Origin of the sequence: Paenibacillus piri, assembly GCF_004354045.1 — a bacterium.
In the GTDB taxonomy this organism is placed as follows: domain Bacteria; phylum Bacillota; class Bacilli; order Paenibacillales; family NBRC-103111; genus Paenibacillus_S; species Paenibacillus_S piri.
On sequence record NZ_SMRT01000006.1, the window covers coordinates 230687 to 336781 of the forward strand.

A 106095-nucleotide genomic window follows, 5' to 3' on the forward strand; every position below is an offset into this window, starting at 1 on the left:
GCATTTGCCGCAGTGCTTTACGGCGGCTTGGACCGTTCGTTTATTATCATTTTTCTCGTCGGTTTGGCGTTGGTTCAATCTGTATTTCAACTGGCTTACTGGATGCATATGAAAGAAAAAGGACATCTGCTTCCAATCGTCGGTCTGATGTTCGGCTTCTTCGTCGCATTGACAGGAGTAGCCATGGCTGTATATTGGACGTGGTGGTAGGCAGGAGGAGGAGGCTTTTAGCAATAAAAGCCCCTCTTTTTTGCTAAATAACATTGCGCCATTTTTCACAAATTAGCCATGTTTTACAAGACCCATGAAGATGTTGACATAGCAGAAAGGAGAGGTTGGCATGAATACGGATCCGATGGGGCATATGGGACATGCGGGCGGCGGCACTTTTTCGCAATTTTCCGCTTTATGGAGCCCCGGCTTGATTCTTATATTGCTGATTGTCGGTTGGTTGTATGCGTTGGCTGTAAATCGTTGGAGGCATCATTTTGAAGACAGCTCGCGTGCCGGCATCAAACAGCAGGTCTTTTTCTATATAGGGCTGCTGCTGTTTTATATCGCAGAAGGCAGTCCGCTGTACTACTACGGGCACCATTACAGCTTCAGCGCGCACATGCTGCAGCAGTCGATCTCTTACCTGGTGATGCCGCCGTTTCTATTGCTTGGCACGCCGGGATGGCTGTTGCGTCCGCTCCTGCGCTACCGGGTGGCGCAACTGTTCATGAAGGTGTTCGCCTCGCCGTTAATTTCGTTATTCACATTCAACCTGATTTTCTCGTTATACCACATTCCGGTAATTATGGATTTCTTGATGGCCGATCCGCTGATGCACGATCTGTATACGATTTTATTTATGCTGGCGGCGTTTCAAATGTGGTTTCCCGTATTTTGTCCGCTTCCGGAGTACAACCGCATTAACGATCTGCGCAGGATGGCGTATATTTTTGTCAACGGGATTTTGCTTACGCCCGCGTGCGCGTTAATTATTTTTGCGGAAGAGCCGTTGTACCAATCGTATCGAAACGTCTCCGAGCAGTTTTTGTTTATGTCGGTTCTCAACGATCAACAGTTGGGCGGCGTCGTGATGAAGATCGTACAGGAAATTGTCTATGCGATTGCACTGGGCTACACATTCTTCCGTTGGTATCGGCTGGAGCGCAAGCAGGAGGAAGAGGAAGATTTGGCCGCGGCCGAAAACTTTATTCAGCCTCATTCCAATATGAATCGTGCTTAAATATTTATCCAGATAGATTAGGTGGGAAAACGAAATGCACATTTTGCCTACAATCAGTACATCTTTTATCGTCATCAGCGCTGTTTTTGTAGCCTTCGGTTGGGCTCAAATCGTAAAAGGCAACCGTGAAACGCATCAAAAGCTGATGCTGTGGGGGGCCGGCTTCGCATTAGCCTTCTTTCTCGTGTATATGTCGCGTACGATATTTGCGGGAAATACATCGTTCGGCGGTCCGGAGCATTTGAAGCTGGCGTATCACCTGTTTTTATTTTTTCATATTGCGCTGGCTACGACTGCCGCCGTATTCGGTATTATTACGCTGCTGCACGCATTTAACAAGCGGTTTGCGAAGCATAAACGGATTGGCCGCTGGACTGCGGTCATTTGGCTGCTGACGGCTCCGACGGGCGTCGTTGTCTACATTTTGTTATATATATTGTATCCGGGCGGCGACACGAAACCGATGATCGATGCGATACTCGGTTTGTAGCCGGGTTCGCTTCGGCAGCAAACAGGCAGGGCAAAAGAGTCACACGAATGTCTCTTTCTTGAGAAGGCGGCAGAGCGGTGTGGCTTTTTTGGCATGTTCAAGAGCATTGGGAGGTACTTTACGATTTAGCTTACTTTAAGGTTACTTATATAAAAAAGCATACTAACTGGAGTAAAATTCAGCACTTACAATATCGTCGATAAAGCGGTATGATTCGAGGTAGAATGGTAACGGTTCCAACCGGTGAACGGTTTGGCGCTGCAATTTATAACTCATCAGCCTGTTGGAAGGAGATCGTATGACATCAACTGAAGCAACGCCTAAGTACCGTATTCCTTTGTTTTGCATCGTGACTTTGTTATTCTGGTTTTCCATGTATACATGCGTGCCTATTCTGACCGCTTATGTGGAATTTTTAGGAGCCTCGCATAAAATGGCCGGACTGATCGTCGGCATGTACGGGTTCAGCCAAATGCTGCTGCGAATTCCGGTTGGCATTATGTCGGACAGGTTTCATAAAAGACGGATGTTCATCGTGTTCGGCCTATTGTTCACCACCCTGGCGGGGGCCGGTATTCTGGTTTCGCAGAGCGTGACATGGATCTTGATTCTGCGAGCGCTAGCCGGCGCGGCGGCAGCGACCTGGGTTGATTTTACCATTTTGTTTGCCAGTTACTACCGCAAGGAGGAGACGACCAAAGCGATCGGGACGATCACCGTCTACAACTCGCTCGGTCAAATGTTCGGTATTTTGGTCGGAGGCTGGTTCGCGGATTTGTATGGCTGGGAATGGTCTTTTCTAATCGGAGCGATCGTCGGAACGCTTGGCCTCGCGGGCTCGTTTTTCCTGGTCGAGAAGTTCGATGAAAATGCGCAAAAGATTACAATGAACGGCGTTATCGAAGTCGCCCGGGACCGGATGCTGATTGTCGTATCGTTCCTGGCGATCCTGTTTCAGATTTTAACTTTCGCTACCGTATTCGGCTTTACTCCCGTGTATGCACAGATGCTCGGGGCGACAAAGCTCGATATGGGCCTGCTTACGTTTTTCTCCACGTTTCCGATCGCTTTGGCTGCATGGATAGGGGGAAGGCATTTATCCGCCAAGCTCGGCGAAAAAAATGTAGTGATAGGGGGCTTTATATTAACCGGTATTTTTACCGTCATCATTCCGATGACATCGCATTTATGGGTGCTCATTGTTACGCAGGCGATAGCCGGATTCGGCAGAGGCTTGGCGACGCCGATTTTGATGGCGCTCAGCATCAAGCATATGGACTCCGGCAAACGGGCCACCGCGATGGGCTTCTATCAGGCGATATACGGGCTGGGGATGTTTCTGGGACCGCTGTTCATGGGCGTTGCGGGCGATCTGCTGACGCTGCAGCAGGGCTTTGTAATTGTAGGGTTGTTAGGCTGCTTGTCGGCATGGCTGGCGTATCGCATGATCCGGACAAAGCCTGTCGAGGGCACAGCCAAGGCATAGCCGGCGCAAGCGGCTGAAATGTTTCGAATGTAGGATAAATCCCAATAAAGGAGCTGAGAACGATGGAAAAGAGAAGACTGGGCAAAACGGATTTGCATGTAAGCGTATTGGGCTTTGGAGGATCGGAAATAGGCTTTCAAAACGCATCGTTATCCGATGTGGAGCGGCTGCTCGGCAGCGCGCTCGATGCGGGATTGAATGTGATCGATACGGCCGAATGCTATAAAACGAGCGAAGAGCTGATCGGCCAGGCGGTCGGTCACCGCCGGAGCGATTATTATTTGTTCACCAAATGCGGACATGCTTCCGGATTCGATGCGCCGGATTGGGACGCGAAGATGCTGGCGGACAGTATCGATCGAAGCCTGAAGCGGCTGAAAACCGACTATGTCGATCTGATCCATCTTCACAGCTGTAAGGAAGAAATGCTACGGGACGGGGAAGTCATCTCTGTGCTGAAGCGTGCCCAGGAGGCGGGGAAGACACGGTACATCGGCTACAGCGGGGACGGCAGCGCAGCTTTATATGCGATCCAGTGCGGCGCATTCGACTCGCTGCAAACATCCGTTAACATTGCCGACCAGCAGCCGGTTCGGCTGACGCTGCCCGAGGCTGTAGTCCGGCAGGTAGGCGTTATCGCCAAGCGGCCGATTGCCAACGTCGCATGGCGTTCAGGCGCCGAGAAGCCGGCTTCCGCCTACCATCTCACTTATTGGGAACGGCTGCGGCAGCTGAAATACGACTTCTTGAACGGCGACCCGGCGATAGCGGTGGAAACCGCGCTGCGCTTTACGCTCAGTCAGCCGGGAGTATGCACGGCGATCGTCGGAACGGCCAACCCTGACCGTTGGGTTCAGAACGCGCTGCTGGCGGATAAAGGCGCGCTGTCGGATCAGCAGATGCAAGCCATCCGTTCCCGCTGGAACGAGGTGGAGGCGGGCAAGGGTTGGGTCGGACAAGGCTAGACATTTTTATTCAGTTACGGCTGTTTGCGGGTAAAGCCTTCTTCGAGCAAATAAGCCTCGGCTTCCTCATACGTCTCAAATGCGGACTCCAGATGGGAGCCGTAATATAATTGCCACAGCTCATCCTCATACACGAGGGTGAGCGTTTGTTTATCGCCGCCGATCCAGCGTTCTTCCTGTACGCCAGAAGAAGGGGAATGCTCTTCCGCCGCCTCATTCTCTGCGGCAGGGTCCGACGACAAAGAACGGATCGAGGCACGGATCAAGTCGCGGAGCGCATCGGCCGAGTAGTCGCGGATATTGACCATATCTTTGTCATCGGTATCATAGCCGGTCAAATACCCCGCGTATACATATCCGTTGCCGTTCGGATGCAAATGATAGACCACGTTTTTCTTGTCGTAGCAGCTGTCCTCATAATGAAAGTTGAGCCGGCCAAGCGAAACCTGATGCCGTTTCAGCTCGGGAAATGATTCGATGATCGCAAGCTTTTCTTGAAATGTGAGCATGGCTGCCTCCGTATTCATGTCTTATTGTAGGTGGATAGAGATCCGGCGTGAACGCTTCCTCTTGCGGCTGGGTTATGCAGCTGATTGAAGCGCAGTCTGCTCCGCTGCTTTTTCGCCGGACTTTAGGGTTGAATCGATTATAGCATAAGCTTCGCCATTGCCCCAGTTTACAGCAGAAAACCCCCGAAAATTTCGGTCGCGGACCGGAATCTCGGGGGTTTGACGTTTACTTCAACGCGCTTCCGCCGAAAATAAAGCGGTATTCCCAGTGCTTGCCTTCGATGCTGTCGATGCGTACGCCGCCGGATGCTTTGGAGTACGTATGCAAAATTTGACCGTTGCCTAAATAAATGCCGACATGCGAGATGCGCTGATTGGCGATGTTGCTAGGGTAAGACGACTTGCTTGTCCCTTTATAATCCATGAAAAACATCAGATCGCCGGCTTTCAGGTTGCGCCAGTTAGTTTTAGTGCCGCCCAAATCTTTGACATAGCTTCCTTGTCCTCTTGAATCGCTTGGAAGCTTGATGCCTGCTCCGTCGAGAAATGCTTGGCGAACGAAGTCGGAGCAATCGAAGGTGCGGGTATTGGAACGGTCGGACCCGAACTCATAAGGAGTGCCGAGATATTTTTTACCTGCTTCAATAATTTTGTTAACGGTGCTGCTGTTCGAGGAGTTTCCGCTACCGGCATTACCGCTGCCGGAGCTTCCGCTTCCACTATTGCTTCCTGAGCCGCCGCTTCCGCTGCCGGCGCTGCCCCCTCCGCTGGAGCTAAGGGATATGTACTTGCTGTCTGTTGAAATATAGCCAAGCTGGCCCTGCGTCGTTCGAACGTAATACCAATATTTGTTCGGCTGTGAAATGACTTGAATCTTTTCGCCCTTTTTCAAGGTGCGGATCACTTTGGAATCTGTACTCGGGGATACTCTGAAATTGACACCATACGTAATTGTAGCTTCCGATGCGGCGAGCGCTGAATGAGGAGAAATAAGTCCGGCTCCTGTAGTGACAGTGGCGGCAATCAACAGTGCGGCAATAAATTTTTTCATAAAAGCTTTGTACCTCCGTTGTTCTGTGATGTATTCAAACCTTTATGTAAACTGCTTGCGGCCATTGAGGCCTTCAAACAAAGGCTTGCCTGGTTGCAATTTCCGGTACTTATACTTTCTATCATTATAAGAAAACCTCTATCGAAGCCTATCCAAGATGAGCGACCGCGATTTATATGTAGGTATTCTTGAAATGATAGAAAGCTTCAGCTCCGCTGAAAACTTATGCTTTCTATCATTATAAAAAATACATGGGACGGTAATTAAAAACGTTGATTTGACATGTTCCCGTCCTCAAGCCACAATGAAATTAAGAGATTATGCTGCCGGTTCTTTTCGGGAAAGCTTGGCGTCAGCGGGCGCGGCGTTCCGACCAGACAGCTCTCAGGAAGGGAAAACATATGGACACATGGATACTGGGACCCCTGGTTTTGCAAAATAATGTATGGATGACAGCGGCCGCAGTCGCAGCGGGCCTCGGTGCAATGAAACTATATGTAAGGCGAGGTCAGGATTCAACAACTAAGAGCTACGACCGGGTATACGAAGCATTGCTCATATGGCTGCTTGTATGGAAGCTGAGCATGCTGCTGACCGACTTCCAAAGCGTTTGGGAAAGCCCGATATCTTTACTGTATTTCAGTGGGGGTGTAAAGGGGGCATGGATAGCAGCTGCCGTCGTAGTAGGCTATGTATGGCTAAGAGACCATAGTTCGCCTGAATGGGGCCATTATAAGTATTCGTGGCTCGTCTCCCTATTGGTAGGGTACACTATTTATCGGCTTTTAGAAATTGTTTTTGAAGAGGTAAGTTTTACCACCAACGGCTTGCTTGTCATATTGGGTGTGGCGACGCTGTTGTATTGTCTGAAAGGACAAGCGCCGGAAGGACGAAGAACACTGCAGCAGCTGTTCCTCATTTATGTGCTCGGACATGCGCTGATCAGTGCGGTTGCGGCCAATACATGGGAGAAGCCTGGATTCGGCGGGAATCCGGCATATGCCGACGCAGCGACGGGGCTTCGCATAGGGCAGCGCGCACCCGATTTTGAATTGGAAAGCCTGGAGGGCGGCACAATCAAAAAACTGTCCGACTTCCGCGGTCAAAAGGTGCTGATTAATTTTTGGGCCACATGGTGCCCGCCCTGTCAGGTGGAAATGCCGCATATGGAGCGGTTTTACAGCGAATACAAGGATCGCGACGTCGTCATTTTATCGGTGAACGCAACGCAGACGGAGGCCAGCAAAGTCGTCGTCAAAGCGTTTGCCGCTCATTGGGAGCTTACATTTCCGATCGTGCTGGACACGCTTGGCGAGGTCGGAAAAACGTACAACGTTTCCGCTTATCCCGCAACCTATATCATAGATGAGCAGGGTATTATCCGCAAAAAAGTACAAGGTCCGATGAACGAAGATTCGCTGCGAAAGGCGGTGCGTTAAGGCAGAGGAAATCCAGATTAAAGGTCCGGCTGGAGGAGACGAGGCGCAGGCGATTTGAAAATGGAAGATATGCCGATTGTCTCGCGTAGAAAGACATGATAAAATAAGAATATTATACACTATATCGAACCAAGTTCATAATAATGAACCACACTGGGAGGAATTTTGATGGCAAATACGAGTATCATCTTACGCGTGGAGCTGGCTCATGAACAAGTATCTTTCGGGGACGTCGCTTCCGTTATCAGCAGGGCCGGCGGAGATGTGACGTCGATCGACGTTATCCGTGTCGGCAAAGAATCCTCGGTGCGCGATATTACGGTGGATGTTCAGGATTCGGCTGAGGCCGAAGTCGTGACGGCGATTAAACAGCTGAAAGGAATTACACTGATCAACGTGTCCGACCGGACGTTCCTGGCGCATCTAGGCGGTAAAATCTCGACGCAGCCGAGCATGCCGATCAAAAACCGCGACGATTTATCCCGTGTGTATACGCCGGGAGTGGCCCGTGTGTGTACGGCTATTCATGAAGACCCGCAGAAGGCTTATTCGCTGACGATCAAAAGAAATACGGTGGCCGTCATTACGGACGGGACGGCGGTGCTCGGCTTGGGCGACATCGGTCCTCAGGCGGCCGCGCCCGTCATGGAAGGGAAGGCGATGCTGTTCAAACAGCTGGCCGGCGTGGATGCGTTTCCCATATGCCTGGATACGACGGATACGGAAGAAATCATCCGTACGGTGAAAGCGATCAGCCCGATCTTCGGCGGGATCAATCTGGAGGATATCAGCTCGCCGCGCTGCTTCGAGATCGAATCCAGACTGGCCGAGGAGCTCGAGATTCCGGTTTTCCACGATGATCAGCACGGGACGGCGGTCGTCATGCTCGCAGGCCTGTTGAACGCGCTGAAGGTTGTAGGAAAGCCGATCGAATCGATTCGTGTCGTCGTAAACGGGATCGGGGCCGCCGGCGTATCCGTCTGCAAGATGCTGCTGGCTGCCGGCGTCACCCGGCTCGTACCGGTTGACCTCGAAGGCGCCATCGTCCGCGGGGAATCGTATGCGCAGCCCATGTGGCAGTGGCTCGCCGAGCAGCCGCAGGTGGAAGCGACAGCGGGAACCTTGGATCAAGTTATTCAGGGGGCAGACGTATTCATCGGCGTATCGCGAGCCGGTCTGCTGAAGGTGGAGTATGTGCAGTCGATGGCTGCAGATCCGATCGTATTTGCGCTGGCCAATCCGCAACCGGAGATCGATCCTGAAGTTGCGCAGCCGTACGTGCGGGTGTTGGCGACCGGCCGCAGCGACTTCCCCAACCAGATCAACAACGTGCTCTGCTTCCCGGGTATTTTCCGCGGCGCGCTGGACTGCCGCGCTGCCCACATCAACGAGGAGATGAAGCTGGCCGTTGCCCGGGCAATCGCTTCCGTAGTTACCGACGCCGAGCTGAACGAGTCGTATGTCATACCGAGTATTTTTAACGAGCAGGTTGTGACCAGTGTGCGCCACGCCGTTATCGAAGCCGCTATCCGTACCGGAGTCGCGCGGCGGATTCCGCCGGATTTCCGGTAAGCTTGAGGCTGAGATTAGCTGAAGATATGTACCCGCAGATTCTGTACGAATGATGTACAGGACCGGCGGGTACTTTGCATTTTAAGTCCAGGTTTTGGCTGCTAACGCCTGCGACTCGACTATAGGCGTATGGAAATTATAGTAAATCAATAATCGGTCTACTTGTCCGTATAAGTTAATCTTTCGATTTTGCTACTGGATTCGAAATCGATAAGTGTGTTAAAATAGCTTGTCCGTATAAATGATTAACAGGTGAAGATGATGAAATCCAAATATGAAACGGTAAAAGATGAAATCAAATCATGGATCATGCAGGGAAGCGTGCTTCCTCATGAAAAAATCGGCACGGAGAACGAGCTGATGGACCGGTTTCGGGTCAGCCGCCATACGATCCGGCAGGCGATCGGCGACTTGGAGAACGAAGGCTGGATTTACCGTTGGCAGGGGAAGGGGACGTTTTGCGCCGATCCTTCCAAGCGAACGAAATCAAGTCATTACAAAACGATCGGCGTCATTACGACCTATATATCGGAATATATTTTCTCCTCCATTATGAGAGGGATCGAGTCTTACTTGAGCAGCAAGGACTACACCGTCATTTTGGCCAGCACCAATAACAATATCGATAAGGAAAGAAAATGCATCGAATCCATCATGGCCAGAAATGTCGATGCATTGATCGTGGAGCCGACCAAGAGCGCCTTGTTTAATCCGAATATTAATTACTATTTGAATCTGGAAACGAACCAGGTCCCTTACGTGATGTTTAATGCCCAGTACCCGCAGCTGCAGGCGCCAAGTCTGATCGTGGACGACGAACAGGGCGGGTTCGTCGGAGCCGACCATCTGATCGGCCTCGGTCATAAAAAAATAGTCGGAATCTTCAAGACGGACGACCTGCAGGGCGTCAATCGGATGAACGGCTTTATCCGGGCCCACCGGGAGCGCCGCGTGCCGATTACCCCCGGACTCATCATTTCGTACAACACGGAGGATCACAGGGAAAAAATCCAGTCGGAAGTCAAGCGGCTGCTGGAGCAGTATAAAGACGAGATCACCGCGATTTTTTGCTATAACGACGCGATTGCTTTGGCAATCATTAACCTGCTGAGGGAGATGAATCTGAAGGTGCCAGAGGATGTTTCCATCGTAGGCTATGACGATTCATATTTAAGCGAAATGTCCGAGGTCAAATTGACTTCGGTCGTTCACCCGAAGCGCGCAATGGGCGAAGATGCGGCAAAAATTATTGTTGAACTGGTGGAGGGCAAGCAGACGGGCTCCGCGGCGTCGTCCGTCGTGTACAAGCCGGAGCTCGTTATCCGTACGTCGACAGGACCGGCGAAGTGAACTCGTTCAGCTTTGCTGAACATCGGGGAATCAGATGGGGACTCTACCCCGCCTGATTCAATAAAAGAAGAAATCCAATCAAGACCGGCATGGGCTGCTATCCTGTGCACGGTCTTTTTGATAATATCAGAATTTATATGTTTTCAGCGGAGCTGAACAATTCTGATATTGCAAAAAAAGCTACCTCTAAGGCACGAAAGTATCTTCATCGAAAGGGCTTCGGTCAGAAGCTTTTTTATTCGGAATTTTTTCCGAAGCCTGCAAATTCATATTGAAATTTTTAGAAATTGGTATATAATGAAAACGTATAAAATTTGTACGTATAAATATTATTATTTTGTTAATTAATCGATTTTAGTACGTACGAGTTATAAACGTTAATTTACGGAGGTCGATGATTTTGTTAAAAATCGCAATGATTGGCGCAGGCAGCGTCGGTTTTACAAGAAGGCTGATGATGGACATTTTGGCTGTACCCGAGCTGAGGGATACGGAATTCCGGCTGATGGACATCAACGGAGAAAATTTGGAAATGGTAAGCAACCTTTGCCGGAAGCTGATCCAATCGAACGGTTTGGCCGCTACAATAGCGCCTACCACCAGTCAGCGCGAGGCGGTAAAAGATGCGGACTACGTATTTTGCATGGCGCGTGTCGGCGGTTTGGAAGCGTTTCAGCATGATGTGGAAATTCCGCTTAAATACGGCGTCGACCAATGCGTAGGCGATACGCTGGGACCTGGAGGCGTGTTTTTTGCGATGCGGACGATCCCTGTGCTGCTCGATTTGGCCAAAGATATGCGGGAGCTTGCTCCGAATGCGCTGTTATTGAATTACTCCAATCCGATGGCGATGAATACGTGGGCGCTGCGCAGAGCGGGGGGCATCAAGGCAGTCGGGCTTTGTCACGGCGTGCAGGGCGGGCATAAGCAGATTGCGACAGCGCTAGGCCTGCCGCAGGAGGAAGTCGATTTTATTTGTGCGGGCATTAATCATCAAACCTGGTATGTGCAAGTTACGCATCAAGGGAAAGATATGCTTCCGTATTTGCTGGAAGCGTTCGAGAACCACCCCGAGCTTTCCAAAAGCGAGCCTTGCCGGATTGATGTACTGCGGAGATTCGGTTATTACTCCACAGAATCGAACGGCCATCTGAGCGAATATTTGCCGTGGTATAGAAAGAATCCGAACGAAATCGACCAATGGATTTATCCGGATGTGTGGATCGGCGGCCAGACCGCAGGCTATTTAAACCATTGCAGAGCGAAAACGGAAGAATACAAGGAAATGTACCCGAAATGGCTGAGCGGCGAGGCTGAATATATTAAGCTGGGCCAGCGTTCTAACGAGCACGGCTCCTATATCATCGAAGCGCTTGAAACCGGCCGTACGTACCGCGGTCATTTCAATATTGAAAACCGCGGCCTGATTACGAACTTGCCGGATGGCTGCACGATTGAAATTCCTTGTTATGTGGACGGCAACGGCATCTCTCCGACGTTCGTCGGCGATCTTCCGCTGCAGTGCGCGGCAACATGCCGTACCAGCATCAGCGTTCAGGAGATGGCCGTGCAGGCTGCGTTGACGGGCAATCGCGAGCTGGTGAAGCTGGCGGTGCTCCATGATCCATTAACCGCTTCGGTCTGCTCGACCAAGCAAGTATGGGACATGTGCGATGAAATGTTTGAAGCGCTGGCTCCGTGGATGCCGCAGTTCAACGGTGAAGGCCGGACATGGTCCGATATCTCCCAGCCGGATCAAGGACGTTACAGCTTTCCGAAATCGACGGCCGGCTATGTGCCGCCAGCGTTGTCGGGAGAAGTCGACGCTACCGGTTCAAGCGGCGAAAGACTGATTGTCGGACATAATGACAATTAAAATTATCGAAGAGGGGTCTAACAAATGAAATTTCCATTGATTAAATCGGTCAGCTGCGCTGCAGTGTTGAGTCTTGTCGGAATTATAGCGGCGTGCGGCGGAGCCCAATCGGACAAATCCGCCTCCGGCTCGGGAACGCAAAAGGAAGTGACATTGAAATTTTTGGATTGGAATACGCAATTTCCTGAAGAGGTTCATGCGGAAATGCAAAAAGCGGTTGCCAAATCGCTGCCCCATGTAAAACTGGAATTCGAAAATATCGTATGGGCGAACTTCCAATCGCTTCTGCAAACCAAAATCGCGGCGAGAGAGCTGCCCGATATTATTCATTTCAAAGCATCGGATATTCCGCTGTATGCCAAAGCCGGTCATCTGATGGATTTATCTTCTATGGAGTTCATGAAACAGTTTACCGACGATGTCCGCAATAATCTTAAAGTGGATAATAAAGACTATGCCGTACCTTACACATCCAATGTTCAAGGCGTGTTCTATAATAAAAAAATATTCCAGGAAAACAGCATCGAGCCTCCAAAATCGTGGGATGAACTGATGCAGGTGGCCCAAAAGCTGAAAAGCAAAGGCATTACTCCGTTCACCGCTCATTTTAAAGATACTCAGGTTGGCAACAATACGATGCAGTTCGCAATGCTGGACGTCTTTTCGAAAAACCCGCAATGGGGGGTCGATCTGCAGAACGGCAAAGTATCGTTTGCCACATCGCCAGAATATAAAACCGTATTTGAGCATATCAAACAAATTTACCCTTTGACCAACGAAGATCCGTTTGGCGTCGACCTTGCCGGCGCTGCGGAAATATTCGCCAATGGCAAAACCGCTATGTTTATTACAGGAACATGGGCGCCTACACAGGTGCTGAAAAATAATCCGAACCTTGAAATCGGTTATTTCCCTACTCCTGCTGTGGATGAGAAAAATACGAAAGTCATCATCCAGTCCGACCACAGCTTTTCCGGCAGCGCTACAACCAAACATCCGGAAGAGGTCAAAAAAGTGTTGGAAATTTTGGCGACGGACAAGACCTTGGCCAAATTTTATGCGGACAAGCTGAAAACGTTCAGTTTGCTGACGGATGTGTCGCCTGAAATTAAAAATCAATATGCCGACGATATCGCAAAATATAGAAAAAACGGCATTATCGATGTTAATATCGGCAATGTGCAAATCCCGTGGGCATACCAGGTGGAATATTCAAAATATATTGCCGAATGGATATTCGGACAAAAAACAATAGAAAATGCGCTGAAAGCTGCCGATGATTTCAAGTCCAAAGTGAAATTTTAATTTGAAGCGAAATTAGGCTCATCTTTCCGGGAGGGGGACTTAGGTCCCCCTTTAGTATGTAGCATGGAGGCGGTTACATGAAGATTGCTAATCGATATGGAAGAAAGATCAACTATAGAAGCCTGCAATTTTTACTTTTACTTCTTCCACCCCTCATTTTTTTTACCGTGGGTATGATCGTTCCGCTCCTCATGGGGATGTACGACTCGTTTACGGATTGGGATGGACTGAGTGTAAATAAAAACTTTGTCGGAATTAAAAACTATGCGGCTATTTTCAGCGACGATATTTTTACTTCCGCTTTCAAATTCACGTTTTTATTCATGATCTTTAATACATTGATTCAAAATGTCGGCGCTTTATTGCTTGCAGTCGTTATGGACAGCAGCATTAAGGGGAAGAAAATTTACCGGACCATTATTTTTGTTCCTGCTTTACTGAGCCCTATTTTGGTAGGACAAATCTGGACGAAAATGTACGGGGTTATTTTGCCGAGTCTAAACGGGCTGCTGGGCAGCAATTTTAATTTCAAGCTGTTTTCAAGTCCCGATACGGTTTTAAGCGGGCTCGTTATTGCAAATAACTGGCAATGGATCGGCTACTGGATGCTGATTTACTTGGCCGGATTACAAGGTATTCCTAAAGATCTCTACGAAGCCTGCACGGTAGACGGCGGCAATGCATTCCGCAAGTTTATCCATATTACAATCCCCATGCTGGCGCCTTCTATAACCATTTGCACCATCGGAATTGCAACAGGCAGTTTAAAGGTATTCGAGTTGATCGTCGCCTCTACAGGCGGAGGGCCGGGAAATTCCTCGCAGTCGATTATTATGCATATTTATAATACGGCTTTTGGCTTGCAGCAGCCCAGCTACGCTTCAGCCATGTCGGTTGTGTTTTTAATTATTTTGGTTGTATTTGCGCTGGCTCAACTGCTTATTTTAAGAAAAAGAGAGGTGCAGATGTAGATGGAATCCCGGTTTAATGTGAGCACGTTTCTTCTGCAGCTTCTCATCAGCGTTATCGGCATCCTTTATTTGGTGCCTACCTATATAGTAATCAATTATGCGTTTAAGTCCTCCAAGGAATCGACAAGCTCGTCTCCGTTCTCGTTGCCAAGCCAGCTCGATTGGGGCAATTTCAAGCGGGCGTTCGATGCTTTAAACTTTTGGCAGAGCTTGGGGAACAATGTAATCATTACGGCAACCTCGGTTATTCTCGTTATCATCCTCAGTTGTATGGGAGCTTACTCCATCTCGCGCGGAGGAAACAAGTTTTTTGGCGGCGCTTATTATTTATTTGTTGCGGGAATTTTGATTCCTTACCAAGTTATATTCGTGCCGATCTTTCTGCTTGGCTTAAGAATGGGATTTATGAACAGCTTGACAGGGGTTATTTTCTTTTCTGTCGCTACACATCTCCCGTTCGGCGTATTTGTAACGACGGGATTTATGAATTCGGTACCGAAAGAAGTGGAGGAGGCAGCTTCTATCGATGGGTGTTCGGTATTTAAAACATTTTGGATTATTATATTGCCGATGCTGCGGCCCGTCGGCGCGTCGCTGACCATCATTATGTCGCTGCAAATATGGAACGACTACTTGCTGCCGCTCTTATTCCTGCAAAAAAATGAATTAAAGACGTTAACGATCAAAATGGCCCGGTTATTCGACATGTTCAGTACCGATTTCAACGCCGGTTTTGCAGCCATTATCGTTTCTTCCTTGCCGATTTTGATCTTGTTTATTTTTATGCAAAAGCATTTTATAAAAGGAATTACAATGGGGTCGGTCAAAGGATAACGCAGTTGACGACAATCGATCGGATGTGCGTAATTAAGGCAAAAATCCGGCCTGACTGACGAAAATCCGCTCTTCGACGAAATGCGCCTTCAGCTGATCCAGCACGCGCATGTAGGCGCTGCGGTCATACCATTCGGTCATGCCGAGCTGCTCATAAATGCGGCGAATCCCGAGCCGCTCCGTCCGTTTGCCGAGACTGCCGTCGCCCATGAAAAAGTCATCGACGCATACGCGGGGGACGACTGACGCCAAGCGGGCGGCGAACTGCGCGGAGCTGGGCAGCACCGGCGAGACCGCCGCCTGGACGTCGAGCCCAGCTGTGGCGAGCCGTTCCAGCGTGCGCAGCCTGGCCGCCACCGGCGGGGCGGCGGGGCTGAACGCCTTGCGCACCGGCTCCAGGTCGGTTTCGACCGTGACGCTGATGCGGACGCGGTCTTTCAGCTGCAGCAGCACGTCGATATCGCGCGCGACAAGCGGGCTGCGCGTCTGGACGAGCAGGAAGTCCGGCTGCTCCAGCGCCATTGCCTCCAGCAGGGAACGCGTCAGCCGTTCGCTGTATTCGGCCGGCTGGTACGGGTCCGTTGCGGAGGACATGAAGATCGTGACCGGCCCCTTGTTCTTCGCTTTGCTCAGCTCTTTGCGCAGCAGGCCGGCGGCGCCTTCCTTCACATCAACCCACGTGCCCCATGCTTCGCGGCGGAATTTGGCGACGGGCATTTCGCGGACATAGCAATACGAGCATGAGAAAGCGCAGCCGGCATAAGGATTCAGCGTATGGCTGTAGCCGGTCAAATAACCGCTGGCCGGGTTCAGCAGCTGCTTGGGGGTTTTATAGGTGAGGATGGGCTGCATGCAAGCGACACTCCTTTCATATGCCGATCGCGCCGGACAGCAATAAGCGCTGCGGCGTCCATATATTTGTTTGCCGGGGCCGCCTCCATGAATGAGGCGGCCCCGGCTGTGCTTGTTTTCGGCTTCATTGCCTGAAACTGATTATCCCTATTATAACGAAATATAGAGAAGCTTGCATGGGGACACGGATGAAGCCGCTTTTGTTCGTTGAATAAAAAATATAAGTGTATATACTTAGCTTTGTGCAATAGAAGTGGAAGACAGCTAGTATATGATGGAAGAGGAATGGTATAGAATGTATAAATTTCGGGGCTCCCCGCAAGTATCTGTATCAGCTTCGAAGCAAGGCCTCACTTTGTGGGGATATTTTAGTTGAAGCACGTATGATGAGACAAAGACAATAATAGGCGGGGAGGCCGCAACATTGAAAGACCAATGGGAAAGAACGGAAGCGCCCGCAGTGATGGAGCTGCCGCAGATCGAGGCACTGGTCGGACCGGTATTTGGCGGGAAACGGGTGACAGCCGCCGAACGGTTGGGCGAAGGCTTCAGCAATTCCAATTATAAGCTGCGTATTGAAGGCAGCCGGGAGCCATACGTGCTGCGGCTGTATCGTGGCGGGCCGGAGGTAGCCGGCAAAGAACTGGCGATATCCGAGTTGATCGCAGACAGCGTGCCCGTCCCGCGAATCGTGGCGGCTGACTGGAGCGGCACGCAATGGGAAAAGCCTTGGGCCGTTATGGAGTGGAAGGAAGGGACGCTGCTGCGGGATGTATCGAGGCAGGGCGAGAAGTGGGATACAGCAGCTGCCGCCGTTTCGGTGGGCAGTACGCTTGCCCGTATTCACGCTTATACGTTTCCTGAAGCCGGTTTTTTGGGCGCGGAATTGAGCGTTGCACAGCCTTTTAAGATGGACGCAGGCAGCTTTACCGCATTCATCGAGGACAGTTTGTTTGCGAAACGTTGCGGACATTGGCTCGGGGATGAGCTGGTTCAGGCGTTATGGGCGCTCTGCTTGAAGTATGCGCCGCAGCTGTCGGAGCATCAGGAGGCGCCGGTGCTCGTTCATTCGGATTTTAACGGGTTGAATTTGCTGATCGGAGAAGCTCCGGGCCGCGAAGTAACGGCGGTTCTGGATTGGGAATTTGCTTTTTCCGGCAGCCGGCTTACGGATATCGGGAATATACTTCGTTACGAAGAGAACGACTCGTGGTTCGAACGGCATTTGACAAGCGCTTATGTGCGCTCGGGCGGGGTTTTGCCCGCCAACTGGAAGCTGCTGTCGAAGCTGGAAGATCTGATCGCCCTGTGCGATATGCTGAACGGTTCGACATCGGAGACGCCGAATCGGGTTCGCGATTTGAAGCGGTTGGTTGCAAAGACGGCAGCCGAATTTGCTTGAAGCTGGCATAAGTAAAAAACGATGGAATAAATATATTGACAAAGAGGAATAAAAGTTTTAATCTATTCAAATCCGAGTAACATCATGAGATTAATTGGAGGAATTTGAAATGAATAATAATTTATTGGCTGCCTTTCAGACGAACTGGATCAGCTTGCTGGTTTCATTAGCAGTAATTGTTTTTCTTGTCTTTTTGGCGAAAAAACGTGTCGGCTTCGGTACCCGCGTATTTATTGCACTCGGATTGGGGCTGTTGGCAGGTATCGTGTTCAACTCGTTCAAGCTGGATTATAAAAGCGTCAGCACGATCGGCACTATCTATGTCAATCTGATTAAAATGCTCGTCATGCCGCTCGTTTTTGTTCTTGTTATAAACAGTATCGCGTCATTAACGAATTTGGCTCATTTGCGCAAGCTGGGCGTGAAGACGATTTTGTGGTTTTTGTCCACAACGGGTGTTGCCGCATTAATCGGTCTGCTCGTTGCATTGGCCGTCGATCCGGGCAACGGGATTAAAGCGGCAGTGCCGAAAGATTTTAAAGTAAGGGAAATTCCGACCTTCTCTCAAGTTATACTCGATCTGGTGCCGTCCAATCCGATCAGCGATATGGCTGCGGGTAAAGTGGTGCCTGTATTGATCTTTGCCATATTCGTTGCGGTGGCGATCGTGCATATCAATTCGCGCAAGCCGGAAAGCGTGGAGCCGGTGAAACAGTTTCTAAAATCGGCCACCGACGTGCTGCATCAAGTCGTCAAGTATGTGATTCGCCTGACACCGTACGGCGTTTATGCGCTGGTCGGAGCTATGGCCGCCAAGTACGGCTTGGAGACGCTGGCACCGCTCGCGAAAGTTATTTTCGCTTCGTATATCGGTCTGATCATACATTTCGTACTCGTGTTCGGCGGGTTAGTCGCGCTGGTTGCGAAGGTGAATCCGATTAAATTTTTCCGTAAAGCGTACCCGACGGTTGCCGTTGCCTTTACGACACGCAGCAGTTACGCTACGCTGCCGATCAACCTGGAAGTCATCACGAAGCGGCTCCGCGTCTCGCCGCGGATTGCCAGCTTTGTGGCGCCGCTCGGCGCTACGATGAACTTTAACGGATGCGGCGGTGTGTGGCCGGCGATTGTCGCCGTGTTCGTCGCACGCGTGTACAATATTCACTTGGATGTAACGGATTATATTCTCCTTATATTGGTTTGCGTGATTTCGTCGATCGGGGTTGCCGGCGTGCCTGGGCCTGCCGCGATTTCGACCACAGTTGTTTTGACGGCCATGGGCCTGCCGCTGGAAGGTATGGGCTTGGTGCTCGGCGTCGAAGCGCTTATCGATATGGGACGTACAGCGGTCAATGCGACCGGGACAACGGTTACCGCGCTTCTGGTAGCCGATTCGGAGGGCGAATTCGACAGGGCTGCATTCGAGCGGGATGAGGAAGATGAGATGGAACACGCTACCGCGTAATCGGCTGTTGGATGCCGGCGTCAGCGGGTAGCGATCGGAGAGGCCGCTGCGTATACGCCTGATGCGGTAACTACCGCAAAGCGTAATAGAACGGATGCGATTAATAAGGCAAACAACATAAAGACTGGGTGCGTTAGATCAAACGCGAAGCCCAGTCTTTTGTTTGAGCTCAGGAAAGGATGCGCTGCAGCTTCTTATGAACAACGGCGGCTTCCCGGGGAGTTGTCGAAATACAGTTTCGATAGAGCTGAAGGCGAAGCGCTGCCGTATCCTCCGTCAGCATGGGAAGTTAGTCTTCCCATACGGACTGCAGCGGCAGCCCCTTTTCCGTGCGCGCCCGATCGACGATCTGTTGGATAAAGTCGGTTTTGGCGCGTGTGTACGCTTCGGGATCGAGGCTGAACTGCCGCATCAGCGAAAGCTTGAGCTCCCCGTAAGCGCTGACGCTTTCCGGATGCGCGCGAAGATAATCGCGGAACAGCAGCTCATTTCTTTCATAGAAATGTTCCGAAGGAAGCATATGCAGGTGATGAGTACGCGCCCCGCCCGATTTTTTCACAAATAGGTGGCGGCCCGTCATGCCCGCATCCGTGTATGAATAGCCCAGATCTTTGAGCAGCCGGGAATAGACGGAGGGAGCCTCCAGCGTATGGAAGGCCGCAAACATGTCGATGACGGGCTTGGCGGCCTGGTTCGGGATCGAGGTGCTGCCGACATGCTCCATCGTCGCGATGCGGGGGGATAGCGCGTTCAGCAGCCGCTCTTGCTCCCGCTTGTATTCAAGCGCCCAGTCGGGATTATAAGGGACGATCGACATCGGCTTCCGGCTTTGTTCAGACATGCCCGAATCTCCTCCTTTTTCCATGAAAATGGGGCTATTACCTAATATAACTTCAAAAGAGGTATATTTTCCAATCGGCGGAACGGCGGTTCAAGCGGAATTCCTGAATTTACGTGTGCGAAGTCTGGGGTAAGATTACAAAGAGCCCGACGGCGAGTTTTCCGTCAGGCTCTTCTTAGTTGAAAGTTTTTAGACTTTTTCGTTAACCTTTAATTCATATTAGTCGGCATGGTGGTTCGTCGGCATAACCTCGGGCGACGTCAGCTTGTCGTAAAAATCGACATACTTGTCTTTGTCCTCGCTCGCACGCAGCGCCATACCGGATCGCGGATGCTCGTTCAGCACGCCTGCGACCATGTAAGGGATGACATAGCCCCATTCGACTTTTTGACGGATTGGCGCCAAATGTCTTTCGATCAGGTCCAGCACCGGACGCAGCTCGTAACGTGTATTTTTCAAGTAGCTCACAAGCAGCTCGGTAGGGCAGTTGCCGGCAGCGCGGCCCATGCCGTACACGGAAGCATCCAGGAATTGAACGCCTTTGCTTGCGCCCAAAATCGTGTTGGCGAAAGCAAGCTGCATATTGTTGTGCATATGCACGCCCAATTGCTTGTTCGGAAGCAGGCGCTGGAATTTGGAAACCATATATTCGATATCCTTATGATCCATGCTGCCGTATGAATCGACGACATATACGACATCGACCTTGCTTTTTCCGATTTCTTCAAGCGCTTCGGTAAGCTCGTTTTCCATAACATGCGACAGCGCCATAATATTGATGCTTGTTTCGTAGCCGTAGCCGTTGAATTTCTCAACCAGTTCCAACGCCTTGTCCACATCTTTAATGTAGGTAGCGACGCGGATCAAGTCCAGATGGCTCTGCTCGCGCGGCAAAATGTCGTTCTCGTCGACGCGGCCGATATCTACGAGAGCGGACAGCTTGGTGTCGGTCTTCGTCTTGATAACTTCCTTCAAGAAATCTTCGTTCAAGAAGCGCCATGGTCCCGCCTCCGCGCCTTTCAGCAATTTGGCGGAGTTTTTATAGCCGATCTCCATATATTCAACGCCGGCTTCGCTCAAGCCCGCGTACATATCTTGTACCATTTTCACGCTAAAATCCCAGTTGTTGACGAGTCCCCCGTCGCGAATGGTGCAGTCGACAATTTTGTGGTTATATTCTTTCGTCATCTTCAATAAACTCCCTTCAGCTATGCGGCGTCAGCTCGTTCAGGCGGCTTCGGCCCAGTATGTTCGGCGCACTTTAATGCTTTTCGGCTTTTGTGCTTTTATGCTTTTGTGCTTTCATGTGGTAAATTAAAATCGCTTAATCTATAATCACATACCGCCAGTGGTTTTGTCAACGAAAATCATCGAATTCGGGGCGAGAAATTGCCCGTTTTTTGTGAAATTTCATCGATTCGTGACACAATGATCCGATTTGCTGGAAAACGACGAATACCCTGCTCGAGAGAAGGGGCCGGAACATAGTGTTGCCAAATGAGAAACAATCTATGAAAAAAGAGGAAAGCATAACAAAGTCCCCCGATATCCATGGAAATGTGCTGCGCATCATATCCTAAACTCCTAAACAATAAGAAAAGCTTCTGATCGAAGCCCTTTCGATGAAGATACATTCGTGTTTTTGATGTAGCTTTTCTTGCAATATCAGAATTGTTCAGCTCCGCTGAAAACATATAAATTCTGATATTATAAAAAAACCTCTATCGAGGCCATTCAAGGATGAGCGACCGCGATTTAAATGCAGGTTTTCTTGCAATGATAAAAAGCTTCAGCTCCGCTGACAACTTATTCTTTCTATCATTATAAAAAAAAGCCGGCTTTGCCGGCAGCTGCGGTTACGGGGTTTTAATAATCGTGATTGAGCCGATAATGGGGAGCGGCTTTATTTGGCCGTTGGCCGCCTGAATGATGCCGATAATCGCAAGCACCAGTGTCGCCAAATTGGCCAGCGGCAGCAGGATCCAGCCGATCACCGGAATCATGCCGAGCACGATATTGCAGGCGATGCTGAGAATGAGCAGAACAAGGCCCTGATTCGCATGATACATGGCAAACCGGGAATCTTTGGCGGCGAGCAGCGGAATGAAAAAAATAATGTACGCCAATACGCCGATCCATTTGTTGGCGTTGACGTCGGCAGGATCGGCTGTCAAATTCGGTCCGGACGAGCCGGCGCTGTTTTGTTGATCTTCCGGGGAAGACAAAGCGGTCACCCTCTTTTCATTATAATTGTAAGCTGGAGGTGCTTTTCATGACGGAACATGGTTTTGTAACATCCTATGCGCCGCAAAACCACAGTATGTCTTGACGCTTGAAAGAAAAAAGCTTGATCGCAGGAATAATTTGGGCTGTCCGGGGAGACGATAAGCGAGACTATTTTGCCAAATGAGAATGAGAGGAAGACAAACGAATGAACGCCGAAGCGATTTTTTTCGAATTTGATAACGAAGCGTCCGCATTGCTGGCACAAAGCACTCTGGAGGAGCTAGGTTATACGGCTGGCCTCCACTCCGAATTCAATCATCCGACACTGCATATTCAAGTCGAGCATTCAGTGCTGTCATCTGCGCTCGAAATCGCGCAGGCTCATGGCGGACGGCTGGTTGAGCATACGTCGGGCTTAACGGAGAACGACGCTTATAGGCAGGCGTACGATACGGATGACGGTTATATTTCGATTCCGGCGCATGTCGTCAACGAAGATTGGAGCGAGCTCTACGCGACGAACGCCGAAAACGCAGACAGCTTGTATGCGCCGGACCGCGGGGCGGACGGAGCTGCAGCCGGCGATTCGGATGATTCGGGCAATTCCGACAATCCGGTATCGGGAGCGGCAGGCGAATCGGATTCCGGCAACGGCGCGAAGGTGTTCGACCCGTCCGATGATGACTACAGCCATTTTGATGCGGGAGTCCGGTTGTAGCGCCGGAAGCTTCCAACGGCAGCGTGTCCGGCGTGAAGCGGACCGCTGCTTGCTTTTTTTGCCGGGGATAAAAAGATTTGCCGCGGAAAACAAAGTTGTGTCCTGCCTATTTTTCGTTGTAAGGAGAAAACTGTTTCTCTAGACCCACACGACTTTCGTTTGCTATGATGAGGTCGAAATAAATCGAGCATGTTCGACATGGAGCTGGAGGAGAGCCGTACGTGGAAACCTACGATAATTTGAAGCAAGGCGAAAAGGGTGCATGGGTTAGCATCGCAGCCTATATTCTTTTGTCTGCGTTCAAGATCAGCATGGGCTATATAACGGGCTCCGAAGCATTAACTGCAGATGGCGTCAACAATACGACGGATATCGTCGTTTCGCTTGCCGTACTGATCGGCCTTCGCATTTCCCGCAAGCCGCCGGACCGGGATCACCCGTACGGCCATATGCGGGCCGAAACGATCGCTTCGTTAGTGGCCTCATTCATTATGTTCGCCGCCGGCATTCAGGTCATTATTCAGGCGGCCAGAAGCTTTATGGAGGGCGACCTGCAGCCGCCCGGCCTGCTGGCCGCATGGATCGCGCTGTTCTCGGCCGTGTGCATGTGGTTTGTGTACATGTATAACAGCAGACTGGCGCGGCGCATTAACAACAAGTCGCTGATGGCGGCCGCCCTGGACAACCGTTCGGACGCTTTCGTCAGCATCGGCGCGGCTGCAGGTATTTTCGGTGCCCGCCTAGGGCTCCCCGTACTCGATTCGATCGCAGCGCTGCTGGTCGGTGTCGTTATTTGCAAGACGGCATGGGACATATTCTCGGATGCTTCGCACGCGCTGACGGACGGCTTTGATGACGAGAAGCTGAAGGTGTTCCAGGATACCGTGCGCAATACGCCGGGCGTTAAAGGCATCCGCGATATTCGCGCCCGTGTGCACGGCAGCAATATACTGCTGGACGTCGTCGTCGAGGTGAGCGCGGAGCTCAGCGTCGAGCAGAGCCACTTTATCAGCGACGAAATCGAACGGCGAATGCACAGCAAGCATAAGGTCGATAACGTCCATGTGCATATCGAGCCTTATACGGAAGCGGAGCGGCAGGTGGAGCGGCAAGACGAATAGGATTGGGATTTTTTTGTACGCCGCTTTTGAAAATGACCGGCTTTATTAGGGGAAATGAACGCAGCAAGTAGTTATGAGCAGGCCTAACGGACTGAGAGAGACTGTCGATTAATAGGGATAAGGGCTTGGAGAATGGCTTCAGGGCGAGTTTTTTATTGCATTGTTACCGAAAAGTATAATGAAATCAATGCAGTAAAACGTGTTTGAGCTTCGAAGTCGTATCCATTGCCCGTTCCCGTCCTTTAATCGATAGTCTCTTGAGAAGGAGTTATTTGACCTATTTTTTGCTTTCGACAAATTTAACGGACCGGAATAACCTTATGTGGCACGCCAGTCGTTCATCTGAACCAATTGTTGCAGTATAACGTCTCCTCGATCCGCTAGATTTGAAAACCATTCGTTCGCCCGCGATTAAGGGGTGCGCTGTCAATCCCTTGAGAACACGGCTCAGGCAGCTGCATCGAGGATTCCGAAGAAAAACAAAAACGTTTCTATTCGCTGACGATGCGAACAGAGACGTTTTTTTGTTATGGTTTCTTGGAAAGAAAATCGCCGCTTGAGGCTGAATTTGACGGGGCTCGGGGAAGCCGGAGCGCTGATGTATGTGACGGACGTTTCGGCGCTTTCATGCATTGTACAAAGGGAAGCTTGTCTTAGCAATCTGGGAAATACGCGCAGTTTCACTCAAGAGAGAGCATCTTTGGCATCCTTTTATCAGGCTTCCGGAGCGCAAAGAGTGCCAAAAGGGAACGAATGTTCCTGTTTCATTAACATACTTGCCTCGTGAGGGAAACCGCCTTATTTGCTACGATATGGAACGATAGGGGAGGAATAAGCCGAATAGGTCCGGTAATCCCGGCTCATCCTACGAGAGGAGGGATTATCTGGAAATACATGGAGTGAGCCCGTGTGACACGGCAAGAAGGACTATGCTAGCATTATAAGTGTTCGCGCGAGCAAATTCTTAACAGAGGAGAGATGCTGATTGAGAAGGGGTTTGGCGGTCATAATGGTTCTCTTGTTAAGCACCGCGATGTTCGGGTGCGGCAGCGTGAAGGAAGCCGGCACCGAAGGCGCCAATTCGCCGCCGGATAAGCAGGCGGCCGGAGCGGGCAGCGGCACCTTGGCCAAAGTGAAGGAGCAGGGCTATGCGACGATTGGCTTTGCCAATGAAAAGCCGTATGCCTACAAGACGGCCGACGGACAATTGACAGGAGAAGCCGTAGAAATTGCAAAGGTGATACTGGAACGACTGGGTGTCAAAGAAGTGAGAGGCGAATTGACGGAGTTCGGTTCGCTGATCGGCGGGCTGCAGGCCAAGCGGTTCGACATGATTACCGCGGGGATGTTTATCAATCCGCAGCGGAGCAAGGCAGTGCTGTTCGCCAATCCGGAGTACAGCATTGGCGAAGCGATAGCCGTGAAGCAGGGAAATCCGCATAACCTGCACAGCTATAAGGATATCGCTGATAATAAAGAGATTAAAGTCGCCGTCATGACCGGCGCGATTGAAATCGGCTATTTGGAGAAATCCGGCGTACCGAAGGAGCAGATGGTCCTTGTGCCCGACCAGGCGTCCGCATTGAATGCGCTGCAGGCGAACCGCGCTCAGACTGTGACGATGACAGGCCCGGCGCTGCAGGCGATGCTGGACTCCGCGAAGGACAGCGGGCTGGAACGGGTAGCCGAATTCGAGCAGCCGGTCATTGACGGCAAAAGTGTAAGAGGATACGGCGCGACGGCGTTCCGCAAGGACGACAAGGAGTTCCAGGAAGCGTTCAATGCGGAGCTGGAGAAGCTGAAAACGTCGGGCGAACTGCTGTCCATTTTGAAAAAATTCGGCTTTACGGAGCAGGAGCTTCCGGGCGATATAACGGCTGAAGCTCTGGCTAAAGAGTAGCATGGAGTCCGCTTGGATACAAATCGTACCTATGCTGTTTGCGGGTGCGAAGGTCACCTTGGAAGTCGCCGCGCTTTCCTCTATCCTCGCTTTGGCGATATCGCTTGCGGCTGGTTTGTGCCGCTTGTCCCAATACAAGCTCATTCGGTTCATCGTTACCGTCTATGTGGAGCTTTTTAGAGGCAGTTCGCTGTTGATCCAGCTGTTTTGGCTGTACTTCGCGCTTCCGTTCGCAGGCATCGAGCTTCCCAAGCTGACGGCTGCGGTACTCGCGTTCGGCTTGAATTACGGAGCCTATGGGTCCGAGGTTGTACGCAGCTCGATTCTGGCCGTGCCCAAAGGCCAGTGGGAGGCGGCGCTCGCGCTCAATATGCGGCGCTGGCAGAGCCTGCTGTATGTCATTTTACCGCAAGCAGGTGTTCGTATGCTTCCGCCGTTCGGCAATCTGGCCATCGAGCTCATCAAAGGAACGTGTCTTGTCTATTTTATTACATTAAGCGATATGACCTACCAAGCCATAGTGCTGAGAAACAACTATATCGACTGGACACCGGAAATTTTGATGCTGCTGCTCCTGATGTATTTTGCCATTACGTCGCTCGTATCGTTCGGGATACGCAAAGCGGAACGTAGCATGGCGGCAGGGAGGCTGTAGACGCGATGTGGGATTGGAATTATACGCTCGACATTTTACCGGGACTGGTCAAGGCTTTGTGGGTGACGGTGATCGTAACGTGCTGCGGCTTTGCGGCCGCTTGCTTAGGAGGGCTGCTGCTCGCGCTGGCGTCGGCGTCCCGCATGAAACTGCTTTCCATTTTAGCCAAATGGCTTGTCGCTTTTGTCCGGAATACGCCGCTGCTGGTACAGGTGTTTTTCTTATACTACACACTTCCCAAAATAATGAATATTTCTTTATCTGCGTTTACCGTAGGTATTATTGGTCTGGGACTTCATTACAGCACCTATTTGTCCGAAGTGTACCGCTCAGGCATTGAAGCGGTCCCTAAGGGGCAACGGGAGGCGGCAGTGGCCTTAAACTTTCCGAAAGTACAAACCTGGATAACGATTATTCTTCCTCAAGCCATACCGCCTATCATTCCGATTATGGGGAACTATTTGCTTGTTATGTTTAAAGAGACCCCCGTACTTTCTGCCATTACCCTGGTTGAACTGCTGTTGACGGCCAAAAATACCGTTTCCGAATCGTACCGCGTTTTCGAGCCGTACACGATAGTCGGGCTGATGTTTCTCGTCATCAGTTATCCGGCGTCGCTTGCCTTTGCCAAGCTTGAAAAGCGGCTGAACCTGCAAGCCGGCGCCTCGTATAAAGATTCATCCCCGACATCCGGTTCGGGAACAACCGTTTCAAAAAGCATGGCTGCTTCGAAAAAGGAGGTGGGAGCTTGAACGATACGGTAGTGAAATACAGTAAAGTAAGTAAAACCTACGGCGAGCTTGAGGTGCTAAAGGAGATCGATCTGGATATTGCGCCCGGGGAAAAGCTCGCCGTGATCGGCCCGAGCGGCTCCGGCAAAACAACGCTTGGCCGCATGCTGATGACGCTGGAGGAGCCGAGCTCGGGCACGATCGAGGTGGACGGGGAGCTGCTGTGGCATCAGCGGGTGCAGGACCGGCTGGTCCGGGCCGATGAACGGCATCTGCATCGCATCAGGGGAAAGGTCGGCATGGTGTTCCAGCATTTCAATCTGTTTCCCCATATGAACGTGCTGCGCAATGTGACCGAAGCGCCGTGCAAGGTGCTGGGCTTGTCGAAGGAGGAGGCGCGGGAACGGGCCGAGTCGATGCTCGAGAAGGTCGGGCTGCTGGACAAATTGGATGTATATCCGTCCAAGCTTTCGGGCGGGCAGAAGCAGCGCGTTGCCATTGCCAGAGCGCTCGTCATGCGGCCGCAGGTGATGGTGTTCGACGAGGTTACCTCTGCGCTCGATCCCGAGCTGGTCGGCGAGGTGCTGGAGGTCATCCGCGAGATCGCCGATGAAGGCAATATGGCGATGATGCTCATCACGCATGAGATGGATTTCGCGCGGGAAATCGCCGATCGGGTTATATTCGGCGCAGATGGCGCCATAGTGGAGCAGGGGCCGCCGGAGGCGATATTCGAAGACCCGCAAAGCGAGCGGCTGCAATCGTTTTTGAAACGGTTCCGGTCGTCTTAGCGAAAGGGGGGACGGAACTTGAAAGAAATTTTGAAAGAAAATGCGAAGGAAACATTGAAAGAAACCGCGATACGTTTTCGGCGCCCGGAGAAGAAAGACGGGACGCCGATCTGGAAGCTTATTCAGCAGACGGAAGCTTTGGATGTGAACTCTGCTTACTGTTATATTTTGCTGAGCGATTATTTGAGGGACACCTGCGTGATCGCAGAGGAAGAGGAGAAGATTGTCGGCTTTATTTCGGCCTTCCGCGCCCCTTCCCGAAACGACACATTGTTCGTCTGGCAAATCGCGGTGGCTCCCTCCAAGCAGCGGAGAGGTATCGCGAGACGGATGCTGAAGGAGCTGTTGGCGAGGGAATGCTGCAGCGATGTCGTGTATATCGAAGCGACCGTCAGTCCGTCCAATTTGGCGTCCAGAGGCTTGCTTCTGCGGTTGGCCAAAGATTACAGGATGGAATGTCATTTGTCGGCCGGTTATGCGGATGCGTTGTTTCCGGTTGAGGCGCGTCATGAGGAGGAGCTGCTGTTCCGGTTAGGCCCCTTGCCTGTCATGGGCGAACGATGAGAACGACAACAATAACTCATAACAGGAGGTAGATCGATGAAACTGCACACATTGGAAAAACCTTCCCTGCACGTGTTTGACCAACTGGAATCCGAGGTTCGCAGCTACTGCCGCAGCTTCACGACGGTTTTCGCCACGGCGAAAAACGCGAAGCTGTGGGATAAGCGGGGCCATGAATATATTGATTTTTTTGCCGGCGCCGGTGCCTTGAATTACGGCCACAACAATGAAGCGATCAAGGAAAAGCTGGTGGAATACCTGCTTCAGGACGGGGTGACCCACGGCCTGGATATGGCGACTACCGCCAAGGAGCATTTTTTGGCCCGGTTTCACGATGTAATCCTGAAGCCGCGCGGCATGACGCATAAGGTGATGTTTCCCGGACCGACAGGGACGAATGCGGTGGAAAGCGCGCTGAAAATCGCCCGTAAAGTGACGGGACGTTCCTCGATCCTCTGCTTTACGAATGCTTTTCACGGGATGTCGCTCGGTTCTTTGGCCGTCACCGGCAACAAATTTAAACGCAGCGGTGCGGGCATTGATCTCGGAAACGCCGCCTTTATGCCGTATGACGGATACTTCGGACGTTCGGTCGATACGACGGCTTATATTGAAAAAATGCTCGATGATCCGGGCAGCGGCATTCCGCTTCCGGCAGCTGTCATTGTGGAAACGGTCCAGGGCGAAGGAGGCCTCAATACGGCAAGCCGCGGGTGGCTGCAAAAAATCGCGGCTTTGTGCAAACAAAGAGACATTTTGTTGATCGTCGACGATATTCAGATGGGCTGCGGACGGACCGGGACGTTTTTCAGCTTTGACGAGGCCGGAATTGACCCGGACATTATTTGCTTATCTAAGTCGATTGGCGGCTACGGGCTCCCGATGGCTCTCACACTGCTCAAGCCGGAGATCGACCAATGGAGTCCGGGTGAGCATAATGGAACGTTCCGCGGCAACAATCTCGCTTTCGTCGCCGCCGCTCAAGCGCTCCGTTACTGGGAAAACGGCGAGCTTCAAGCCGAGGTGGCTGTCAAAAGCAGGACGATTCGTCATGCATTGGAGCAAATGGTGAAGCGGGACGGCGAGCTTGGCGGGGAAATCAGGGGCAGAGGCTTGATCCAGGGCATCGCATTTGACGAGGACGGCGCGGCCGAACAGCTATGCGCCATTGCCTTTAAAAAAGGGCTGATCATGGAAACGTCGGGTCCGCGAAGCGAGGTCGCCAAGCTGATGCCGCCGTTAACGATTGAACCGGCTGTACTTGAGCAGGGACTGCGGCTGCTTGCCGAAAGTCTGGATGAGCTGGTGAAGCTGCGGACCGAAAAGCGGCCATTCAAATTTAAAGGCAAGGGAGTGGGCTAAATGATCGTAAAACATATTAACCAAGTGATTCATACCCATGACGATATCGACACCGAAACCTGGAATTCAAGAAGATTGCTGCTGCAAAAGGACGGCATGGGCTTCTCCATGAACGATACGATAATCAAAGCCGGGACGGAAACGCTGATCTGGTATCAAAACCATGTCGAGGCCGTTTATTGCATCGAAGGCGAAGGGGAGATTGAAGTGATCGGCGGGGAAACATACCCGCTCTACCCGGGCACCTTGTATGCGCTGGACGGACATGAGAAGCATTTCCTGCGGGCCAAAACCGAGCTGCGGACCGTTTGCGTATTCAATCCGCCGCTGATGGGCGGGGAAGTTCATGACGAAAACGGTACTTATCCACTGCTGACGGCGCAAACAGCCGATCCGAAATAAGGAGGAATCGAGACGATGCCGAGAATAAACCATGCCACACAAACCGAAGAAATTGCCGATTTATACCCTTCCCGTATAAAGGCCGAGCCGGAATGGATTCAGCGCAAAGATCCGGTCGTTTATTCCGCTTGGGCGCAGCAGACGTTTATTACGGAGCAGCAATCGGATTTCTATAAGCAAAACGGCTATTTGTTTATCGAGCAGTTTTTCTCTGCGGAGGAAATTGCCGCCTATAAAGACGAATTGAATCGACTGTGGAACGAAAGCCTGCACTCGAAGCGCGATGAGGTAATCCGCGAGCCAGACAGCGAGGAGGTGCGGTCGATCTTTGCCGTACATAGCAGCAGCGACGTGTTCAAAGCTTTAGCCGGGCATCCGCGGCTTAAACGGCTGACCGATTACTTGCTGGGAAGCTCCACGTACATCCACCAATCGCGGATTAATTTCAAGCCGGGCTTTACGGGCAAAGAATTTTACTGGCATTCCGATTTCGAAACATGGCATGTCGAGGATGGAATGCCGCGGATGCGGGCATTGAGCTGTTCGATCGCGCTGGAAGACAACTATCCGTTTAACGGCCCGTTGATGGTCGTCCCCGGCTCCCATATGACGTATATTTCATGCGTCGGCAAGACGCCGGAGCGGCATTATCAGGAATCGCTGCGCCGCCAGCAGTACGGGGTGCCGGATCAGGACAGCCTTACGGAGCTGGTCCGTAAGCACGGCATTCATACGCCCGTCGGCAAGGCAGGCTCCATCGTTCTGTTCGACTGCAACATTATGCACGGCTCGAACAGCAATATTTCGCCGATGCCGCGCAGCAATGTGTTTCTCGTCTACAACAGCGTAGACAACCGGCTGCAGGAGCCGTTCTCGGGACAAACGCCCAGACCGGAATATATTGCAGCGCGTTAAAAGGATTCAAGGGAGTCATGAAAAGAACATCGAGCCGATATTCGGTATCGATGTTCTTTTTTTTCATGACAGCAAGCATACCTCGGAGGGGATAGAACGTATTTTTTCGCGAAACAAACAGAGAATAACCATAATAGGGACTGGACTACCACGGAGGATTATTGTGCTCCATTTCATACAAAATTTGATGGATCAATTCGGATATTTAGTTTTGGGTGCTGCCCTGATGCTTGAGCTGCTCGCTTTGCCTTTGCCGGGTGAAGTGCTTATGACCTATACGGGGCTGCTCGTTTTCCAACAAAAATTAAATTGGGCGTTAAGCATCCTCACAGCGGGTACTGGAGCTTCGATCGGCATGACCGTTTCATACGGGATCGGTTATAAATTAGGAATCCCTTTTTTTGAAAAATACGGCTCCAGGATACATTTGGGCCCCGACCGTCTGGCGGCGACATCCCGCTGGTTTGAACGTTACGGAAATAAGGTCATCATTATCGCATATTTTATCCCGGGAATTCGCCATTTTACCGGTTATTTCTCGGGAATTACAAGACTGCGGGTTCGTACCTATAGGCTCTATGCTTATACCGGCGCGTTCATTTGGACGGGTACCTTTATATCGCTCGGAAAAATTGTCGGCCCCGAATGGGAGCAATTCCATCATTCCATTACCAAATATTTATTATTGGCGGGCATTTTGGCGGCCTTGCTGCTGATGGCATTTTATTTGTTTCGAAAATATAAAATCAAACTCAACGACCGTATTGTATATTGGTTGAGTAAGGCAGTTAAAAAGTTTAGTTCGTTAGGTCCGGCCCGATTTCTGATCACCGCATCGTTCGGACTGTTTTTGGCGCTCTTTATGTTGATGGTGGGTTTGGTCCAAGATTTTTTGGCCAATGAATTCGGCGACTTTGACCTGGTAACCTCTTATGTTATTCATTCTCAGTTTGACGGCAATTGGAAGCCTTGGATGAATCGGTTTGCAGATTTGGCCTCTTCCCCGGTTTTGCTTGCTTTGACCGTGCTGTCCCTTCTATGGGTCCTTTATAAAGGAAGAGACCGTATGCTTGAAGGGAGCTTCTTGTTGTTCGTATATATCGGCGGTGAGCTGTGGGAAGAAAGGTTAAGGCTTTATTTTCATCGAATGGGACCTGAAAACATCGCGAATACGTTCCCAAGCGAGCAGACATTGATTACGATCGTTATATTTGGCTTCGCCGCCTATTTGCTGATTCGGCATACCGGTGTGGCCTGGGTTAGAACTGTTTCGATTATCGTCGTACTCGCTTGTTCGTTTCTGGTTGGATTGAGCCATGTTTATTTCAATCTGCAATACCCGAGCGATGCGCTCGCCGGTTATGTATTCGGCGGTGTATGGCTGAGCATGAACGTGCTGCTGTTGGAACTATTTCGAATCATGAACTCGTAAGCCGGATATACTGGCATAAAGTTGTTTCCGCAAAATGCTAAACTTGGGTGTAAATTTTACGGCTACAACTGCGAATGAACTATTTGTATAGGTAGGGGGGCTATGCTACAATAGAAGAAAAGCGAAAGGGATGATTTTATGGAGAACCTCGTCACGGAATCGAAAACACATGAAGCCTGCGGTACCGATGAACGAAAAAGCCATCATTCCGAAAAAACCAAAAACAATTTGATAAACCGGCTCAACCGGATCGAGGGACAAATTCGCGGCATTAAAGGGTTGATTGAGAAGGATACGTATTGTGATGACGTGCTGAATCAGATTTCGTCGGTACAGTCCGCTTTGAACGGCGTAGGCAAGCTGCTTCTCGAGCACCATATGAAAAGCTGCGTAATCGAACGGATTCAGGACGGTGAAAGCGAAGTTATCGATGAGCTGCTGACGACCATCAATAAATTAATGAAGTAAAGTCATTTGGGTGGGGGAAGGATTCGCGAGAATCCTTTTTTCGTCTGAACACTTGCTTCGCATAACCTTGGCAAACACGTTCGTCTCCTAAAGGACGGCGAAGCGGCTTGCTTTTGGCGGCCTTTCAAATAGGGTTGAGGGGTACGGTAAAAAACATTTGACTTATATACTATAGGGGGGTATACTAAAAACATGAATGGCGACAAACATAGCAGTTCCCTCCCAAAGTACCCGGCATTTTGCCGCCGTAAGGGTGAATCGAATTGAAAAGGTCGATACTGATACTGTGGACGCGAACCGCTATACCCCATTCAAAAATTTTATTTTTTATAAAGGAGAAATGAAAGATGAAAAACGTAATTTTGCAAGTTAAAGGCATGTCGTGCGCGCACTGTGTCAATTCCGTCGAAAAGGCTGTGAAAGGTTTGGGCGCAAGCGGATCCGTTGATTTGGCAGGCGGTAAGGTTACCGTCGATTATGATGAACATAAACTGACGCTCGAAGCTATTAAAGAAGCGATTGAAGGACAAGGCTACGATGTTGTGTAATTAATCGAACGAAAACGGGGTGTGCGTAATGGAAGCAGCCAAGCTGGGAACGGAGCAAGCGTCTTTGCAAATTACAGGTATGACGTGCGCCGCTTGCGCCAATCGGATCGAAAAAGGGTTAAATAAGCTCGACGGCGTTAAGGAAGCGAATGTAAACTTTGCGATGGAGCGGGCGACGGTCACCTATGACCCGAAAGTGATCAATGTCGGGCAAATGGAGCAGAGCGTTCAGAAGCTTGGGTACGGCACGGTAAAAGAAACGGCCGACCTGGAGCTGGCCGGGATGTTTTGCGCAGCCTGCGCCGTCAAGATAGAAAAAACGTTGAACAAAATGCCGGGAGTCACGAACGCTGCCGTCAATTTCGCGATGGAAACGGCACGGGTCGAGTATAACCCGTTGGAAGTCTCGGTGGACGATATGCAGAAGCGGATCGAGAAGCTGGGCTATCAAGCTTTCACCAAGCAGGAACAGACCGATCCGGGCGAGCGTCGGGAGCAGGCGATAGCGCGGCAAAAGCGCAAGCTGCTGATCTCCGCCGTTCTCTCGCTGCCGCTGCTGTGGGCCATGGTCAGTCACTTCGCTTTCTTATCGTGGATCTGGATGCCGGAGCTGTTCATGAATCCGTGGTTCCAGCTGGCTCTTGCCACCCCCGTGCAATTTTATATCGGCATGCCGTTTTATGTCGGAGCTTACAAGTCACTGCGCAATAAAAGCGCCAATATGGATGTGCTTGTGTCGCTCGGCACGTCGGCCGCCTATTTCTACAGTCTTTATTTGACGATCGTCTGGGCTTCTCAGGGCGGGAGCGTTCATCATGGGCCCGCGATGTATTATGAAACGAGCGCCGTGCTCATCACCCTGGTCATTCTCGGCAAGCTGTTCGAGTCACTCGCCAAAGGCCGCACCTCCGAAGCGATCAAGACGCTGATGGGATTGCAGGCCAAGACGGCGCTGGTCATCCGCGGCGGACAGGAGATGACGGTTCCCGTAGAAGAAGTGCTGGCCGGCGACATTGTGCTGGTTAAGCCGGGAGAGAAAATTCCGGTCGATGGTGAAGTGCTTGAAGGAACTTCGGCCGTTGACGAATCGATGCTGACCGGCGAGAGTCTCCCGGTGGAAAAGAAGAGCGGCGATACCGTCATCGGCGCGACGATTAACAAAAATGGCAGATTGACCGTCAAGGCGACCAAGGTCGGCAAGGAAACGGCGTTGGCGCAAATCATCAAGGTCGTTGAGGAAGCGCAAGGCTCGAAGGCTCCGATTCAACGGATAGCCGATGTGATATCCGGCATCTTCGTCCCGATCGTAGTCGGGATTGCCGCCGCAGCTTTTCTTGTCTGGTACATCTGGGTCAACCCCGGAGATGTTGCGAGCGCGCTGGAGAAAGCGATCGCGATTCTCGTCATAGCGTGCCCTTGTGCGCTCGGATTGGCTACGCCAACCTCGATTATGGCGGGCTCGGGCCGCGCGGCGGAGCTGGGAGTGCTGTTTAAAGGCGGCGAGCATCTGGAATCGACGCATCGGATCGATGCCATTATTCTCGATAAAACCGGTACCGTAACAAAAGGTAAACCCGAATTGACGGATATCGTTGTCGATCATATCGACGAGCGCTCGTTTCTGCGCATGGTTGGCGCGGCGGAGAAGAGTTCGGAGCATCCGCTTGCGGAAGCGATCGTGTCGGGCATTGCCGCCAAAGGCATCGAGCTTCCGGCGGCGGAACAGTTTGAGGCTATACCGGGCTTTGGAATTCGCGCCGTCGTTGAAGGCCGGGAAATATTGGCCGGGACGCGCAGGCTGATGGCGCAATATGAGGTGCAGGCTGAGCAAGCGTTCGAACGCATGGCGAAGCTTGAGGAAGAAGGGAAGACGGCAATGCTCATTGCTGTTGACCGCCAATATGCCGGCTTGGTCGCGGTTGCCGATACGATCAAGGAAACGTCCAGGCAAGCCGTCGAGCGGTTGAAGCATATGGGGATCGAAGTCATTATGATTACGGGCGATAACGAACGGACGGCACTGGCAATCGCCAAGCAGGCCGGGATCGACCAGGTGCGGGCCGAAGTGCTTCCGGAAGGCAAGGCGGAGGAAGTGAAGAAGCTGCAGGCCCAAGGCAAAAAAGTGGCGATGGTCGGCGACGGGATCAATGACGCTCCGGCGCTGGCGATGGCGGACATCGGAATGGCGATCGGAACGGGGACCGATGTCGCGATGGAAGCGGCCGATGTAACCTTGATCCGCGGCGATTTGAACAGCATTCCGGATGCGATCTATATGAGCCGCAAAACGATGGGCAATATCCGGCAAAACTTGTTCTGGGCGCTTGGCTACAACACGTTGGGAATCCCGATTGCGGCGCTTGGATTATTGGCTCCTTGGGTTGCGGGTGCGGCGATGGCGCTCAGCTCCGTATCGGTAGTGCTGAATGCGCTCCGGCTGCAGCGCCTGAACATCGAGTCTCGGACAAACTAGGAGGATTGAAATGAAGAAGCTGCTGTTTTTATCGATAATAATCGTGGTATTGCTTACCGCATGCGGAACGAACGCGGCGAAACAGGCAGGAGGACATTCGGGGGCTGCAGGAATGTCCCATGATGGTCATAAAACGGATGCTCCGGCCGGAGGGGGTCACGCCGCAGGACACGGGAATCAAGACAATAGCGGCGGTATCAAGTCGGATGCCGTAAAGGCGCTATGGACGCTGGCAGGAGGCAAGAAGCCGCAGGCCAATCAAGACACGTCCATCCGGATCGAAATTCAAAACGGCGGCAAGCCGATTGAACAGTTCGACGTCAATCATGAGCAGAAGCAGCATTTGATTATTGTCAGCAAAGATTTGTCTTATTTCCATCACATCCATCCGGAATATAAGGGCAACGGCGTGTTTGAGATTACAACCCGGTTTCCGGCCGGCGGGGATTATAAGCTGATTGCCGATTTTGTTCCGACGGGAGGCAGCGCCATGAATAAGATGGAATGGGTTCATATCGAAGGCGCTCCGGCCAAATCGAAGCCAATCCAGCCGGATGCAAGCTTGACGCAAACGGTGGATGGCAAGCAGGTGACGCTTGCATTCGATCGGCTGAAGGCTAATGAGGAATTGACGCTCACGTATACAATCAAGGATGCAAGCACGAAAGCGCCGATTACGAATCTTCAGCCGTATTTGGGAGCCATCGGCCATGTCGTTATTTTGACGGACGATGCGGAGCAATATTTACATGTGCATCCGATGGACGAAACATCATCGGGCCCGGATGCCAAATTCATGACGACGTTCCCGAAGAGCGGCGTATATAAAATATGGGGACAATTCAAACATAACGATCAAGTGTTCACGGTCCCTTTTGTGATCAAAGTTCCTTAATCCATGCTCAATCTGCAACTATTTCTTGTATCCGACGAGCGCTGCCATTGTGCAGTGCTTTTTTTATGCGCAGCTCATTTTGGACAAATCGAAATAAGGCGTGTAAAAAGTAATGAAATAAGCTATTCAACGATGTGTAATTTAATTCAACTTGAAGCTTTTTCATCGAACCTCTAAACGGGCCGAATTACAGAGGAGGAGATTCCCGAGATTAAGAAGCGGGAGCGAATTTTACGTTCACGCTTTTCCTGTAACGATCCTGTGATGTAATATGGAGACAGGAAGTTACAGACGTTGCCATTTTTCGTCGGTGCTCTTATTCTAATAAGAGCAAAATTTACATGAAATATAGCAGGGGGGATGATGCAATTTATGCAAACGGATAGAAGAAGGTCGGTTCGTTTTTATAAATATTTCTTGTCTTATGTTTTGCCGCTAGTTGTGATGCTCGTAATTGTAAGCGCTGTCGTTTTCAGCAACATTATACAAACCTTCCAAGAGGAAGTGGAAACTTCGACAACGGCTGGCTTGACACAAATTCGCGATACCGTGGATGCGAGAATGAAAGAGCTGGAAAAAATCGCGCTGCAGATCGCTTCCAACCCGGATATGACGTCGTTTCGTGTAGCGGACGAGGGGTATCCAACTTATCGCGCCATCGCGGAGTTAGGGAAGTACCGATCGAGCAACTTTTTAATCTACGATATGGCGCTGATGTATACAAACCGCGATACGGGCAAACTATATGCAGCAAGCGGCGTATACAGCTATGAATCGTTTTTCGATTACATGTATCAGTATGAAAATTGGGGGAAAGAACAGTTGTTAAAACAACTGGAGGAAATGACCTCCCCCGTCATCAGGCCCGCGGAAAACATACATATTAACGGTGTGGATACGAAAAAGAAATTTATCACGTTTATTTGCCCCCTCCCCATTCATCAAGGAAAGCCATACGGCGCGGTTATGTTTTTAATTGAAGAAAATATGCTGAGTCCGTATTTGATTCATATCGTGAATAAATACTCGGGTTATATGTACATTCTGGATAATCAGCATCAGCCGATTGCCGCTTTTCAGTCCGGGACGTTGGAGCAAACGGCCAGGCAATTTTTAAGCAGCTTGGGCGGGGCGTCTTTGACCTCCCGGGGGGCTGAGATCCACAACCGGTTCGGCAATTATTCCGTGATTAAGGTTTCCTCCGATTACAACGATTGGTCCTATGTGGCGGCGATTCCGACCGATCAAATTTTGCAAAAGGTTCAAAAAAGCCGGTTCATCTTCATTTGCTCAGCGGCAGTTATTTTTATTCTGGGCATTGTGATTTCTTATATATTGGCGAATCGAAATTACGGATCGCTGCGCACGATTGTGCAAATGATTGTCGATCGAAAAGTACTAAAGGGTACGGCGGACAATATGGATGAAATCTCCTATTTGTCGCAGGCTTTCGACGAGGTCATGACCAAGCAAGAGGGGCTGATGAGCCAATTAGGCAGTAAACGGGGGATGATGAAAGAGAGGCTGCTGCTTTCTTTGTTGAAGGGCAAGCAGGATGTTCCACCCCAGCACCTAAACAATATGATGGAAGCGTCAACGCTGACGTTTTCTTATTCTTCTTTTATCGCGCTTGTCTTTTTCATTGATGATTATAACCGGTTTCGGTCGGAGAACAGTGTCTCGATGCAGCATTTGTTCAAATTCAGCATCATCAATATTGCTGAGGAGTTGTCCGGCGAAGCAGGACACGGGTACGGGGTCGATTTGATCGATGATCGCGGCATTGCGCTCGTTTTGAATGTAAAGCCTGACAGAGGTAGCAGAGAGTATATAACCGCGCTGGCGGAAAAAATCAAAAAATTTTACAAACAAAATTACAAATTTTCCTTAACGGTCGGGATTGGCGGCATGTACGACGATTTGTCGATGCTGTGCAGTTCCTATGCGGAAGCGAACAAAGCGATCACACACCGGTTCATGAAAGGCAACGATCAGCTGCTGTTTTATGAAGACATAGAACAGGAGCAACAGCATCCGTACCGTTATCCGGTGGAGCTGGAAGGAAATTTGACGAGAACGATCAAGCAGGGCAAGGTCGACGAAGTGCAGCTTATTATCGCCGAAATTTTCGACGGCATCTTCAAATATGCTTCACTCGAGGCGGCGAAGCATGCGTGCTCGGGCCTCATAAATGCGATCCTGCATACGGTAGACGGGATGAATGACAAGCTGCGCGGTTATTTCCATAAAGATTTAGAGTCGTTAATTAATCAGGAATTCGAAACGCTTGAACATACCAAATGCCAAGTAATCGAATTTTGCAGGCAGCTGAGCCAATATATTGCCGAAAATAAAGAAAGCAAAAATGTGGATCTTAGCGATAAAATTGTTGCTTTTCTGGAAGAGCGTTACAGCGACCCGATGTTAAGCCAAGATTCGATTGCAAGGGAATTCGACATGTCGCCATCCTACCTGTCCCGGTTTATCAAGGATCAGACGGGCTATACGCAAAAACAGCATATCGACAGGCTGCGCATGAATGAAGCGAAAAAGCTGCTGATCGTAAGCGAACTTACGGTTAAGCAAATCGTCGAGCAGGTCGGCTACGTGGATGAAACGAATTTTATCCGAAAATTTAAAAAGCTTGAGGGCATTACGCCGATGCAATACCGGAAAACGAATTCAGGCGAGCATCAGAACCGAAAGTCCATATGATTTTCGGTTGATAAATGTACGTTCCCCAAAGGAAGGCGAAGCTGTGTATCCTTGCTCGTAAATACGCATGGAAAGCCGCCGGATAGGCATTCGTATAGGCGGATGTAATAAATTGCAGATCGGTACATATCCTGCAGATAGACTTTTGCAAATGGCTGTACTATAGTTCACCGTGAAGACGGCGAGTTGATCTCGCGTCCTCAACTATGCAGGGGGTGAAACATGAATAAGCCTAATATTTTATTCATCATGAGCGATGATCATGCCGCGCACGCAATAAGCTGCTATGGCAGTAGGATCAATACGACGCCGCAGATCGACCGCATTGCCGATGAGGGAATGCGCTTCGATAACTGCTTTTGCACCAATTCCATTTGCGCCCCGAGCCGGGCGGTCATTCTTACAGGTTTATACAATCACTTGAATGGCGTGAAAACATTGGGCGATCATTTGGACGGCCGGCAGCGAACGATGCCCAAGCTTTTGCAGGAAAGCGGCTATCAAACGGCGATCGTAGGAAAATGGCATCTTGGACACGGAGGCGATGCCGATCCGACCGGCTTCGATTATTGGAACGTACTCCCGGGACAGGGGGATTATCACAATCCGACGTTCATCGAGATGGGGGAGGAAAAGGAATACGCAGGGTATGTCACCGATATTACGACCGATTTGTCCATCGAATGGCTGAACCGGCGCGACAACAATAAACCGTTTTTCCTGATGCTCCATCATAAAGCGCCGCACCGCCCATGGATTCCGGATGAAAAGCATGCGCATCTGTACGAAGACGTCGACATTCCCGAACCGGAAACGTTCAACGACGACTATTCGAACCGGGCCTCGGCGGCCTCGGCCGCTCAAATGAGGGTGGAGCGGGACTTGAAGAAACGGGACTTGAAGATAGACCCGCCGGAAGGGTTGACGGCTGAGCAATTGAAAAGCTGGAAATATCAGCGCTATATCAAAGATTATCTGCGCTGCGTCGCTTCGATTGACGACAATGTCGGGAGGATGCTTGATTGGCTGGAAGAGAACAGCGTAGCCGACAATACGATCGTCATTTATACGTCCGATCAAGGCTTTTTCCTCGGCGATCACGGCTGGTACGACAAACGCTTCATGTATGAGGAGTCGCTGCGCATGCCGTTTCTGATCCGTTATCCGCGCGAAATCAAGCCGGGTGGCGCAAACGCGCAGATGGTGCTCAATCTCGACTTCGCCCCGACGTTTCTGGATTATGCGGGAGTGGCAGTGCCTGATGATATGCAGGGGACGAGCTTGAGACCGATGCTGGGAGGCGGGACGCCCGAAGGCTGGCGCACATCGATGTATTACCGCTACTGGATGCATCTGACGCATCATTACGTTTACTCCCATTACGGCATCCGTACCGAACGGTACAAGCTGATCTACTACTACGGCGAAGCATTAGGCACGACCGATTCGATCGATGAGCCGAAGACGCCGGAGTGGGAGCTGTTCGACCTTCAGAATGACCCGTATGAAATGAATAGCGTCTACGGTGATCCGGGTTATTCCGGAATTGTGGCCGATTTGAAAGCGGAATTGGCTGAGCTGCGCGTCCAGTTTCAAGATGACGATGGCGTGTAATGGCTGAACTTCAATCATACCCTATTCTGAAAGGAGGGAATCCGTATAAAAATGGTATCCGATCGATTTAAAACGATTCGAAAAAACTGGGATTTGTATTTGCTTATTGCCCCGGTTATTGCTTACTTTCTCATTTTTCATTACGCGCCGATGTATGGTGTGCAGATTGCCTTCAAAGATTTCATCGCAGTGAAAGGCATTGACGGAAGCCCTTGGGTAGGCTTGAAGCATTTCGAACGTTTTTTTAATTCCTTCTATGCCTGGAGATTGATTCGCAATACGCTCGGCATTAGCTTGTACCAGCTGGCAATATCGTTTCCGGTTCCGATCGTGTTTGCGCTGCTGCTTAACGAAGTAAGAAGTCATAAGTTTAAAAGGTTTTTGCAAACGGTCACATACGCTCCGCATTTTCTGTCCACCGTCGTTATGGTCGGATTGATCCTGGTGTTTCTGTCCCCAAGGAACGGGATGGTTAATTTGGCGATCTCCGCTTTGGGAGGGGAGCCGGTTTACTTCATGACCGAAGCGGGGTGGTTTAAAACCGTCTATGTGTTTTCCGATGTGTGGCAAAATGTCGGCTGGGCCTCGATCATTTATTTGGCCGCATTAGCCGGAATCGACCCCCAGCTGTACGAAGCGGCCGTTATGGACGGAGCGAGCAAATTTAAAAGGATCATCCATATTACGATCCCTTGTTTGATGCCCACAGCCATTATTTTGCTGATCCTTAATTTTGGCCATGTCATGAGCGTCGGCTTCGAGAAGGTGTTCCTTATGCAGAACAATTTAAACATAGAGGCATCGGAAGTCATATCAACTTACGTGTATAAAAATGGCCTCGTCGGCTCCCAGTACAGCTTCTCGTCGGCAATCGGGTTGTTCAACTCGGTCATCAATTTCACCTTGTTAATCGTCGTTAACAGTATCTCGAGGCGCATCAGTCAAACGAGTCTGTGGTAGGAGGTAGGCTTCATGGGGCTAGGAACAAAGCAAAGCGCAGGAGACAGGTGGTTTGACGCCATCAACTTGTGCCTGCTGTCGCTTGTATTAATTATTGTGCTCTATCCGCTCGTTTATGTCATCAGCGCTTCGCTCAGCAATCCGCTGCTGGTGCTGCAAGGCGAAGTTTGGCTTTGGCCCAAAGAGTTGTCTTTGGAGGCTTATAAACGGGTATTCCAAAACGCGGACATCATGGTCGGCTACAAAAATACGATCTTATACACGGCCGTAGGCACTTGCGTCAATATTGTCATGACGGTCGCCGGCGCCTATCCGTTATCGCGGAGAGATTTTTTCGGGCGTAATGCGATTATGGCTTTCTTCGTATTCACGATGTTTTTCAGCGGGGGCATTATCCCTACATATTTGGTCATTAAAAGCCTGGGCATGATAAATACGTTCTGGGTCATGATATTGCCGGGCGCGGTTTCGGTATTCAATTTAATTATTATGCGGACCTTTTTCCAAAACACGATTCCGATCGAGCTGCAAGAATCGGCATTTATGGACGGCTGCTCGAACATCCGGATTTTGGCCAGCATTGTGCTGCCGTTATCCATGCCCATTATTGCCGTATTGATCTTGTATTATGCGGTCAGCCACTGGAATGCCTTTTTTAACGCATTGATTTATTTGTCCAACCGGCAGCAGTATCCGCTGCAGCTGTTTTTGCGGGAGCTGCTGATTCAGAACCAGATGGAGCAGATGATGTCCGGCGAGTCGGAATCGATGCTGGAGCAGCAAAATTTGGCCGAGGGGCTCAAGTACGCCATCATTGTCGTTTCCAGCTTGCCGGTGCTGATTTTGTATCCTTTCCTGCAAAAGTATTTTGAAAAAGGCATGATGATCGGCGCGATCAAGGGATAATGCGGAAAATGGCTTCTAAACATGAGAAAAGAGGGATGAGTATGAGATTGACACGAAGATGGGTAACCGCTTCCATGGCCGCCTCCATGACGTTAACCGTTTTGGCGGGTTGTTCGACCGCGAACGAGGCAAACCCGGCGAAGGCTAAAGACACGAAGGAGAGCGGCGTGAATGCGACCGGATTTCCTATTGTGAAAGAGCCGATCACGATCCAAATGATGGGAGCCAAGCATCCGCTGCATGCGGAATGGAATGACATGCTGATTTTTAAAGAGTACGGGAAGATGACGAATGTCAAGGTTGTTTTCGAAGCGACGCCCGAAGCCGGCTACAAGGAAAAACGAAATGTCAGGCTGGCAAGCGGCGATTATCCGGAAGCCTTTTACCGTGCGATGCTGACCCCGGCCGATGAAGTCAACTACGGGTCCCAGGGCATATTAATCCCGCTTAACGATTTAATTGACAAATATGCGCCGAATTTTAAAGCGATTCTGGAAAAGCATCCCGATGTGAAAAAAAGCATCATAGCGCCTGACGGCAATATTTATTCGCTGCCGCAATTAAACGAGCAGGTGGCCCCGAGAATATCGAGAAAGCTGTGGATCAATAAAAAATGGCTCGATAAGCTCGGTCTACCCGTACCTACGACCGTTGACGAATATTATAAGACGCTCAAGGCTTTTAAAGAAAACGACATGAATGGAAACGGAAAGAACGATGAAATTCCATGGACGGGGGATAAATCATTCGATTTGATTCCGGGTTTAAGAGGATCTTGGGGGCTCGGAACGACCGGCTACCGGAAAAATGTGTATGTGGACGAGGACGCGAATGGGAAGCTTCGTTTTTTCGCAACGGATCCGAAGTATAAAGAAATGCTCCAATATTTAGCCGTTTTATTCAAGGAAGGTTTGATGGACCGGGAGGTTTTTGCGCAGGAAGTACCTCAATTTAACGCCAAATTGACGCAGGGTCTCGTAGGCTCGTTTCATGCGAGCAATGTGAATCAGGCAGGAAGCGCGTTAATGAACGACTATGTACCGGTTCCCGCGCTTAAAGGACCGCATGGCGATCATATGTACACCTATGTGGTACCGTTTACGCAAAATCAAGGTGCGTTCGCCATCACGAACAAGAATAAGCATCCTGAAGCTACGATGCGTTGGATCGATTATTTCTACAGCGAGGAAGGCAGCAAGTTTTTGCGGATGGGCGTAGAAGGAATCACTTACGAAAAGCTGCCGAACGGCGATATTGAGTACAAGGACGATATCCGCAACAATCCGAAATTGTCGCTGGATCAGGCGGCGGGACAATTCTCGACGTGGCCGGGCGGAAATGTGCCGCAGATGGTGCTGCAAAAGTTTGACAAGACAGGGAATACGTTTCCGAGCTCTTTGGAGGCTGCTAAGCTGCTGGGGCCCGACACGCCGGAGAAGATTTGGCCCAGCTTCTTGTTCACCAAGGAGGAGCAGGATAAATTGAACTCTCTCGAAAGCGATATTGTAACCTTTGTCGAGGAGCAGCAGCTGAAGTTTATTACCGGAGCGCAGTCATTCGACGCCTGGGATCAGTACGTGAATTCGATCAACAAAATGGGCGTGAAAGATCTGCTTAACATATACGGGGCCGCAATCGAACGTTATAAGAAAAATTGAGGAAACCGTACGGAGGGGAGAACCGGTTTATGTCGAATAAACTGAAAATTGGAATGATCGGATGCGGAGGCATTGCGCTCAATAAGCATTTGCCGTATTTGTCCAAAATAAACGAGGTGGAGTTGGCCGCTTTCAGCGATACGTTCGCGGATAAAGCCCGCCAGGCGGCGGTGCAATACGGAACCGCGGATACAGCTGTATATATGGATTACAAGCAGCTGCTGGCGAACCCGGGCATTGACGTTGTTCATGTATGCACGAGCAATGACAGCCATGCCGAAATTACGATTGAGGCATTGGAAGCGGGCAAGCATGTAATGTGCGAAAAGCCGATGGCAAAATTGGCCGCAGATGCCGTACGAATGCTGGAGACGGCCAGACGCACAGGGAAAAAATTAACGATCGGTTACAACAACCGTTTCCGCGGAGACAGCCAGCAACTGTACAAGATATGCCGCAATGGCGATTTAGGCGATATTTATTACGCGAAAGCTCATGCGGTTCGCCGTCGGGGCGTCCCTGCCCGTGGGGTGTTTCTGGATAAAGAAATGCAGGGAGGCGGCCCTTTGATCGATATCGGTACGCATGCGCTCGATTTAACCTTGTGGATGATGGACAATTATAAGCCGAGAATGGTCGTCGGCAGCTCTTATCACAAGCTGTCGCAGATCGAGGAGACGGCAATAAACGGGGGATGGAAGCCTTCGGATTTCACTGTAGAGGATTCCGCGTTCGGCATGATTGTGATGGAGAACGGGGCTACCGTCATGCTGGAATCGAGCTGGGCGCTGAACATTCGCCACGAGGGAGCGGCCAAGGTTACGCTTTGCGGCACCAAGGGCGGCGCGGATATGTGGGACGGTCTATGGATCAACGGAGAAGAACATGGAAAGCTGTACGACAAAGAAATTCGGATGGGGCTGACCGGCAATCCTGCGGTCGACAATGTGAGGGGGAAATCGATCGAGCTGGAAATGAGGGTGTGGATCGACAGCATCTTGCAGGATCGCGAGCCGGTCGTTAAACCGGAGCAGGCTTTGGCCGTGTCGCAAATACTGGAAGCGTTGTACGAGTCGGCCTATACCGGCAAAGCGGTTTATTTCGTTTGACGAGAGGGAGGGAAGCGTGAACGATGAAAGTGGCACTAGTAGGGGGCGGCAATCTGGGGGAACAGGCTGCGCAAAGCTTGCGACGAATCCGCGGTGTAGAAGTAACGGGCGTTTACGATATTCGCGCCGAGGCGGCCGAGCGGCTGGCGGAGCTATGCCGGACCGAAGCATTTACTTGTTACGAGGACTTGGTGGCAAAGACCGAAGCGGATGTCGTCTGCGTATATCTGCCCACATATATACAAAAGCAGTATATCATGATGGCTATTGAACAGGGGAAGCATGTGATCTGCGAAGCGCCCCTCGCCGCAACGGCAGCTGAAGCGGAGCACATTATGGCGGCAGCCGCAGCGAAGGGGGTACGGCTATTTGCAGGTCATACCGGGAAATTCGCGCCTTATCTTAACAATATAAAAGATAAACTGACGAAAGGATCCATCGGGCAGCCGGGGGTCGTGCATATTCAGCATTCGGGCCCTTCCCCGGTCGGATATGAAGATTGGTATAACGATTCGGCCAAAAGCGGAGGAGTCATTTGGCAGCAGCTTATTCATGACATCTTCTTGATGCGCTGGATGTTAGGCGACGTGAAGACGATTTATGCGATGAACCGGGTAGTACATGGGACCGAATATGCATCGGTCACCTTGCGGTTCAGGACCGGGGCCATAGCCAATATAACAGGCCATTGGGGCGATCCGGACGCCTACCGGTGCAGAATGGAGCTGGCCGGTAATAACGGCGTCATCCGCTACGACAGCCGAAATACGGGCAGCTTCGAGCTGAAAAAGAAGCGTGGCCCCGGCCATGCCGTCACCGTCGATAGTCCGATGGTACATAGTCCGTACTACGATCAATTGGAGCATTTTATCGGTTGTCTGAAGTTCGGCACACCGTCGGAGATTACGCTTGAGGATGCTCATCAGTCGCTGCAGCTTGCGGAAGCGGCCCTTCATTCTGCAGAAACCGGCATGCCCGCAGCTTGGGAGGGATACTCGTGGAAAAACTGAAAGTAGGGATGATCGGGTTCGCCCATACGCATGCGGAAGGCTTTTTGCGTGCCTTGGCCAACCATCCGGATGTGGAGATTGCCGGGGTCGCGGATGAAAACCGCGCCTATGTCGAGCCGTTCGATCAGCAGTATGCTTACTATGCGGATTATAGAGAGCTGCTGGCTGCCGATATAGAGGCGGTGTTTATTTGTTCGGAGAACGTGCGCCACGCGCCTCTGGTAATCGATGCGGCCCATGCGAAGAAGCATATTTTTTGCGAAAAGCCTTTGGGCGTCTCCGTGACGGAAATGGAGGCTATGCTCGCCGCATGCAAACAAAACGGCGTACAGCTAATGACGGCGTTCAATAACCGCTATGTTCAAGCGGTGGTCCAGGCCAAACAAGCGGTGGAAAGCGGGGAGATCGGCACCGTAATTGCGGTGAAGGGGACCAATAAGGGAGCGTTGCCCCGGCGCGATTGGTTCGTGGACCCCAGCCTTTCCGGCGGCGGAGCGATGCTGGATCATTCCGTTCATGTTATGGATTTATTCAACTGGATATTGCAGTCCAGAGTCGTGAAAGTGTATGCGGAATCCGGCACTCTGTTCCATGACATTCCAATCGACGATATGGGGATGATTCATTTTGAATATGAAAATGGAGTTATCGGGGTGTTGGATACAAGCTGGTCCAGAATCAAATCGTTTCCGATGAAAAGAGATTTGACGCTGGAAATCATCGGTACGGAAGGAACGATCCTTGTCGATGTCAGAAAGCTAAGCAACGAAATTTACAGCAATACGGCAAGCCATGCGGAATGGAGCGACTGGGGCGACAATTTGAACCGTCTCATCGTCGGTGACTTTGTCCGGAGCATCAGAACCGGCCGGCCTGTGCCGATTACAGGCGAGGACGGGATGCGGTCGGCAGTCATTTCGCTGGCCGCCTACGAATCATCCCGATCGGGGCAGCCCGTTAAACTATAAGCGGATTCCGCAAAGAAAAGAAGGCGGCTTGGAACGTTCAAAGTTCCGGGCCGTCTTTTTTTGCCTTGCAGACGTCCTGAAAAAAAGTATTGACTTCTTCGGTCAGATGGCTAAAATAGCTTATATAAGGTTTGTTAGTTTTGATAACTAACTTACGTTGAAGTTTAAAAAAAACTGTCGATTAACTGTGGAAAATAGGAGTGGAAAGTGAAAAGATTGCTTTCCGCGAGTTTTGGCTTTAAATTCCAATCCATCCGCTAACCCCTTGTAATCAAGGAATTTAAAACAAGATGTCTGAGCGTAGGAAGGCAACTTTTACCTGGAACGGCTTGCCTCGCTTCTATACACAATGAATCGACAGCCTCGTGATTAAGAAGGCGGAGTGGATGACAGATGAACATGATGAAGACGATAAGTAAAAATGACATGAAAGAATCGAACCGGATGAGTATTTTGAAAACGGTTCGAAAAGGGGTTTGCTCCCGGGCGGAAATTTCCGCAGCGCTTGGTTTAAGCAAGCCGGCGGTATCCGCGCTTGTCGATGAGCTGATCAGGGAGGGCCTGGTGTACGAAACCGGAAGAGGGGATTCGACGGAAGCCGGCGGCAAGAGGCCGATTTTGCTCGATTTTCAGGCTGACGCTGCGCTTATTGTCGCGGTTTCCTTCAACAATAAGCGATACGAGGTCGCTCTAACCAATCTGGTTGGCAAAGTGATGTTTTATGTGAAAAAGAAAATTATCATCGCCGAGGATTACAGGCAGACGCTTGACCTCATCGTGCAGGATATACGCCAGTTGATTCAGGAAGCCGGTGAACAAGGATTTAAACAGCCTGTCATCTCCTGCGGTATCGCCATTCGCGGATTAGTTGACACGAAAAACGGGATTATGCGGTATTCTGCGGCCATTCCATGGACGGACGCCCCGATCGGAGATTACATGAAAGAATGTCTGGGCATCCCGATTTTTATAGAGAACGACGCCCGCGCCGGCACTTATGCGGAGCTGCTTCACAGCAACGGGGAATATAAGGACGCGCTTGTTTGTGTCAGCGTAGGATTGGGCATAGGGACCGGGGTAGTCATCCATAATGAGGTTTACCGGGGGGCGTTCGACGGAGCCGTCAATTTCGCGCACTCCACCATTGCGCATGACGGACCGTTATGCAGCTGCGGCAATCGCGGCTGTTGGGATGCATTGGCTTCGATCACCGCACTGGGCGAAGAACTGACCCGCAGAGATAGCAAGTATGCCTCGCTCGACTTCGAAGCGATCTTGGGCCTGTACCATGACGGCGATCCCGTCGTTGCCGATGTGCTGTTGAACCATACCGGTTATTGGCTGGGCGTAGGCATTGCCAACATCTTGAATGTGTTCAACCCGGAGCAATTGATCATACAAGGTGAAATCACGAATGCCGGACAGGAGCTGGAGCGGAAAATCATCGAAATCGTCCAAAAAAGAGCGCTCTCGGCCGTATCGAAAGGCGTAAAAATCGGATTTTCCCAAGATTCCGACAAGCTTCAGGTTAGAGGCGCTGCAGCCGTTATCAGCAAGCATTTTTTCTCCGATACGTATCATCGCATCATTTGGAAGTAACTCGTAAGGTTATGGGGGGCTTGATTCATGCAAGTGGAAACTAAAAAAAGCAGCTTCTTGCTGCAATGGACGCCGGCCAACTTGTTCTTGTGGCTGTCTGTGCTCGGGATTGTGGCGAATGTATTTACTTTGAAGAGCGGTGCCGATCCTGCGGCCAAATTCGGTATCATCGGCATGACGATCGTGTTTATCTTTTTGTGGGCATTGTTTTTCTTCGGAGACAAAAACATTCGATATACGCTAATTGTCCCAGGGTTTATTATTCTGTTTTGCGTGACGTCGATTCCGGCCGTGTTCCTGCTGTATCTTAGCGTGTTCAACGTGTCCTTGTTGAATTTCAAAGGAGACTGGTCGTTCGTCGGTTTGGCCAACTACGTTTATTTCTTCACCAAAGACAAACTGTTCTATGCAGCGATTATCCGCACGGTCGAATACATGGTGATTGTGCTCGGCCTGCAAATTGTTATCGGCATGTGTCTGGCGCTTCTGCTGCAGAGGGAATTTCGCGGACGCTCCTTCGTTTCGACGGTGCTCGTTATTCCGGTAATGACTTGTCCGATCGTGATCGCCATGCTGTGGAAATATATGTACAGCAGCTATAACGGCTTTATCAACCTGGTGCTCGCACGCTTCGGCATCCCCGAAGTGCCGTGGCTAACGAATCAGCCGCTTCCTTTTGTAAGCGATATCCCGGTGCTCGGCGATTTCCTCGTTACCCATTTGAACGCCAATATCGGATTTGTATCCGCTATCATCGTGAATATATGGCAGTGGACGCCATTTGTTTATCTTATGTTTTTGGCCGGGCTCAGCGCATTGCCGAGAGAGCCTTACGAAGCGGCCAAGGTGGATGGCGCCAACAGCTGGAAAACGTTCTGGCATATTACGTTTCCGATGCTGAAGCCGGTCATTGGCGTTGTATTTCTGATCCGGATCATCGACCTGATGAAGGTGTATGACCAGATCTGGGCGCTGTTCGGCGATTCTGTGACGATGCGCACGCTAAACATTCATATTTTTTCCGTCGGATTAACAGGCCAGGACTACAGTAAAGGCGCAGCTTTATCGATCATCGTGCTTGTTTTCATTATTATGGTCAGCCTCGTGTTTTCCGGTATCGGCAAATGGGTTTCCAAGAGGGGGGCATAACGATGGATCGATCGCTGAAAATGGTTGCCGCAAAATTCGCTATTGCTTGTGTCATTGCAATTATTATCCTGATTTGGGCGGTGCCTATTATTTGGATGATTTTAAGCAGCTTCAAATCAACCCAGGCGATTATCGAACCGAGGCTGGTTGTATGGTTTAAACCGACCTTGGACAACTATAAATTTATTTTTGAAACGCAAAATTTTTTCCAATATTTAGTTAACAGTCTGATCGTCGCAATAAGCGCTACTTTTATTTGCGTCACGACGGGTACGCTGGCCTCGTACAGTATCGCCCGTTGGAAGACCGGCGGCAGCGTGTTTGCCAATTGGGTCATTTTCACGAAAATGGCGCCGCCTGCTATTCTCATTATTCCCTTTTTCCTCATGTTTAAAAGCATCGGCCTGATTAACACCGTATGGGCGCTGGTCATTGCCAACATTACGTTCAATATTCCATTTGTCATCTGGACGATGCGCGGGTTTTTCGACGAGCTGCCTGAGGAGATGGAAGAAGCGGCGCTGATTGACGGATGTACGCGGTTGGAAGCGTTTTGGCGCATCTCGCTGCCGGTTGCCCGTTCGGGGTTAATTACGACCAGCATTTTCTGCTTCCTGTTCGTATGGAACGAATACTTATTCGGGCTTACGCTGGCGCTTTCCGAGAAAAGCAAAACGCTGCCCGTGGCCACCGGCGATTTTATAACCGGTTATTCGATCAACTGGGGTCCGGTATTCGGCTCCGGGAGCTTAATTTTGTTGCCTGCATTTATCATGGTGTTGTTCTTGCAGCGTTATATCGTACAAGGCTTGACCGTAGGTGCAGTTAAATAGATGCAGCAAAACCAAATTTATGGAGGGGTTCGAAAATGAAATATGCAAGAGGCAGAAAAGCATTAGCTTTATCGTTGGTAACCATGATGGCAATCATGAGCGCTTGCTCGTCCGATGGCGGCGGCAAACCGGCAGACAAAGGCAGCGCCGATAGCGGTAAAGCGGCCGGAGATGCGCAGAAAGCGCGGGAAATTACAATTTTCACCCGTACCGGTCCGGATACAAGCGATTATGTGAAGGAGCAGGCTAAAGAATTCACCAAACTTACCGGCGTCAAGGTAAATTTCACGGAGCAAGGCGCGAGCAACTATTTCACCAACTTAACGAATCAATTGGTCGGCGGAACCGATGCTTTTGATTTGGCGACTACCAACAACACATATGTAGCCCCGCTTGCCGAAGCCGGAGCGATTGAGCCGTTCGACGAATATATGAAAAAGTTTGATCCGAACTTCGACTGGAAGGACGTGGCTTTCCAATACAAGTATAAGGATAAAACGATAGCCATGCCTTATAACTTAAGCATTCATATGTTTTACTACCGTTCCGACCTGATTCCGAATCCGCCGCAAACGTGGGAGGAATTTGTGGAAGAAGCGAAAAAATGGACGAAATCCAAAAATCCGAGCTCTCCGACGCAATTCGGCGCTTCCTGGACCGCTTTGTCCGGCTCAGAACAGCCGAAAGTATTCTACTCGATGATGTGGTCGTACGGCGGGGAAATTGTCAAAGACGGTAAGGCGGGCATCGGCTCGGAAGGCGCGATTAAGGCAGGGGAAATTTGGCAGTCGATGATGAAAGACGGGCTTCTTCCGAAAGATACGCCGAACTGGGGTTATTCCAACGTCTTCGACGCATTGAAAACAGGGACGATTGCGATGGCGGCTCCGATGTGGAGCGCGGCTTACACGGAAATTAAGAAAAGCGACAGCCCGTTCAAAGATAAAATCAAAATCGCTGTCGTTCCGGGCGTCAAACAGGCGGACGGCAAAATTTTGCGTACTCCGTTGTACCATTCCTGGTCGTTGATCATGAACAAAAACGCGAAAAACAAAGAAGACTCCGCTAAATTCGTCGAGTTCATGACCAGTAAAGAAGGGGCTATGCGCCAAGCGAAGCTGGGCGGATTGCCGATCCGGTATTCTGTTTTGCAGGATCCGTCGCTGCAGCCTCGCGAGTTTTACGATACGGTCATGGAATCGCTTAAGGTGGGCAGAGACGAACCGCTGGTTCCCTACTACTTGAAGCAGCATGATTTGATGAATACGGTGCTCTCCGGCATTATGACCGGAACGATCAAGCCGGATGTGGCATTGAAAGGCGCAGAGAAGGAACTGCAAGCGTTAATCGACAGCAATAAAAAATAAAGCGCAGGCTAAGGAGCAAAACGATGGTTCATGTATACGGCCGGAGCGGTAAAAGGGATCTGATTGAACATGTTGCGGATATTCGGCAGCTGGCCGGATTTCAACGCATGCAGCTAGTTCAGGGGAAGGGCAAAGGCAGCGAGATCATTCAAGTCCGCAATGGCTCCGGTCTGCAGTTCCAAATCGCAGTTGACCGTGCCTTCGATATCGGAATGTGCGAGATTCACGGCATTCCAGTCGCCTGGTTGTCGCAGAACGGGCCCGTCTCTCCATTTTTTTACGAAAAGGACGAGTGGAACCGTAGCTTTGAAGGCGGGCTGCTGGCGACATGCGGTTTGACGACGATGGGCAAGCCGAGTGTGGACGAGGGCCGGTCCTTCGGGCCGCACGGGCGCATTTCGTCAACCCCGGCTGAGCTTCTGCAGTCGGAAGGGCGCTGGAACGACGGTCAATACGAGCTTATATTCCGGGGGCTTGTCCGGGAAAGCAGCGTAGGCGGGGAAAACCTGACCATGGAGCGGACGATCGTTACCCGGCTTGGCGACAATAGGATTCACATCACCGACAAGGTGACGAATGAATCGTTCCGGCAGGTTGAGCATTTGATGATGCATCATTTCAACTTCGGGTTTCCGCTTATTGGCGATAGCTGCGCGATCGATATTCCGCCCGGCCCGAAACGATGGATCAACGGAGAAGGCCCGACCGACGGTTGGAACGGATTCCCCGCCCCTGTGGAGAACGGGCGGCCTACCGTTATGGTCCATGAAGATGTGCAGGCTCATGAGGGGAGCGTGCAGGTACGCATAAGCAATACAGTCATCCATAACGGCCAAGAAAGCAAGCTCGCCGTCAAGCTTGGCTATGATAAAACGGCAAGCCCGTATTTGACCCAATGGAAGCATCCCGGAAAAGGCGTCTATGTGCTGGGCATCGAGCCCGGCAATGCGACAACCGAAGGCCGTGCCGTGCACCGTCAACGGGGAACGCTGCCGATACTCGCTCCGGGCGAGCAAAAAACGTATACGTTCTGTATCGAATTTCAGTTGGGAGGGGTATAACAATTAACGTCATTTGCATCTTGGTAGATACGTTGCGGCGCGATCATTTGGGCTGCTACGGAAATTCAACGATTGACACCCCTAACCTGGATCGGTTTGCCGAAAACAGCGCTCTTTTTAACAATGCGTACATCGGTTCTTACCCGTGTATGCCCGCGCGCCAGGATTTGTGGACAGGGCAATTGAATTTCTTGTGGCGAGGCTGGTCTCCCTTGGAACATGACCGGTCGGATATGATCACGCTGTTAACCGAGCATAAGAAGAACACCATGCTGATCACGGACCATTATCATCTGTGGCAGTACGGGTCCGGCAATTATCACTTTTCATTTAACGGACTGGAGATGATCCGCGGTCAGGAAATGGACAATTGGATCACCAGCCCGGATATTCCGGTCGAATATCCGGCGGATAGAGAGAAACTGAACCGCAATTGGCCGCAATATGTACGGAACACGGCGCATTTTCGCAAGGAAGAAGATTATTTTGCGGCACAAGTGTTCCAGAAATCGATCGATTGGATCGATCAAAACAAAAACTTGTCCGATTTTTTCCTGATGATCGATTGTTTCGACCCGCACGAACCGTTTGATCCGCCGCCCGGATATGCGGAGAAATATAATCCGGGATATACAGGGGATTCTGTCATCTGGCCGAAGTACGGGGATGCCGACCGCTTGACGCCCGAAGAGCTGCAGCAGGTTCACGCTCTGTACTGCGGCGAAGTCAGCTTTGTCGACCGTTGGTTCGGGAAATTTTACGACAAGCTGGAGCAACTGGGACTGCTCGACAATACGATGGTCATTGTGACCAGCGATCACGGTTTCCTGTTCGGGGAGCATAACTGGCTCGGGAAGCATGCGAGATTATTGTTCCAGGATATTGCGAGAACGCCGCTGTTGATTCATCATCCGAAAATCAAGTCGGGCGCTGTGTACGAGCAGTTGGTGCAGATGGCCGATTTGACGCCGACGATCCTGCAAAGCATGGGCGTTCAAACACCTGTGCATATGCACGGACAAAGCCTTGCTCCGTTATGGGAGCAGGAGGAGGACGCTTCGTCCGGGACGGAACGAACGCAGGACGTGTCGCAACGCATGCTAACGAACGAATTACATGACGGTGTGAAGGAAAAGTCGGGGGACAAATCGAAAGAACGAGAACGCTCGCAGGACGCGCCTCAGGCGGGCAGCGTATCGGCCGCTGCCGTCGTTCCGGCGGCAGGGGATATCCGCTCGCGCCGGGAGCTGATCTTTGGCGTATTCGGCGGGCCTGTGTATTGTACGGACGGGGAGTGGCTGCTGGTGAAGAAACCGCTGCCCGGCAACTCTCCGCTCTATTGGTATACAAGGTCGCATTATAACAACTGGGATTTCGGCCAACAAAATTTGTATGCCGACAGCCGGGAGCGGCTGAAGCAGTGGGACGGCGAGCGTTTTCCGACGCAGTATGAGCATGCGCATCCGGGCCATGCCGCTCCAAGGCTGATCCGTCAGGAGAGCGACCTGAGGTCGTCACCTTCGGTGGCGCATGACGAACTGTACCGCATCGCCGACGATCATGCACAGCTGCACGATTTGGCAAGCGATCGGCCTGATGTTGTGGAACGGCTGAAGCAGGGAATACGCGACAGGCTCGCGTATATCGCCGCACCGCAGGAGCAGCTTCAGCGGTTGGGCTTAAGCCAGGCGGAAGCGGATTCCGGGAATTGAGGCTGAGAGTGCGCTATGGATATCAAAATGTGCTGCACCAATTTGGATTTGTTCGCCGGTGAGAGCGCCGGAAAAGCGGCGGCCGGAATCATCGCCGGACAGTGCGCCCCTGCAACGGCAGGCTCCCATGGAGTCAACAAAGAGAAGGCGGACCTTGAAGTCGAGGAGGTCCGCTGCCTCGGATATTGTTACTGGTGTCCGCAAGGCTTAATGGCGCTGGTAGACGGCATTTTAGTTAGAGACAACGACAACCACGGGGAGTGAGAGATTGTATGAATTTATACTGGGGAGACTTGCACAATCATTGCGGCATTACGTATGGTTTCGGCAGCCTGGAGAATGCTTTGGCGGCCGCCAAAGAACAGCTCGATTTCTGCGCTATCATCGGTCACGCCATGTGGCCGGATATGCCGGAAAGAACGGAGGAGCTGGAGTTTCTGGTCGATTTCCATTTGAAAGGATTCGCGAAGCTGCGGAATAACTGGGAAGGCGTGCGCGATACGGTCAAAGCATGGAATGTTCCTCATGAATTCGTTACGTTCCAAGGCTACGAAATTCATTCCAGCGAATTCGGCGATCACCATATTCTGTCGACATCGGACGAGCTGCCGTTGATTCAAGCGAATTCTCCGGCTGAGCTTGTATCGAGTCTGGCCCCTCTGTCCGTGATCGCCGTTCCCCACCATGTGGGTTATACCCCCGGTTACAGGGGCGCGAACTGGGATGCCTTTTCCGAGAGCATAAGCCCGGTCGTCGAAGTGTTTTCCAAACACGGAAGCAGCATGTCCGATTCAAGCCCCTACACCTACCTGCATACGATGGGACCGAGAGATTCCCGCAATACGATTGTTTCGGCCATTCAACGCGGAAAAAGATTCAGCTTTGCCGGATCGACCGACCATCATGCCGGATATCCGGGCTCTTTCGGGGACGGCCGGGTTGCCGTATTGGCGGCGGAAAAAACGCGCGAATCGATTTGGGAAGCATTGCTGGCACGCCGCACTTATGCGGTGACCGGCGATAAAATTGCCTGTCACTTTACGGTCAATGGAGCGATTTTCGGCAGTGAAGTAAATGATACCGGGCGCAGGCAGCTTCTGCTGGATGTAACGGCTTGCGACGGGATTGAAAAAGTGACGGTATACAAGAACGGTATCGTATGGAATATCGTGAACGGCATTAGCGGTGCCGGTCTTAAAACCGTTCGTCCGGCTCAGAGGGGTACTTATAAAGTGCGCGTAGAGATGGGCTGGGGCGAGAGTAAAGACGGCTTTAAGTGGCAGGGAAGCGCTCGTCTGGACGGGGGCGAGGTCAAATCCGTAGAAACCTGCTTCCGTGGACAAAGCGTACTGGCGCCATCGCCGGAGATGCGGGAAAACCCGAATATCAATGCGCTGGATAACAGGCTCATTTCCACATCGTCCGACGGGGCCGAATGGACCTGCACCACCTTTAAAAACCCGTCGACGCTGCATCCGCAGACCGCCGCCCTCATTTTTGAAATCGACGGCGATGTTGACAGCCGGCTATCGGTCGAAGTAAACGGCCAAACCTTTGCTTATACGATTGGCGAACTGATTACTGGCAGCCGTTCTTCCCATCTGCAGCCTTACAATTCCGAAGCGGTGCTCTTCCATCGCGCTGTTCCGGAGCATGAATACCGTTTTCAGGGCGAATGGTCGGACGAAGAGAAAGAAACGGACTGCGATGCTTATCATGTGGAAATTAAGCAGTGGAACGGACAGTATGCCTGGATTTCTCCTGTGTTTGTAAAGGCGTGATGAATCCGGTGCATGCAAAGAACAGATGGAGCATGATGGAAGCTGCAATGGAAACGGACGGGAGCAAGGATGCCGGCCTCGGCAGCTCTGTGCAGGGGCTGCACCTGACTGTTGTTAAACATAATGAGGACATGTCGCAGGCGGCCGCCGAAAGGGTGCTGGCTCAGTTGGCCCAGCGCCCGGACAGCGTGCTGGGCCTTGCAACCGGCGGTACTCCGGTCGGCTTGTACCGCCAGCTGCAGGAGCGAAAAGCCGATCTGTCCAAGGCAGCGCTGTTTAATTTGGATGAATACTATCCTCTGCCCCGGCGCCATCCGCAAAGCTTTTTTCAATTTATGAAAGGGCATGTGTACGATCCGTTAATGCCATTAAGCTATGATATTCCGAATGGGGAAGCGGAGGACGTGGAGCGGGAGTGCACGCGTTACGAGACGGCGATCCGCAGCGCCGGAGGGATCGATCTTCAGGTGCTGGGGGTCGGAAGGAACGGTCATATCGGCTTCAATGAGCCGGGAACGCCGTTCACGTCAAGAACCCGGATTGTCGCTTTGAAGCGGGAAACGATGGAGGATAACGCCCGCTTCTTCGGAGATATCGGTTTGGTGCCGAAGCGAGCGATTACAATGGGCATCGGCACGATTCTGGAAGCGCGATCGATCCTGCTGTTGGCCAGCGGAGCGGCAAAAGCGGAGGCGCTGTACCAATTGTTGAAAGGGGACGTATCGCCGGACGTTCCGGTTACGGCGCTGCGCCTGCATCCGTCGGTGCACGTGATTGCGGATGAACAAGCAGCCTCCTTGCTGGAATGAAGCCGGCATTTGAATCCAGGCGCAGGCGGTCTTAGACGGAGGGGGGTATTCTCATATGGAAAAACAATTGCGGGTCGGCATTATCGGCTGCGGCGGCATTGCCAATGCCAAACATATGCCGAGTCTTGCCAAGCTGCCTCAAGTGGAGCTGGCCGCGTTCGCAAACCGGACACCGGATAAAGCCCGCTTGGCGGCCCAATCCTTCGGTTCGGCGGATGCGAAGGTGTATGCGGATTACCGCGAATTGCTCGAGGACCGGACCATAGACGTTGTCCATGTTTGCACCAGCAACGATACGCATGCGGAAATAGCTATAGCTGCTTTGGCCGCAGGCAAGCATGTGATGTGCGAAAAGCCGATGGCTAAAACGACAGCGGAAGCGAGACGAATGGTCGAGGCGGCGAAACGATCCGGTAAAAAGCTGACGATCAGTTATAACAACCGGTACCGGCCGGACTCGCAGTACTTGTACCAGATGTGCCGCAATCAAGATTTGGGGCATATTTATTGGGCCAAAGCCTACGCGCTGCGGCGCAGGGGCGTTCCGACCTGGGGAGCGTTTCTCAGCAAGGAGAAGCAGGGCGGCGGACCGCTCCTCGACATCGGGACCCACTCGCTGGATTTGGCCTTGTGGATGATGGATAACTATAAGCCGAAAACCGTGCTGGGTACGGCATTTCATCAATTGGGAAAGCAGCCGAATGCCGCCAATCCTTACGGATCATGGGACCCTTCCAGGTTCACCGTAGAAGATTCGGCTTTGGCCATGATTACGATGGACAATGGAGCTACGGTGACGCTGGAGGCGAGCTGGGCGTTGAACATCGTACACGAAGGCACGGGCAAAGTGACGTTGTGCGGTACGGCGGCCGGTGCCGACATGTGGGACGGCTTGACGATCAATGGGGAAAAATACGGCAAGCTGTATACGACTCGCATCCATCTGGAGGATGTAGGAGTACCCTTCTACGAGACACGGAAAGAGAGCCCGGCCGATTTGGAAGCCCGGTTGTGGATCGAGGCGATTTTAAACGACCGGGAACCGGTTGTTCAGCCCGAGCAGGCGCTGGTCGTACAGGAAATACTGGAAGCGATCTATGTTTCAGCGGAAACCGGGCAAGCGGTTAATTTTGAATGATGATTCTGGCTGCTTTGCGTCAATATGCGAAGCGATAAGGGGAATGGTTATGATGAAAATAGCCGTTATTGGCGCCGGTGAAACCGGTAAACGGTATGTGCAGCACCTGTTGAACGCCGGTCAAACGGAGATTGCCGGCGTGTATGATACGCAATTGGAAGCGGCTTCGGCATTAGCCCAACGATGCGGTTGTCCTGCATTTCCTTCGATGGAAGCGCTGGACGCCGCCTTGCCCCGGGACACGGTATACAACTGTTTAGGACTGCCGGAGGACAGCCAGATGCCGTATCTGTTCCGCGCTTTAGCAGGCGGCAGGCAGGTAATTGCAAGAATGCCCGCTGCGGATAGCGTCGAAGATGTTCAAGCGCTGCTGGAAGCAGCCGAGGCGCATGGGGGCCGGTTGTTGTTCAGTCACCCGGAGCGTTTTTATTACCACAATATCGATTTGAAACATCGCATCGAAGCCGGATCGATCGGCCGGATCGGCACGATTAATGTCAAACGTTACCTTCCTCTGCGCCCCACTGCCTTCCGTCAGGATGAGTCAGGTGCGAGCGGCGTTCATTGGATGGGCGGGAACTATAGCTGTGCCGGTGAGCCGAAAGACGGGGCACTATTTGGCCTCGCTCTGCACGATATCGATCTGCTGCGCTGGACACTCGGCGAAGTGGCGAACGTGTATGCGATGCATACAGCATCCGGAGAGTCGGATTATGTCCTGGTCACGCTTAAATTCCGGCAAGGCTCCATTGCCAATATCGAAGCGTACCGGGGGTATCCGGGCGGCTATACGGCGGCAGTAGAGTATGCCGGTTCCAAAGGCGTTATACGGTATGACAATCGCAAAACAAACGCGCTTCAAATACACAAAACGGAAAATTCGGCTTCGTGGCCGCATAATACGCAGTTCAGCCCTTCCTTCCGCCATCCCGAGCTTGATGAGCTCGTTCACTTGTTAAGCTGCTTAAGAAACGGTTCACAGCCGATGATGACGGTCGAAGATGTCCGCGAAACGCTGAAAGTGGTACATGCGGCGCAACAATCGATTCGTACCGGTCAGCCGGTGCAGCTTGGCGTTGACCGAGTTAATGGCATACCCGGATTTCATGGCGAAGCGAACGGAGGTGGGGAGCATGCGTAAAATAAAAGTGGGACTGATCAGCTTCGCCCATCTTCATGCGGTCAGTTACTTACAGGCGCTGATCGGGCACCCGGAGGTGGAATTGGTCGGGATTGCGGATGAAAACCGGGAACGCGTAGAGCCATACATCCGGCAGTATCAAATACCCTATACTTCCGATTACCGCAAGCTGTTGGCCGGCGACGCCGATGTCGTGATCATCAGCTCGGAAAATTCCAGGCACGCCGAGATGACGATTGAAGCGGCCCGGCATAAAAAGCATGTGCTTTGCGAAAAACCGCTGGGGATCGCCAAAGAAGAAATGCGTCGCATGATCGATGCATGCAAACAAAACGGCGTGCAGTTGATGACATCATTTCCTAACCGCTACATTCCGATGATTGTCGCCGCCAAGCAGGCCATCGACCAAGGCGAAATCGGCCGGGTGATTGCCGTCAAAGCAACGAACAAAGGAGAAATGATCGGCGGATGGTTCAATGACCGCTCTTTATCGGGCGGCGGCGCGTTGATCGATCATACGGTGCATGTCATGGATTTGCTGAACTGGATTCTCCGCTCGCGGGCGGTTGAGGTGTACGCCGAGTCGGGCAGCTTGTTTCATGATGCCGATATCGATGATGCGGGAATGGTCCACGTCAAATACGAGAATGGTGTCATCGTTGCCTTGGATGCGAGCTGGTCGCGTACCCGCGCTTTTCCGTACAAACGCGATTTGACGATGGAGATCGTCGGCACGGACGGCGTTATTTCGATCGATTATTTCGCTCAAATCAATGAGGTGTACAGCGAAGCAGCCGGGCATGCCGAGTGGAGCTACTGGGGGGACAATAAGGATCAGCTGCTGATTAACGATTTGATCCGGTGCATCCGGGAAAATAGACCGGTGGCCATTACCGGAGAGGACGGATACAATTCAACCATGATCGCATTAGCCGCTTACGAATCGATTCGTCTGAAGAGACCAGTAAGTCTTATTGATTATAAGATGGAAAAGGACGGATAACATGTATACGATCGGAGTCGATCTTGGCGGAACGCAGATCCGAGCGGGGCTGTTCGATCCTGCAGGCAAGCTATTGGTTAAAGCCGAAGCGCTGACTCTTGCGAATGAGGGGGCGGAAGCGGTTATCGGAAGGATGAAAGAAAGCATCTATGAAGTAATCCGTCATGTGGAGGGCTCGATTTCCGGAAACATCGCTGGTATAGGCATCGGCAGCCCCGGACCGTTAAACCCGTTCACGGGCGTGGTGCTTTCCCCATCAACCCTACCGGGAATGATAGATATCCCGTTGCGAACGATCATGACCGACGAATTTCGAGTTCCCGTCTATGTAAATAACGATGCGAATGCCGCCGCCTTGGGCGAATGGTTGTACGGCAGCGGGCAGCATACGAATAATTTGCTATACGTCACCATAAGCACCGGCATTGGGGCCGGGATCGTCGTCGACGGCAAGCTGCTGCTTGGCGAGCAGGGAAGCGCGGGCGAGATCGGGCATATGATTATCGATCCGAACGGCCCGTTATGCAGCTGCGGCAATCGCGGATGCTGGGAAGCTTGCGCTTCGGGAACGGGCATCGTGGAAAGAACGAAGCAAAAGCTGGAGCGCTGCGATGAAACGCAGCCTTACAGTCGTCTGCAATTATGCAGGACGCAAGAATTGACTGCAAAGGACGTATTTGCCGCAGCGATGCGTTATGATGCTCTGGCTATGGAGATCATTGAGGAGACCCGGATGTATCTGGGTATTGGACTCATTAATCTGATTAACTTATACAATCCTCAAAAAATCGTTTTTGGCGGAGGCGTCAGCAAAGCGGGCGATTTCCTCTTGAAGCAGCCTATCGAGATGGCTCAACAGCGTTCTCTTTTGGGCATGCGCGACGTACAGTTTTCGATGGCTGCGCTTGGAGAAAACGTCGGACTATACGGCGCGGCGGCACTCGTCAGCTACGAGCAGCGGAACAAATGAATGCGATAGAACCTGCATGGAAAAAAGGGCTGTCCCATAAGGGCATCAACCGGTGATACAGTCCAAGAGCCTGACGCCGCAATTGGAGACCGTCAAGCGATATTATTCATGACCGCGCAGGCATGGGAAAGGATCCCAATAAATGCGGCTGTTTCCCGGTATTCGACCAGGGAACAGCCGCTTCTTGTCTGAATCTAATTCCGCATGTTCGGATTTCTTTAATTAAGGGCGGCGCTTTTTCCAGCTGTGTAGCCAGTGGCGAAGGCGGCCGTTATATTATACCCTCCGGTGTAACCGTGAATATCCAATATTTCTCCGCAAAAATACAAACCGCGCATCATTTTCGACTCCATCGTTTTTGGATCGATTTCTTTCAAATTTACACCGCCGCCCGTTACAAAAGCTTCCTCGATCGATAAGGTTCCATCTACAGAGACCGGGAAAGCTTTGATCAACCGGCTCAGCTCCAGCCAGTTTTGTTTAGGAATGTTGTCGTAAGTCAGCTGTTCGTTCAATTGGGCCTTATCCAGCAGCAAGGCGACCATCCGTTCCTGGAACTTCGTCTTCAAACTATTTTTAATCGCCTTTTTCGGCTCGTTTCTGGACAGGCTCAACGTTTCTTCGTATAATTCCTCCGCGCTTTTATCAGGGCATAAATCGATCGTCAGACGTACCTCTGTCGAGTCTTTGGCCAATTCCTTTACTACAAATTGACTGCATCGCAGCGCAATCGGTCCCGATAATCCGAAATGGGTAAACAGCAGATCGCCTTGGTGAGCGACGACTCTTTTTCCCTTTGCATTCCAAACGGTTAGCGTGACATCGCGGAGAGAGAGACCTTGCAGCTCGCGGCTCCGAATGTAAGGCTCGCTCGAAGTGAGCGGTACCTCCGTCGGAAACAGCGTCGTGATAGAGTGTCCCGCAGCCTCCGCCCAGGCGTAACCGTCGCCGGTTGAACCGGTGTGAGGAACCGATTTGCCGCCGGATGCGATAATCACGCATTTGCTATGTATTGTTGGGCCCGATTTGAGCCGGACGCCGGAGACTTGTCCCTCGTTATACATGACTTGATCGACCGGGCTGTTGACCCGGATTTCGACGCCCTGCCGCCGTACCTGGCTGACGAGGGCATCGACCACCGACTTGGCTTTATCCGACACGGGAAACATCCTCCCGTTATCCTCTTCTTTCAATCGTATTCCCAATTGCTCAAAAAACGCGATGATGTCCCTGCTGCCGAAGTGGGCAAAAGCGCTGTACAGAAACCGGCCGTTGCCGGGGATATGCTTAATCATTTCATCGACATCCTTGTTGTTCGTTACATTACAGCGTCCGCCGCCGGAAATGCCGAGTTTTCTTCCTAATTTGTCTCCTTTATCGATCAGCAAAACGTTCGCGCCGTGCTCGCTGGCGGCAATGCTTGCCATTAGGCCGGCTGAACCGCCGCCTATTACTATCACATCGTAAACCATGTATACAGCCCCTACACTTGCTGATTTTTATTGATCATAGCATGATTTTTTCATAATTCAAAGCCGCGCCGGAACTCATTCTACTTTGGGGTTGTGCTATGCGGTTATGTCGTACGGTACCTGCGACCACTCGCCTGGCATTTCATGATTCTCCCAGCGCAACCAATAATCATACAGACGTTACAGCCGTTTCCGAAGCCATAATAAGGATACGATTTTGGCTAGGGGAGGATGGCTATGAGTAAACGGAAAGCGTTGGCTGCGGGCTGCGCGGCAGTGGTCTGTGCGCTTCTATGGCTGGCGATGCCGCCGGCCGATCTAAACCCGGAAAAATCGCAGCATTCCGTCGGTCCGTCCGAAGCAACAGGTGCGCAGAGCCTGGAGGCCGAGCCGCAGCAGCAAGGGCAAGGCGGCCGTCAAAGGCCGAGTTCGGAGAAGCTTCAAGAAGGCGGTAACGGCCGAATGAAGCCCCAAGCAGGACCGCCTGTGGCGACTGACTCCTACGGCTACGGTCCGGTTGAAGAGCAGCCCGGTCAGACTCCGGCGGATCCGCTCATAGGCCCGAAGCGGCCGGCTGCCGATTCCGCTGCGGGCGGAGAGACGACGCCGCAGGACGGGACAAGCCCAAGCCGCGCCTCGAAACCGCCGGCCGATTCGACCTATCCGGTCAAAGGCAAGGTCGCGTATTTAACCTTTGACGACGGTCCGTCGCGGAGCACGCCGCGCATTTTGAGCATTTTACGCGAGCACGGCGTCAAAGCGACCTTTTTCGTCATTGGCAAAACGTCGGAAGAAAGCAAGCAGCAGCTGAGAAATATAGTCGCGCAGGGCCATGCGCTGGGCAATCATACGTTTTCGCATGACTACAAACAAATTTATAAATCGGCAGACAGTTTTAAGGCGGATGTGGATAAGTTGGACCGCTTTCTAATGGAAACGGTAGGTATAAAGCCTGAAGTTTTGCGTTACCCGGGAGGGTCGAACAATCAGCTGAGCTGGCGGACCGGAGGTCGAAATGTGATGAAAATTATTACCCGGGAAATGTCGAAAAATGGAATTCCATACTTTGACTGGAATGTGAGCTCGACCGATGCAGCCGCTCCGGTACAGGACAAGCAATCGATAATCGAATCCGTCAAAACCAATAGCGCAGGCAAGCCGAATATAATTGTGCTTATGCATGACATGGATTTGAAGACAACGACCGTGGAGGCGCTGCCGACTGTCATTGCGTATTTGAAAAACCAAGGCTATCGGTTCGATGTGCTGAGCAAAAGCTCGTTTACATACCAATTTTTGAAGCCTTGATTGAATCGTTGACTGAAACGCATACTAATTATGCGTAAAAATAAGCGAAGGGAGCTGAAAACGATGGCAGCGAATCAATCCTCCAAGGAACAGGAACAGCAGGCGCACAAAAATAAACAGCAAGCTTCCAGGCAACCCGGCGAAGCCGCTTATGATAAAAAATTGGACGGACCGAACCGGCCTTCGGTTTAACCGATGGTTTGAATCATTCGGACTGCTGGAACAAGGAGTGATTATGATGGACCGTAATGAAAAGAAAAAGAACGCTAACGAGCCGGCCGACGATAATCCCGATCAAAAGCAGACGGCCTCTTCCGATCAAAGCGATCTTGATCCGTTCGAAATAAATTTTTTGCCGCAGTTTATGGAAGGCAGAGGCCCTAGAGACCCTTTTGTCAATTCCCAAGGGGTGGTGATCGGGGACCATATGTATCAGTCGAAGCATTCGCCGCTCGAGCAGTGGAGCACGGAGACCGATCCCGCTGTGATGGCCGGCGACGAATGGGTGCACCCGTTCAAAGATATCGGCTTCCATACCGCTGAAAATCGCGATATATTCGAAGAGGGCGTTCCCCCGCGCAGCGGCATCTTTATGCACCCGGACAAGGACGTCGCCTACCCGGCATATAACAACGAGGCGGGCGGCAGCGCCGGCGATGCGGACCCAGCCGAGGCCAGCGCGGATCAAACGAAACAAAACAATGGACCAGGCAAGCCGTAGCGGCGGAAAAGGGGCTCCGATATACGCCTGTCCCCGCCGTTTATGGAAACAGCTACTTTGCTTTCATCCCTTACCGTTGTATAATGAAGACATATGAAAGTTTGTAAACCCATATGTAGGTAAAGGAGTGAAAGTACATGTCCATGTCATTTGAGTCATACATGAAAGATATGGTTCAGCCGATGCGCGATGATTTGACCCGAATCGGCGTAACCGAATTGCGTACTCCGGAGGAAGTCGTTGAAAAGCTGGAGGGATCGAAGGGCACTGCGCTGCTTGTCATCAATTCCGTTTGCGGCTGTGCGGCCGGTCAATGCAGACCTGGCGTTGCCAAAGCGCTGCAAAATGAGGTGAAGCCGGATCACCTGTTTACCGTATTTGCCGGTCAGGATAAGGAAGCGACGGCCAAAGCTCGCGAATACTTGGCTCCGTACCCGCCATCCTCTCCATCCATCGCCTTGATGAAGGACGGAGAACTCGTTCATTTCATTCAACGCCACCAAATCGAGGACCGTTCTGCAGAGATGATCGCAGCGGATTTGATCGGCGCATTTGAAAATTATTGCAAATAAACAGCGATGCTAACATTATAGCTCCCGTCTGCCTTTGTGCGGGCGGGAGCTTTATTTAACCTTATACGTAAGGTTCGCTCCGTTAAACATTGACAAGGTTCAAATTTATTCGTATCAACAACCCCCGCGTGTGACATATCGAAGTACATAGGGCGTTAGTGGAAAAGTTACTTAATTATTTGGAGGCTGCCGCTTGCAATCTTTTTAAGCAGGACTATACTAAAAGGAAATAAGAGGGAGAGGTGTCGTTGATGAGCCTGCAGCAGGAAATTATCGCAAAGCTGGGCGTGATGCCGGAGATTAATGTGGATGAGGAAATCCGCAAAAGAGTCGATTTTTTAAAGCAATACGTATTGAAATCGGGAGTAAACGGGCTCCTTATCGCCATTAGCGGCGGGATCGACAGCGCGGTTGCAACAGGGCTGTGCGTACAAGCAACCAACGAGCTGACACAGGAAAAGGACAAGGAATACAAAACCGTCGGTGTGTTCCAGCCTTATGGCGAGCAGGTCGATATTGCGGACAGCTATGCCGTTGCCGAAGCGTTCCAGCTTAAATACCGGATTGAAACGAATATTGAAGAAGCGGTCAATGAAATCGCGTTGGAGGCCGAATACGGCTTGAAATCGATCGGCGATTCTCGCCATTTAAGCCGCGGCGGCAAAGGGAACGTCAAGGCGAGAACGCGCATGGTTCTGCAGTATGCGCTGGCGTTTGAGCTGAACCTCCTTGTTGTCGGCACCGATCATGCATCCGAGGCGATTACGGGCTTCTTCACCAAATATGGCGACGGTGCCGTAGACATTACGCCGCTCAGCACGCTGAACAAGCGCCAAGTCAGACTGCTGGCCGCCAAGCTGGGAGTGCCGCAAAGCGTGCTGGACAAAGCGCCGACAGCGGGCCTATGGGAAGGCCAAACGGACGAGAACGAGCTCGGTATCACCTATGACGCGAACAGCGCTTATTTGGAAGGCAAGACGATCGATCCCAAGGAACAGGAAAAGCTGGAGAAGCAGTACTTGAAAACGGCGCACAAGCGTGAGCCGATTCCGGGTATTTAAGCGGACAGACCGTGCGGAGGCACGGTCTGTTTTTAGTGTTTAACACCGTCCGGTTCAAGCCAGACACAACTACTAAATAGCCGGTAAGCATCTACAGCGCGCTCTAAATTAACGTTTTTCTATTTTGGCCTAGCCCAACGCCGGTGCAGTGTCTCCGAAATACTCCGATCCATATTGCTTCCTCGATTTTTTCCATTCATGATGCCATGCCGAAATATGCGGCAGCGGTTCCGCGTCAAACTCCTCGCTCATCATTTTATGCAACGCGGCATATTGCTTTTCAACTGAAACCCAATCCTTGCATTGGTCATACAGCTTCATGAGAATGAAATACAGCTCCTCAGCATTGGGGAACAAGCTTTGAACGCGGCTGTACAGCAAAACGGCGTCGGCAAGACGTTCATTCTCCACCAATACATTCCCCAAAGCGACGGCATGATGATACCACAGTGTACGCAGCCGCTCCCGTTCTCCATCGGCCCATGAATAATCATGGTCGATTAAATAATCTCCCTGATACTGATCCGACAAAGTGATATGATGCGAAATTGTATCCCGGCTAACCGGAGGCGCATCCTGGAGCCCGCGCTCCCATTCTTCGATATCCAGCTTCATGCCGTTCAGATCAACCCGGTAACCGTTGTCCGAGCTGACAATGCGAATCGGCAGTCCGATTGTGCGAAGCATTTTACGAATTTGGTAGATGGCCGTATACAATTGGGTGTAGCCTTTATGAGCATCCGTTTCGGGCCACAGCAGCTCGATTAAAACGTCTTTGCGTACAGGATGCAGCCGGCGGTGAACCAAATAAGCAAACAGCTCCTGCGCCCTCGTTGTTCGCCATTGGATCGTCCCGGGCTTGGCAATGTCGAAATGCAAGTATTGGAAGCATTTGATCATGCCCGTCGTTGCCTCCGAGGCGGTTACGGCCGGGGGAGGACGGTGCACAAGCCGCGTCAGTGTACGCAGCAGCCTTTCCTGCAGCACAGGCTTTACAATGTAGTCGAGCGCATTAAGCTCGAAAGCTTTAACCGCATACTCCTCGTAGCCGGTAACAAATACAATATCAATGGAGGGCAGCCGGTTTTGCAGCAGCTCCGCCAGCTCCATACCGCTCAGCTCGGGCATATCAATATCCAGAAATGCAATATCAGGTATATGTTCGGAAGCTGCCGCCAATGCCGATTCGCCGTCCTGGAATGTTCCAATAACATCCAGCTGTCCTGTTTTCTTAATTTGTCTTTCCAGATCGCGAAGTGCTAATGATTCATCGTCAACGAGTATCGCTTTCATATTGTCACCCCCATGAATCAGAGTCCGATTTCCCTCCCCTATAGGAAGGCGTAGTAAATATATCGAACTTTTACAGCCGCAAAAATGATAATTATTTCACAAAAACAAGGTCGAATTACTAATTATTAATTAAATTTTGTTATGAAAATCGTTCGAAGGGCCTATTCCACCATTATACCGCTTCTTGTTCATTTTTTGTTCAGTTTTTTATGTTGTAATTATGATTGGCATAATTCGAAAAAAACCGACAATTTTCGGCGCAACGAAACTGTTTGTATGGAGGATAGGATAAAAAAATGAAAAAAAGGTTAGTTTCTTGTACATTAATTTGTATGCTTCTGCTTCAGCTTGTGTCCAATCTGATGTTCGTTCCGGCAGCGGATGCGGCTGCAGGTCCTGTGGTAACCGTTACATTGGATACCCCAGGGAAGGTTGAGCTGGGCGGAGATACTACGCTTGAGGTTACGCTGCAGAACGGAGGGACCTGGGCTTATAATGCCGGTATCGAGCTGCTGCTTACGGACGGGCTGAAGGTGGCCGACAGCAACAGTTTGAAAAGTACTTCCGAGACCCCTAATTCAACAACAGGGGAGCTTACGGTTTATTGGAAAGACATTAAAGATTTGGCTCCCAATGAAAAATTTACGTTTCCGATAAAGCTGACTACGATAGATAAGCTGCGGAAAACCGGGGCTGACACTGATTTCGGCCAGCAGGTAAACGCCGTAGTTAGCGTGTATACCAGCAATGATGCCCGGCAATTATACGAGCCGCCGAATACTCCGAGCGGAAAGTCCGATGTGAAGTTAATCAAGATTGTTCCGTTTACCGTCAAGGTGATTGAACCTGAACAGAAGCTGGTGAAAGGCGCGGGTCCTGATGCGGCGCCTCCGGCAGCAGGCGACGAGTGGGGCGCATATAAGTATAAAATTGAAATCGTCAATAATAAACGCGCCAATACGAATTTTACGGTGTTCGAGAATCGGATCGACGATGCGTTGGAAGCCTACGGCTATTCGATCAACCCCAATGCACAGACTGTTACTGGAAATAAACGTGTGGCGAACTGGAACAACAGCTTAATACTGACGAGCGGCGAAACAAAAACAATTGAGTTTAACGCCGCGTTTCTGGAAACTCCGAATTTGAAGGACGACGGATCGACGCGGGTCACGAATACGATTCAATATACCGGCGTAACGAATAAGATCTCTTCGGGAACCCACACGGAAACCGACAGCATCAACTATTATTCGATTCCGAAGGACGTAATTATTTCCAAATCGGTAGATAAGGAAACGACGGGTTACGGCGAAGCTCTGACTTATACTCTAGTGATCCGGTCGAATGAATATTATGACGTAACGAATGTAACGATCACGGATACGGTCGGCGACGGACAGAAGTTCACCGGCTATACAAGCGCCTCTATTGCGTATCCGGACGGTACGAGCGTTTCGGCAGCTCCAACCTTTGCGACTCCCGCCAGAGATACTGCGGACGGCACAACGAAGCTCGGATGGACGGTTCCGGACAATACATTAAAAGCGGATGCTGCGAGAAATAAAGGAACCGTAGTTACGATTAAATATACAACGGAAGTGGAGAATACGTGGAAAGCTCCCTCCGGAGGACCGGTGGTCGCCGGCGATACGATCGACAATAAAGCAACAGTGACCGGAACGACGACGGTATCGGGTTCCGTTTCCGATTCAGCCTCGACTTCCGTCCCGATCGCAGTGCCGAAAATCAGCGAGACGATTAAATCGGTCAACACAACCGCGCTCTCGTCTCCTAATAATAAAGCCGCTGACGTAACCGTCGGCGATAAAGTAACGTTTAACGTAAAATACGATGCGACCGGGGTTAATGCCAAGCAGCATGGGGTAGAAATTTTCGATTTTCTCCCATATGGCACTAAGCTTGTAGATGAAACTTATGCGAACTATGCGATGAACGGTGTAACGCCCGTTTATAATACTGGTTTACATGCTTTGATTTGGAGCTTCAGCGATATAGACGAATTGAAGCCCCCCTTTTATACGGACATTCAGGTTGTAGTGATAGACGATGCCGAATACAGAAAAGCTGTCAAAGGCGCGGAAAATCTGGTCGTATTATCTTATAAAAATACGGCCGGACGCACTCAAAGCGATCGTGATACGGTCAAGCTGAATTTTGAAGGGCCGGATGTAGTGAATCAACGGTTTGTTGAAACAACAGATGTATCGCCGGGCAAAGGCATTGTAACGGTCAAAGGAAATCAGACCGTAACCGTTAAGATCATTCTGACGAACAACGGCAAGCTGCCGGCATATAATGTTGTCCTGCAAGAAACTTTACCGCCGGAATTGACATTTAGTCAATTTCTTACCGATTCGAGAGTAACAGCTTCAGGGCCGGCACCGGGCGATTCAAAGCTATTTTTTACATTAACAAGCCCGCTGGAGCCGGGAGCCTCAATTGACCTGATATATGAGGCAAAAATAATTGATCAGATCGGAGCCTTGAAACAAATTAAACAGGAGTCCTCGTGGGACTATTACGGGCAGCCATCTACTTGGCCTGTCGGGGAGCCGCGGCACCATTATACACCAACGGAGCCGCTGCATACGACGATGCAGGCCCAGAGCCCGACCATAACGAAAAAGGTAGTGGATACAACAACTTCCACTACATCCTCGCCGAACTTGAATGTCCGAGCCGGCGACTGGGTTGTATACGAGGTGGAGGCGAAGCTGCCCGATACGGAAACTGCATATAACGCGACTTTAACCGATTTTATACCGGTGCGGCAATCGCTGCTTGGCGTATTCTCGACGTGGGACCCTGCGACCCATACCGGCACTTCGGTAGCCCAATCCGTATACCAGTTGGGCGGGGATGCGACCGCCGGCTATACAGTTACGCTGCCAAATCTTAATGTCAGCCGCACGGCTGGCGGCTTTAAATATTACACGTACTATATCAAGACCAAAGTCGACAAGCTGACAGGCAGTTCGGAGCTTCAAAAACAATTGGCCAAGTTCGGATGGACCGATGAAAACGTCGGCGGAACGTCAAACACAATCCAATCCTTGCTAGCCCAAGTAACCGTAAACAGACCGAATCTAAGCGCCGATATGTCCCCGGCCTCCTTGCCTGAAGTGAACAAGGGCGAGGTGAAGGATATTACCTTCACCATCACCAATAACGGAACAAGCGATGCGTACGATTTTGTACCAACGATCACACTGCCCGCGGGCTTTGAATTTGTGAATCCGGACAAGGTGCCTGCCGGTGATCTGGAAACCGGATATACGATCACGCTGGACAAGCGGGATCTTGCACCGGGAGCCGCGAATAAGTTTATTTATCCTTTTAAAGCAAAGCTGATAGAAGTGAAAGGGTCCGGCTCGAGCTATCAGATTATCGGACGGACCGGGGATTACTATGTTTCGCACGAAGTGTTTACGGGCGGTTCCGCAGGTCCTGACGAGAAATATTCGCAGACTCAAGCGCAAACCGTTGTAGGCATTCCCGGCGTTACATTACTGAATGAAATTGCCGCGACCAGCAACGGAAGCAGCAAAACGGAGATCAGGCCTGGCGATACAGTCGACTATAAGCTGACCGTACAAGTGCCGGCCGGAACGAAGGCTTATAGTTTGACAGTCGAGGACACATTTGCATCCATCGGCAATTTTGAAATACTGCCGCTGCCGGCCGGCACGAACACGGATGCCGTTGGCAGAAGCTGGCCCGGCGGCGGGAACAAGCTAGTTGTAAACTTTGGCTCGCCAATCGACGCTACTGCAGGGGCCAGGACGTTGACTGAAACCGTAAGACTTAGAGCGAAGCCGGATGGAACCAGTCCGACAAGCGGAACCTTTACGGTGCAAAAAGCTACTTACACTACAGGGGCCATCGCGAAATGGTCGACGGAAATCGGCACGCCTTTGCAAACAAATCAGGTACAAACAAGCATTGATGTCCTGCAGCCGAATGTTACCATCACGGCCGAACCGATTCCCGATCCGGTATTTAAGGATTCGAATCCAACGATTGCAGCCGGCTTCACGATTAACAACAGCGGTACAAGCAAGGCCTATAACAACATAGTGGAAGTTGCAGTTCCGTCCGGGCTGCAGGTTTCCAACATTTCCAACGGAGGTACGCTTGCCAACGGGAATAAAGTGGTCTGGAACATTGCGGAATTGAATTCGGGAGCCAGCCATACGCTGACTTTCAACTTGCAGGTTACAGCGCAGATCGGCGCAGGCAGCAACAACCTGGAAGTGGCAGCCGTATTGAAGCAATACGCTTCAACGCCTGCAGCGCAGCCGGAACAACAAGCAAAAGTGTATACGCCGAACGCACCGGCATCCAGCTATCTGTCGATCGCTCCGCTTACGATAACGGCGGCGATTACCGACAATACATTCGGCCCGGCGCCATTCGACAAGATTCGCCCTGGGGATGAAACGACCTATGAGGTTTTATTGAATCCGCCCGGCAGCAGCGCTGCATTTATGGCGGTTTTGAAACTGCCGGTTTTGCTGGAGCAGGATATAGTCAGTGTTACGATGGATGGACAAACGGTTTCGTTCTCGCCTATGGAGGGCGGATACCCGTTGGGGACGGCCGCAGGGCATAAAAAAGTAATCGTGGTGGCGCGCGCCAAAACGAATACCAATAATGCACAAAATCCGTACAATGCCGCATTCAAGCCGACCGTTGAGTACAAAACCGCAGCTAGCGGAGGCACGGCTCTATCGGCAACCGCGGCTCAATTGCAGGAGGATGTGATCGAGCCTAATGTAGCGGTTTCGATCATGGCTGACAAGCAGCAGGTTTTAACTCCGGGCGAGCCGGTAACGTTCCAAGTAAAAGTGGATAATACGCTTGGGCTCAGCACGGCTTATGCTGCGGAGCTGAACATGACGGTAGCCAACAGCGTGTATTTGCAGCGTGTAGGCCCGAGCACGGAAGCAAGCGACGTCATAACGTCGGATAGTCAGCATTTCACATGGAAAATGGCGGCGATACCCGCCGGACAGCAGCGTCAGCTGACATTCCTTGCCGGTTCGAAAAATTCGACCACCGTCACCTCGCAAGTGTATTTTGAAGCGGAGCTTGCCAAATATTTCTCGCTGCCAAGCGGTAAAGGCAAACAGTACGGTCCACTTGTGACGAATGAGGTCGGCGTTGTAGTACGCGGACAGCATATGCTTGAAAATTCGGGCACACTTTCCGTCACAGCCGGTCAAGATGCGGTGTTTAATCATATTTTGCGCAATACGGGCGCCGGGAACGATACTTTCATCCTTGGCTTGATAGGCGCTTATCCGACGGATTTATATGCCGGCGGACAGAAAATTGCTGCAGGCAAAAACATGAACGGAGTGTGGGTTTGGGATAGCATTGATCCGCTTTATAATTCGGGCGGTAATGTGGCAGTGACGTTAGACGGCGGCGGTATGAAGGATATCAAGCTGGTTGTTCATGTTCCTGAGAACACGCCGTATGACAACACGAATGCACAGGTGTATTCGTTGAATGCAAAAGCCCAACGTACCGGAAACGTCAGTACGGTTCAGGATTACTTGAAGATTGCAGGATCCGCTTTGGACGGATGGAGCGGAGACCAGGAGAGCGCCGGTTGGATCATGCCTGCGTACGGACGTGGAGATTCCTTGTTCTTCCGGGCAGTCAGCGCGGTTCATATAGCAGCTCTCAAAGCTTACTATACGCATGGCGATAAAACCGGACTTGTCGAGCTCCAAGTGCAAAACAAAGACACCTATATCGCCAAGGGAAGCAAGCAATGGTCCGGCACAGCCAGACTGCCGGTGACGGCATCGCCCGGAAATTACGAAGTGAAATTCGTAGCCTTGGACGCTCTGGGCAATCCGTTGGAAATCGACGATAAGAATAGTACGACGGGTGCGAACAACCCGTTTGCTGTCAAAGGATCGGTAACCGTACAAGGCCAAATCAAGGATGCGGTTACGAACCAGCCGATCGCAGGAGCGAAAGTGGTACTGTACCATCCGGCATCCGGACAACCGGTGGCCGAAACGACTACAGATGCAGGCGGCCATTATGCATTCCCGGATGTGAAGCCCGGAGGCTATCGACTAATTGTGCAGAAATCGCCGTATGCCGAAGCGGTCAAGGAATTTTATGCATTGCCGCAGAGCGGCTCGGATTCTGTAGTTGTCGTCGATGCGGTGCTTACGCCTTATACCATCACATTGCAAGCGAATCCGTCGACCATTCTTGGCGATGGAAAATCGGAGACCGAGCTTACCGTCAAGATTACGGATGCCGGGGGACAACCTGTGGCAGGAGCGCAAGTGAACTTCTCATCTCCAAGCGGCATCGGCTCGTTCCCATCGGGAACGACGGCAGTGACCAACGAGCGGGGAGAGGCGAAGCTGCCTTATCGTTCGGATGCAGTTTCGGGCAATGCATCGAAGCGGGCAGAAGTTGTGGCCAACGTCCAGGATCCGTCGCGGCAATTGTCCGCTGACGCTCGCATCGTCATTACGCTTGATCCGGGGGCTATCGCCGGTGTCGTAACCGAAATGGTGAACGGAGTACCGCATGTAGTAGCCGGGGCTGTAGTTGAAGTAACCAAAGATTTGGACGGAGACGGCATCAACGACTTTATCGCCCGTGCCGTAACGAAGGAGGACGGCTCTTACTTAATCGCCGTTCCGGTTGGTAATACGGAGTATGACCTGACGATTACGAAGCCGTTCATAATCGGAAACGAGAAGAAAGATATATCGTTCCCGCAAAAAGCTGCTGTCGGCACGATCTCTCCGGTTGGGTATGAAGTGTACCCTGCGACAAAAACGGCGAGCGGTGTGCTCCTGGTACAAACGTCCGGAGGACAAACCGGGCAGTTCCCTGCAGGCTTGTACAGCAAAATGAAGGGCTATCTGATCGATGAATCCGGCAACTATGTTACCAATCCGGACGGATCAAGGCTAGCCGTTACGTTCGGAACGAACGGTTCCTTTAACGCTCAAAACTTGAATGCGGGAACTTATCAGCTTGCTATAGCAGTTGAAGTCGCTCCGGGTCAGGAATTAATTATTAACCGTGATAGAAATGGCAACATATCGAAGCTTCAATTGCAGCAAAACGGCGAAATGAACATCACTATAGAGCTGATAGATCCGTACGGAACCGTTACGGATGCGAAGACCGGCGAGGTCATCGAGAATGCGCACGTGGAACTATACTATGCGGATACGCCAAGAAACAAGGCTAACGGACGGAATCCGGGAGAATTAGTTTCCTTGCCTGTACTCGAAGGATTCCCGCCGAGCGAAAACCGCAACCCGCAGGAAACGGATGCGAACGGGGAATACGCTTATATGGTTTATAGAACGACCGACTACTATGTGGTCGTTTCCAAGCCCGGGTACTACACGTATAAAAGCCCGATTCTTTCCGTTGAACAAGAGATAGTGAGACACGATCTTCAACTGGTGCCGATACCCAAAAGTACAGGTTCGGGTTCCAAAGGCTCCGGCGGAGGAGGCGGAGGAGGTGCGGTAACGACTCCGACAGCACCGGAAGCCGGCAATCCGGATCAGGCCGACGGACAGGCCGATTTGGCCGTAGCACTTATGTCGGACAGGGCGACATATCCGGAAGGCGGCATTATTACTTTCACGATCGAGTATTTGAATAAATCGAACGTGACGGTAAAAGGCGTCTCCGTTCAGGCACAAATTCCTGCGCATACCAAACTCGTCGATGCGGCGGGCGGAACGACGGATACTGACGGAACGATCCGTTGGAGCTTGGGCGACCTGTCTCCCGGAGCATCGGGCAAGCTGGTTTACAAGGTTCAAGTTCAGGAAAACGGTTTGTCCTCGGCAGAGCAGCTTATAACGAACCGGGCCCAAATTATAGCGGCCGACGAGCTTGTGTTCAAGGAGGATGATCAATCTCCGCTGCAGCTGCTGTTATTCTCGTCCCGATTCGGCGCCCAGCAGCACAAGCGATACATCGCGGGCTACCCGGACGGTCTGTTTAAAGCCGACCGGTCGATCACCCGCGCTGAAATAGCGGCGATTTTTGCCAGAATTATGGATTTGCAGCAGACCGTCAAAGGCATAAGCTTCTATCAGGACGTTACGCCTTCCTTCTGGGCGGCCGGTTATATCGAAGCGGCTACGCGGGCAGGTTTATTCGGAGGATACGAAGATCAGAGCTTCCTGCCGGATCAGCCTATTACCCGGGCCGAGCTGAGCACGGTACTGGCAAGATACTTGAAGCTGCAGGATCGCGCGCCGCTGCAAACCCATTTCGCCGATATTAACGGCCATTGGGGACGAAATGCGATCGAAGAAATTTACCGCCATCATATTATTGAAGGCTATCCGGACGGATCATTCAAACCGGAGGCCAATATGATACGTTCGGAAGCCGTCACCATGATTAACCGCCTGCTGTACCGCGGACCGCTGAACAATGTCGAGGTTGTATTCCCGGATATGACTCCTGATCATTGGGCGTTCGGCCACGTACAGGAAAGCGCGGTAACCCACGAATACACGCGGAATCCGGACGGGTCGGAAACGATGACGAAGCTGATTCCCGAACCGTTGTGGTAAGCGGGTAACTATCAAATCTTGCAAGAAACCCAATAGCGCGGCACCTTCCCGAACAAGTTATTTCGGAAGGCGCCGCGCTTTCCTTATAATGATAGAAAGAATAAGTTTTCAGCGGAGCTGAAGCGTTCTATCATTTCAAGAAAACCTACGATTAAATCGCGGTCGCTCATCTTGGAATGGCCTCGATAAAGGTTTCCTTATTATTGCATAATGTAAGGTAGGGCCCCACGGGGCCGCCTTGCGTTCCGATGCCGGATTCGATACGATGGAATCATATTTTTCCGGATGAATAGAAAAGAGGGCATAGTTAATATGATCATCGGGATCGGAACCGATTTACTGAATATCGCCAGAGTGAAGACCATTGTTGAAAGCGGCGCGGGCGACCGATTTATCGCGCGTGTTCTTACGGAGGACGAGCAGAGACTGGCAGCCGAGCGGCAGGGGAGGCTCGTCGAGTTCGTTGCCGGACGATTTGCCGCCAAAGAAGCGGTAAGCAAGGCGTTGGGCTGCGGTATCGGGAAGCAGGTGTCGTTCAAGGACATCGAGGTGATTCCCGGACCGCTGGGCAAGCCGGTCTGCAGGGTGAGCAAGGAGGCGCTCCGGCGCCTGCAATTGGAGCCGCCCGAAGAAATCGTCATCCACTTGAGCATCACGCATACGGCCGAGCTGGCTATGGCCTATTCCGTAGCGGAACGCGTGCCGTTTTAGCGAATCCGACCGAGCCTCGTTCGAATTCAATTCTATGACCGCAATTGACTTCCTAGTGTGGACTAACAGCGGGGGATAATGACCCGCGAAAAAACCTTCGATACTGCCATGCAGCGTAATCGGAGTTTTTTTGTGTTTTCGTTAAATAGGATTGCGGTGCATCTTGTTCATTAATTGTTCAGAACCGTGTTATATAATGGGGAACTGATGCGTAAATCGTGTGCATTTGGCTTAGAGCGAGGAAGGGGTAGGCGAGTGAATACCGGGAATGAGCGATTTTACGGCAAACAATTGAAGCGGGACATGTTCAACCAATCGGGCGTTCTCGTCGTGCCCGCTATGGCGCTGGTTGGCATGGAGCAGCTGCAAATTTTGAACCGCCACGGGATTTCATTGGAAGAGCATGATGTCGGCGATAGAACGGAACCATCCGATCATAGTCAGCTCATTGACGAGAGCGTCTTGATTATCGAGGATATTTTTCAAGAAATTCGCTATACGAAACAAATACCATTATTGACGATCCGCAAGCAAATCTTTCCGATGATTTACCATACTACGGAACAGCCTAACCTGTTCGCACTGTTTGCTTGCTTGCAATCCAAGGATGATTATACGTTTCGCCACAACATTGGGGTAGGCGTCATAGCAACCTTGATCGGCAGGTGGCTTGAACTGAAAGAAAGCGAATTATCCCAACTGACGATTGCAGCCACTCTTCACGATGTCGGCAAGCTGAAAATTCCGCTTGAATTGCTGAATAAACCGGAAAAATTAACCGCTGAGGAATTCGAGCTCATGAAGAAGCATACTTGGTTCGGTTATGAAATGATCCAGAATACGGTAGGAACCAATCTTAGAGAAGCACTTGTTGCCTATCAGCATCATGAGCGGCAGGACGGAAGCGGATATCCGCTCGGGATCAAAGGCGATCAAATTTCGTTTTTCAGCCGGATTGTTGCAGTAGCCGATGTATTTCACGCGATGACTTCCCAAAGAGCCTATAAAAACGCGGCGCCTTTCTATGAGACGTTGAAACAGATGCACGACAACGCTTTCGGCGTTTTGGATCCTCAAATCATCCGGTTGTTTATGGATAAAATGATGCAGTCGATCATTGGAAATGATGTTTTGCTGACGGACGGAAGCAAAGGAACCATCGTTATGGTGAATCCCCATGATCCGCTGCATCCCCTTGTCAGTCTGGATTCGGGATTTCTGGACTTAAGCAAGCAATCCTCATGCCATATTGAACGCATACTGATTTAAATCGTTATCTCGACCCGGCCTGTCTGTGGCTTTAGCTTGCATGGAAAGGAGCTGTACAACTATTGCCGGTGGAAGGAACCTACAATTATTATATTGTCGCCCTTTCGGTTCTGATCGCCATTTTAGCCTCTTATCTCGCTTTGAATATTACATCGAAAATATCGTATGCCAGAGGTAAATCTAAATTTTTCTGGCTGTTTACGGGTTCTTTTGTTATGGGGAGCGGCGTATGGTCGATGCATTTCGTTGGGATGCTTTCGTTCCATTTGCAGGTGCATGTGCGCTATGATATGACGCTGACGCTTCTTTCCATGGCGGCAAGTATTGCGGCATCGTTCATTGCCTTCTATATGACGATGTCCCCGGAAACAAGTGCTGCTAAGATGGCCGCAGGCGTGTTATTTATGGGCAGCGGCATCGTTGCGATGCATTACACGGGGATGGCTGCGATGCGAATGCCCATTCAATTGGAATACGACCCGTTTTATTGGGCATTATCCGCCGTAATCGCACTGGCGGTGTCTTATGCGGCTATGCTGCTATTTCTCCGCTTCCGGAATTATACGGCCGTCAGCCCGTTAAAGTGGCTATCGGCGGTCGTAATGGGATTCGCCATCTGCGGCATGCATTATACGGGGATGAAGGCAGCCTTGTTTAAAGACCATCATCACGCGCCGAAGCTTCCCGACGACGCTTCGCTTATCGACCCTTTTTTATTTTATGGCGTAACGGCAACGATATTTGTTATTTTGCTTGTCTCGTGGGGGGCGATGTTTTTTGACCGTCACGTGCTGGAAAAAATGGCATATACGGATACGATTACCGGATTGCCCAACCGCAATGAGATGAAACGTTTTTTTGACAAGCATAACGGTAAAGAAACCGTCGCCGTCCTTTTCCTCGACCTGGACCAATTCAAGGCGATTAACGATACGTTGGGGCATCATATCGGCGATTTGCTCGTACAAGCGGTCGGCGGCCGTCTGCAAAGCTTCGTCACTGACAAACAGCAAGTATTTCGAATAGGTGGCGATGAATTTTTAATCATTTGCACCGATTGTCGGCAAGCCTCGGCAGAACGGCAAGCGGGCCATATATTACAGAAGATCAAAGAGCCCTATTTTCTCGGAGGCAACGAGCTTTATGTGACCGGAAGCATCGGCATAGCCGTAGGCTCGATTCAAAACGAGGACCGCTCGATTTTGCTGAAGCAGGCGGATACGGCCATGTACCGGGCGAAAAATTTGGGCAAAAACCAGTACTGCGTCTATAGCGAGGAGATGGGTGTACAAGAGGTCAGACGAATGGAATTGGAGAAAGATTTGAACCGGGCTTTTGAGCAAAATGAATTTTTCATTGAGTACCAGCCTAAGTGGAATGTGACGACGGAACGGCCCATTGGCTTTGAAGCGCTGCTGCGCTGGAGGCATCCACGCCTGGGGGTCGTTTACCCCGGTGAATTCATTCCGATTGCAGAAGAGACGGGGCTGATTGTTCCCATGACCAGATGGGTGCTGGAGCAAGCTTGTCTGCAATGCGCCCAATGGCAGAAAAAAGGCGTTTACTTGCCGGTATCCGTTAACTTGTCCATTCGCCTGTTCAAAAGCGACAGCTTGCAGGAGATGGTGCAAAAGACATTAGCCGCAGCGGAGCTCAAGCCGCGTTTTCTGGAGCTTGAAATAACGGAATCGATGGTTCTTTACGATGTGAACGATATGATTCGCCAGCTTTTGGCGATCCGGGCTCTGGGTGTGCGCGTTTCGATGGATGATTTTGGAACGGGCTATTCCTCGATAGGCTTGCTGGACCGGATTCCTATCGATGCGCTCAAATTGGACCGGATGTTTACGAACGATTTGCACACGCCGAGCAAAAGGGCGATTATTGCCGCGATTGTCATGATGGCGAAAAGCTTGAAGCTGGATGTCATCGCCGAGGGTGTGGAAAGCTACGAGCATATTACCTTTTTGAAAAATTTGGGATGTACCGTGATGCAGGGGTACTATTACGGCAAGCCCATGCTAGATGAGGAGATTGAAGCATGGCTGGCATTCATGGAACGATCGAAAGGTACCGCCCTTTGACCTGCTTTATGGCGGATCGCTGAAACATAAGAAGGATCGGGACGGCAGCCCGATCCTTCCTTATTTAAAATTGTAAAGAAAGCATAAGTTCCATACGTTGCTTTGCCAATCTTGATAAACATGCCTGTCCTCGGCGAAGCCGTTTATCCGATTACGACTTTATCGGGTTAAGACCCCTACCTCTAAGGTGGGCCTTGAATCAGGTGGGGTAGAGTCCCCATCTGATTCCCCGATGTTCAGCAAAGCTGAACGAGTTCACTCCGTGGGCAGGGCTACTTCTTCTCCGCCAGCCATCCGGCCAACGCGTCGATTTCCTCGGGCTTCAGCTTGCCGCCGAACCCGGGCATGCCGTTGCCGCCGCCCGTAACCTGCTTCGTGATCTGCTCTCGGGTCATTTGACCGCCGACCTTCTGAAGGTTGGTCTTCGGCCCGACCTTTCCTTCAAGGCCGCTGCCGTGACAGGAGAGGCAGTTATTTTTGTACAACGATTGCACCTGCTCGGGAGCGCTGGCCAGCACATCCGTCTGCCCGCCGTTGCTCTTGCCGCCGAACGGCTCGCCGGCATTAGGCTTGGACGTACCGCAGCCGGACAACGCTGCAGCAAGCAGCGCCGCGGCAAGCAGCGTGACGATTTTACCGTGATTCATTTCGCTACACCTCCTTGGTCGTCCGACTTCGAGTTCCATCTGCGGATCATCCAGGCGAGGGCGATCATGCTCAAGCCGCCGAAGCCGCCGAGCAATAGCGACGCGAAGCCCAGGTACCATACCGCAACGACGGTAGTGAGCAGAAACAGCCATAAGCTCATATAAATAAGCGGCTTTCCGAGCCACATGGCGAACAGCGCGTATGCGACGGCCAAAACGTATGAGCGCAGCAGCGGCGCAAAGAACGGGTCCACTGCCTGTACATACTGGAGCACGCTAACGGCTCCGACGATCATGAGCAGCGGCAGCGCCGCTTTACCGCCCTGATCGGCGAGCCGCTGCCAGCGGCCCGTGCGGAAGCTGCCGGCAAGTGCGGCCAGGCTGGCTGCACAGGCAATCCAGGTCGTCAGCTGCTGCCAAAGACCGACATCCTGCCATTGGCCGAAAAAGCCGATGCATGAAGAAAGCACCCACTGGGTGCCCCATATATAAAGAAATACAATGTAAGGAAGACCCCAACCGATATGATCGTGTCGCTGTACAAGCTCTTGACCTGATACTTGCCCGGCTTTCATGCCGATACCACCTCGTTCGCCAAAATACCGCACATCGTTTGTCACTTGGTAGCGTAGCATTTTTAAGCGGGGGAAGTCAAACTTCGACACGGTCAATGCCGATCCGTCACCGGCGCAAACCGGTGCTTCTTGGCATAATCGCGCGGGGACAAGCCGGTCACCTTTTTGAAAATGCGGCTGAAATAAAACTCATCCGTGTAACCTACGCTGCCTGCGATCGATTTCAAACGGTAATCCGACAGGACGAGCAGATCCTTGGCCCGGTCTACGCGCAGATGCGTCAAGTAGTCAATCGGGCTGTAGCCGATATATTTTTTGAACAGTCGGGAATAGTGGCTCACGCTCAGTCCCGCTTGCTGGGCGAGTCCTTCGAGGGTCAGAGGCTCTTGGTAGTGGCCGATCATATAATCCTGCGTCGACTCGATCGCCGCCGTCGTATCGCCGGCAATTTTTTGCGCCCGGAAATCTTGAATCAGCGTCATGAAAAATTCCAGCAGCAATATTTTGCGCCGCATCACGGTCATATGGCCTCTACGCTTCCACAGCACATTCAGCTGCTCGAACAAATAGATCAGCCGGGGTGTGTTCGTGATGGTGTACATGCCTTCGAGCGGGAACGGCGATTCCGCCGCGCTGCGGTAAACCCACTGTTCCTTCTCTTCGAAAGTTTCCGTATAATGAAAACGGAGGAAGTAATATTCGAGAGGCTGATCGGGATCGGTCTCACGCTCCACGACCATCCCCGGACTGAAGCAGAAAAACTTCCCGGGCTCGGCCGGATAGCGCGTTCCGTTCAAGGTAAATGTGCCCTTGCCTTTGATCACAAGCCAGATCGAATGATGTTTAATCGCTCTCGGGGGCTGACGCCACGCGGAATCGCACTTTTGATGACCGACCAGCAGGATGGATATTACCAAGCGGTTCAATCTTGCCGCCAGCTCGCCTGGAGTTAACATGGGCCTCGCTCCTCGCAGGTTAATGTTCATTTATTTTATCATAGGCACGAATAAGTTTGAACGACCCGGAGAGGGATTATGATAGCTCAAGAGGAGAAGTTATGAATACGACGACGACACAAAAGCAATTTTTTTCCGAGCAGCTGCTAGCCTGGTACCGCCGGCACCGCCGCGACCTGCCGTGGCGCCGCAGCCGCAATCCGTACTACATATGGATATCCGAGGTGATGCTGCAGCAAACCCGTGTCGATACGGTCATTCCGTATTTCCACCGGTTTATCGAGCGTTTCCCAACCATGCAATCGTTAGCCGAGGCGCCGGAGGAGGAGGTGCTGAAGTTGTGGGAAGGACTCGGCTACTATTCGCGGGCCCGTAATCTGCAGGGGGCTGTACGCGAGGTGCAGGAACGTTATGGCGGCACGGTGCCCGATACGAAAGAGGAGATTTCCACGTTGAAAGGCGTCGGTCCCTATACGTCCGGAGCGATCCTCAGCATCGCTTACAACAAGCCCGAGCCCGCCGTGGACGGCAATGTGATGCGCGTGCTGTCGCGCTACTTTCTCATCGAGGAAGATATTATGAAGCCCGCGACGCGAAGCTTGATGGAAAAGCTGGCCAAGGAGCTTATCCCCGGCGGTGCGGCCGGCGATTTCAACCAGGGGCTGATGGAGCTTGGAGCGATGGTATGCACGCCGCGTTCGCCGCACTGCCTGACCTGTCCGGTGATGGAACACTGCTCGGCGAGAGACGCCAGGATGGAAGAGGCGCTGCCCGTGAAGAAAAAGGCGAAGCCGCCGCGCCCGGAATACCGGATTGCGGCCATTGTCGAAGGCAGCGGCGTTCACGCCGGCAAGGTGCTGATCCGCCAGCGCCCGCAGGAAGGGCTGCTGGCCCGCATGTGGGAGCTTCCGCATGTCGAGGTGCCGTTCGCTTACGCGGCGGCTGCCGATGGCAAAGACGGATCCATAGCGATACCGCCGTCGATAAGCTTGCTGACGGATCGGCTTGCGGAGGAAACGATAGGTGTGCGCCCGGAACGCAGGTTTATGCGCACCGAGCACACATTCAGCCATATTCATTGGGATATGGAGGTCGTGATTTGCAGTCTTGAGCCATCGGTATTGCCTGCGGCATCCGGCATGCTCATGCCTTCGCATTATGAATGGGTCGATTCCTCGGTGATGGGGCAGTATGCATTTCCTAACGTGTTTTTGAAGCTGCTGAACCGTTATTTTCAGAAGTAATAGCTAGGAGGCAGGAGTGGGGAACAGCTTTCTCAAAGCTTCCATGTTGTGGACGTAAATCATTTTTTTATGAATCGAAATAATTTGATCCTCCTGCAGCTCTTGGAGCACCTTGGTTACAGATTCCCGGACGGTTCCCGCCAGGTTGGCCAGCTGCTGGTGGGTCAGCTTCATGTTGATCATCAGCTGGCCCTGCTTCATTACGCCGTGCTCTACGGCAAGCCGGTGAACAACCTTGATGATTCGCATCCGGACATCCAGAAAGGTCAGATCGTAAATCTGCTCGTTCGCTTTGCGCAGCCGTTCCATCGTTACTTCGAGCAGGCGCAAGCTCAGCTTTGGCGTTCGTTCCAGAAATTGGTAAAACTCGGAGCGCATCAGCGTGTAGATCGTGCTCGTTTCCAACGTTTCGGCGGTGGCCGAGCGGGTCAATCCTTTTTGAATCATCGACATCTCCCCGAAAAAATCGCCTTCACGGAACAGCGCGAGTATGATTTCCTTGGAGTAATCGATCCGGTAAATTTTGACGACGCCGGATTGAATCAAATAAAACTCATCCCCCAGGTCCGCCTCGAAAAATAAAATCGTGCCTTTTTTGTAAGTGCGTTCCACAAACAGCGGGGCAATGGTTTCCAGCTCGCTTGCCGATAAATCTTGAAAAATCGGGACATTTTGCAGCAGTGGTACAATGTTTCGCATGGAGCTTCATCTCTTTTCCGGACTTAGTGAACCAGTGCATCTTCCCCGATGCTGAAAATCATGATGTGCAGGTGTTTGGATAAATCGATTTCCTCCGGATGTTTGAGGTCCTCGCCATGCTCATCGGTCAAAATCCGAACCACGGGACGCTGCTTGAGTGTAGGGTTGATTTTGGATACGATGCCGCACTGGCCCGTGCTGAGACGAACGCTGAGGCCAACCGGATAAATCGCCACCTTATTTCGGAAAAATTCCACCTTACTCTTATCATACAACGTACCGGCTCCCGTGAAAAGAATCTCTAGCGCATGATCGGGCGGCAATGAAGGACGGTAAGGCCGCGGATTCGTCATGGCGTCGTAAGCGTCCAGCAATCCTACCCATTGCGCGAACGGATGAACGCCGGTTCCCGACAGCCGGTGCGGGTAGCCGGTGCCGTCTATTTTCTCGTGATGCTGCAGCGCACAGTGGGCTGCGAGCAGCGGAATACCGGGCGTTTCCTTGAGCAGCTGGAAGCCGTATTCGGTATGCTTTTGAATTTCCGCATATTCGATTGGCGTCAGCGCCGTCGCTTTGAGCAGCAGCTCCTGGGGCACCTGCGTATTGCCGACGTCGTGGAACATCGCGCCGAGGCTGAGCGCCTCCAAATCTTCGCGGCTGTATCCTTCGATCATTCCGATTCGAGTGGCATAGACGCATACGTTAAGCGCATTTTGGTAAAAATGCTCGAAGATCGAGAAGGTGCTGCGGTTCATCTGCATCAGCATGATGGTGTCGTCCGTAGGCCGAATGTGCAGGTGCAAATCGTCCTTCACCTGACTGATGCACTGCATGGCCGTCTTGAATAACGTATGGCGATCGCCGGCCGTCAGCGCTCTCGAATTTTGCAGCGTCTGGAACGTACGAATCAGCTGCGAGCGGACAACGGCTCTCGTTTCCTCGCGAAGCGCATCGGCGATATAGATGTCATCTGTTCGTTGATCCGCGATATAGAGCTGCTGGAAGCCCATTTGCTTTAACTTGTTTATAAGTCCTTGCGTCAGCTCTACCTGAAAACCAAGCAGCGTATGGCCTTCATCCGAAATAATAGGCTTTCCGAGCTTCATGCCCGGCCGTATCATGGACATTGGAATTAGTCTCATAGAACCAAACCACCTTCTGAAATAACTGGTTATTATGCCTTACAACTGAGTCTTTAGTCGTGTAAGCATAGGTAACATTATCTCACGATGCAGGACTTTTTTTCTGTGAGCTGTGATACAAAAATCGCGAAAAAGAGACTGATTTCGGCAAAAAAATTAAATTATAGGCAAATTTATAAAGTTTTAGGCAAGGATAAACGGCTCCGCCGTCCTTAAAGGACAGGCGCGTTTGTCAAGGTTGTGCGAAGCAAAGTCTAAAACTTATACTTTCAACCAAGGGTAAACGGCTTCGTCAGTCCTTAGAGGACGAGCGCGTTTATCAAGGTTGTGCGAAGCAAATCAACCAAAAAAAGGCTCCGGAATCGGTTGATTCCGGAGTCTTGTTGGTAAGCGATCGATTATTTGCCTGCAGCAGCGCTGTAACGCTTGCCGACTTCAGCCCAGTTCACAACGTTCCAGAACGCCGCAATGTAATCAGGGCGTTTGTTTTGATATTTCAAATAGTAAGCATGCTCCCATACGTCCATCCCAAGGATCGGCGTGTTGCCTTCCATGATCGGGTTGTCTTGGTTGGGCATGCTGCTGACAACCAATTTGCCTTGCGGAGTAACGGAGAGCCAAGCCCAGCCGCTTCCGAAACGGGTAGTGCCCGCTTTAGCGAAATCTTCTTTGAACTTGTCGAAGCCGCCAAGCTCGTTATTGATAGCGTCAGCCAACGCGCCGGATGGTGCGCCGCCGCCGTTAGGTCCGATGACTTCCCAGAACAAGGAGTGGTTAGCGTGTCCGCCACCGTTGTTACGAACTGCCGTACGAATGCTTTCAGGTACGCTGTTAAGATCTGCGATCAAAGCTTCGATGCTTTTGGATTGAAGATCCGCATGACCTTCAAGAGCCGCATTCAAGTTGGTCACATATGTGTTGTGGTGACGATCGTGGTGGATCATCATCGTTGTTTCGTCGATGTGCGGTTCCAAAGCGTTGTTTGCATAAGGCAGAGCTGGTAATTGATGTGCCATTCGTAAATACCTCCTAATGGATATGTAATTGCCAATTATTATTATCCTCTAATTTCGATATAAAATCAACATCTATGTATAAAAAGTGTGGGCTTATCGTTGGTGCAGTCTTTCTCACGTTGATTCGACGCCCGGTTTAAACGCCTCCTTAGGAAATAGTAGAGCTGTCCAGCCATCTATAGTAAAATATCACAACCGCGTTATTTTTATGCAAAGCCTCTGTTTAATAATGAATGAAAACGCTTCCTATACAGCGCTTTCATGAGCATTTAAAATTTTTGTTAAGAAAATTACAGTTTTTTTGGTAAATAAGCAGGAATTTTGCGATTTTTGTCGTAATTTATTCATTAAACACAAAAATTTAGCGCGGGGAGAATCCTGAAGATGCTTGTTCGTTCCTTCCAACTATCCGACTATGTTTCCGTTACGGAGCTATTCAACGATGTACTGTCAGAGGCTTGTTACGAAGAAACTATGGAGGCTTTTGCCCGTCAACTATCCTGGGATAGCGAGCTTGTGCTTGTCGCTGTCGAAAACGAACAAATTGTGGGCGTTATCGTAGGAACGATCGATAACCACAATGGTTACTACTACCGCATTGCTGTCACTCAACCATTTCAACGCCGCGGGATCGGCAAAGCGTTGATCGAATCGTTGAAGCAGCGGTTCCTAAAGAGAAACGTACACCGCATTTTGGTAAGGGTGGATGTACATAACGAAATGATTTTACCGGTTTACGAGTCGGCTGGATACCAAGCTACCGATTTTTCGCGTACGGCCCAACGCCTGAGTATCGTAAACGGCTAAACGGCTGTCGTAAGCCAATACGCAATAGGTTGCTTCAACCAGCATAGCCGCTCGCACGCGCAGAGGCTGTGCTTTTTTTGTTATGTTAGGAATGGATGCAAATTCATTTCCAATGTGAATGGAGCTTTGGGGAATCGGTTCTATTTGCCGGGGATAGGCGGCTCTTGAAAGCCGCCCGACATAAGTTTATGCTATAAGGATAAAATTCTTTTTGGAGCCTTAAGCAGAGTGGGGTCCTGGCTGCCGCATGTTAAAATAGAAGGGTTTGGACCGTATGCCGACTTTTTCTTCCTATATTATAAAAAGCTTTAAGCATGACGGGCATTTGCATCGGATGTGGCTGGAAAATGCGCTCGTACCCGATTCGCTGCTGCATGAATCGCACCGGTCGGAGGCCATGCGGGTGTTCATCAACTCCCAGACCAAAATTGTCGAAGCGGACGGGAAAGAATGGATCAGCCGCATTCCGGGCGTCTCCTTTTTCATCCCGAAGCAATGGTTTAATGTTGTTGCGCTGCTTGAGGATTCCGGCGTGCGTTATTACTGCAATATCGCATCCCCTCCTTATATTACCGGCAATGTTTTGACGTATATCGACTACGATCTGGATGTCATTCGTACAGCGGACGGGGATGTGCATGTGGTGGATCAGGAAGAATATGAACGACACAAGCAAAGCTACCATTATCCGGGGATCGTGGACAGCAAGGTGAAGCAGGGGCTTCGGGATTTGTTGAAAAGGATCGATAAAGGCCAGGCGCCCTTTCATGACGATCAGGTGCGCTGCTATTACCGCGAATGGGAAAAGTGGAAAGGTCAAGGAACGGAGGCATAGCATGAGTTTCTTTTCTCCGAAGAAGCCGGACGTCCAATTGACCGGGGAAGCATTGCCCGAAGAAAATGCCTCCGGTTTTTTGGCGGAAGTATGGGACTGGATGAAATCCATTGTGATCGCGCTGCTCATTGTCGTACTCGTTCATCAATACGGGTTCCATCTCTCTACCGTGAAAGGCGCGTCCATGCAGCCTACGCTGGAAGAAGGGGAATGGCTGTTCATTAATAAAACGATTCGGTTTACAGGGACGCCTAAGCGTGGGGATATCATCGTGGTTAAGGAGCCGGAAGGCATTGATTCGGATCATCCTTACTTGGTAAAGCGGGTCGTTGCGGTAGCCGGTGATGAGGTGACGATCCGGCAAGGCAAGCTGTATGTCAATGGGGATGAGGTGCGTGAGGTATATACCGACTCGCCGATCGAGGACGGCCGCTTCGATCCTTATACCGTACAGCAGGATTGCCTGTTCGTCATGGGGGATAACCGCCACCGTCATGCCAGCTATGACAGCCGCAGCTTCGGCGCCATTTCCATCGATCAGGTGGAAGGCAGGGCGGATTTGATCGTGTGGCCTTTAAAGAAAATAAGATGGCTGTAAAACGAGGTGAGATATGCGATGCCATGTACTTCAACAGACTGGAACGATATCGATTGGTATCAGTTGAAGGGAGAGCTGAAGAACGCCGCCGCGGAGCTGGGGATAGATAAAATCGGGATCGCAAGCGCCGAGCCTTTTGTCGAGCTGAAGCAAATATTGGTTCGCCACCGCGAGCTGGGCTATGAATCGGGCTTTGAGGAGCCTGATCTGGATAAACGGACGAATCCGGCGCTCAGCTTGTCCGAGCCGAAATCGATCATCTCGATAGCCGTCGCGTATCCGTCCAAGCTTAACGACGCACCGCGCTCCGAGAAGGGCGCATACAGGGGCATTTTATCGCGTTCCGCGTGGGGAATGGATTACCATCATGTGCTCAGGAATAGGCTCCAGCGGCTGGAGGCATGGATCCGCGAGCGGCTGCCGGAAGCGCGTATGGAGAGCATGGTCGACACCGGCTCGCTGTCCGACCGGGCGGTGGCCGAACGTGCGGGCATCGGCTGGATCGGCAGTAACTGCTCCGTGATTACGCCCGAGTTCGGGTCGTGGGTCTACTTGGGCGAGATGATTACGAATCTCCCGCTGCCGCCCGATACGCCCGTTACGGAAAGCTGCGGCGATTGCACGCTTTGTATCGACGCTTGTCCTACAGGGGCGCTGGTCGGTCCCGGCCAGCTCAATGCTCAGCGCTGCATTTCGTTCGTTACGCAAACCAAGGGGCATATCGAGGACGATTCATTGAAGCAAAAAATCGGCAACAGGCTGTACGGCTGCGACACATGCCAAATTGTATGCCCCAAAAACAAAGGGAAAAATTGGACGCATCATGAGGAGCTTCAGCCGGATCCCGAACAGGCCAAGCCGCTGCTGCTGCCGCTGCTTCATATGAGCAACCGCGAGTTTAAGGAGCGGTTCGGCACGAGCGCCGCCGCCTGGCGCGGCAAGAAGCCGATTCAGCGCAATGCGGTGCTGGCGCTCGGCCATTTCCGCGATCAAAGCGCGGTGCCGGCACTCATTGAGCTGCTGGAGCGGGACGAGCGGCCGGAAATCCGCTCCGCGTCGGCCTGGGCGCTTGGCAGAATCGGAGGCAGCCAAGCCGCGGAGGTATTAAGCAGGGGGCTGACGGCGGAGCAGGATGAAATCGTACGCAAGGAGATGAAGAAGGCTTATGACGCATGTGAGCTGCATGGAGATTGACTCGCCCATCGGGCCTCTGGTGCTTGGAGCGGCGGACGGCAAGCTGTGCCGGGTTGAATTCGGAACGTGGGCCGCTGCGGCACCGAAGCTGCAAAAGTGGTCGGAACGTTGGCTCCAGACCGGGCTGTGGCGGCCCGAGGAAACCGGGGCGTTAGCGGAAGCGGCTGACCAGCTAAGGCACTACTTTGCCGGCCGGCGAACCGGCTTCGAGCTGCCGCTCGATATGCGGGGAACCGCCTTCCAGCAGAAGGTATGGCAGGCGCTGTGCCGGATTCCTTATGGCGCGGTATGCTCCTACAAGGATATCGGCGAAGCGATCGGCTCCGCCAAAGCCGTACGCGCCGTTGGCGGAGCGAACAACCGCAATCCGATTCCGGTTATCGTCCCCTGCCACCGGGTTATCGGCGCCGGCGGCGCATTGGTCGGCTATGGCGGCGGGCTGGACGTGAAAACACGGCTGCTGCGGCTGGAAGGATGGTCTCCGGATTAAGCGGGATGCCGCTAGTCCGGAAGACACGCCTCCATGCATAGCGGCGCAAGCCGCATTGATGACGGAATAGGACTTGAGAGACTTGCTCTTCTCCCGACAGACCGATTAATCTGGATATACAACATTCTCGCCGCTTCGGGCAGCGGCAGCTTCGAACGAACACTTGCGAGGAGAGAATTCCGATGAAATACATACATATTGATCATGTCGAGCAAGGGCAGCATTTGGGGAAAACGATCTTTTCCGGAAACGGCGCCATATTGCTGTCGGAAGGGGTTCAGTTAACGGTTTATATGATCACGACATTAAAGCGCATCGGCGTCACCATGGTCTATATCAAGGATCCTTTATTCGAAGATATTGAAATCGTTGACATTGTATCCGAGGAGACGAAGCGCGCCGTGATCCAGCGCATGGGGGAAACGTTCGATTCGATCCGCTCGGGAAAAGATTTCAACACCCGCGCGTTCAACGGCAGCATAGACAATTTGCTGGATGAAATCATGCGCAATAAGGACGTATTGGTTCAACTGTCCGACATTCGGACGAAGGATAATGAAATGTACGTTCATGCCCTTAATGTCAGCATGATGGCGGTGATGATCGGCATTCAGCTGGATCTTCCCGCGACCCAGCTGCGCGAGCTGGCGATAGGGGCGATGCTGCACGATATCGGCAAAGTAGAGAAAATTACGGACGATGAGGCGGGGGATAGCAAGCTGCATCATACGTGGCGTGGGTTTGAGGTGTTGAAAAATAAACGCGAGCTCAGCCTGCTGATCGCCCACGTTGCCTTCCAGCATCACGAGCGGGTGGACGGCAGCGGAACGCCGAGACAGATGCAGGGCGAGCAAATTCATCTGTACGCCAAAATTACCGCCGTCGCCAACACATACGACAATCTGTTATTTGACGAGTCGCTGGGCCGGCGGATGCTGCCGCATGAAGCTTGCGAGCATATGACCGCATTGGCGGACACGCATTTGGACCGCGAGATTGTAATCCATTTCCTGCGCACCGTATCGATCTATCCGACCGGGGCGTCGGTTCGCTTGTCGACGAAGGAAACCGGCGTCGTCGTAGGACAGCACAAGGGGCTCCCGGGCCGGCCGGTCGTCAGGGTCGTCAAAGCGGAGTCCGGTACCGATCTGGAAGTGGCCGAGATCGATCTGGCCAAGCGGACGACCGTGTTTATCGATAGCGTGCTGGCCTGATCGAATAAGCTTATTAGCGATTATATAGGCGCAAGCGCCGGTTTTGGCAAAAGTCTGCATTTGTGTGCAGACTTGCGATTTGCTATGATGTTGTAATGATAACTTACGGGATGAGGTGGATAGCATACGATGTGGTGGAACTACGCGATTCCGATCGTAACGCTGCTTGTCGGTGCCGTTGGCGGTTTTTTTGCCGGCGTGTATTATTTGCGCAGGCAGCTTGAGCGCATGCAGAGCGATCCTGCCATGCTGCAGGAAATGGCCAAAAAAATGGGCTACAACATGAATAAGCAGCAGTTGAACAAAGCGCAGCAAATGATGAAGAAACAAAAATTCCGTCCGTAATGCCGGCGTTCCGTTCCCGAGAAGTCCGGTGAATATGAACGGAGTGGGGAGTGGGCGGAATCATTCCGGAGAAGCGTCGGTATAAGTTTACGAGCTAACTTTCCTATCAGAAAGTTCAGCGTACGCTTACGAAGTCAGTTTCGCTAAGGCGAAACTAAGTAAATGCTTACGAAGCTAACTTTCCTAACGGAAAGTTCAGCGTACGCTTACGAAGTCAGTTTCGCTAAGGCGAAACTTGGAGGAGGTAAAACCATGCCAGCAAAAGAATACAAAAATACCCGTGTCGATGAAAATCGCAAACTTATCGAAGGACATGTCCGCGAAATTTTACGCCTGATCGGCGAGGACGTTGACCGGGAAGGCTTGTTGGATACGCCGGCCAGAGTGACCCGGATGTATGAAGAAATTTTTGCGGGCTACGAAGCAGACTACAAAGACATACTGGGCGTAGCGTTCGATGAAAAGCACGAAGAGCTTGTAATCGTCAAAGATATTGTCTACTACAGCCAGTGTGAGCATCATATGGCTCCATTTTTCGGAAAGATTCATATCGGCTATATTCCGAGCGGCAAAATAGCCGGACTCAGCAAGTTTGCACGGCTCGTTGAAGCGGTGACCCGCAAGCTGCAGGTGCAGGAACGGATTACTTCGGAGCTTGCGGACATTATCGAGCAGGAGCTGACTCCGCACGGCTGCATGGTCGTCGTTGAAGGCGAGCATTTGTGCATGTGCGCGCGCGGAGTGAAAAAGCCGGGCAGCAAAACCGTTACATCGGCCGTACGCGGCTTGTTCCGAACGGATGCGGCGTCCCGATCCGAGTTTTTGTCGCTCGTTAAAGGTTGATACTATACACCACGCTGCCGATATCCCGTCGCCAGCAGGCTCAACGATTCACGGATTTACACACATCATGGAGGAATCAGCAGCGGCTGTGGCAAGCACCCGTTCACGTGGGTTTCAGTGATTTATGCGCTTAATTAGTGAACTCGTTCAGCTTTGCTGAACATCGGGGAATCAGATGGGACTCTACCACACCTGATTCAAGGCCCACCTTAGAGGCGGGGGTCTTAACCCGATAAAGTCGTAATCGGATAAACGGATTAACTAATTTTATTGGGCGGCAGAGGGGCATTTTTCTTGAAAAGGAAGATGTCCTTTTGCTATTTTTTATGCTGCATTGCGACCTCACAATCGGTATATTCGCAGCTTGGCGCGGGGAGCATCAACTAAAATAACCTCCCCGACCTGTGGCAGGCGGGAAGGTTATGAGGCACTTGCTGTGCCAATTAAGGTCGCTCAGTTCGTTGGTGCCATCCGCGGCGGGCCGGAAGTGATCCCGGCGGACAAACCGTTCAGGAAGCCCATCGTCATGGTCAAGTAATCTTTTTTGTTGCCTTTAAAAATAAGCTCGTGCTTCTCCTTGGTCAGCAGCCATAGCTGGGAGCCGGAGTTATCAGACTGATTGCGGAATATATCCTGCGCCATTTCGAATGGGGCGCGCTCGTCATTTTTGCTGTGGATGAAAAAGATCGGCACGGAGTACTTGGCTTCCTTCACCTTGTCGTACGGAATCTGATTCAAGCTCACACCGTTGATTAGCGGGAAGAACAGGTGGACGAGCGGCTGGGACGGGAATTTCGGCAAATTGGCGACCTGCTTCATATTATGGTACAGCGTATCCGGCTCAAGAATAAACGTGCTGTCCAATATCATGCCATCGATATCCTTCGTTTGCAACGCGGCCTGCAGTGCAGTTCCGGCTCCCATCGAGAAGCCCCAGATGAAAACGCCGCCGGAACCTTTTTGCCTGGCGTATTGGACGGCGCCCAGAAGCTCCTGCGATTCGCGTATGCCGCCGGTGACGCTCTCCTTAGGTTGAACATAGCCGTAATCGAACATCAGAACATTGTAGTTTTGCTTATGCAGTTCTTTGGCCAGGCTGTAAATAGGAACCCAGATTTCTTCGCGGTTGCCGCCATAGCCGTGGGAAAATATGACTGTTTTGCTCGTCTCGGGCAGCCGTTCGGCGGGGACGAACCAGCCGGACAAGTTGGAGCCGCCGTTCAAGCTGGGAAACTGAATATTTTCATATGGCGCGCCGATCGACAGCTCTGGATTGGAGCGGAGCGGATCGATGTGCGGACGGGCCAGCGTCCAAGCAATATAGGCATGAAAGCCCAAAATCAGACTGAACAAGAGCAGTAAAGCCGACAGTAAAATGACCAGCAGCTGTCGAAGTCTGCGGCGGGCAACGGAGGGCCGCGAGATAGCGTTTTCAATTTGAGCTTGAGCAGTATTGAGCGGGACGGAAGTGAGCGGTTCGGTTTCCATCTTGATCCCTCCTAAATTCTAAGATGTCATATGATGTCGGATTGGGGCGATTATTAAAAAAATTGTCGACGGTATGACGGTAAAGCTTCTTATATTTCTATAGTACGGCGCGGACGGGAGATGCGTCAATCGGGCGGAGGAAAATGTAAACTGGCTGTAATCAACCTGTAACAGAAGACGTTTCAAATAGGCATAAGCTGGGTATTCAGGAAACGGTTCGTTGCTTTTTCGCCGGACCATGCAGACGCTTGTAATTAATGAAGGGGGTAAAATAATATACTTTACGGTACTATTCGTATGAGTTATACTATATGTAACTGAGTTTCATCAAGTGAAACTGAATCCGGAGGAATTAGCGATGGAAGATGGCAAGCTGACTGTGCGCGCGGTCGAACGCGCTTTAGATATTTTGCTTTGTTTTACCGATTCCTCGGATTTGAGCTTAACCGAAATCGCGGCGCGGGTTTCCCTGCATAAGAGCACGGTGCACCGGCTGCTGGCTTCGCTGGAGGGGAAAGGGTTCGTCCTGCGGGATGCGGCGTCCGACAAGTACCGGCTTGGCTTCCGTATTTGGGAGCTGTCAGCCAATCTGACCCATGATGACGACCCGGCGCTTATTTTACTGCCGGATATGGAGCGTCTGCGCGACGAGCTCGACGAGACGATCAGCCTGTATGTGCGCGACGGTATGGAGCGCGTCCGCGTGCAGGCGGTGCAGAGCAACCAGGCGATCCGCCGCGTTGCACCGATCGGGGCGAGAATGCCGCTGTATGTCGGCGCTTCGAGCAAGATCCTGGTCGCCTTCGCCGAGCAGGCGGTGCAGGAAGCGCTTATGGGCCCGGACTGGCCGACGGGCCTGGACCGCAGCGCATTTCTGCAGCAGCTCGCCGAGGCGAAGACGCTCGGCTACGCGACGAGCGTCGAGGAGCGGGAGCCCGGCGCCGCAGCCGTAGCGGTGCCGATCATGAACGGCGCGCACCGGCTGGTCGCCGCGCTGGCCGTAAGCGGCCCCTCCAACCGGCTGACGTTGGAGAAGATGAAGGAGCATGCGCCGATCTTGATGGAGGCGGCCCGCCGCATGGGCAAGATGCTGCTGAAATAACAAAAAAGCATGACCGCACCCTGACTATCGACGGATGCGGCCATGCTTTTTTCTTTAAAGATTTTAACGGGGGGGCTAAATTAAGCCATAATTTGACGCAATACGGTTTGCAGAATACCGCCGTTCCGGTAGTAATCCACATCGACCATGCTGTCCAGACGAACGATCGCTTCGAACTGGAAGCTGCTTCCGTCTCCGCGGGTAGCTGTAACGGTCACTCTTTGGCCCGGTTGAACATCGTTCGTCAAGCCGGTAATATCGAATGTTTCCGTTCCGGTAATGCCGAGCGTTTTCCAGCCGGTACCGTCCACGAATTGAAGCGGCAGAACGCCCATGCCGACCAGGTTGGAACGGTGAATCCGCTCGAAGCTTTCCGCGATAACGGCTTTAACGCCAAGCAGGAACGTGCCTTTTGCCGCCCAGTCGCGGGAGCTTCCTGTACCGTACTCTTTGCCTGCGATAACGATCAGGTTCGTGTTTTGCGCTTGATACTTCATGGATGCGTCGTAGATGGACTCGACTTCGCCCGTAGGCAAGTAAGTCGTTACGCCGCCTTCCGTGCCGGGAGCCACTTGATTGCGGATGCGGATATTCGCGAACGTACCGCGCATCATCACATCATGGTTGCCGCGGCGGGAACCGTAGGAGTTAAAGTCCTCTTTTTTCACGCCGTGCTCGATCAGGAACTTGCCGGCAGGGCTGTCGACTTTAATATTGCCCGCAGGGGAAATATGGTCGGTTGTTACGGAATCGCCGAGCAGAGCCAAAGCTCTTGCACCGCGGATGTCGGCCATATCGGCAACGCCTGCGCCAAGGTTTTCAAAGAACGGCGGGTTGGCGATGTAAGTGGATTTTTCATCCCACTCGTACAGCTCGCCTTCCGGCACGTCGATCGCATTCCAGCGTTCGTTGGCACGGAACACGTTAGCGTATTTCGCGCGGTAAATCTCAGGGCCCATCGCCGTTGCGATCGCTTCTTGAATTTCCGCGTTTGAAGGCCAGATGTCTTTCAGGTAAACCGGCTGATTCGATTGATCGTAGCCGATCGGATCGTTAGCCAGATCGATGTTAACCGTACCTGCCAAAGCGTAAGCGACAACAAGCGGCGGGGAAGCCAGGTAGTTGGCTTTAACTTGAGCATGGACGCGGCCTTCAAAGTTCCGGTTGCCGGACAATACGGCAGCAACGGTCATATCGTTGTCGGCAATCGCCTGACCGATTTCATCAGGCAGCGGACCGGAGTTGCCGATACAGGTAGCGCAGCCGTAACCTGCGACGTGGAAGCCCAATGCTTCAAGCGATTCCAGCAGGTTCGCGTTTTTCAGGTAGTCCGTAACGACCAGCGATCCCGGAGTCAAGCTGCTTTTTACATAGGCCGGTTTTCTCAAGCCGCGGGCTACCGCTTTTTTCGCGACCAGGCCGGCGCCGAGCATAACGCTTGGGTTGGATGTGTTCGTACAGCTGGTGATAGCCGCGATGACAACCGCGCCTGTGCCCATTTTGCTCACGTCGCCGTTCGGATGCTTCACTTCGACCGTTTCGGCGATTTTGTCTTCGCTTAAGCCATAGCCGCCTTTTTCGATTGGCGTACGGATGATCGTATTGAACGACTCCTTCATGGAGGTCAGCTCAACGCGGTCTTGCGGACGCTTCGGACCGGCCAAGCTAGGAACGACAGCGGACAAGTCAAGCTCGATCACATCGCTGAATACCGGATCCGGCGTAGCGTCCGTACGGAACATGCCTTGCGCTTTATAGTAAGCTTCGACAAGCGCGATTTGCTCTTCATCGCGGCCTGTGCCGCGCAGGTAGTTCAACGACTCCGTGTCAACCGGGAAGAAGCCGATCGTTGCGCCGTATTCCGGAGCCATGTTGGCCACAGTCGCACGGTCAGCCAGACTGATGTTGCTCAAGCCGGGACCGTAAAATTCGACGAACTTGCCGACAACGCCTTTTTTGCGAAGCATTTGAGTAACGGTCAGCGCCAGGTCGGTAGCGGTGGAGCCTTCAGGAAGCGTACCCGTCAGCTTGAAGCCGATAACTTCAGGCATTACGAAATAGAGCGGTTGACCGAGCATGCCGGCTTCCGCCTCGATACCGCCAACTCCCCAGCCGACGACGCCAAGACCGTTGATCATCGTAGTATGGGAATCGGTACCGACCAAAGAATCCGGATAAACGACCGTGTCGCCGTCTACAACCTTTGTAGCGGCAACGGATGCCAAATACTCCAGGTTGACCTGGTGAACGATACCGGTAGCGGGTGGTACGGCACGGAAATTGTCGAACGCCGTTTGGGCCCAACGGAGGAAACGGTAACGCTCTTCGTTGCGCTCAAATTCATAATTCATGTTTGTCGCCAATGCGTCAGGGGAACCGAAAGCGTCGACCATAACCGAGTGGTCGATAACGAGATCCACCGGTACGAGCGGATTGATCCGTTTCGGATCGCCGCCGGAGCGCTTCATTGTATCTCTCATGGCAGCAAGGTCGACAACGACAGGCACGCCTGTGAAGTCCTGCAGCACGATACGTGCAGGGATAAAAGGAATCTCCTTGTCGTCGCGCTCTTTTGCCCAATTAGCCAGTTGTTTGACATGCTCGGAAGTGATCGCTCTGCCGTCAAATTGACGGACAGCCGCCTCCAGGAGCACTTTAATGGAAAAAGGCAGCGCCGAAATATTGCCGAGGCCCTGCGTCTCCAGTCCGGGCAAGCTGTAATAGTGGTACGTTTTACCGCTAACGTCCAGCGATTTGCGAACGGAGTACTGATCTTTGTTAGCCATCGTTTTTTTTCCTCCTCAAAAAATGGATTTAACTATGAAATGCGTATTGTTTCACAGAGTGAAACGCGATTTCAAAATTACCATACACTAAGTATACATCCTGCCGAACGCTTCGTAAAGGTTAAATTCAATCATTTTTGCCCGCAAAACTTCATATATTGGATTAATCGTCGAACGCTGTACAGGGCCGGAGAACCGGTCGTATACGTATGCCATTCACCCAAAACGGGGAGGAAACACACATGTCATGGAAACCGACACTCTATGATTATGTACACCACAAAAATCAGATGGACATGGATTATTCCGTCGAGCCATTGCTGCCTTTCGTCACGGATACGCAGTATTTGCAAAACGAAATTAAACGGTTAGCCCGTACAGCACACTCGGACCAGGACCGCCGTTATTCCCCGGTAAAAAATGAAACCAGACTTTCCATATTGCAGGCGACCGGTTTGCCGAACGGGCAAATTGCCGCAGACATCCGTCTTAAGCGGTATACGGTCGGCGTCATCGGCCATACCGAGCTGGAGGAGCAGCGTGTGTCGTCCGAACGGGTTGAACTGCAAAATAACGGAGGCAAGTGGCAGATCACTTCAATCCGGCAGCTTGACGCAGAGCGGAGCTCCGCCGTCCCGGCTTACCCGCCGGCTGCAGCGGGAGAGGATGCCTATTACCCCGACTACGGGACGCATTCCCCGTCGCTTCCTTATCTGAACTATACGATTTTGCCCTATTTGGATACCGCCGGAAGAAAAGTCGGCTATGACCGGGTCAAAGCCGTCGAATACGCCGAAGCCTGGTGGGATAGTGCCAATCCGGCTTACATTGAATTTGAAGTGGACTGCAGCAACTATGTATCCCAGTGCCTCTTTGCAGGCGGGGCGCCAATGAACTATACTGGAAAAAGGAATTCCGGCTGGTGGTACAAGGGCAAGTATAACGGACAGGAGTTGTGGAGCTACAGCTGGGCTGTCGCGCATAGTCTGCAAACGCATATGATGAACAGCCGCTTCGGTCTGCAGGCCGAGGCTGTAGAGCAAGCCGATCAGCTTGAGCTTGGCGATGTCATCGGCTACGACTGGGACGGCAGCGGCAGGTTCGGGCACAGCACGGTTGTGACGGCCAAGGATGCGAACGGTATGCCGCTTGTCAACGCGCATACAATCAGCAGCCAGCACCGTTATTGGAGCTACAAGGATTCGCATGCATGGACGGAGCGGACGCAATATCGGTTTCTACATATTCACGACGTGCTCTAGTCCGGGGCTCACGATGCAAGTATTCTTCCGATTCTCACAGATTATGCTTCATTCTAATTATTTCTTAACATGATACGGATTCGGGATTCCGCTATTATACGCATAACATTAATTTCGGAGGTCATTCAATGAACCGCAAAATTCGCATCGGCTTAATTTATGGCGGGAAATCCGGGGAGCACGAAGTTTCGCTGCAAACCGCTAAGGCTGTAATCAAAGCTTTTGACTTGAGCAAATACGAAATCATACCTTTCTATATTACCAAGCAAGGCGATTGGCGCTCCGGTCTGCAGCTGCAAGGGCCCGTGGACAACGTCGTCGAGCTGATGTTCGAGGGCGAGCAGCAGAACGAATCGTTCGCGCTGCAGCCTTTCTTCAACTCACTCCAGCTTGCAGATTCCCCCAACCCGGCCGCTGCGGGTTCGGATACGGAGCAGATCGATGTCGTGTTTCCGCTGCTGCACGGTACCTTTGGCGAGGACGGCACCATTCAGGGGCTGCTGGAAATGGCCAATATCGCTTACGTGGGGGCGGGAGTTTTGGCGTCTTCCGTCGGGATGGACAAAGTCATGATGAAAAAAATATTTGCTCAGGAAGGCTTGCCGCAATGCGTGTTCCGGCATTTCACCCGGACGCAGTGGGAAAAGGATCAAGCTTTTTTTCTTATGGAGGTCGAAGTGTCGATCGGTTATCCGTGCTTCGTAAAGCCGGCTAATCTGGGCTCCAGCGTAGGTATCAGCAAAGCCGCAAACCGGGAAGAACTGATTGAAGCCATTCAAGCGGCGTTCCAGTACGACCGGAAAGTTATAATTGAGGAAAATATTAACGCGCGCGAGGTGGAGGTAGCGGTGCTCGGCAATGACGAGGCGGAAGCCTCCGTCGTGGGCGAAGTCGTTTCCTCCAATGAATTTTACGATTATAAAGCGAAATATATCGACGGCAAATCGTCGATGATCATTCCGGCGGAAATTCCGCAGGAGCTGTCCGATCAGATCCGCGAAATGGCGGTCCGCGCTTTCCAGGCGATTGACGGCTCCGGCTTGTCCCGCGTCGATTTCTTTTTGCGCAAGGAAGACAGCAAAATTTTTATTAATGAAATCAACACGATGCCGGGCTTTACGCCTTACAGCATGTATCCTTTACTATGGAAAGAAACCGGCAAGCCGTACCGCGAGCTGTTGGATAGCCTGATCACGCTTGCGATCAAGCGCCATGCCGACAAGCAGCGGCTGCAGTACTCTTTCGATGCATAAGGTCCGACGTTTATAGGCGGAACGCGGCGGCTTGCGAACTTGTTCCGCATCACGTATGCTTAATTAATAGGAAATAACCGCAGCGTCGTTAGAGAGGAGGCTTCTTTATGGGGTTTCAAACCGAATTTAATTCCGTGTGCAAGTTCAAATCCGAGCAGGAGCTGTACGAGCTGCTGGAATACGGCCGGGGCAAAATGGTGAAAAAGGGCTTCCGCGTATTCCCTACGGGCGAAATGGTCATTGCTTACACACCGGAAAATAAAGCGATTGCCATCGTCAAAATCGTCGCATCGATCGCCGAAATCAATTTTCAGGGCGAAGAAGTGACCCAGGTCGAGATGGAGCTGGTGCGCAGGCTGACGGAAGAGGAGTCGCGCATTCAAACGGCGTTGGCGCATGAAATGTTTTTCGGTCTGAAGCGATCCTAGGTCATTGCCGTAAACCGTAAGTAAAGCAAGCGAGAAGACATCTTTCCTTGTACAGCAGCAGGGGAGGATGTTTTCTTTTTTTTGGACAACCTATGGTCAAATCAAGGATAAGGGAGTGTGAGCCGAATCGATGATTGTGCGGCTTGGTTATGTGGCGATGTCCACGCTGGTCAGCAATGCGTCTCCTTCCAAAACAATGACGGCGACGAGCTTCGCCAAGCTTGAAGACCGGGAGGCAGCGGTTCGCAAGCTGGAGCGGATCGCTGCCGAAAATGTTCATAATACGCTGCGTCTCTTGAAGCATAATCGCGCTTACGACATTCAACTGTACCGCTGCTCCTCAAGACTCATCCCGCTGCTCGGACATGAGCTGCTGAACGGGTGGGACCCGATGCCCGCACTGAAGGAGAGCTTCGCCGAGCTGGGCGGATACGCCCGCGAGCATCGAATGCGGCTCAGCTTTCATCCCGATCATTTTACCGTGCTCAATACGCCGCGGGACGAGGTGCTGCGCAATTCGATTCTCGATTTGGAGCGGCATACCGCGATGCTGGAGGCGATGGGGCTCGATGAATCGGCCAAATGCAATATCCACATCGGCGGCACCTACGGCAGCAAGCAGACGGCCGGACGACGGTTCGTGGAGCGTTTCCTGGCCTTGCCGGAGCGGCTGCGCAGCAGGTTGACGCTGGAGAACGATGACAAAACGTTCAACGCATCGGAAACACTGCACATTTGCGAAGAAGTGGGAGCGCCCATGGTGCTCGACGTTCATCATCATAACGTGAATCATCCGGATACGGAGGCAGGGGAGAATGCGGCCGCCTTATGGCCGCGGATTTTGCGAACTTGGGAAGGGCAGCATGAGCAGGGTATGGAGGATAAGGATAAGGCGTTGCCGCCGAAAATCCACGTGTCGAGCCCGAAAAGCGATAAAGAGGTGCGCAGTCACGCCGATTATATCGACGCCACCGAGCTGCTGCGGTTTTTGAAAAATATTGTGGCAATAACGCCAAGACTCGACATTATGATCGAAGCGAAAAAGAAAGATGAAGCGCTGCTCAAGCTGATGGACGATATCCGCGGCGAAGCGGGCGTCCGCTTATTGGGACAAGCTTCGTTCGAGCTTTGAGGACAATATTTTCTTGGCTTGAAAATTTCGGAAAAATGGGGTACTTTGAGTAAGGGCGGAAGGCTTGGCCTCATTTTTATATTGGGAAGGGGATTTTTTCATGAGCCAATTGTTAGCCGGTAAAAATATACTTGTCATGGGCGTTGCCAACGATCGCAGTATCGCATGGGCTATCGCTCAATCCTTGGCGGCACAGGGTGCGCGCCTTGCTTTTACATTCGAAAACGAACGGGTTGAGGAGCGGGTCCGCAAGCTGGCCGACACAATTCCGAATTCAATCATTTTACCGTGCAATGTGACGGTGGATGAAGAAATTGAAACGCTCGCCGGTGCGGTTAGAGAGCATTTCGGCGTGCTGCACGGGCTTGTACATAGCATTGCTTTTGCCAAAACCGAGGAGCTGGAGGGGCTGTTCGTCGATACTTCACGCGGCGGCTTTGCATTGGCTCAAGATATTAGCGCTTATTCCCTCGTTGCCGTGGCCCAAAGACTATACCCGCTGATGACTGAAGGCGGAAGCATCATGACGATGACCTATCTCGGCGCAGAGCGCGCAATGAAAAACTACAACGTCATGGGTGTAGCCAAGGCAGCTCTGGAAGCAAGCGTCCGTTATTTGGCGAATGATCTGGGGCAGTTTAATGTGCGTGTCAACGCGGTTTCCGCAGGCCCGATCCGTACTCTGGCTGCCAAAGGGATCAAAGATTTTAATTCGATCTTGCGCACGGTCGAGGAGAAAGCGCCGCTTCGCCGCACGACGGAGGTTGCTGAGGTCGGCGATACGGCGATGTTCCTGATGAGCCATTTATCGAGGGGCATTACCGGTGAAGTGATTTATGTCGATAACGGGTATCATATTGTAGGCGTCTAGAACCACTGAATAACATTCATCCGGGTTTAACGGGTGGATGTTTTTTCTTTTGTATTAAACCCTAATTTTTTTTGGGTGAAACGCTGTAGCTTTTGAAACGTATATTCAATATACTGAGGTTAGTTAAAAAGATTCATATTATTGAAGGAAAAAGGACTGATTGCAGTGTCTAACCAGAACAATCCATCCTTTACTGTCGGCAGCAAAAGCTTCACGGCAGTAGCTATAAATACGGCATCGAAAGCAGGCGAGTGGATCCAGAGTAAGTTGGGGGATTTTAACAGCTTACATACGAAGTATTCGTCTCAGGATCTTGTAACTGAAATCGATAAAGGCGCCGAAAAAATGATTCGCAATTTGATTCAGACCCATTTTCCGCATCATTCGATTCTTGGCGAAGAAGGGGTCGAGCCCGGTCCGGCCGCTTCCAGCAAGGCTCTGGAGGCGATCAAGGATGCCGAGTATTTGTGGATCGTCGATCCATTGGACGGTACGACGAATTTTGTGCACGGATTTCCTTTTTTCAGCGTATCGATCGCTTTGGCCTACAAAGGCGAGGTCATCGTCGGCGTCGTGTACAATCCGATGTCTAACGAGCTTTTCGTAGCGGAGAAAGGCAAGGGCGCGTATGTCAAAGGCAAGCCGATGAACGTGTCCAAAGAGGCCAAGCTTATCGATAGTCTCATCGCAACAGGGCTGCCTGCCGATCGCAACGGTGCGCTTCCGGTTAATTTGCAAGGCTTGAATGCTTTGTGTCCCAAGGTGCGGAATATTCGCGTGGCCGGTTCGGCAGCGCTTCATTTGGCTTATGTTGCCGCGGGCCGGCTGAGCGGGTTTTGGGAGATCGGCTTGAACGCCTGGGATATTGCGGCCGGCGCTCTGCTTGTAGAGGAATCCGGCGGTAAGGTGACAGATACGGAAGGCAACCCTTACACATTAAGCGTCCGCAATATCGCCGCATCCAACGGGCATATTCACAAAGAATTTCTGAGCGAGCTCGACGCTGCCTCCGCAGTTGCAATTCAGGTATAAAATGAACGGCATAGCTTTATTCTGCAGCCTCTGCCTCCGACTTGTAATAGAGTTGGAGCGGAGGTTGTTATTTTTTATGAAAACGGGTATAGTATAAAAGGTCTCAGGGCGGAAGGGAAAAAATTCATTTGCGAAAACCTTGCAATTCGAATTTATCCGTGCTATATTGTTCTTCCGGCCCAAAAGGGCGCGGTAAGCATTGAAGAATGAAAAGCAGCTTTTGAAAAAAAGTTCTTGCAATTCGATAGACGAATGTGGTATATTATAAAGGTCGCCGCTAAACAAGGTATCATAAGTGAGGTGGCGTGAAAAGCCAGCAACAATGCGGCTTGGACGCAATAATTGCCCTTTGAAAACTGAACAACGAGTGAGTGTTAAAAAAAGAGAATGCAAATTCTCGCTAGCATTACTTTTGAGCTTAAGACAAGCTTTTTTACATCCCCTCAGTAATGTGGGGCCCCCGAAAAGTAATCGGAATTCTCTACGGAGGTTCGCTTCACTTTTTGGGGTATCGTGGAGAGTTTGATCCTGGCTCAGGACGAACGCTGGCGGCGTGCCTAATACATGCAAGTCGAGCGGACTGTTCCTTCGGGGACAGTTAGCGGCGGACGGGTGAGTAACACGTAGGCAACCTGCCTGTAAGACCGGGATAACTATCGGAAACGATAGCTAAGAGCGGAT

The 106095-nt window shown here is 51.5% G+C and carries 91 protein-coding genes and 1 rRNA gene (1 of these 92 running past the window's edge); 76 read left to right on the forward strand and 16 right to left on the reverse strand.

Annotated elements, in window-relative coordinates:
* The 5 genes from E1757_RS15200 to E1757_RS15220 form a co-directional block, all read left to right on the forward strand.
* Nucleotides 1–210, forward strand: the 3' portion of a protein-coding gene (locus tag E1757_RS15200) for a cytochrome C oxidase subunit IV family protein (protein WP_133229491.1). 105 nt of this gene lie to the left of the window's left edge; only the last 210 of its 315 coding nucleotides appear in the window; its start codon lies off the left edge, out of view; its stop codon occupies nt 208–210.
* Between the two features lie 130 nt (nt 211–340).
* Nucleotides 341–1234 carry a cytochrome c oxidase assembly protein gene (locus tag E1757_RS15205; protein ID WP_246079210.1) on the forward strand — a complete coding sequence of 298 codons (894 nt, stop codon included), beginning with the start codon at nt 341–343 and terminating at the stop codon, nt 1232–1234.
* Nucleotides 1235–1268: 34 nt separating this feature from the next.
* The gene (locus E1757_RS15210) at nt 1269–1724 is read left to right on the forward strand and encodes a DUF420 domain-containing protein (RefSeq protein WP_133229493.1); all 456 of its coding nucleotides are present in this window, start codon (nt 1269–1271) and stop codon (nt 1722–1724) included.
* Between the two features lie 298 nt (nt 1725–2022).
* Nucleotides 2023–3210 (forward strand): MFS transporter, encoded by a 1188-nt coding sequence (locus E1757_RS15215; protein WP_133229495.1) that lies wholly within the window; start codon nt 2023–2025, stop codon nt 3208–3210.
* A gap of 62 nt (nt 3211–3272) precedes the next feature.
* A complete protein-coding gene (locus E1757_RS15220) occupies nt 3273–4175 on the forward strand; it encodes an aldo/keto reductase (RefSeq protein WP_133229497.1) in 903 nt (300 codons plus the stop codon).
* A gap of 14 nt (nt 4176–4189) precedes the next feature.
* On the opposite strand, the gene E1757_RS15225 is transcribed toward E1757_RS15220, so the two are convergent.
* The gene (locus E1757_RS15225; protein ID WP_133229499.1) at nt 4190–4684 is read right to left on the reverse strand and encodes a hypothetical protein; all 495 of its coding nucleotides are present in this window, start codon (nt 4682–4684) and stop codon (nt 4190–4192) included.
* A gap of 226 nt (nt 4685–4910) precedes the next feature.
* Nucleotides 4911–5735 carry a C40 family peptidase gene (locus E1757_RS15230; protein WP_133229501.1) on the reverse strand — a complete coding sequence of 275 codons (825 nt, stop codon included), beginning with the start codon at nt 5733–5735 and terminating at the stop codon, nt 4911–4913.
* Nucleotides 5736–6136: 401 nt separating this feature from the next.
* Here E1757_RS15230 and E1757_RS15235 point away from each other — a divergent pair, with 401 nt between their 5' ends.
* The 7 genes from E1757_RS15235 to E1757_RS15265 all read left to right on the forward strand — a co-directional run bounded on the left by E1757_RS15235 (nt 6137) and on the right by E1757_RS15265 (nt 15082).
* Entirely contained in the window at nt 6137–7174 is a 1038-nt protein-coding gene (locus E1757_RS15235; RefSeq protein ID WP_165972130.1) for a redoxin domain-containing protein, read from the forward strand.
* Nucleotides 7175–7342: 168 nt separating this feature from the next.
* The gene (locus E1757_RS15240; protein WP_133229505.1) at nt 7343–8746 is read left to right on the forward strand and encodes an NAD-dependent malic enzyme; all 1404 of its coding nucleotides are present in this window, start codon (nt 7343–7345) and stop codon (nt 8744–8746) included.
* A 261-nt stretch (nt 8747–9007) separates the two neighbouring features.
* Complete coding sequence (locus E1757_RS15245) at nt 9008–10096, forward strand: GntR family transcriptional regulator (protein WP_133229700.1); 1089 nt, start codon at nt 9008–9010, stop codon at nt 10094–10096.
* A gap of 400 nt (nt 10097–10496) precedes the next feature.
* Complete coding sequence (melA, locus tag E1757_RS15250; protein WP_133229507.1) at nt 10497–11972, forward strand: alpha-glucosidase/alpha-galactosidase; 1476 nt, start codon at nt 10497–10499, stop codon at nt 11970–11972.
* Between the two features lie 24 nt (nt 11973–11996).
* Nucleotides 11997–13277, forward strand: a complete 1281-nt coding sequence (locus E1757_RS15255) for an ABC transporter substrate-binding protein (RefSeq protein ID WP_133229509.1) — start codon at nt 11997–11999, stop codon at nt 13275–13277.
* 77 nt (nt 13278–13354) lie between these two features.
* A complete protein-coding gene (locus E1757_RS15260; protein WP_133229511.1) occupies nt 13355–14248 on the forward strand; it encodes a carbohydrate ABC transporter permease in 894 nt (297 codons plus the stop codon).
* Nucleotides 14249–15082: a carbohydrate ABC transporter permease gene (locus tag E1757_RS15265; RefSeq protein WP_133229513.1), complete on the forward strand. Its 834-nt coding sequence runs from the start codon at nt 14249–14251 to the stop codon at nt 15080–15082. It abuts the gene before it with no gap.
* 33 nt (nt 15083–15115) lie between these two features.
* Here the strand turns inward: E1757_RS15265 and E1757_RS15270 are convergent, their stop codons facing one another.
* Complete coding sequence (locus E1757_RS15270) at nt 15116–15934, reverse strand: SPL family radical SAM protein (RefSeq protein WP_133229515.1); 819 nt, start codon at nt 15932–15934, stop codon at nt 15116–15118.
* Between the two features lie 424 nt (nt 15935–16358).
* Here E1757_RS15270 and E1757_RS15275 point away from each other — a divergent pair, with 424 nt between their 5' ends.
* Together E1757_RS15275 and E1757_RS15280 are read left to right on the forward strand one after the other, a co-directional pair.
* Nucleotides 16359–17336 (forward strand): phosphotransferase family protein, encoded by a 978-nt coding sequence (locus E1757_RS15275; RefSeq protein WP_133229517.1) that lies wholly within the window; start codon nt 16359–16361, stop codon nt 17334–17336.
* A gap of 109 nt (nt 17337–17445) precedes the next feature.
* On the forward strand, nt 17446–18801 hold the full coding sequence (locus E1757_RS15280) for a dicarboxylate/amino acid:cation symporter (protein WP_133229519.1): 1356 nt from the start codon (nt 17446–17448) through the stop codon (nt 18799–18801).
* A 289-nt stretch (nt 18802–19090) separates the two neighbouring features.
* Here E1757_RS15280 and E1757_RS15285 read toward each other — a convergent pair whose 3' ends face one another.
* The 3 genes from E1757_RS15285 to E1757_RS15295 form a co-directional block, all read right to left on the reverse strand.
* A complete protein-coding gene (locus E1757_RS15285; protein ID WP_165972131.1) occupies nt 19091–19642 on the reverse strand; it encodes a GrpB family protein in 552 nt (183 codons plus the stop codon).
* Nucleotides 19643–19861: 219 nt separating this feature from the next.
* Entirely contained in the window at nt 19862–20830 is a 969-nt protein-coding gene (locus E1757_RS15290) for an aldolase catalytic domain-containing protein (protein WP_133229523.1), read from the reverse strand.
* Between the two features lie 668 nt (nt 20831–21498).
* Entirely contained in the window at nt 21499–21867 is a 369-nt protein-coding gene (locus tag E1757_RS15295; RefSeq protein WP_425464844.1) for a DUF4870 domain-containing protein, read from the reverse strand.
* Between the two features lie 206 nt (nt 21868–22073).
* Between E1757_RS15295 and E1757_RS15300 the strand changes: the two genes are divergently transcribed.
* From E1757_RS15300 to E1757_RS15475, 36 genes are all read left to right on the forward strand, one after another.
* Nucleotides 22074–22586, forward strand: coding sequence for a hypothetical protein (locus tag E1757_RS15300; RefSeq protein ID WP_133229525.1), 513 nt, complete (start codon nt 22074–22076; stop codon nt 22584–22586).
* A 221-nt stretch (nt 22587–22807) separates the two neighbouring features.
* A complete protein-coding gene (locus tag E1757_RS15305; RefSeq protein WP_133229527.1) occupies nt 22808–23707 on the forward strand; it encodes a cation diffusion facilitator family transporter in 900 nt (299 codons plus the stop codon).
* Nucleotides 23708–24692: 985 nt separating this feature from the next.
* Nucleotides 24693–25607 carry an ectoine/hydroxyectoine ABC transporter substrate-binding protein EhuB gene (gene ehuB / locus E1757_RS15310; protein WP_246079211.1) on the forward strand — a complete coding sequence of 305 codons (915 nt, stop codon included), beginning with the start codon at nt 24693–24695 and terminating at the stop codon, nt 25605–25607.
* 1 nt (nt 25608) lies between these two features.
* Nucleotides 25609–26262, forward strand: a complete 654-nt coding sequence (gene ehuC / locus E1757_RS15315) for an ectoine/hydroxyectoine ABC transporter permease subunit EhuC (RefSeq protein ID WP_133229529.1) — start codon at nt 25609–25611, stop codon at nt 26260–26262.
* Nucleotides 26263–26267: 5 nt separating this feature from the next.
* Nucleotides 26268–27014, forward strand: coding sequence for an ectoine/hydroxyectoine ABC transporter permease subunit EhuD (gene ehuD / locus E1757_RS15320; RefSeq protein WP_133229531.1), 747 nt, complete (start codon nt 26268–26270; stop codon nt 27012–27014).
* Entirely contained in the window at nt 27011–27784 is a 774-nt protein-coding gene (gene ehuA, locus E1757_RS15325) for an ectoine/hydroxyectoine ABC transporter ATP-binding protein EhuA (protein WP_181956650.1), read from the forward strand. The genes ehuD and ehuA overlap by 4 nt, the downstream gene beginning before the upstream one ends.
* 18 nt (nt 27785–27802) lie before the next feature.
* On the forward strand, nt 27803–28348 hold the full coding sequence (ectA, locus tag E1757_RS15330) for a diaminobutyrate acetyltransferase (protein WP_246079212.1): 546 nt from the start codon (nt 27803–27805) through the stop codon (nt 28346–28348).
* Nucleotides 28349–28384: 36 nt separating this feature from the next.
* Nucleotides 28385–29710, forward strand: a complete 1326-nt coding sequence (gene ectB, locus E1757_RS15335; RefSeq protein ID WP_133229535.1) for a diaminobutyrate--2-oxoglutarate transaminase — start codon at nt 28385–28387, stop codon at nt 29708–29710.
* Nucleotides 29711–30112, forward strand: a complete 402-nt coding sequence (locus E1757_RS15340; protein ID WP_133229537.1) for an ectoine synthase — start codon at nt 29711–29713, stop codon at nt 30110–30112. It begins immediately after the preceding gene.
* A 15-nt stretch (nt 30113–30127) separates the two neighbouring features.
* On the forward strand, nt 30128–31027 hold the full coding sequence (gene thpD / locus E1757_RS15345; RefSeq protein ID WP_133229539.1) for an ectoine hydroxylase: 900 nt from the start codon (nt 30128–30130) through the stop codon (nt 31025–31027).
* A 163-nt stretch (nt 31028–31190) separates the two neighbouring features.
* Nucleotides 31191–32459, forward strand: coding sequence for a VTT domain-containing protein (locus tag E1757_RS15350; protein WP_246079213.1), 1269 nt, complete (start codon nt 31191–31193; stop codon nt 32457–32459).
* 138 nt (nt 32460–32597) lie between these two features.
* On the forward strand, nt 32598–32927 hold the full coding sequence (locus E1757_RS15355) for a metal-sensitive transcriptional regulator (protein WP_133229541.1): 330 nt from the start codon (nt 32598–32600) through the stop codon (nt 32925–32927).
* Nucleotides 32928–33274: 347 nt separating this feature from the next.
* Nucleotides 33275–33475 (forward strand): copper ion binding protein, encoded by a 201-nt coding sequence (locus E1757_RS15360; RefSeq protein ID WP_133229543.1) that lies wholly within the window; start codon nt 33275–33277, stop codon nt 33473–33475.
* A 28-nt stretch (nt 33476–33503) separates the two neighbouring features.
* Nucleotides 33504–35948, forward strand: coding sequence for a heavy metal translocating P-type ATPase (locus E1757_RS15365; protein WP_133229545.1), 2445 nt, complete (start codon nt 33504–33506; stop codon nt 35946–35948).
* Nucleotides 35949–35958: 10 nt separating this feature from the next.
* Entirely contained in the window at nt 35959–36843 is an 885-nt protein-coding gene (locus E1757_RS15370; RefSeq protein WP_133229547.1) for a hypothetical protein, read from the forward strand.
* Between the two features lie 372 nt (nt 36844–37215).
* Complete coding sequence (locus E1757_RS15375; RefSeq protein ID WP_165972132.1) at nt 37216–39558, forward strand: helix-turn-helix domain-containing protein; 2343 nt, start codon at nt 37216–37218, stop codon at nt 39556–39558.
* A 222-nt stretch (nt 39559–39780) separates the two neighbouring features.
* Nucleotides 39781–41172, forward strand: a complete 1392-nt coding sequence (locus E1757_RS15380) for a sulfatase family protein (protein ID WP_133229551.1) — start codon at nt 39781–39783, stop codon at nt 41170–41172.
* 51 nt (nt 41173–41223) lie between these two features.
* Complete coding sequence (locus E1757_RS15385) at nt 41224–42132, forward strand: ABC transporter permease (RefSeq protein ID WP_133229553.1); 909 nt, start codon at nt 41224–41226, stop codon at nt 42130–42132.
* 12 nt (nt 42133–42144) lie between these two features.
* On the forward strand, nt 42145–43038 hold the full coding sequence (locus E1757_RS15390) for a carbohydrate ABC transporter permease (protein WP_133229555.1): 894 nt from the start codon (nt 42145–42147) through the stop codon (nt 43036–43038).
* Nucleotides 43039–43079: 41 nt separating this feature from the next.
* Nucleotides 43080–44696: an extracellular solute-binding protein gene (locus E1757_RS15395; RefSeq protein WP_165972133.1), complete on the forward strand. Its 1617-nt coding sequence runs from the start codon at nt 43080–43082 to the stop codon at nt 44694–44696.
* Between the two features lie 29 nt (nt 44697–44725).
* A complete protein-coding gene (locus E1757_RS15400) occupies nt 44726–45805 on the forward strand; it encodes a Gfo/Idh/MocA family protein (protein ID WP_133229559.1) in 1080 nt (359 codons plus the stop codon).
* Nucleotides 45806–45828: 23 nt separating this feature from the next.
* Nucleotides 45829–46815, forward strand: a complete 987-nt coding sequence (locus tag E1757_RS15405; protein ID WP_133229561.1) for a Gfo/Idh/MocA family protein — start codon at nt 45829–45831, stop codon at nt 46813–46815.
* Nucleotides 46803–47783: a Gfo/Idh/MocA family protein gene (locus E1757_RS15410; RefSeq protein WP_133229563.1), complete on the forward strand. Its 981-nt coding sequence runs from the start codon at nt 46803–46805 to the stop codon at nt 47781–47783. Before E1757_RS15405 ends, E1757_RS15410 begins: the two co-directional genes overlap by 13 nt.
* Before the next feature lie 393 nt (nt 47784–48176).
* Complete coding sequence (locus tag E1757_RS15415; RefSeq protein WP_133229565.1) at nt 48177–49382, forward strand: ROK family transcriptional regulator; 1206 nt, start codon at nt 48177–48179, stop codon at nt 49380–49382.
* Between the two features lie 27 nt (nt 49383–49409).
* Nucleotides 49410–50531 carry a carbohydrate ABC transporter permease gene (locus E1757_RS15420; RefSeq protein WP_133229567.1) on the forward strand — a complete coding sequence of 374 codons (1122 nt, stop codon included), beginning with the start codon at nt 49410–49412 and terminating at the stop codon, nt 50529–50531.
* 2 nt (nt 50532–50533) lie between these two features.
* Complete coding sequence (locus E1757_RS15425; RefSeq protein WP_165972134.1) at nt 50534–51364, forward strand: carbohydrate ABC transporter permease; 831 nt, start codon at nt 50534–50536, stop codon at nt 51362–51364.
* A gap of 35 nt (nt 51365–51399) precedes the next feature.
* Nucleotides 51400–52731: an extracellular solute-binding protein gene (locus tag E1757_RS15430; protein WP_133229571.1), complete on the forward strand. Its 1332-nt coding sequence runs from the start codon at nt 51400–51402 to the stop codon at nt 52729–52731.
* A gap of 23 nt (nt 52732–52754) precedes the next feature.
* Nucleotides 52755–53792, forward strand: a complete 1038-nt coding sequence (locus E1757_RS15435; RefSeq protein ID WP_133229573.1) for an aldose 1-epimerase family protein — start codon at nt 52755–52757, stop codon at nt 53790–53792.
* 17 nt (nt 53793–53809) lie between these two features.
* A complete protein-coding gene (locus E1757_RS15440; RefSeq protein ID WP_281282497.1) occupies nt 53810–55504 on the forward strand; it encodes a sulfatase in 1695 nt (564 codons plus the stop codon).
* Between the two features lie 15 nt (nt 55505–55519).
* The gene (locus E1757_RS15445; protein WP_133229577.1) at nt 55520–55768 is read left to right on the forward strand and encodes a YuzB family protein; all 249 of its coding nucleotides are present in this window, start codon (nt 55520–55522) and stop codon (nt 55766–55768) included.
* 8 nt (nt 55769–55776) lie between these two features.
* Nucleotides 55777–57285: a PHP domain-containing protein gene (locus tag E1757_RS15450; RefSeq protein ID WP_133229579.1), complete on the forward strand. Its 1509-nt coding sequence runs from the start codon at nt 55777–55779 to the stop codon at nt 57283–57285.
* An 8-nt stretch (nt 57286–57293) separates the two neighbouring features.
* Nucleotides 57294–58094 (forward strand): glucosamine-6-phosphate deaminase, encoded by an 801-nt coding sequence (gene nagB / locus E1757_RS15455; RefSeq protein WP_246079214.1) that lies wholly within the window; start codon nt 57294–57296, stop codon nt 58092–58094.
* A gap of 55 nt (nt 58095–58149) precedes the next feature.
* Complete coding sequence (locus tag E1757_RS15460; protein ID WP_133229581.1) at nt 58150–59232, forward strand: Gfo/Idh/MocA family protein; 1083 nt, start codon at nt 58150–58152, stop codon at nt 59230–59232.
* 49 nt (nt 59233–59281) lie between these two features.
* Nucleotides 59282–60373: a Gfo/Idh/MocA family protein gene (locus E1757_RS15465; protein WP_165972136.1), complete on the forward strand. Its 1092-nt coding sequence runs from the start codon at nt 59282–59284 to the stop codon at nt 60371–60373.
* Complete coding sequence (locus E1757_RS15470; RefSeq protein WP_133229584.1) at nt 60366–61376, forward strand: Gfo/Idh/MocA family protein; 1011 nt, start codon at nt 60366–60368, stop codon at nt 61374–61376. The genes E1757_RS15465 and E1757_RS15470 overlap by 8 nt, the downstream gene beginning before the upstream one ends.
* Nucleotide 61377: 1 nt before the next feature.
* Nucleotides 61378–62346 carry an ROK family protein gene (locus E1757_RS15475; RefSeq protein WP_133229586.1) on the forward strand — a complete coding sequence of 323 codons (969 nt, stop codon included), beginning with the start codon at nt 61378–61380 and terminating at the stop codon, nt 62344–62346.
* A 218-nt stretch (nt 62347–62564) separates the two neighbouring features.
* On the opposite strand, the gene E1757_RS15480 is transcribed toward E1757_RS15475, so the two are convergent.
* Nucleotides 62565–63818 (reverse strand): BaiN/RdsA family NAD(P)/FAD-dependent oxidoreductase, encoded by a 1254-nt coding sequence (locus E1757_RS15480; RefSeq protein ID WP_133229588.1) that lies wholly within the window; start codon nt 63816–63818, stop codon nt 62565–62567.
* A gap of 237 nt (nt 63819–64055) precedes the next feature.
* Between E1757_RS15480 and E1757_RS15485 the strand changes: the two genes are divergently transcribed.
* The 5 genes from E1757_RS15485 to nadE all read left to right on the forward strand — a co-directional run bounded on the left by E1757_RS15485 (nt 64056) and on the right by nadE (nt 67480).
* Complete coding sequence (locus E1757_RS15485) at nt 64056–65126, forward strand: polysaccharide deacetylase family protein (RefSeq protein WP_165972137.1); 1071 nt, start codon at nt 64056–64058, stop codon at nt 65124–65126.
* 63 nt (nt 65127–65189) lie between these two features.
* On the forward strand, nt 65190–65318 hold the full coding sequence (locus E1757_RS36905) for a hypothetical protein (RefSeq protein ID WP_281282495.1): 129 nt from the start codon (nt 65190–65192) through the stop codon (nt 65316–65318).
* 43 nt (nt 65319–65361) lie between these two features.
* Nucleotides 65362–65847: a DUF3905 domain-containing protein gene (locus E1757_RS15490; RefSeq protein ID WP_133229592.1), complete on the forward strand. Its 486-nt coding sequence runs from the start codon at nt 65362–65364 to the stop codon at nt 65845–65847.
* Between the two features lie 137 nt (nt 65848–65984).
* Nucleotides 65985–66419, forward strand: coding sequence for a BrxA/BrxB family bacilliredoxin (locus E1757_RS15495; protein ID WP_133229594.1), 435 nt, complete (start codon nt 65985–65987; stop codon nt 66417–66419).
* Nucleotides 66420–66670: 251 nt separating this feature from the next.
* Nucleotides 66671–67480: an ammonia-dependent NAD(+) synthetase gene (gene nadE, locus E1757_RS15500; RefSeq protein WP_133229596.1), complete on the forward strand. Its 810-nt coding sequence runs from the start codon at nt 66671–66673 to the stop codon at nt 67478–67480.
* A gap of 129 nt (nt 67481–67609) precedes the next feature.
* On the opposite strand, the gene E1757_RS15505 is transcribed toward nadE, so the two are convergent.
* Nucleotides 67610–68773, reverse strand: coding sequence for a response regulator (locus E1757_RS15505; RefSeq protein ID WP_133229598.1), 1164 nt, complete (start codon nt 68771–68773; stop codon nt 67610–67612).
* Between the two features lie 296 nt (nt 68774–69069).
* Between E1757_RS15505 and E1757_RS15510 the strand changes: the two genes are divergently transcribed.
* From E1757_RS15510 to E1757_RS15525, 4 genes are all read left to right on the forward strand, one after another.
* Nucleotides 69070–77391: an S-layer homology domain-containing protein gene (locus E1757_RS15510; RefSeq protein WP_133229600.1), complete on the forward strand. Its 8322-nt coding sequence runs from the start codon at nt 69070–69072 to the stop codon at nt 77389–77391.
* Between the two features lie 312 nt (nt 77392–77703).
* A complete protein-coding gene (gene acpS / locus E1757_RS15515; RefSeq protein WP_133229602.1) occupies nt 77704–78102 on the forward strand; it encodes a holo-ACP synthase in 399 nt (132 codons plus the stop codon).
* 255 nt (nt 78103–78357) lie between these two features.
* Nucleotides 78358–79371 carry an HD-GYP domain-containing protein gene (locus E1757_RS15520; RefSeq protein WP_246079215.1) on the forward strand — a complete coding sequence of 338 codons (1014 nt, stop codon included), beginning with the start codon at nt 78358–78360 and terminating at the stop codon, nt 79369–79371.
* Between the two features lie 68 nt (nt 79372–79439).
* Nucleotides 79440–81455: a bifunctional diguanylate cyclase/phosphodiesterase gene (locus E1757_RS15525; protein ID WP_133229712.1), complete on the forward strand. Its 2016-nt coding sequence runs from the start codon at nt 79440–79442 to the stop codon at nt 81453–81455.
* Between the two features lie 272 nt (nt 81456–81727).
* Here E1757_RS15525 and E1757_RS15530 read toward each other — a convergent pair whose 3' ends face one another.
* The 3 genes from E1757_RS15530 to E1757_RS15540 all read right to left on the reverse strand — a co-directional run bounded on the left by E1757_RS15530 (nt 81728) and on the right by E1757_RS15540 (nt 83633).
* On the reverse strand, nt 81728–82102 hold the full coding sequence (locus E1757_RS15530) for a c-type cytochrome (RefSeq protein WP_133229606.1): 375 nt from the start codon (nt 82100–82102) through the stop codon (nt 81728–81730).
* Nucleotides 82099–82677, reverse strand: coding sequence for a hypothetical protein (locus tag E1757_RS15535; RefSeq protein WP_133229608.1), 579 nt, complete (start codon nt 82675–82677; stop codon nt 82099–82101). The genes E1757_RS15530 and E1757_RS15535 overlap by 4 nt, the downstream gene beginning before the upstream one ends.
* Before the next feature lie 92 nt (nt 82678–82769).
* Entirely contained in the window at nt 82770–83633 is an 864-nt protein-coding gene (locus E1757_RS15540; protein WP_133229610.1) for an AraC family transcriptional regulator, read from the reverse strand.
* Between the two features lie 101 nt (nt 83634–83734).
* Between E1757_RS15540 and mutY the strand changes: the two genes are divergently transcribed.
* A complete protein-coding gene (gene mutY / locus E1757_RS15545; RefSeq protein WP_133229612.1) occupies nt 83735–84877 on the forward strand; it encodes an A/G-specific adenine glycosylase in 1143 nt (380 codons plus the stop codon).
* A 3-nt stretch (nt 84878–84880) separates the two neighbouring features.
* Here mutY and E1757_RS15550 read toward each other — a convergent pair whose 3' ends face one another.
* The 3 genes from E1757_RS15550 to E1757_RS15560 all read right to left on the reverse strand — a co-directional run bounded on the left by E1757_RS15550 (nt 84881) and on the right by E1757_RS15560 (nt 87734).
* Complete coding sequence (locus E1757_RS15550; RefSeq protein ID WP_133229614.1) at nt 84881–85576, reverse strand: Crp/Fnr family transcriptional regulator; 696 nt, start codon at nt 85574–85576, stop codon at nt 84881–84883.
* 23 nt (nt 85577–85599) lie between these two features.
* Nucleotides 85600–86718, reverse strand: coding sequence for an HD-GYP domain-containing protein (locus tag E1757_RS15555; RefSeq protein ID WP_133229616.1), 1119 nt, complete (start codon nt 86716–86718; stop codon nt 85600–85602).
* A gap of 398 nt (nt 86719–87116) precedes the next feature.
* The gene (locus tag E1757_RS15560) at nt 87117–87734 is read right to left on the reverse strand and encodes a superoxide dismutase (RefSeq protein WP_133229618.1); all 618 of its coding nucleotides are present in this window, start codon (nt 87732–87734) and stop codon (nt 87117–87119) included.
* Nucleotides 87735–88118: 384 nt separating this feature from the next.
* On the opposite strand from E1757_RS15560, the gene E1757_RS15565 reads away from it, so the two are divergent.
* From E1757_RS15565 to folE, 8 genes are all read left to right on the forward strand, one after another.
* Nucleotides 88119–88541 (forward strand): GNAT family N-acetyltransferase, encoded by a 423-nt coding sequence (locus tag E1757_RS15565; RefSeq protein WP_133229620.1) that lies wholly within the window; start codon nt 88119–88121, stop codon nt 88539–88541.
* A gap of 274 nt (nt 88542–88815) precedes the next feature.
* The gene (locus E1757_RS15570) at nt 88816–89376 is read left to right on the forward strand and encodes a DUF402 domain-containing protein (RefSeq protein WP_133229622.1); all 561 of its coding nucleotides are present in this window, start codon (nt 88816–88818) and stop codon (nt 89374–89376) included.
* A 1-nt stretch (nt 89377) separates the two neighbouring features.
* On the forward strand, nt 89378–89974 hold the full coding sequence (lepB, locus tag E1757_RS15575; protein WP_133229624.1) for a signal peptidase I: 597 nt from the start codon (nt 89378–89380) through the stop codon (nt 89972–89974).
* An 18-nt stretch (nt 89975–89992) separates the two neighbouring features.
* On the forward strand, nt 89993–91168 hold the full coding sequence (queG, locus tag E1757_RS15580) for a tRNA epoxyqueuosine(34) reductase QueG (protein WP_133229626.1): 1176 nt from the start codon (nt 89993–89995) through the stop codon (nt 91166–91168).
* Nucleotides 91140–91658, forward strand: coding sequence for a methylated-DNA--[protein]-cysteine S-methyltransferase (locus E1757_RS15585; RefSeq protein ID WP_133229628.1), 519 nt, complete (start codon nt 91140–91142; stop codon nt 91656–91658). The genes queG and E1757_RS15585 overlap by 29 nt, the downstream gene beginning before the upstream one ends.
* A gap of 182 nt (nt 91659–91840) precedes the next feature.
* A complete protein-coding gene (locus E1757_RS15590) occupies nt 91841–92872 on the forward strand; it encodes an HD-GYP domain-containing protein (protein ID WP_133229630.1) in 1032 nt (343 codons plus the stop codon).
* A gap of 129 nt (nt 92873–93001) precedes the next feature.
* Nucleotides 93002–93217: a YneF family protein gene (locus E1757_RS15595; protein WP_133229632.1), complete on the forward strand. Its 216-nt coding sequence runs from the start codon at nt 93002–93004 to the stop codon at nt 93215–93217.
* Nucleotides 93218–93469: 252 nt separating this feature from the next.
* Nucleotides 93470–94060, forward strand: coding sequence for a GTP cyclohydrolase I FolE (gene folE, locus E1757_RS15600; protein WP_133229634.1), 591 nt, complete (start codon nt 93470–93472; stop codon nt 94058–94060).
* Nucleotides 94061–94513: 453 nt separating this feature from the next.
* Here the strand turns inward: folE and E1757_RS15605 are convergent, their stop codons facing one another.
* A complete protein-coding gene (locus E1757_RS15605; RefSeq protein WP_133229636.1) occupies nt 94514–95548 on the reverse strand; it encodes an alpha/beta hydrolase in 1035 nt (344 codons plus the stop codon).
* A 358-nt stretch (nt 95549–95906) separates the two neighbouring features.
* Here E1757_RS15605 and E1757_RS15610 point away from each other — a divergent pair, with 358 nt between their 5' ends.
* Nucleotides 95907–96650, forward strand: coding sequence for an IclR family transcriptional regulator (locus E1757_RS15610; protein WP_133229714.1), 744 nt, complete (start codon nt 95907–95909; stop codon nt 96648–96650).
* Between the two features lie 80 nt (nt 96651–96730).
* Here E1757_RS15610 and acnA read toward each other — a convergent pair whose 3' ends face one another.
* Entirely contained in the window at nt 96731–99436 is a 2706-nt protein-coding gene (gene acnA / locus E1757_RS15615; RefSeq protein WP_133229638.1) for an aconitate hydratase AcnA, read from the reverse strand.
* A gap of 242 nt (nt 99437–99678) precedes the next feature.
* Here acnA and E1757_RS15620 point away from each other — a divergent pair, with 242 nt between their 5' ends.
* The 7 genes from E1757_RS15620 to E1757_RS15650 all read left to right on the forward strand — a co-directional run.
* Nucleotides 99679–100698, forward strand: a complete 1020-nt coding sequence (locus tag E1757_RS15620; protein ID WP_133229640.1) for an amidase domain-containing protein — start codon at nt 99679–99681, stop codon at nt 100696–100698.
* Between the two features lie 128 nt (nt 100699–100826).
* A complete protein-coding gene (locus tag E1757_RS15625; RefSeq protein WP_133229642.1) occupies nt 100827–101951 on the forward strand; it encodes a D-alanine--D-alanine ligase in 1125 nt (374 codons plus the stop codon).
* A gap of 107 nt (nt 101952–102058) precedes the next feature.
* The gene (locus E1757_RS15630) at nt 102059–102379 is read left to right on the forward strand and encodes a hypothetical protein (protein ID WP_133229644.1); all 321 of its coding nucleotides are present in this window, start codon (nt 102059–102061) and stop codon (nt 102377–102379) included.
* A gap of 130 nt (nt 102380–102509) precedes the next feature.
* Nucleotides 102510–103511 (forward strand): UV DNA damage repair endonuclease UvsE, encoded by a 1002-nt coding sequence (gene uvsE, locus E1757_RS15635; RefSeq protein WP_133229646.1) that lies wholly within the window; start codon nt 102510–102512, stop codon nt 103509–103511.
* Nucleotides 103512–103611: 100 nt separating this feature from the next.
* On the forward strand, nt 103612–104382 hold the full coding sequence (gene fabI / locus E1757_RS15640; RefSeq protein ID WP_133229648.1) for an enoyl-ACP reductase FabI: 771 nt from the start codon (nt 103612–103614) through the stop codon (nt 104380–104382).
* Nucleotides 104383–104547: 165 nt separating this feature from the next.
* Nucleotides 104548–105414: an inositol monophosphatase family protein gene (locus E1757_RS15645; protein WP_133229650.1), complete on the forward strand. Its 867-nt coding sequence runs from the start codon at nt 104548–104550 to the stop codon at nt 105412–105414.
* Between the two features lie 510 nt (nt 105415–105924).
* Nucleotides 105925–106095 (forward strand): 16S ribosomal RNA (locus tag E1757_RS15650); the annotation flags it as partial.

Coding starts and splice junctions, on each gene's coding strand:
- E1757_RS15555 (WP_133229616.1), bottom strand. CDS start 86,718: ATGAGACTAATTCCAATGTCCATGATACGGCCGGGCATGAAGCTCGGA.
- E1757_RS15450 (WP_133229579.1), top strand. CDS start 55,777: ATGAATTTATACTGGGGAGACTTGCACAATCATTGCGGCATTACGTAT.
- E1757_RS15570 (WP_133229622.1), top strand. CDS start 88,816: ATGCCGACTTTTTCTTCCTATATTATAAAAAGCTTTAAGCATGACGGG.
- E1757_RS15240 (WP_133229505.1), top strand. CDS start 7,343: ATGGCAAATACGAGTATCATCTTACGCGTGGAGCTGGCTCATGAACAA.
- E1757_RS15620 (WP_133229640.1), top strand. CDS start 99,679: ATGTCATGGAAACCGACACTCTATGATTATGTACACCACAAAAATCAG.
- E1757_RS15260 (WP_133229511.1), top strand. CDS start 13,355: ATGAAGATTGCTAATCGATATGGAAGAAAGATCAACTATAGAAGCCTG.
- E1757_RS15380 (WP_133229551.1), top strand. CDS start 39,781: ATGAATAAGCCTAATATTTTATTCATCATGAGCGATGATCATGCCGCG.
- fabI (WP_133229648.1), top strand. CDS start 103,612: ATGAGCCAATTGTTAGCCGGTAAAAATATACTTGTCATGGGCGTTGCC.
- E1757_RS36905 (WP_281282495.1), top strand. CDS start 65,190: ATGGCAGCGAATCAATCCTCCAAGGAACAGGAACAGCAGGCGCACAAA.
- E1757_RS15385 (WP_133229553.1), top strand. CDS start 41,224: ATGGTATCCGATCGATTTAAAACGATTCGAAAAAACTGGGATTTGTAT.
- E1757_RS15475 (WP_133229586.1), top strand. CDS start 61,378: ATGTATACGATCGGAGTCGATCTTGGCGGAACGCAGATCCGAGCGGGG.
- E1757_RS15425 (WP_165972134.1), top strand. CDS start 50,534: ATGGATCGATCGCTGAAAATGGTTGCCGCAAAATTCGCTATTGCTTGT.
- nadE (WP_133229596.1), top strand. CDS start 66,671: ATGAGCCTGCAGCAGGAAATTATCGCAAAGCTGGGCGTGATGCCGGAG.
- E1757_RS15630 (WP_133229644.1), top strand. CDS start 102,059: ATGGGGTTTCAAACCGAATTTAATTCCGTGTGCAAGTTCAAATCCGAG.
- E1757_RS15405 (WP_133229561.1), top strand. CDS start 45,829: ATGAAAGTGGCACTAGTAGGGGGCGGCAATCTGGGGGAACAGGCTGCG.
- E1757_RS15595 (WP_133229632.1), top strand. CDS start 93,002: ATGTGGTGGAACTACGCGATTCCGATCGTAACGCTGCTTGTCGGTGCC.
- E1757_RS15215 (WP_133229495.1), top strand. CDS start 2,023: ATGACATCAACTGAAGCAACGCCTAAGTACCGTATTCCTTTGTTTTGC.
- E1757_RS15585 (WP_133229628.1), top strand. CDS start 91,140: ATGACGCATGTGAGCTGCATGGAGATTGACTCGCCCATCGGGCCTCTG.
- E1757_RS15395 (WP_165972133.1), top strand. CDS start 43,080: ATGAGATTGACACGAAGATGGGTAACCGCTTCCATGGCCGCCTCCATG.
- ectB (WP_133229535.1), top strand. CDS start 28,385: ATGAAACTGCACACATTGGAAAAACCTTCCCTGCACGTGTTTGACCAA.
- E1757_RS15205 (WP_246079210.1), top strand. CDS start 341: ATGAATACGGATCCGATGGGGCATATGGGACATGCGGGCGGCGGCACT.
- E1757_RS15360 (WP_133229543.1), top strand. CDS start 33,275: ATGAAAAACGTAATTTTGCAAGTTAAAGGCATGTCGTGCGCGCACTGT.
- E1757_RS15375 (WP_165972132.1), top strand. CDS start 37,216: ATGCAAACGGATAGAAGAAGGTCGGTTCGTTTTTATAAATATTTCTTG.
- E1757_RS15225 (WP_133229499.1), bottom strand. CDS start 4,684: ATGCTCACATTTCAAGAAAAGCTTGCGATCATCGAATCATTTCCCGAG.
- thpD (WP_133229539.1), top strand. CDS start 30,128: ATGCCGAGAATAAACCATGCCACACAAACCGAAGAAATTGCCGATTTA.
- E1757_RS15625 (WP_133229642.1), top strand. CDS start 100,827: ATGAACCGCAAAATTCGCATCGGCTTAATTTATGGCGGGAAATCCGGG.
- E1757_RS15255 (WP_133229509.1), top strand. CDS start 11,997: ATGAAATTTCCATTGATTAAATCGGTCAGCTGCGCTGCAGTGTTGAGT.
- E1757_RS15430 (WP_133229571.1), top strand. CDS start 51,400: ATGAAATATGCAAGAGGCAGAAAAGCATTAGCTTTATCGTTGGTAACC.
- E1757_RS15445 (WP_133229577.1), top strand. CDS start 55,520: ATGGATATCAAAATGTGCTGCACCAATTTGGATTTGTTCGCCGGTGAG.
- E1757_RS15490 (WP_133229592.1), top strand. CDS start 65,362: ATGATGGACCGTAATGAAAAGAAAAAGAACGCTAACGAGCCGGCCGAC.
- E1757_RS15415 (WP_133229565.1), top strand. CDS start 48,177: ATGAACATGATGAAGACGATAAGTAAAAATGACATGAAAGAATCGAAC.
- ehuD (WP_133229531.1), top strand. CDS start 26,268: ATGTGGGATTGGAATTATACGCTCGACATTTTACCGGGACTGGTCAAG.
- E1757_RS15270 (WP_133229515.1), bottom strand. CDS start 15,934: ATGCAGCCCATCCTCACCTATAAAACCCCCAAGCAGCTGCTGAACCCG.
- E1757_RS15590 (WP_133229630.1), top strand. CDS start 91,841: ATGAAATACATACATATTGATCATGTCGAGCAAGGGCAGCATTTGGGG.
- E1757_RS15340 (WP_133229537.1), top strand. CDS start 29,711: ATGATCGTAAAACATATTAACCAAGTGATTCATACCCATGACGATATC.
- E1757_RS15485 (WP_165972137.1), top strand. CDS start 64,056: ATGAGTAAACGGAAAGCGTTGGCTGCGGGCTGCGCGGCAGTGGTCTGT.
- E1757_RS15495 (WP_133229594.1), top strand. CDS start 65,985: ATGTCCATGTCATTTGAGTCATACATGAAAGATATGGTTCAGCCGATG.
- E1757_RS15220 (WP_133229497.1), top strand. CDS start 3,273: ATGGAAAAGAGAAGACTGGGCAAAACGGATTTGCATGTAAGCGTATTG.
- E1757_RS15465 (WP_165972136.1), top strand. CDS start 59,282: ATGATGAAAATAGCCGTTATTGGCGCCGGTGAAACCGGTAAACGGTAT.
- acpS (WP_133229602.1), top strand. CDS start 77,704: ATGATCATCGGGATCGGAACCGATTTACTGAATATCGCCAGAGTGAAG.
- E1757_RS15245 (WP_133229700.1), top strand. CDS start 9,008: ATGAAATCCAAATATGAAACGGTAAAAGATGAAATCAAATCATGGATC.
- E1757_RS15505 (WP_133229598.1), bottom strand. CDS start 68,773: ATGAAAGCGATACTCGTTGACGATGAATCATTAGCACTTCGCGATCTG.
- E1757_RS15370 (WP_133229547.1), top strand. CDS start 35,959: ATGAAGAAGCTGCTGTTTTTATCGATAATAATCGTGGTATTGCTTACC.
- E1757_RS15300 (WP_133229525.1), top strand. CDS start 22,074: ATGAACGCCGAAGCGATTTTTTTCGAATTTGATAACGAAGCGTCCGCA.
- ehuC (WP_133229529.1), top strand. CDS start 25,609: ATGGAGTCCGCTTGGATACAAATCGTACCTATGCTGTTTGCGGGTGCG.
- E1757_RS15530 (WP_133229606.1), bottom strand. CDS start 82,102: ATGAATCACGGTAAAATCGTCACGCTGCTTGCCGCGGCGCTGCTTGCT.
- folE (WP_133229634.1), top strand. CDS start 93,470: ATGCCAGCAAAAGAATACAAAAATACCCGTGTCGATGAAAATCGCAAA.
- queG (WP_133229626.1), top strand. CDS start 89,993: ATGCCATGTACTTCAACAGACTGGAACGATATCGATTGGTATCAGTTG.
- E1757_RS15565 (WP_133229620.1), top strand. CDS start 88,119: ATGCTTGTTCGTTCCTTCCAACTATCCGACTATGTTTCCGTTACGGAG.
- E1757_RS15390 (WP_133229555.1), top strand. CDS start 42,145: ATGGGGCTAGGAACAAAGCAAAGCGCAGGAGACAGGTGGTTTGACGCC.
- E1757_RS15420 (WP_133229567.1), top strand. CDS start 49,410: ATGCAAGTGGAAACTAAAAAAAGCAGCTTCTTGCTGCAATGGACGCCG.
- E1757_RS15540 (WP_133229610.1), bottom strand. CDS start 83,633: ATGTTAACTCCAGGCGAGCTGGCGGCAAGATTGAACCGCTTGGTAATA.
- E1757_RS15210 (WP_133229493.1), top strand. CDS start 1,269: ATGCACATTTTGCCTACAATCAGTACATCTTTTATCGTCATCAGCGCT.
- E1757_RS15280 (WP_133229519.1), top strand. CDS start 17,446: ATGAATAATAATTTATTGGCTGCCTTTCAGACGAACTGGATCAGCTTG.
- E1757_RS15535 (WP_133229608.1), bottom strand. CDS start 82,677: ATGAAAGCCGGGCAAGTATCAGGTCAAGAGCTTGTACAGCGACACGAT.
- E1757_RS15470 (WP_133229584.1), top strand. CDS start 60,366: ATGCGTAAAATAAAAGTGGGACTGATCAGCTTCGCCCATCTTCATGCG.
- E1757_RS15435 (WP_133229573.1), top strand. CDS start 52,755: ATGGTTCATGTATACGGCCGGAGCGGTAAAAGGGATCTGATTGAACAT.
- mutY (WP_133229612.1), top strand. CDS start 83,735: ATGAATACGACGACGACACAAAAGCAATTTTTTTCCGAGCAGCTGCTA.
- E1757_RS15400 (WP_133229559.1), top strand. CDS start 44,726: ATGTCGAATAAACTGAAAATTGGAATGATCGGATGCGGAGGCATTGCG.
- E1757_RS15610 (WP_133229714.1), top strand. CDS start 95,907: ATGGAAGATGGCAAGCTGACTGTGCGCGCGGTCGAACGCGCTTTAGAT.
- E1757_RS15480 (WP_133229588.1), bottom strand. CDS start 63,818: ATGGTTTACGATGTGATAGTAATAGGCGGCGGTTCAGCCGGCCTAATG.
- E1757_RS15285 (WP_165972131.1), bottom strand. CDS start 19,642: ATGTCTGAACAAAGCCGGAAGCCGATGTCGATCGTCCCTTATAATCCC.
- E1757_RS15550 (WP_133229614.1), bottom strand. CDS start 85,576: ATGCGAAACATTGTACCACTGCTGCAAAATGTCCCGATTTTTCAAGAT.
- uvsE (WP_133229646.1), top strand. CDS start 102,510: ATGATTGTGCGGCTTGGTTATGTGGCGATGTCCACGCTGGTCAGCAAT.
- lepB (WP_133229624.1), top strand. CDS start 89,378: ATGAGTTTCTTTTCTCCGAAGAAGCCGGACGTCCAATTGACCGGGGAA.
- E1757_RS15355 (WP_133229541.1), top strand. CDS start 32,598: ATGGAGAACCTCGTCACGGAATCGAAAACACATGAAGCCTGCGGTACC.
- E1757_RS15560 (WP_133229618.1), bottom strand. CDS start 87,734: ATGGCACATCAATTACCAGCTCTGCCTTATGCAAACAACGCTTTGGAA.
- E1757_RS15460 (WP_133229581.1), top strand. CDS start 58,150: ATGGAAAAACAATTGCGGGTCGGCATTATCGGCTGCGGCGGCATTGCC.
- E1757_RS15235 (WP_165972130.1), top strand. CDS start 6,137: ATGGACACATGGATACTGGGACCCCTGGTTTTGCAAAATAATGTATGG.
- E1757_RS15510 (WP_133229600.1), top strand. CDS start 69,070: ATGAAAAAAAGGTTAGTTTCTTGTACATTAATTTGTATGCTTCTGCTT.
- E1757_RS15365 (WP_133229545.1), top strand. CDS start 33,504: ATGGAAGCAGCCAAGCTGGGAACGGAGCAAGCGTCTTTGCAAATTACA.
- acnA (WP_133229638.1), bottom strand. CDS start 99,436: ATGGCTAACAAAGATCAGTACTCCGTTCGCAAATCGCTGGACGTTAGC.
- E1757_RS15290 (WP_133229523.1), bottom strand. CDS start 20,830: ATGACGAAAGAATATAACCACAAAATTGTCGACTGCACCATTCGCGAC.
- E1757_RS15605 (WP_133229636.1), bottom strand. CDS start 95,548: ATGGAAACCGAACCGCTCACTTCCGTCCCGCTCAATACTGCTCAAGCT.
- E1757_RS15230 (WP_133229501.1), bottom strand. CDS start 5,735: ATGAAAAAATTTATTGCCGCACTGTTGATTGCCGCCACTGTCACTACA.
- E1757_RS15265 (WP_133229513.1), top strand. CDS start 14,249: ATGGAATCCCGGTTTAATGTGAGCACGTTTCTTCTGCAGCTTCTCATC.